Source organism: Bacillus sp. ISL-78 (assembly GCF_018613455.1).
In the GTDB taxonomy this organism is placed as follows: Bacteria; Bacillota; Bacilli; order Bacillales; family DSM-1321; genus Peribacillus; species Peribacillus frigoritolerans.
Genome location: NZ_JAGGQC010000003.1, coordinates 403,267 through 518,609, shown reverse-complemented (window position 1 = coordinate 518,609; position 115,343 = coordinate 403,267). Strand labels below are relative to the sequence as shown.

The following is a 115,343-nucleotide window of genomic DNA, read 5'->3' as shown; positions in this document are numbered from 1 at the left end:
ATTGATTTGAATAGGCAATATCCGGCTGGATGGAAAGAAGTCATGAGTCATGAAACAAAACCGACGTATCAATTTTATAAAGGCGGACAACCGCTGGAAGCAGCCGAAGTAAAAGCACTTACGGATTTCACGAAGGAGATCGATCCCCTTATTGCTGTTTCCTATCATACCTCAGGAAGGGAAATCTTTTGGCATTACAAAAATAAACGGAAAAATATGGCGAGAGATTATGGGATTGCCAAAAGGACTGCCGAAATGACGGGGTATGAATTGACCTTTCCGGAGAAAGAAGCGGTAGGAAGCGGATTTACTGATTGGTTCATAACAGAATTCAGCCGCCCGGGAATGACGATCGAACTTAGTTATTTAGTGAATGAAACCAATCCGCCGTTGACTGTGTTTCCTGAGGAATGGAAGAGGAATCGATTAGTTGGAATCATGCTTGTAAAAGAAGCGAAGCATCTGCATAACAACTGAACATTTTTACATAATAAGACTAAGCGGAAAGTATGAGGAGGAAAAGATTTTGAAAAAAGTCATCGTAATGCTAATGGGGATTTTTTTGATCATACAAGCAGGATCCATTTCAGCACAGGCCCAAAAACCTGATTATGAGAAATACGGAAAGATTGCGATTACGGTAGTGCAGGCAGATTATCCTGAAGTTGAGATTACCGACTACGAATATAAGGGCAGAAAAACTGTAGCGAAAAATCTCGTCGAAGACGCTTTCAGATTTTTGGTCGAGGATAAAGGTCGGGAGTTCAATGTCATCGTGACCGTACAACATGATTTGAAAAATGAAAAATTGCTTAGTTTGAAGGTCACGGAGCAAAAAGGAAAGTGAGATCATGACAAACCGGAATTCCAGGTAGGCATCTTACCGAACATCTTCACCTCGAGAAGATGTTTTTTTCTGATTTCTTTTAAAAGTTGTCCGGAAAAGGGGTTATCGGATTCGTTGTTAAAGGAAAGTGATTTCAATACCATCAGCTGCCATGAAGTTTTCATTGCATTTATGAGCAGCTAACCAGTATAGTTAGTATCAGATTGAAACAATAAGCTTGATTGTAGGGGTAGTAGAAAATGAGAAAGTTTAAGAAAGTTTATGTGGAAATTACGAATATATGTAATTTGAAGTGTAATTTTTGCCCAAGTTCCAGCTTGCAAAGGACCCTGAAATTCATGGATCCCGAAGGGTTTACGGATGTTATCAAGAAAATTAAACCACACACCGATCATATTTATTTTCATCTGATGGGTGAACCGTTTTTAAATAAAAATTTGGGTACATTCCTGGACATCAGTGCTGAAAATGACCTGAAGGTTAATATTACAACGAACGGTACTTTGATTCAAAAGGTCAAAGACAAGTTGCTCTCCAAAAAAGCCCTCCGGCAGGTGAATATATCACTTCATAGCTTTGAGGCAAACGATACGACCAATAGTCTTGACTCTTATGTCAGTAATATTGCCGATTTCATAAATGAAGCAAATGAAAAAAGTGAAGTGATTTGTGCCATTCGTTTATGGAATATGGATACGGCTGAATTAAAAGCGAGTAATGGCCTGAACGATGATATTCTGAGCATGCTGGAGGAGAAGCTTTCATTGGACATTCGCTTAAGTGAAGCTCTTCAGCAAAAGAATAATATTAAGTTAAGGGACCGGGTTTATATAAACATGGCCGAAAAATTCGAGTGGCCGGAATTGGACCGTGACATTATCGATGAAAATATTTTCTGCTATGCTCTTAGAGATCAGTTAGGTATCTTGGTGGATGGTACAGTCGTACCTTGTTGTTTGGATAGTGAAGGGAAAATACCGCTTGGAAATATATTCGAAACATCACTTGAAGACATTTTAAATGGTGAACGCGCTAAAAATATGTATGATGGTTTCTCAAGAAGATGTGCAGTGGAAGAATTATGTAAAAGATGTGGCTACGCAAAGCGTCATAAAAAGTAAATGAAGGAAAACTACGGAGTTCATTTCTTGGTTTCAGACTGCAGACAAACTCGATGAATCAGTTTGTCTGCAGTTTTTTTATTAGAAAAATTCAGGTGTTTGCAGAAATCCGCTCCCTTTCCGCCGATTGTTTGCCAAGCCGCATCAAATCAAGCGTCTGTGGGGTCTCGGCTAGCCGGTAAATTCGGCAGGAGCGTCGCAAATTTCTTCAATCCAACGAGATTAGGCAGTAATAAAACATGAAAGATAATCAAGTTTATTTTTAAAAATCTTGAATCAGGGCGAGACAATCCGAAACTCCTTTTGTCGAAAAATTGATGGAACCCCCAGACTGTAGACGAGTTGGAGAAGAGCCAGTTTCCCTACAATATTTCTTTTAAAAAAGTTACAGTTGATTGGAACGGAAGGTAAGAGACTCCTGTGGGAAAGCGTGTCGAGGGAGACCCCACAGTCGCAAGGACCGCCCGCGGAAAGCGAGTGCCTGGAGTGGAAATCATTACACATACCCTCTTTCAGAAATCCGCTCCCTTTTAGCCTACTGAAAACCACCCTCGTACTCCGAACCCCATCTTATTTCGCCGAACTGAAACCATGGAGTCGATCTCTGGTTTTTTTGTGCTTGAAGCATTTCCTCCTTTTTATTAAAAATTCAGAATATTATTGTTTTATTTAAAGGGCCGTGATAAAATACTCACTATCATTAATGAAGTTAAAACTTCATATTGTCATATAAAAAGTATTGGATTCATATCTTGCTTCAGAGGGGATGTTTTATGGATTTACAGCAAAAAGTTAAAGAAGTATTCCCTGGTTTATCTACTGGTCAAAAAAAGGTAGCAAAATACTTGTTGGTCCATTCACATACATTTGCAGTCACTTCAGCTCAAAAGCTCGGAAAAGACATTGGGGTGAGTGAAACGACCATCATCCGCTTTTGCTATTCATTGGGGTTAAGCGGATATGCAGAGCTTCAAAACCTTATTCGAAATCAGTTGATATACGAGAGCAGCAGTTTGAATGAATATCATTCTTCAAAACTTGAAGCCGCGAATCAGCCAAACTTCATGGCTCAAGTGATGGGGCAGGATATCATCAGCATCGAAAAGACCATGAAAAATTTATCAAATGAAGATTTCGCCAAAACAGTCGATAAATTGGCGGCAGCTGACAATGTTTTGATTTCCGGACACCGTTTATCATTTTCGGCAGCACATTGGTTAACCTTTACGCTTAGGCTTGTTAGGGAAGAGGTTCATTTATATCGGCCTGATACTGATGATATATTTTTAATGTTGAATAAAATGACTGAAAATTCCGTTTTTGTCGCCATTTCATTTCACCGCTATGTTAAAGAGACTGTGAAAATAACTGAAATGGCCAAAAAAGCGGGTGCACTTGTAATTGGGATTACGGATTCAGAACTGGCTCCGATTGCGGAATACACGGACATTTTATTGCCCATTTCAACACCAAGGACTTCCACGATCGATACGGCACCAGTGTTATTCTCATTATTGAATAGTTTAGTAGCTGGTGTATCGATTAAGGATGAACAAGGATTCAAAGAAAGAAAAGCTATATATGATGCGTTCAATCAAGACGATTATTTCTTTTGAGATAAACTTCCATAGAAGCCGATTAAACCGGGAAAAAAGGGGGAGACAGAAATGGATATCACACAGACGATCGAAAAATTAAGGCCGCGTATACTCGATATTTTTGACCATTTACACGCAAATCCAGAAACGAGTTGGAATGAGGTGAATACGACAGCTTTCATTTCGAATATTTTAATGGGGAATCAGTGTACGGTGAAAACATTCGAGGACTGTACAGGTGTGGTTGGCGAAATCGGGGATGGGGATTTCACGGTCGGATTACGATCGGATATCGATGCGCTTTGGCAGGAGGTGCAAGGGACGTTTCAAGCCAATCATTCCTGTGGTCACGATGGTCACATGACCTTGGCACTTGGAGTATTCCTTGTATTGAAGGAAATGGGCTTTCGTCCAAGAGGCAAGCTGAAATTCATTTTCCAACCTGCTGAAGAAAAAGGTACGGGCGCCTTGAAGATGATTGAAGAAAAAGTATTGGATAATGTCGATTTCCTTTATGGAGTGCACTTAAGACCGGTTGAGGAAGTGAAGGATGGGCAAGCGGCGCCAGCCATTGTGCATGGAGCGGCTCAGTTCATTAAAGGTGAAATAGCGGGAACTGATGCGCATGGAGCCAGACCGCATCAAGGGCAGAATGCCATCGAGATAGGAGCGGCATTCATCACTTTGTTAAATGGAATCCATCTCAATCCGTCCATCCCTTATTCCGTGAAAATGACGCAGTTTTTTGCTGGCGGCGAAAGTTCCAATATCATCCCGGGGAGAGCCACTTTTTCATTGGATCTACGGGCACAGGATAATGCAGTGATGAAAGAGCTCACCAAAAAGGTGGAAAAGGTTGCAGAATCTTTGGCCATTGTCCATGGAGTCGAAGTGAAACTCGAACCGGGAACCTGTGTTGCTGCAGCAACCGTGAACGATCAAGCCCAGGAAATAATGTCTGAAGCGATAGCCGATACGCTTGGGGAAGAAAATTTGGTAGCGCCTGTCATTACAACAGGAGGAGAGGATTTTCATTTTTATACGTTGAAAAGACCTGAACTCAAAGCGACGATGCTTGGATTAGGCTGTGATTTGGCACCAGGGCTCCATCATCCGAACATGACATTCAACAAAGAAGCTTTGTTATCGGGAATTGAAATCCTGGCCAAAGCCATCATACTCACTTTCGAGAAGTATGGAGGGGAGGGTCACTTACATGACTGATGAATTCATCATTAAATCCCTAAACGCACTAGAGGATTTACAAGAAGTGCAGCGGTTGGAAGCCCTTGTATGGGGCATGGATTGCGTTCCCATCCATCAGACGATTACGGCGGTCAAAAACGGCGGGCTTGTATTAGGCGGCTATATCAATGGCCAGTTAGTCGGGTTTCAATACAGTTTCCCGGGATTCAAGGACGGAAGGGGATATCTTTGTTCACATATGTTAGCCATCCATCCGGCCCATCAAAAGAAGGGCTACGGCAGATTACTTAAACTTGCACAAAAAGAGGAAGCACTCAAAAAGGGCTACGACTTGATCACATGGACATATGATCCATTGGAAAGTGTGAATGCAAACTTGAATATCGGTAAGCTAAAAGCTGTATGTTCTACATATATGGAAGATTGTTATGGGAATATGAAGGATACCCTCAATGAAGGACTTTCGACTGATCGATTCATGGTGGAATGGAATATACGGCAGGAAGCAAAGGACGAGACTCCGCTTCCTGATAAGGCCATACACATCGTAACGACAGGAATGAATGACCAAGGCTTTCCTTACATCAAGGATTATCATTTCGAAACCAATGCCGAGGTGATCGCCATCCCCATACCGACGGATATTCAACAAATCAAAAAATCTGATCTTCGCCTTGCGATTGATTGGCGGTTTAAAACCGGTGAATTATTCAAAGTTCTTTTTGCCAAAGGATATGTTGCAGCCGGGATCGAACGGGAACAAGGTGAAAACATTCAAAACTATTTATTAAAAAAACAAGAATAAGAGGGGAATCGGGATGAAAATAACGGCAGTGCGCTTACGTCATTTAAATATGGATTTGGTAGCTCCCTTTACAACAAGCTTTGGAACGTTTGTGGATAAGGAGTTCATTCTTGTGGAGGTGAAAAATGGAGAGGGACTTTCAGGCTGGGCTGAATCTGTGGCATTTTCAGCACCTTGGTATAACGAAGAAACGATAAAAACCAATTGGACCATGCTGGAGGATTTCCTGATTCCGCTTGTATTGGATAAAGAAATAGAGCATCCTCGTGATGTATCGGATATGTTCTCGCATATTCGTAAAAATAATATGGCAAAATCGGCAATCGAGGGAGCCATCTGGGATTTATACGCAAAAGAAAAGAATATCCCTTTAAGTATGGCTTTAGGCGGGGAGCAAGAAAAGATTGATGTTGGGATCAGTATCGGCATCCAAAAAACGGTACCTGAATTACTGGCAAAGATAGAAGCTGGATTGAAGGATGGGTATAAAAGAATCAAAATGAAAATTCAACCAGGTTGGGATGTAGACGTAATCAGGGAAGTGCGCAATCGATATCCCGATATCCCGATCATGGCAGATGCAAACTCCGCTTACCGGCTGAAAGACATTGAATTGCTCAAACAACTTGATCAATTTGATTTAATGATGATCGAGCAACCTTTGTCATCGGATGATATTGTCGATCATGCCACACTACAAGCGGAAATCAAAACACCGATTTGCTTGGATGAAAGTATACATTCCGTCGAAGATGCTAGAAAAGCCCTTGAATTGGGAAGCTGTAAAATCATTAATATTAAGATTGGCAGGGTTGGCGGTTTAACGGAAGCAATGAAAATACATGAATTATGTAAAGAAAGGAATGTACCGGTTTGGTGCGGAGGAATGTTGGAATCTGGTGTGGGGCGTGCCCATAATATCGCATTGACAACACTTGATAACTTCACGATGCCTGGTGATACGGCAGCATCCGCGAATTATTGGCATAAAGACATCATCCAACCAGAGGTTACAGTGAATGATGGGGTCATAACCGTTCCAAAAGCGGCAGGCATTGGCTATGAAGTAGATTACACTGCGGTCGATGAATTCACCTCCTATAGTAAAAGATATACAAATAAATAAGTGCTGGAATTAAAGGACCTCCCGGCTTCATGGGCAATTGCCCGTTAACTTGAAGCTGGGAGGATAATGATGAAAGGAAAGATATTCTTTTACTTTAAATTGTCAGAATAATCATATAATTAGGGTGGTTTTTGATATGAAAAACAGTATAAATCTTGCAGGAGCCTATATTGGAATCATCATTGGAGCAGGTTTCGCTTCTGGACAAGAAGTGTTACAGTTCTTCACGAGTTTTGGAATCTACAGTGTATTGGGAATTGTGGTGGCGACAGTTTTATTCGCGTTTTTGGGCATGCAAGTTACCCAGTTGGGAAGCACCCTCCAGACACGTTCCCATAAAAGCATCATCGATCATATTTGCGGCCGCTTTATAGGCAGGGTGGTCGATATTATCATCACATTTTTCTTGTTTGGGGTTACAGGCATCATGATTGCCGGCTCCGGAACGATTTTTGAGGAACAATTCGGGATTCCAAGCATGGTCGGTGCAATCGTCATGACGGTGCTCACGATTGGTACGCTTTTACTTAATGTTAATAAAATAATGTCCATCATTAGTGCCGTCACACCGTTCTTATTCGTTGTCATGATCATTATTTCAGGTTATTCATTTTTTACATCCGATCTAAGTTTCAATCAAATCATTTCATCTTCAAGTAAAGGAGCGGCTGCTACTGGAAATTGGTTGATGGGTTCATTACTATATGTTTCATATAATATGACTGCCGGAATTGCCATGCTGGCCGTAATGGGCGGGACCTTCAAGAATAAGAAACAGGCTGGAATGGGAGGAATCCTTGGGGGGATCGGATTGGGGATCCTGTTATTTTTGATCAATTTGGGGATGATGTCCGACTTGAAGGGCATAGAAGGCTCTGGTATGCCTACCCTTCATTTAGCGAATCAGATTTCTCCGTGGTTGGGTTATATCCTATCAATCATCCTTTTAGGAATGATTTATAATACAGCTGTCGGGATGCTGTATGCATTCACCGCCAGGCTGGTGCCTGCGGAAACGAAACGATTTAAATTAACCGTGATTATAGTCGGGATTCTCGCCTTCCTTGCAAGTTTCGTTGGCTTTATTAAATTGGTTGGGACGGTATACCCAATCACAGGATACTTAGGTTTTGTCATCATTGCAGCGCTCATCATTTCCTGGATCCGTTCAAAAATGAAAAAAGAGGCTGTGAATCCGGAATTAGCAAAATATTAATATCAAAGGGATTTAGTGCATAACTGCATGAAACATTTGACCTGACATCTTCTTCATGGAGGTGTTTTTTTTTCTGTTATCGAGGACCTTTACTCATGATCACGGCATTTTTCCTCCTTTTTTTCATACATTAGTTTAAAGGCGGAAGACAAGGGGGATATCGGATGAATGAAGCGGAGCAAAAGGCTCTGGAATATGCCATTAGTGAAATTACAGAAATAGCAACGGGGTTTGGGTTGGATTTTTACCCGATGCGATATGAAATTTGCCCTTCAGAAATCATTTATACATTTGGAGCCTATGGGATGCCGACCCGTTTTTCTCATTGGAGCTTTGGAAAGCAATTTCATAAAATGAAGCTGCAGTACGACTTTGGATTAAGTAAAATCTATGAACTGGTCATTAACTCTGATCCTTGTTACGCTTTTCTGCTGGACTCCAATTCACTTGTACAAAATAAATTGATTGTTGCCCACGTTTTGGCGCATTGTGACTTCTTTAAGAATAATATACGTTTCAATAATACCAAGAGGGATATGGTAGAAAGTATGTCGGCAACGGCAGAAAGAATCCGTGAATATGAAATCCTGCATGGCAAAAAGGAAGTGGAAACCTTCCTGGATGCACTTTTAGCCATTGAAGAACATATCGATCCGTCGCTGATGAGGCCGAAGCTTGCCTGGACGATGGAAGATGAGGAAGAAGAAGAGGAAATAAAACCGGCAGCCACACAATACGATGATTTGTGGAATCTTGATAATAAGGATAAACCGCAGAAATCCAACATTAAAAAAAGAAAAAAATTCCCGCCAAGACCAGAAAAGGATATTATGCTTTTCATAGAACAGTACAGCAGGGATTTAACTGATTGGCAACGGGATATCATGACGATGATCAGGGAAGAGATGCTTTATTTCTGGCCGCAGCTGGAAACGAAAATCATGAACGAAGGCTGGGCATCCTACTGGCATCAGCGCATTATCCGTGAATTGGATCTATCCTCAGGGGAAGCCATTGAATTCGCGAAACTGAACGCAGGTGTCGTGCAGCCATCACGGACCAGCATCAATCCTTATTATCTTGGATTGAAAGTGCTTGAAGATATTGAAGAACGCTATGATAATCCGACCGAAGAAATGATCAGGCTGGGCGTCAAGCCAGGATCTGGCCGGGAAAAGATGTTCGAAGTCAGGGAAATCGAATCGGATATTTCCTTTCTCCGAAATTATTTGACGAAGGATCTGGTCATGCGGGAGGATATGTACTTATTCCAAAAGCAGGGCAAGGATTATAAAATCGTCGATAAGGCATGGGAACATGTTCGTGATCAACTCGTGAGCATGAGGGTTAACGGAGGTTTCCCTTATATCACAGTTAATGATGGGGACTTCATGCGTAATGGGGAACTTTATCTAAAACATTGGTATGAAGATATTGAACTGGATCTGAAATATCTAGAAAAAGTCATGCCATATATCCATCAGCTTTGGGGCCGCTCCGTGCATATGGAATCAGTCATAGAAGGAAAAGAAGTCCTGTTTTCCTATGATGGAAAAGGCCTTCACCGGAAATATCTATAAAGCTGAAAAAACTGCCGGTCACTCGGCAGTTTTCTTGTTTTTGTCTCATGAAGATTTACGGAAGGGCTCCTTCATTCGTTCCGTTCCGTGGTGGCTTATCTGACAGGGGATGTCGAGGTGGCAAAAGAAGTGCGCTTGCAACTCCCTGAAACAGGAGTTTGCAGTGTGAATCCCGCATCCAGTTGCCGCGATTCTGATGCTCCAGCAACTAAATCAAAGGATGGTTCTTGCTGTGGCAGTCCTGTTCCAGTGAGGTTGGAAATAAAAAATAATTCCTGTTGTGAATGAAATAGAAAGACCAGTCTGAAACCAGGCTGGTCTATTATAATTTCTTTGAAGCGCCATTAAGAATATTAAAGTAAGGAAATATTATGCGGAATATTTAATGCTTGATTAAATAAGAATATGCTTATACAATGATGTTCAATAATCACATAAGCATATACTTATTTACTTTGTGCTAGGAGGGATGAAAAGCTATGAATGAGGTGTTGGATTTGGAAACCACGGCAAACATTCTTAAGTTACTAGGTGATAAAACCCGTTTGACCATGATTAAGATCATGGCTGAGCATGAGTGCTGTGTCTGTGAATTTGTGGATCTATTCGAGATGAGCCAGCCAGCTATCAGCCAGCATTTACGAAAGTTGAAAGATGGCGGGATCGTTAATGAAGCGAGGAGGGGACAATGGGTTTTTTACTCGTTAAATCCGTCTTCTTCCCATTACACATTTATTCAGACGGTCATCAAGGATTTGCCAAGTCAAAACTTTAAATTAGAAAACTTAACAGCACAAGGAAAACGGATTTGTTGTGACTAACTAGGAGGGACTACTTCAGTGGGATCAGTTATTTTGGCAGTTATCATCTTTTTATTAACACTCATTCTCGTAATCTGGCAGCCAAAGGGATTGTCGATCGGATGGTCAGCCTGTGGCGGTGCGGTTTTGGCCTTACTTGTTGGAGTGGTGGACTTTACTGATGTCATGGACGTGACAGCGATAGTCTGGAACGCGACACTCGCCTTCGTCGCCATCATCATCATCTCGCTTATTTTGGATGAGATAGGTTTTTTTGAATGGGCAGCACTGCATATGGCGAGAGCCGCCAAGGGAAATGGAGTAAGGATGTTTGTCTATGTAAGTATCCTTGGGGCTCTAGTGGCAGCTTTTTTTGCGAATGACGGAGCGGCTCTTATCCTTACACCAATTGTATTAGCAATGGTTCGAGCCTTGAATTTTAGTGATAAAATGATTTTCCCGTTTATCATCGCAAGTGGGTTCATTGCTGATACAACCTCACTTCCATTAGTGGTAAGTAATCTTGTAAACATTGTATCCGCAGACTTTTTCAATATCAGTTTTGCCGAGTTTGCTTCAAGAATGATCGTACCTGACATCTTTGCACTTGGAGCAAGCATCTTGGTTTTATATTTATTTTTCCGAAAAAGCATACCGAAAAATTACGATGTATCACAGCTTAAAAAACCAACGGAAGCCATTAAAGACCAAAGGGTGTTTAGGCTGTCCTGGATCGTATTAGGAATATTGCTGGTTGGTTATTTTGCGAGTGAATTCATCGGGATTCCTGTATCGATCATTGCAGGCATTGTGGCCATCTTATTCCTCATGATGGCTAGAAGGAGCCCAGCGGTCAACACGAAAACCGTTATCAAAGGAGCACCATGGGCAATCGTCTTTTTCTCGATCGGGATGTATGTAGTGGTTTACAGCCTGCGAAATGTTGGATTGACGAATGTATTAACGGATTTAATCCAAGTTACCGCCGATCAAGGATTATTTGCCGCAACGATTGGGATGGGCTTCATCGCCGCCATTCTGTCTTCACTTATGAATAATCTGCCAACCGTTATGATAGACGCTCTTGCCATTTCCGACACCCATACGACTGGAGCAATCAGGGAGGCACTTATTTATGCAAATGTCATCGGTTCGGACTTGGGCCCAAAAATAACACCGATCGGTTCTTTGGCTACGTTATTGTGGCTGCATGTCCTATCATTAAAAGGCGTGAAAATCTCATGGGGAACTTACCTTAAAACGGGAATCATCTTAACCATCCCAACATTGTTCATCACATTGGCCGGCTTATATATATGGCTGCAAATTATTCATTAAACACTTACTTTACAAACAAAGGAGAGAAACCGCATGGCTAAGAAAACGCTATACTTTTTATGTACTGGTAATTCTTGCAGAAGCCAAATGGCAGAGGCATGGGGGAAGAAATATTTAGGAAATGAATGGCAAGTACTTAGCGCAGGAATCGAAGCACATGGGTTAAATCCCAAAGCTGTAAAAGCAATGAATGAAGTTGGATTGGACATCTCCAATCAAACATCGGATATCATTGACCCTGATATATTGAATAATGCCGATTTTGTCGTTACATTATGTGGCGATGCGGCTGACAAATGTCCAATGACGCCACCGCATGTTAAACGTGAACATTGGGGCTTTGATGACCCGGCAAAAGCGGTAGGAACAGATGAAGAGAAATGGGCAACTTTCCAACGCGTTCGTGATGAAATAGGTGAAAGAATTGCACGTTTCTCTAAAACCGGTGAATAAATGAAATTGAAAGCCATGGGTGTTAGCAGGCGGACCAAAGACCATGAAGAAAGAGCTGCCAAATTCGGCAGCTCTTTTCATCATTAAATCTTAATATCGACCTTAGCATTTTTCTGAAGTTCTTCGACATGCTTCACAAGCTTTTCTTGTTTCTTTTGCTGCTCTAGTTGTTCCTTGATCTGCGGCTTCATTTCTTCGAGTTTCTGTACCTTCTGTCCGCTTGTTTTAGCTTGCTCCGCAACCTGGTCGTAATACTTTTGGATTTCTTCATCAGTTGCTTCTTCCACTTTAATCTCTTTTTCAACGTATTTCGTATATGGGATGTTCTCTGCGATCTGGGCATTCAGCATTTCCGAATTCAGACCTGCTTGTTTCAATGCCGCCTTGAATTTCTCTTCACTCTCATATTGCTTCTTGATTTCGGCAAGTTGCTTTTCAATTTCAGCCTTGGAAGCGGTGTAGCCCTTTTTATCAGCTGCTTGAAGCAGCAATGTTTGCCCCACTAAAGAGTTGAGCGTTTGCTCTTTAATTTGTTTGGCGCCCTCCTTGGATGTTGGGTCTTGTCCGAATTGCTGCATCTGCATTTGTGTGGTGGACAACACGGTATTATATTCCGCACCTGAAATTTTTTCGTCATTGACGATGGCTACCGTTTTCTTTTCATCCACCTTCTGCTTGTCTAGTTTCTTTTGCATTTCTTCCATCTGTTTTTGCTGTTCCTCAGTTGCTTTAGCCGTTTCTTTCTCAGTTGTTTTAGTCTCTTTCTCGTCATTTTTCTTATCAGCTTCATCGTTCGAACCACAAGCCGTTAGAACAACCGCCAATAATCCAATGATGAATGGGTACAATAGTTTCTTCATATTTCCGTCTCCTCTCGTATTCAATGCTAAAAAATCATCTAATGCGCATTATAAAGGAATTTCCCATTAAAACACAATAAATTCATTCTTTTTTCCAGAAAACAGGAAGATAGTATAGGCATCATCTCATTATATAAGTGTAACATTCGCGGAAATGAACCCATTTACCCTTCGTCATGCAATATGCTTAAAAGGAACTGGTGCAATCAGAAACTTGTAATCAATCTCTTTATCACTAAAACGATGCTTAGTAACTATTGTATATAAAACTTGTAACGTCATCCGGATATAGTCCATTTAGCCTATCTTTTAAATCATGAATAGAGTGAGCTGTGACAATGAGAAAAATGTCAAAAGACAGAATTGGAAATCCAGCAGATTATGGAGAAGATTTTGAAAGGGAAATCAAGGCTGTCATGCGAATTGGCAGGGTATTCCAGGGACAGCATCATTGGGTTCAAAATGAAGCGCATTTATTGAGGGTTCAAAACCTGACCGAGCAGCTTGTTATCGTTCATAATCGAAGATGCCAGCTGGAACTATAAATGAATCATATGTTGTGCATGATATCGGGAAAGCGGAGATTCCTGAGTGGATTTTATACAAACCTGAACCGTTATCCCCATATGAACGAAAAATCATCGAGATGCATCCGTTAATGGGATCCGATATTTTGAATAAGATTTCAAGGGAAATAAACAATGATGTGATCAGCAGCCTGGAAGTGGCTGATCACATCACCTCCATCATCATGAAAATTGGGATGGAACGGGATATCCCCACCGTTTGAAAGGGGAGGAAATCCCATTGGAAGATCGAATCGTAGCCATTGTGGATGTGTTTGATGCATTGACCAGCAGAAGGCCGTATAAAGATTCCTGGTCAGTGGAGCAGGCATTATCTTTCATAAACGAACAAAAAGGAAAGCATTTCGACCCAGCCAGCGTGATGTCTTTCTTTTGCTGTTTTGATGAAAAGGCGGCGCAGAAAAAAGCTGCGATACGCTTCGCAGCACAAGGATATAGTAAAATGTGAACACGTCGCCTTCTGGATCTGGTCGTTAACCCTTGGAGATAAAGGGTTAACGATTCTTGAAAAAAATAAGGAGTTTGTAAAATGGTAAATGGATCGTTTCAATTTACAAAAAAAATAGTGAAGATTTTTACTCCCTTCCTTTTTTCGTATTTCTATTAAAATAATAAACGACTGAGATTACGAGAATCAACAGTATCAAAACAATCCTTATATCGTCCGATGCCTTCAAAACCTGTGTTACCGAATAGGCCTCGACAAGGAGGGCAGGCAGTTTTCCGATGGATGTCGCGAGGAAGAAAATCATCATTCCCGTCCTGCTTAATGCTGCTGTAAGGTTGATCACACCGGATGGTATAAAGGGAAGGAGCCTAAGCATCAGGATCATCCAAAATGCATGGAACCCTTGTGACTTTTGCAGTTTCTTGACCCACCGGTTCTTCATGAACTTGGGTTTGAATGTTTGAAAGCCCTTTCGATATAACCAAAAGCTGACCGCTGCACCGGCAATTTCCCCCATGTAAGAAAGGATCAATCCCTTTTCAAATCCAAATACGCTGATATTGGCGGCCGTGATGAATACACTTGGAATAAAACCAAGCACGCTGATCAATATATTGAATACTAAACTTACAGCAATGGAGAAAGGGCCGCTGGATAGTAATGCCTCAGAAATGAAATTCATATCAATCCACAGAACTCCATTTATACCCGATGCCCCAGACCGTTTTCAAATGTTGATCTGCTGGAAAACCGGCATGACGCAATTTCTCTCTAATATTTCGAATATGGGAATCGATTGTCCTATCTTCGGTATCCGTTTTAAATCCCCATATGGTCGAAAGCAGGTGGTCTCTGGAATACACTTGATCTGGGGATTTTAAAAACAGGCACAGCAGTGAGAACTCTTTCGGTGTTAGCGGGATTGTTTTGGTATCATAATGTGCTTCATAAGCGGATTCATTTAATTTTAGCCCCCTAAAGGTCAAAAAATCATTCTGATTGTGCACCCGCCGCGTCACTGCTTCGATTCTGGCAAGTAAAACATCTTCATGAAAGGGTTTCGTAATATAATCATCTGCACCCTTTTTCAACCCTTTCACCATTTCTTGTGCAGCATCCCGGGCGGTGAGCATGATTATGGGAATACTGGAAAACGCACGGATCCTTTCGCACGTTTCCCACCCATCCATCTCAGGCATCATTACATCAAGAAGAACTATGTCCGCATGTTCACGCGCTAAGAACTGTAAGGCTTCAAGTCCAGATTTCATCTTCAGGCATGTATATCCGTGAGGTTTAATGTATAGCTCTAATAGATCAAGCATTCTCTGTTCATCATCAACCAGAATTACTGTCTTCATTTGTTATCTCCTTAATTGTGATAGTGAAGCACGTTCCTTGTTCCAAGTTGCTTTTAACCGAAATGGTTCCGCCTTGTATCTCCACTAATTGCTTGACGATGGAGAGCCCCAATCCGAATCCGCCGGTAACTCTGGCGCGTGATTTCTCGACACGATATAAACGATCAAAGATATGGGGGACATCTTCAGGTGGAATGCCAACTCCTTGATCGATTATGGAGATGGAAATCCAGCCATTGCATTCAATGGCTTTGATGGTGGTGACTGTATATTCGTTCGAGTACTTCAGCGCATTATCCAACAGGTTAAGAATGACTTGCTCAAACCGTGAGGGATCTATATCTATAAATAATTCATCCTTGCATTCCAGATTCAATTGAATTCTTTCATTTGCAAAAGCCGGTAACACTTTTTCATGAATGTTTTGCAGGAATGAAGAGAGCTGGATGGTTTCTTTTGATATGGTGAATGTATTTACATCCATTCTAGCCATATTGAATAGTTCGTCCAATAATCTGTTTAATCGTTCGGATTCATCATGGATGATCTCTAAGTATCTTGTTCGTTCGGATGCATCCAAATCTTTCCGGAGGGTTATATCAGCATATCCCTTGATATAAGTTAGCGGCGTGCGCAGTTCATGGGAGATACTTGCCAAAAATTCATTGCGTTCCTTCTTTAAATAGTTCAATTCATTAGCCAAGCTTTGAATGGATTGGGCAAGCTCCCCGAGTTCATCATTTGATCGTACAGGCACAGCCACTGAAAAGTTCCCTTTGCTGAGTTTGGTTGTCGCTTCCTTCATCGAAATAAGCGGTCTAGTCAAAGCTTTTGATAGAAAATAAATGGTGATAAGCATGAATAAAAGGAGCAATGCAGTCGCAAAAAGGAAATGCCTATTCAATTGTGCGATTAAATCCTCAACATCTCTAGTATCTTTGAACATATAAACATAGCCTTTTTTTTCTTTATCGCTGATAAATGGCGTAACGGTGGCTATATATCTTTCATCCTTCCAACTCGATTGGAGGACAATGCCTTTTCGGGGTACTTGGGGGATGTTTTTTGCCAAGATTTTGTTCATTCCCCCATTTACCTTTGAGGAAGATATCAGAATATCTCCTCTTGTATTCGTAATCACGACATCTGTATCGGTATGGTATTCCATCAGGCCGATATGCTGAAGGGTAGAGTCGGAATACGTGATTTCCAACACATCACGATGACTATTGCTACGGGCCTTCAGTGATTCCAATTCTTGATTGATACGGGAATGGATCACTTTATTATGCAAGTAAATCATGGAGACGGTTTCCATCAAAAAAATGCAAATAAATATAGATAGTCCGAGTTTAAAGGAGATTTTCAGGAGTATTCACCTTCTTATAGGATAAAATCAGTTTAGCGAAAAAGTATGAAGAAACTATGCAGTTTTTTTCAATTTATTCGCATCTTTTAAACAACGATAATCTGAATGACGACTTGTTGCAAGAGAGACAATATGTTTAATGGGCCCAACCTGTCATTTTTTTTATTCCTGTGTAGGGCATGTGGGGGGAATCAGGTTGTTTTTTGATATTTCCTCCAAATATATAACATGAAAAGAACACTATTATATTGAAATTGCCGGGAAAATGGGCAGTTTTTTTATTTAGTTTACACAAAATATTTTGTATTAAGGAAACATTTTGTCTTGAATGAATACTATGTAAAAAAGGAGCTGATCCATATGAATTGTACAAACCGTACGCAGAAAAAAATTATGGCATATTCCGCATTATTCAAAAAAATGGGCATTCTCAATGATGAAGAATACAAAAATATCGCAAAGACCTTTCAATCAAAGGATTGAGGAAGTGTCCCTTGGATTTTCATAAACTCTTATCCTGCAGTAAACGGTCTGTAAAACCCCCGCCTTAATTTTAGAAGAGGAGGGGGACTGCAGACTATCGGGAAATAAAGGAAGTGTTGGCGATGTTTTTGGCGGCTGCATTCCGCTGGATGAAATGAAGCACCAAAACTACATAAACGATGGACATTTCTAGGCAAGTAGGAGGGAGTTCATTGAAAGGGATACCAAAAAAATTTCTTGCGTTATGAGAAGTGAAAAGGAAGATTGTTGTGATCCGATGATGTTCTCTGCGATAATGGAGTAAAGAAATTGAAAAGGAGTTACGTAGGATGGCAGAGGACTTTAACATTCCCAGCTTGAAAGTTGATGAGATCGATAAGAAAATCATATCGGTTTTACATGAAGATGCACGAATTTCGTATACCGACTTAGCGAAGAAAGTGGAGCTTTCCAGAGTTGCGGTTCAGGCGAGAATTAATCATCTTGTTGAAAACGGTGTGATCGAGAGGTTCACTGCAGTCATAAATCCAGCTAAGGTCGGCATCCATGTTTCGGCATTCTTTAACGTTGAGGTTGAGCCAAAATATCTGGAATCGGTCGCGCAGCAATTAGAAAGTGAACCGGCTGTTACGAGTTTATATCATATGACCGGTCCGAGTAAACTCCATATGCACGGAATCTTTACTGATAATCAAGAGATGGAACGCTTTCTCAATGAGAAACTGTATGCGGTCGTCGGTGTTGTCAGCGTTGATTGCCAAATTCTCATTAAACGTTATAAAAGCCGAATGGGCATGAAGCTTTAATAAAAAATCCCCCTAAATAGGCGGATTTTTTATTTATGTGAGCGGGATGATAAATCCGCCATACAAAAAGGCAAGAAGGATTACGAATGCAGGGTGGATCTTGAATTTTCCTAAAGCCAAGAAGGCCAATCCAGCGATGAAGATTGAATGGATGTAGCCGATGGACCCGACCGCGTCCGCGGCCATATTCCAGGTGAGCAATAACATCATGATCGCGATCACGGGCTGTACAAGTAGTGACATGCCTTTTACGATTGGCGATTGCTTGTATTTTCGCAGGATTTTTAATAGATATATCAAAGCCACGGCTGAAGGGATGATCGTGCCTGCCAATGCAGCTAGAAATCCTGGCCAGCCATATACATCATATCCGACATATGCGGCTATTTTCGTGGCGATGGGTCCAGGGAGTGAATTTCCTAACGCAAGCATTTGTGAGAACTCGATATTATCTAGCCAGCCATAACGGGTGACGATTTGGTCATACATAACCGGAATCGAAGCTGGACCTCCGCCATAACCAAGAATATTGGCAATGAAGAACGCTAGAAAAACAGCAACTCCCATTGGGATCATAATACCCATTAAGCGGATTCCTCCTTCCTATCAGTCTTTTTATTTTTCAGTCTATCCTTTAATTTATAATGAAACGCACCATATAAAAGAAACATCATAATGACGATACCCGGATGCAGGGAAATGACCTGCAGGAGCAAAAAGGAAATCGCAAAAAAGGTGATTCCGAGCACCTTTCCTAACCCTTTTACCGCCTTTTCGCCAAACTCATAAGCCATTTGACCAAGCATGACAGCGACAACCGGCATGACAGCAGCGATCATATTACTGATCATTGCCGAATTACTTAGAACATTAATGAACGCGATCAAGAAAACCATCGCAATGCATGAAGGTAACACGTGAGCGGCCACACTTACGGTGGCTCCCGGCCAGCCTTTTAATTTATAACCCAGATATGCGGCCATCTTTGTGGCAATCGGTCCTGGGAGTGTATTGGCAATCGCCAAAGTGTCCCCGAATTCATCATCGTCGAGCCAGTGATAGCGGGATACTGCTTCATGGCGGATGAGCGGGATGACAGATGGCCCGCCGCCGAATCCTAATATCCCCGTTCTCATCATTCCAATCGTCAATTCCGTATATGGATTTTTCAAAAACGATTCCTCCTTTGTTATAAAATTCAGCATTCATTTCCAAGATTATGAATTAATGATAACAAAAATTCTTTCAAAATGTAGATGAAATTATGATAATAATTACGTAATGAATGTATTTCTGGGGATTTTTGATATAATGGGTTGAAATAAACAAAAGAAAGTATCTTTTTGCCTTGAGGAAGGAAGTTTGGATTACATTAGACAAACAAGCAAGTAAACTGCTATTCCCTTATTGGATTCCGCCTTATTAAAGGTCGATAAGAAAGAGAAATTAAAAACAAAAAACAACTTTTCTCCAATTCCCTTTTCTAAACCAAAAAGTACCCTATAGGCAGCCTTTTTTTAAGTGACTGCTCTATAGGGTACTTTTTAATATATAACTCCAATACTTTTTAATGTGAGTTATTCTTCCCGAATGACTAATAGCACACCGATAAAAATTAAGATTGTACCGATCCAAAAGGACAAGCCGATTTGTTCACCTAGTATTAACCAACCTAAAAAAGTACCGACTATAGGCTGTAAAAAGAAAAATAGTCCGCCACTTGAAGCGGTAAGCATTTGCAGTCCACGATTCCAAAGTAAAAAGGCACATGCTGTTGAAATAACGCCCAAGTATAGAAGGCCGCCCCATATGGATGGATGCATGATGGCTTGAAAGTCAAGCTCATCCAATCGACTAATCGTAACAGGGGTTAAAAAGACAATTGCCACAAGCACGGCATAGGTCGTTATAACAATTTGTGAATATTGCCGTGGTACCCGTTTGATTAGAACGGACATAAGGGCCCAAGTTAACGCAGCAATAAGCAGTGATACGCCCCCAAGTTGGTGAGATGAGCCGATATGGGCATTTCCGACAATGATACCGACACCGAGTGTCGCTAAAATAACAGAAATGGATTTTTTTAAAGTGATCTTTTCTTTTAAAACGATACGTGCAAATATCACCATGAATGCAGGTGTTGTTGAAGTGATGATGGCCCCCATTTGTGCGGTGGATAGCAGCGTACCGACTTCCTGGGTTACGATGGAAATGGTGTTCCCAACAAGTCCTATAATGAAAACCAGAAGCCAGTCCCGTTTGTCAATCCGCCAAGATTGTTTTGTTATTAAACCAATTGTCAGCAAAGCTAAAATCGCAATTACATATCGTAAAAATACTAATTCAAGCGGCGGAACAACCTCTACCACAACTTTTACCACAACATACATCCCGCCCCAAATGCTGGCAGCGAGTGATAAATATAAAGAGCCTAATATAGTGTTTTTCATTTTTATACCCTCCGTTTTAACCAAACATTTCCAGTCCTTAACGGAGATGCAATTTTTCTGCCGTTAAGGAAGAAAAACTGCAGGTACATCATTTTCGAATAGTGGTGACCACAACATCAGCTTTCAGCTCACTTCCCAAAATATTTGTTTTCAATGATGTTAGCTAATTAAAAGGCTATTCGGAGTTGCTACTGATTATCGTTTCAAACGTCAGTAAGTTATTAACATACTCATTTAAATATACAAGATTTTAGATTAATAAAACAACAAATTATAGTATTTAACCTAGCGTACCATTAAGATTATTCGCATTATACTAAAACTTAAAACACAGGAAAAACCCAAACCTTAAAAACTGGTGGGGTTTCTATTTGGTGGATTCTAGTTGGAATAGAAAGAGGGATTTATAGGGAAGGGAAACAGATGGTACAGTAATAATGCTCGTCAAATTGCCGGTAGCGTAATGTATAATGCTGGAAACAAAAGGTGGATTAGGATTAATAGCCTCCCTTAAAGAGTTTAATCCTAATCCACCGTTAAAGTGAATTCAGTGCATGTCCTTTCCGGAAGCATCACTATCCGTTATATTTTCTTTCGATTTTCCTGAACTCATCTGATAGTTCAAATAACGTGTGTAAGACGGCTGTTTGAATATATAGATTCATATAATTATCATTGCTCTTCTTTTGAAAAGATAAATCATGTTTTTCATTGATTTTCCGAGTTATACATTCATTAATTTCGCTCCACATTTCTTTCGTTCCTTCTTTAAGTTTAATCTCCATAATCTCCCACTCCTTTTTTATTAGTTTATCCAATCTATTACATTCTTATACTTACTTTTTGGCCAAGCTGGTAACTTTTTTATCTAAAAAATTAATGTCTTCAGTTTTTTTGGGTATCCTTCTGTTTGAGTGCAAACACGAAAAATAGGAGAACTCATTACCCATTAGCGGTTATTTAATTGCTGAAAAAAACGCTTCGCTCAGTGTTTAGACAAAGGGGCTCTATCTAAAAGTTAAAAAAGTGGATTGGAACGGATGGCGGACCGCCCGCGGAAAACGAGTGCATGAAGGCAACGTTCAAATTGTACAATCCCTAAAAGGGGGCAGGGTGTCACTATCTCACTTCTTCTCTACAGTTACTTTAATTGAGCCATATTCTTGAGTGTTGTATTTGTACAAATGACAGGAGTTTGGAATAATTAGCATAATGATAGTAAAGAACATGTAAACATTTAGCGATTCAGTTCATGAATAGGAGATTATTATGTTTAAAATTATGATAGTTGAAGATGATGAAAAAATTAGAAAGATTGTGGCTGATACGCTAACAAAGTGGAAATACGACGTTGTGGGGATAATGGAATTTGACCACATTTTAGATGATTTTGAGAAATTCCAGCCTGATTTGGTACTATTGGATATAAACTTGCCAACCTTTGATGGCTTTTATTGGTGTCAGCAGATCCGTGCAATCTCAAGTGTGCCCATACTGTTCCTTTCCTCTAGAAATCAAAACATGGACATCATCATGGCCATTAATATGGGAGGGGATGATTTTATCCAGAAGCCATTTGATTTAGATGTTCTTGTAGCAAAAATCAGTGCATTGCTGCGCAGGAATTATACCTATCAAAATGGACATAACCTAAAACTAACGCACCGGGACTTGTCTTTGCATGTAACAAACTCAACTATCCAATTTGAGGAACAATCCATTGAGCTTTCACGTAATGAGTTCATCATTTTGCAGTTGATGATGCGCAGAATAGGGGAAATTGTACCCAGAGAGGACTTGATGCAAGCTCTTTGGAATGATGAACAGTTTGTCGACGATAATACACTGACTGTTAATGTAAATCGGGTAAGGCGTAAGATTACTGGAATTGGATTAGAAGACTTTATTGTGACACGTAAAGGAATGGGGTATCTGATCGAATGAGGTTTATCCAATTTTTAAAATACGAGAAGCCTTATATCGTTTTATTCGTTTTTATCTTTTGCATGGTTTCTGCCGTGTTTTACACGGACCCCAATATGACATGGAGCTGGAACACTTTTCTATATGCGGGGGCATTGACCCTATTCGTATTGATTATTTTCTTTTTGTATCGGTATCAGCAAAGTTTACGTGTAATCCGGGCAAGGGGTGACGAAGATCATGAGAACCTTTCTTTAGAGGCAGCCTCTTTACAGCATTTATTTGAAGAGAAGGAAAGGGAGCATATTAGGTCTCTCAATCAGATTCATGAGAAGCAGAACGAATATTATGATTTTATTGTATCGTGGTTTCATGAAATTAAAACACCCATCTCAGTGCTGCGATTGATGCAGCAAACAGAAATCGATGCCAAGATTTTTCATGATGAGGTATCAAGGATAGAGCATTATGTGGATCAGGCACTTTATTACGCAAAGTTGGATAACTTCAATCAGGATTATGACATCAAGAATTGTGATTTGGACCAATTGGTGAAAGAGGTTATAAAAACTCATTCCAAAACATTTATTTCCAAGAAAATCCGCCTTCGGCTACAGATTGAACCAATCACCATCCAAAGTGACCCCAAGTGGCTGCAATTCATCCTGAATCAGTTAATTTCAAATTGCTTGAAGTATACGCAAGAAGAAGGGGAAATAAAGATTGAGACAGGTTCTGATTTAAAAGAAAAGCAGCTGATTATCAGAGATAATGGAATTGGTATAGAAAAGACTGATTTACCTCGGATATTTAATAGGGGTTTTACAGGATCCAACGGGCGTACCTACACAAAATCCACAGGGATGGGGTTATATTTAGCACAGCAGTTATCCAATAAACTTGGTCACTATATCACTTGTACCTCTGAAACGGGTTTGTATACCGAGTTTGTCATGCACTTTCCCAAAAATGTCGATCCCTATTTCAATATGCAAAAAAACGCAATGAGACCTTGATGAAGGCCATTGCGTTTTTTTATTAATATTTCTGATTTACGATTTTGTAGTAGAGATTCGCGGAAGACAGATAAAACATTACATAGATCACAAAGTATATAGCAAAGATGAACCAGAGCATGGAGGTAAGCTGCGGGAAATCTTGTACAGAATCCAGGATATAGTATTTTAAAATGAGCCAGCTGTGTAAAATGCCTAAAACTAGCGGAGGGAAGAAAACAAAGAGAAGTTGTTTACGGATCACGCTTTTCAATTCACGGTCTGCGGTACCTATCTTCCGCAGAATGGAATACTGTCTCTGTTCTTCCGTTGCTTCCCGCAATTGTTTAAAGTAAATGACGCTGGCCAATGCAAACAAGGCAATGACAGCCAGGAAAGCAGCAGCAAATAACATTAAAGCTGAACCTTCTATTTGCTTTGAATACACATCAGCAAATGAAGAATAGTAAGTGTCGGGCTTCTTCGTAACAATGGCATGTATATCAGCTGATAAGGATTCAGCCTGCTTCTCATTTTCGATTTCATAAATTTCAAAAGGGACCGTTTTGGCTTTGCTTTTTAAGTTTTGATAAGCCTCATCTGAAATAATCAGGACTGCGGGCTTCAATATCATGGATCGAACAGGGTCGCTGGCCCAGCCTAATAATGCGTAATCTTTCTTCTCTATTAGTTTTAGAGTGATATCTTCATTTACATTCACCTTAAAACGTGGCAGCTGATCGGAGGGGAAGGATTTTGGGAAATCTGTTCCTTGTGACAGAGTTACAGCTTCCATATCTTCTAAATGGATTTCCTCCTGATTTCCACGCAATGAGATGATTTCGTTATATGCTTTTTCTGGAAAAAGAAAAACGTCCTTTGAAAAATACTCAGGGTTCTCAAAAGCAAGGTTCATGTTTGTATTAGGCTTTCCTACTAAGGCTTCCAAAGTTTTATGATATTCAATTGAGTGGTCGGAATTTTTTATCTTAGCATCAATTTTCTCGTTGGTTTCCTTATCCAATGACTGGAACGCTATATCATTCGGTAGATTCCTGCCGACAGCTTCAAACTGGACAGCATAATTGATCGAAACGAATCCAATCAAGAAAATGATGGTGGCACTGAACAAAGAGATGAAGGTAAGGTTTAACGTATTCGACCTTATTTGGAAGCGTAATGACGAGATCCACAATACCCGATTGCCTTCATGGAAGTTATGTTTCTGGCGGATCTTTTGCAGCAGCCAGCCGGAGAACTGACGGAAGAACAAATACGTGCCGCCAATCATGCCGACTGTGACGGCCATCATGGCAAAAGTTAAGTGTTCTTGCCATATGCTTGATTCTTTGCCCCGGCTTATCAGAAAGAATTCCATTGCTAATAACATTAACGATAAAGCTGCCATAATGAACGAAGAAGGTATCGGTTTTTCCATTTTTTCATTTGCATGAAACAACTCCACGAGTTGTACGCGATTGATCATGAAGAAACTTTGGATACTTGCAATGATGGCTAACAAGAGAAACAAGATGATTGTCGACCCGATCGCTTGATAAGGAAAATTCAGCGTAATGACATTGTCGTATTGCATTAAGTTCATTAATGCCATACCGAAAAACTTGGACAGCAGACCGCCAAGGAGTATTCCAATTACAAGTGAAAATGATCCAATGAGCAGATTTTCAACGAAAACCATTCGAGTGATCTGGCTTTCATTCATACCTAGCAGCAAATAGAGTCCAAATTCCTTTTTTCTTTGCTTCATAAAGAAAGAGTTAGCATAAAGAATAAAGAAAATGATAAAGAGGAAGATGACCACCGAGGCAATCGACACCCCCGTTTGAAAACTCTCCTTATTATTGAGTACATCCAATATATCCTCGTTATACATCAGTGATGAGAAGGTGAAATGGACCATAACACCTGTAATCATGGCAAACAGATAAATCGTATAAACACGGAAATTCCGCTGAACGTTCCGGAACGTCATATTCAGTAAGCTCACCTTTGATTCCCTCCCATGGCACTCTGGATGTGAAGGATCCGATCAAAGAAATCACTTTGACTTTGGTCACCTTTATAAAGCTCGTTTACGATTCCCCCATCACGCAGGAAGATGACTCGTTTACAGAAGCTTGCTGCATAGGAATCATGTGTAATCATAAGGATCGTCGTTTGAAATGTTTCATTCAAGCCTGATAACTGTTCCAATAATTGTGTGGCTGATCTCGAATCAAGAGCGCCTGTAGGTTCATCTGCAAAAACTATCGCAGGGTTTGTAATAATGGCGCGTGCCGATGAGGCCCGTTGTTTCTGGCCGCCAGAAACTTCTGTAGGGTATTTATCTTGAATTCCTTCAATATTCAATGCCTGAATGACTGGTTTCAGCCGTCTTTCCATCTCATCCGAAGAGAATTTCCTTAATGAAAGGGGCAGAAGAATGTTCTCCTTAATCGTTAAAGTATCAAGCAAGTTGTAATCTTGAAAGATGAACCCCATTCGTTCTTGGCGAAATGTGCGCAATGCTTTTTTGTTTAAATCCAACAGGGCCTGCTCTTCAAGCCAGACTTCCCCGCCAGAAAATTTATCAATTGTCGATAACACATTCATCAGTGTTGTTTTTCCAGAACCGGAAGGCCCCATAATAGCTGTAAATTCACCCGATGTTATGGTCAGGTCAATATTTTTTAAAACCTGTGACTTTCCATAGGATTTAGATAAGTTTTTAGTTTGTAATACTTTTTTCAACGTAAATCTCCTCCTCATGTTACATACTATAAAATTCATCCCTTTCCCCACCATAGATGTAACAGGAAGTAAGATTACAATTTTGTCACATTACAATTTGAAAATGAAAATAACAGCTTGAACATAAAATGAAATTACCTATATCAATTATGCATTTTCAACAACTTAGTGGCAACAAGTTGAAATAATGGGGTTTAAATGGATATCGATCATTTTCTAATGAACTAACCGGTTCTTTACTTCACTTTCGGAATTTAAGGGGACAGGTTAGTTGCAAGGGTGCTAGAGCAGAAGGAGATACTATTGAAAGATAAGGAATAAAATCAAATTTTCCACAAAGAATACTTCTATTAATTAAAAATTAGGAGTGTGGATATGGAACAAACACTTTATGAAAAAGTCGGCGGAGAAGAAGCGATAGCAAAAGTGGTGGACTATTTTTACTCCGAATTGGTTCTTAAAGATGAGACAGTTAATCATTTTTTTGAAAAAACGGATATGGAAAAGCAACGAAGTCATCAGACAAAATTTATTAGCTTTGCATTAGGCGGCCCAAAACAATATTCTGGACAATCCATGGCAAAAGCGCACCAAGGATTGAATCTGTAACCTGCCCACTTTAATGCCATTGTAAAGCATCTTAACGATGCACTTGCTCATTTTGGAGTGAATGAAGCTGACATAGATACAGCTTTAACTAAAGTTGGTTCATTAAAAGATGATATTTTGTATAAATGATATAATGAGTTAACAGATGCATTACCAGGAGTTGCTCTGGCAGCTCCTTTTCTTATTGTATGTATAGGGAGTTCAACAAGGATTTCGTTTTTACGTTAAATTTTATACAGTTAACGGATTTAGGAGGTGAAAAAGATGAAACGTGCGATAGGAATATTTCTTACCCTTTCATCTTTACTAACATTCTTAATTGTCGACATGCTTTATGATCCTGTTAAGAATAAAATAACAACAACAGATATGAATTCAGTAGTTACAACAACAACAGTACTATATCAATATCCTTTGATGTATTGGGAAATTTGTGTCATTTTAATAATTACTTTTATTCTTGGGGTTTACTTTATCCTAGCAAAGGAAAAGAAATATCAAGAAGATCACCCCAGAATATACTAGAAATAAATGAATCGAACTAATGGGTGCTTTACTTCAATAAGGAAGGTTGCTGAGGCAGCCTTTTTCTTATGGCAATTTCGGGGCAGGATAGGGAAGGAAACAATTAGCTTTAGGGAGAATAATATTTTTGAGGTGACTTTAGATTGAAAAAATATGGTGTAGCAATTCTTTATATATAAGGAGGAGAAAGTCTCTCCCTCAGATTATTTGCCTTTCTTTCTGAAACCCTTCCTTGCGAACCGGTGGCTTCAATGTTTTCCTATGCTCTCCCTTCTAGGGCCACGATGAGTTTTAATTTCACTTAATCATTGCCTTAATTTATTTTGGAATCTATGTATATAACTCTTAACAATATCAAAACCTATGACTAGCAACACATTACATTCATAGGAGCTGACAACATGGCTAGAAATAACAACAATAATCAATTAGTAGTTAATGGTGCAGAGCAAGCTCTAGAACAAATGAAATACGAAATCGCTAGTGAATTCGGTGTTACACTAGGCGCTGATACAACATCTCGTGCAAACGGATCTGTTGGTGGAGAAATTACAAAACGTTTAGTGCAAATGGCTGAACAACAATTAGGCGGAAGAACTCGTTAATCGAAATCATATGTATTGTTAGGGATAGTGATTGTACTATCCCTATTTATAATTCTCCAAATCAAAAAAGGAACAGAAACATCAGTTGCTGTTATTTTGCTATGTCGCAGTACGAATAAACTACGTGGAAACAAAAGCTTAATCATTTTCATTAGCTTGTAGAACTAAAGGGGCAGTTGGTTGTAGAAGGACTATCTATATTTAGAACATAATGAGGGTAAAAGAGGTGTTATATGAAACGATTTGTTTTGGGTATATTTATTATCTCAACTTTTGTTATTTCTCCTTTACAAACAAGTGCAACAACTATGCCTTGTAGTATGGTATTGGAACCAATTGATAAAAAGCTTACAAATGCAAAGGGAACAGCCTTGGTTTATAAAGTGCAGTTACGCCCGCAAAGTTTTGTACGAACTAATGTAAGTATTCTGGGGGTACACCTGCCAGAACCATCTTCTTATGGGAATTATGATAGCTATGAAGGTTTTGCTTTTATACCAGACGAAATTAGTTGGCGTTTCAGGCTTTATCCTTCTCCAGAAAAAGATAGTCCAACTTGGGCTGGGAAATTTGATGAAATTACAGCAAAAATGGAAAATGTAGAAGTGCAGGTGCGTCTTTCTAATTTAAAGACTGAAAAATTGGGACCCAGTATATTAAGAAGCAATATAAAATACTGTAAGTAGCTATAGAACTAACGGGTGCGTTAGCTGAAGATCGGAGCTGTCTTTAAGGCAGCTTTTTCTTTATGGAACTAAGGGGCAGGTTAGTTCAATAATTCATTTGATTTTTTGGTAATATCTATAAAGGGATGGCGAGAATTATGATGAATAAAAATACTGTTTCATTGTTATGCTTATCTACTGCTTCTATTGCAGCCGGTATGGCACTAAGATATTTTTAATTATTATATGATTATTGGATTTGGTTTAGATGGTATCCTTATTAGCTACTAGGTTTTCGCTTGGGAAAAATAATTCAGATAATTAAATCGTTTGTTAAGCTAACGGATGCATTAATAAAAAATTGAAGGGTGATCAATAATTGAGAAATCCAGTAAAGATTCAGGCCATTATTGAAGAATTGGAAATGCAGTTTGATGAGTCTCGGACATTTTTAAATGTAAAAACTGGTGAAATCATTTCAGTAACTTTGGATGACTTGAGAGCAGCTGAAGATGAAGAAGAATTTGGGCATTTACCTGAGTGGGAACAAGAAGATAGAAAAGTTGCTCGTGATGTATTTGAAAACTTTGAGAATTACAAGGAACTCCCAACAAAATATGAAGTAAATGAATATGAGATTATAGAAGACTTTTGCTTTACTGTTAGTGATGAAAGAAAGCAAGATAAATTATTAAGTTCAATTAAGGGGAAGGGTGCCTTTAGAAGGTTTAAGGACAAAATTATTGACTTTGAAATGGAGGACCAATGGTATTCTTATCGTGACGAACGATATAAACAAATTGCGATTAAATGGTGTCTAGACAATAACATAAACTTTATTGATAATTAGCATTTAAAAATGTATGGCACGAGACATATGGCTGAACAAAGAGCTGTCTTTAAGGCAGCTTTTTCGTGCGCCCGGCATGGGTGCAATCTATAGGGTGAAAGTCCCGAACCATGAAGGCAGTAGTAGTGGTTAGCTTAATGCAAGGGTGTCCTCGGTGACGTGGAATCTGAAGGAAGCAAGCGGCAAACCTCCGGTCTGAGGAACACGAACTTCATATAAGGCTAGGTATCATTGGAAGAGTTTGCGAAACAAAACAAAGTCCTTACTGCCGAAGGTTGTACAGAGTAAATGAAGCAGATAGATGGAGGGAAAGATTCCTCTCTTACCCGGGGAGGTCTGATGACAGCCAAGTACACTTGGTAACCTGTCCAGTGATGGACAGCTGAATCATCAGAAGTCAGCAGAGGTCATAGGACTTGTCTACTCGAGAAGATAAGGAAGGACCGAACAGATTAAAGAGGATGAATACTAGGCGTTCGTTATCTGCGAAGAAGCAAGCAATCCCTAACGGAACTTATTTGAAGGAAGAAGTGGTGAATACACGGGGAACTTCAAAAGGGCGGAGCAGATAAAGGCACAAATAGCTAGGCTCCTCCTCCTACTTGATTTTATTAAAACTATCGGAGCAAATTAGAACAATAAGTCCTATGGTATAATTCTGCTAATAGTGAGTTTTCGGGGGTAAGTCAATGAATAATCATGATTATTTTAATGATGAAAACTATACTGGTAATCACCTTCATGTAGATAAATGGAAATATGAGTTCACTCCATAAATAGAAGCAATTGCTTGGGTAAGAAAAGACAGTTCAATGGACTTGTTTTTTAATGATTTCGCAGATGATAAGGAGTTTCAAGCGTTATTTAGTGATAAAGAATAATATTATAATGAACTTATGGGTGTATTCCTTGGTAATGTTAAAACGAATCAGGAAGTATACGAAATGATTCAATTGGGTTGATGGAGTGCTATACCCATTTAGGAAGAGAGCTAAATAGAAAAGAAAGGGTTTTTTCTCTCATAATGGTTAGTTCTATTTATCATTATATAAATGTACCCTCTTTACTAATTTCCATATTTTACACATCCTGCTTGGAGGTGAATGTGTTTACATTTAAATTTGCAATGATAACGTTGTAAAATTTCCTGTTTAAATTCAACTATATTCACCGCTTAATTTACTGAACATATTGGTGTATAATAAATAAATCCATATAAAGACGGAGATGAATGCTTTGGTTACAATTACTGATATCGCGAAGCTTGCCGGAGTTGCTAAGAGTACAGTTTCACGTTATCTAAATAATGGTTCTGTTAGTGAGGCAACGAAAAATAAAATCGAACGTGTGATAAATGAAACCAGCTATGCTCCTAATGCCTTCGCTCAAAGTTTAAAAGCAAAGAAAACTAATATAATCGGTACCATCGTACCGAGACTTGATTCGTATGCTTCTTCTCATACGTTAATTGGCATTGATGAACAATTAAGAGAACTAAATTATCAAATGCTGATCTCAAATACCGGTCAGGATTTAGATCGGGAAATTGAAAATATTTACACACTGGCTAAGCAAAAGGTTGCGGGAATGATTTTGCTTCCATCCCAAGTTACAGACGCCCATTTAGAGGCCTTCAAAGAGCTGCACTTGCCCGTTTTACTGGTTGGTCAGCAGCATGAAACTATTCACAGCATCATACACAATGATTATGAAGCAGCATATGATCTCGGAAAACATGTGCTGGAAAAAGGTCACCGTAAGATTGCTTATTTGGGCGTAACAGGAAAAGATATTGCTGTAGGAGTCATGCGAAAAAAAGGATTTCAGCGGGCGATAGATGAAAAATCAGACTGTGAAGTAAGGTATTATGAAACAAGCTTCAGCATAACAGATGCATTAATCAATGTCCCCTCTATTATTGAGGAATTCACTCCCTCTATTATCGTATGTGCAACTGATAATATAGCGATTGGTGCTTTGAAAGCAGCTTATTTAAGAGGTTTAAAAGTTCCAGAAGACTTGTCGATCACTGGATTTGGAGGTTATGAAGTAACAGAGATGATACACCCAGGCATAACTACAGCGAAATTTTACTACAAAGAAGCAGGACAAATGGCAGCTAAAAGTATCGTAAAGCTTGTTAACGGGGAAGAATTACCAAAATTATCTCTATCAAAATATAAAATTATTGAAAGAGAAAGCGTTGACAATCGTTTACTACACCGATTATAATCAAAATGAAATCGGTTACCAAATATTTCTCTCTAAAATGTAACCGGTTTCTGTGAATCAACTTGTTGATATTATATTTTTTTGGTTTACGTTGGAACCGGTTCCACTGCTTGATATATTCATATATTTTTTTGGATTCAAACGGAACCGGTTCCAAGCCAGCGTTTATAAACGTTTAAAAGGAGGATCATTATGAATTATAAAGAAGTATCCCAGGAAATATTGGAGGCAATCGGCGGGAAAGAAAATGTGGCAGCTGCAGCACACTGTGCGACTCGGCTCCGCTTAGCTTTACATGATGAAGATAAAGTCGATCAAGCAAAACTAGATGAGATGGATGCAGTAAAGGGAACATATTCAACTGGAGGACAATACCAGATTATTATCGGTGCGGGAACTGTTAATGAAGTATACAAAGAGTTTTCAAAGCTAACTGGACTTACTGAAATGTCGACGAAAGATGTAAAAGATGCTGGTTCGAAGAAAATGAATCCGCTTCAGCGCTTTGTAAAAATGCTTTCTGATATTTTTGTTCCTATTATTCCTGCAATTGTTGCCGGCGGTCTATTGATGGGGATTAACAACTTGCTCACAGCACCTGACTTATTTATCGCAGGGCAATCCATTGTCGAAGCTAACCCGGGATTCGCAGATTTAGCAGCTCTGATTAATACATTTGCCAACGCAGCATTTGTATTCCTTCCCATCTTAATCGGTTTCTCTGCCACACAGCGGTTTGGCGGAAATCCTTATCTGGGTGCTACACTTGGAATGCTAATGGTTCACCCTGACTTATTGAATGGTTGGGGATACGGAGGAGCCTTAGTAAGCGGTGAGATTCAGGTCTGGAATATTCTCGGATTTCAAATTGAAAAAATCGGATATCAAGGCACTGTGTTGCCGGTACTTGTTGCTTCCTTTATTTTAGCAAAAATAGAAACGTATTTGCGAAAAGTAATTCCTTCCGCACTAGACAATATTCTAACACCATTATTGACAATTTTTATTACTGGTATCTTAACGTTCACAGTAGTAGGACCGATTACTCGTGCTACAGGGAACTTATTAACAGACGGTCTCATTTTCTTATATGATGGAACTGGTTTTATCGGAGGAGCTATATTTGGACTTCTTTACGCACCAATCGTTATCACAGGTATGCATCATAGCTTTATTGCTGTAGAAACACAATTACTTTCTGATATTTCAAAAACTGGGGGCTCTTTTATTTTCGCAATTGCAGCAATGTCCAATATTGCTCAAGGTGCAGCAACCCTTGCAGTTACTTTCATTACGAAAGATAAAAAAACAAAAGGTACGGCATCTGCAGCGGGTATTTCGGCTCTTTTAGGGATTTCAGAACCTGCAATGTTCGGTGTTAACTTAAAACTGAAGTATCCATTTATTGGAGCAATTATAGGTTCAGGAGTGGCTTCTGCTTTCGTCACCTTCTTCAAAGTAAAGGCGATTGCACTTGGCGCTGCAGGTTTACCAGGGATTATTTCAATCAAAACAGATACAATTATCTTTTATATAATTGGTATGGCCATTTCATTTGCTGTTGCCTTTATCGCAACATTCAGTTTAGCAAAACGGACAGATAAAAAAGTTGCTGCACTTTCTCGAAAAGCAGCCTAATTTATTAATATGAAAAGGGCTGTCCGAAACAAGGAACAGCCCTCTGATTTTTTAAAGGAGTCTGATCACATGGGATGGACAAAAGAACAGCGTTATCGACGCGTTGAAGATGTTAATCAGGTAGAGCTACAAAATTTGCAAACAAGAGTAAATGAATGCACATGGCGACAAACCTTTCATATACAGCCTTTATCCGGCCTACTTAATGACCCTAATGGCTTCTCTTTTTATCATGGAGAGTACCATTTATTCTACCAATGGTTTCCACTTGGTCCTGTACATGGGTTGAAGTATTGGTATCATACGAAATCAAAAGATCTTGTTTCTTGGGAAAATGCCGGCATCGGGATCGCACCGGATGATTATTATGACAGCCATGGAGCCTATTCGGGAAGTGCTATTGAATATGAAGGAAAACTATATTTATTTTATACCGGCAACACCCGTGATGAGAATTGGCAAAGACATCCCTATCAATGTATCGCCATCATGGAGAAAACGGGACAAATTGAAAAATTGACCCATCCATTCATTCGGGACGTACCAGAAGGATATACTAATCATTTCCGCGACCCGAAAGTTTGGAGAGAAAATGATACCTTTTATGCAGTAATCGGTGCACAGCGGAAAGACAAAACAGGATGTGTCGTCCTTTATCGTTCCTCCAATCTAGTAAACTGGACCTTTGAAGGAGAGTTACAAACTGACCTTGGAACTTTTGGATATATGTGGGAATGTCCGGATTATTTTGAACTGCAAAACTATGGTGTACTGATGTTTTCTCCACAAGGTTTGGAGCCCAAGGGAGACCTTTACCACAATATTTATCAATCCGGTTATGTTATTGGCAGCAAGCTAGATACAATAACCCACTCACTATCACATGGCTCTTTTCAGGAGCTTGACAGAGGCTTTGATTTTTATGCGCCGCAAACAATGGTTAATCCTGACGGAAGGCGTATCCTTGTCGGATGGATGGGATTGCCTGAAATCGACCTACCCACAGACAAAAATGGCTGGGCGCATTGTTTAACACTGCCAAGAGAATTATCTGTTCGAAACGGCAAGCTGATTCAGCGGCCAGTGCAGGAACTTCAAGCGCTACGCAGGCAGGAAACTGAAGTAAAAGGTGTTTTGAAGAACACCAAGAACATATATGAAGAATTCAAAGGAGTATCCTATGAAATGGTATGTGAATTTGAAAACAACGATGCCGTTGAATTTGGTATTGAATTCAGGGCCGGTGATAATGAAAAAACGGTCATTAAATATGATACTGTAGAGAAAAAAGTCATTCTTGACCGTTCTTCTTCAGGTGAGACCGTTGGAGAAGCTTATGGAACAATCCGAAAATGCTTTGTGAATACCAAAAAAATTAAGTTTCATTTATTTGTAGATACCTCTTCTGTTGAGATTTTCATCAATGACGGTGAAGAAGTATTCACGAGCCGGATCTTTCCTCGTGAAAACAGAAATGAAATTCGTTTCTTTGCATTATCTGGAAGCACCACTTTTCAAGCAAAAAAATGGAGTTATGTATGAAAGCGAGAGGTAAGGTATGAAAAATTTATATGCAATCGGTGAAGTATTAATTGATTTTATCCCCCTTCAAAAAGGAATCGCACTAAAAGATGTAATGGAATTCGAGCGTGCTCCAGGAGGCGCTCCAGCGAATGTTGCTGTATCAGTTGCCAGAAATGGCGGCAATGCATCGATAATTACTAAGCTCGGAATGGATTCATTTGGGGACTTTCTTTTAGAACAATTGCAGCAAGCCGGCGTGAAAATAGATAAAATTACGAGAACGAATGAAGCCAACACAGGCCTTGCTTTTGTATCTTTGCTTGAAAATGGTGAACGTGATTTCTCTTTCTACCGCAATCCTTCTGCAGATTTGCTGCTTCATGAGACTGAAATTAACGATAGCTGGTTTGCAAACGGAGACCTCCTCAACTTCTGTTCAGTCGATTTAGTGGAAAGTCCTATGAAGCATGCTCATGTGAAAGCCATTACTTCCGTAAAAGCAAAAGGCGGAATCATCAGCTTTGACCCAAATGTCCGCCTTCCGCTTTGGACTGATCCTGAAGAATGCCGAAAAACGATTTTAGAGTTTGTTCCAATGGTTCATATTGTGAAAATTTCTGATGAAGAGCTTGAGTTTATTACCGGGATTACTGACAAAGAAAAAGCAATTTCTTCGTTATTTACTGGTGCTGTTAAAGCAGTAATTTATACAAAAGGAGCTCAAGGTGCCGAATTATATGTAAGAGGTAAAAAATACGAATCAACCGGGTATCGCGTAGGCGTACAGGATACAACAGGGGCTGGGGATGCATTTATCGGAGGCTTGCTGTATCAGTTGTTAGAAAAAGACGTTCGGCAAGGAAATCTGGAAGAAGTTCTTGAACTTCATCACCAAGAAATCCTAAGCTTTGCAAACGCTAGTGGCGCTCTTACTACGACTGGAAAAGGAGCAATCTCTTCCATTCCGGCCAAAGAAGCGATTTATCAACTGCAGCAAATCGATCAATAATGGCGCCTGCCCTAAACGGAAAAGTACCGACCGATTGGCTTGCTAAGTTGATAAGGACCTATTAAAAGGCCTTGGAGATGCAGGCGTTTTGGAGGTAGGAAATAACATCTAGGCAATTTTTAGACCGAAATCAGACTAGCTAAAAGAATAAATCAAAAAAGTGATTGCTTAAGAAATTTGCTGTTCAGCCAGAATATTAAAAATAATTGGAGGTATTACCTTGTTAAAAAACTTATTTGGAAAAAAGACAAAAATTTCGGAAATAAAATTAGTATCGCCAATTGAAGGAGAAATTTTAAAGCTTGAAGATGTACCGGATCCAGTTTTTTCACAGAAAATGATGGGAGATGGTATTGCTTTCTTTCCTACTGAAGGGAAGGTAGTGGCGCCGGCTGATGCAAAAGTCATCAATGTCTTCCCGACGAAGCATGCCATTGCATTGGAAACGGCAGAAGGGCTGGAAATATTGATTCATATTGGATTGGACACGGTTAACATGAAAGGAGAAGGGTTTTCCGTTTGTGTGGCAGAAGGTGACCAGGTTAAAGCAGGAGACATATTGGTCACCTATAGCCTTGAACTAGTAAAGGAAAAAGCATCAAGTACTATTACACCGATGATTATTACCAATGGAGACATTGTGACACATTTAGAGTACCACTATAGTGGACAATCTGTAGCCGGTAAAACGACCGTTTTGGTAGTTACCTTAAAATAGGAGGATGAGTAAAATAGAAGAAACTCGTTAAAGAACTAAAGAACATATGACCAAGAGATGTACACCCCAGAAATGGGGTGTTTTTATTTTAACTAAAATTGATATCATAACTTAACGGAATTGTGTTACTTTAGGGTGATAATTTGCACTTATTTTAAGTGCTATTTTGCACGTATATTATTACTGCAGTATTCCGGGCTGATATTTGGTTGCCTTTTTTCTTAATGAACTCCCATGAAAATTAAAAAAGCTCAAAATCCAGAAAAAACCACAACAAAATAGACCCAGTAAAAACGCCTTTTAAAAAAAGGCTGAGCCATATGAGTAATCTGATTGAGTTTGGTCAATCGTTAAACAAAAACCTCCAATCACAGCATATTAAGTAGAGGCTAGCGCGACGACCAAAAAAGGATTAATCTCCCATGAGTGCTACCCATAAAGGCGCGACAGTCGGTGGTACACCGTGGTCGTCGGAGTTAGACTAACGGATGGGCTCAAAGGCACCATAGTTCAACGACCTTCTTCGCCATCCATGAAGCGCTGATTTTTGCGCTTCATGGATGGCTAACGGGGAGTATAGTTGTATAAGAAGGTATCTAATTATATCCTTATATGAATTTTCCATGTAAAACTTATGCTTTGAAATACTATAAGAATTAAACCTAAAAAGCTACTCCAGATTGTATATCTGGAGTAGCTTCTACTTTATAACTTTCTATACTTTTCTGGTACTCTGGAATCGAATATGGGAACATCTTTTCTTATTTGAGGTACTTTTTCTAAATCTAAAGTTGCCTTTAATTCACCAACTTCTTGATCTAATTTTTGAACAATGTCTCCCCATGGATCTACAATTTGTGAGCAACCTGCGAATTCCACTCCTAACTTTGTCCCCGTTACATTGGATGCAACAACATACATTTGGTTCTCAATTGCGCGTGCGCGAAGTAACGTATTCCAATGTTTCTCCCTTGCGAGCGGCCATTCCGCTACGATATGTAACACTTGAATACCTTGTAATGCTAAGTCCCGAATAATTTCAGGGAATCGTAAATCGTAACAAATAATAATCCCCATTTTCACACCTTCAAGTTCAAATACTTCCACTTGATTATGACCGCCTGTTAAAAACTTGGGTTCATCTAACATCGGAACAAGGTGCATCTTGTCATATGTATGAACAATTTCACCCATTCGATTTACAATAACTGCACGATTAAAAATATCTTGACCTTCGAGTACAGCAATCGAACCACCCACCAAGTTTACAGTAAACTTCTTAGCTAGTGATTGTAAAAATTCAATTGATTTATTACCATCCACTTTGCAGATTTCTTTCAATTCTTCCAACGCATAACCCGTCGACCACATTTCAGGAAGTACTACAACGTCCAAATCATCACTGTAGTTAGCTTCTAACCAGCGTTCAATGATTTTCCTATTCTCTTCTGGATTCCCAACTTCTAAATCCATTTGAAATACCAAATAATTCACTTTATTCACTCCTCAATATTATTCAGTAATGAAGTAACCGGTTTTATTAACAACCATAAGCTGCAAAAACTCAGGGATTATTTCAGTATTGCTAACCAAGGTAGGCGCAGCAAATCCCATTTAACTTAATGAGAATCGTCTATCTTCCAGTAGATAGGTAGGTAACAAAACTAAAAAGAAAGTAATGATATATAAAACAACAAAATATTGCATTCCTAACGCCCAAAATCTATAACTTTTTCAGAAAAGTATTCCATGGTGCTCTAACTTTGGCAGTATCAACAATTTCTCTGTCTTCAAGTATATATTCTTTTTCATGTATATTCACTAATTTGTGAATTTCAGGATAGTCTCGGGCTAAAACGTACCATACTTCCGCAATGATTATTCCTATTAAGGATTGAGGATATTACCCACTAAAATAGGGTGTAAAAAATATGAAAAGATTATGTTTCATTGTCTGCTTAGCTACTGCATCTATTGCAGGCATTATGGCATTTAAAGATATATTTGATTATTGGAGTTGTTTTAGCGATGGTAACTTTATTAGCGGCTGGGTTTTCGCCAGCCCTGCCAGCTAATTTTCCCTTAATATATGACTTAATGAATAGATATTTCTTACATATCCGAATAGTGAGGCCGAGGCCGGCTAGTTCAATTAGAAAAAGTCTTGAATAATGAGTTGCCATAACATGTCCCTGACGACTGATTATGCAATTTTAAATAATTGATGTAGAATTGCATAAACCCACTAATATATTGAATAATCTGTATATTGAAATTATTAGGAAAGTACCATCAATCCCCGCTTGGTATGGTATTTGCATATAAGTTAATTAATCACGAATAAGGGTGGAGTGATACATGGAGAATGCAAAATTAAAACGTTCGTTAACAGTATTTCCTTTAGTGCTATTTGGATTGGCTTATATGGCACCTACAACAGTTTTTTCTACTTATGGGGTTGTTGCGGAAATAACGAAAGGGATGGTGCCGGCTGCCTATATCATAGCTTTGGCTGGTATGCTGTTTACAGCCTATAGCTATGGTCAAATGGTCAAGGCCTACCCTGTTGCCGGCTCTGCTTATACATTTACTCAAAAGGCCCTTAATCCTCACCTTGGATTCTTAGTGGGATGGGTCATCCTATTGGACTATTTATTTTTGCCAATGATCAATGGATTATTGATCGCCATCTACTTAAACGCGTATTTTCCATCCGTTCCCTTTTCCGTTTGGTTAATTGCCTTCGTCATTTTAATCACCGCTGTAAATATAATTGGAGTGAAAATAGCAATAAAAATAAATCTTTTATTAGTTGCCTTTCAATTTCTAATAATCGTTATATTTACATTCCTTTCGATTAAAGGGCTACTGAACGGATTGGGTTCAGGAACATTACTCGTGAGTTCTCCATTCGTGAACGGAGACATACCACTATCTTTAGTATTGGCAGGATCCTCCATTTTATGTTTATCTTTTTTAGGATTTGACGCTGTTACCACATTTTCGGAGGAGACCATTAATCCGAAAAAAATGATACCAAAGGCCATTTTCCTCGTCGCATTAATAGGAGGAGGTCTGTTTGTCACCATCTCATACATCAGTCACCTTGTTTACCCGAATTTCCAAGCCTTTAAAGATCCAGATTCCGCTTCCTTGGAAATTGCCATGTACATCGGGGGGCATTTATTTCAATCTATTTTTCTAGCAGGATACATTACCGGGGGGCTGGCTTCCGGTTTATCAGCTCATGCAAGTGTTTCACGGATTTTGTATGCGATGGGAAGAGATGGAGTTCTTCCAAAGAAAATATTTGGTCATATTCATCCGAAATTTCAAACTCCAACATACAACATCATCTTAGTGGGTATTTTTGCTTTATCTGCTTTATTTGTTGATTTAGTGACAGCATCATCCTTTATTAACTTTGGGGCGCTTGTTGCATTTACTTTTGTCAATCTTTCGGTTATCTCCCATTATTTTATTAGAGAAAAACAGCGAAAAGGAATTAATGCACTGAAATACCTTATACTTCCAATGGTTGGAACGAGCTTCACAATTTGGTTATGGACCAGTCTTGATTCAAAGGCACTCTTACTCGGACTAGGATGGTTCGGAATTGGTGTCATCATGCTGTTTTCAAATACGAAAATGTTTAGTAAGCAGCCGCCAGAGCTTTCCATTGATAGTGCGATTGAAAAAGAAATTCAAGCATAAAAGCTTTATGCATCAAGGAGGATAATAATGGTAAATGCAGACATCATTCTTTCTGGTCAACATGTTTTTACTGGATTACAAGATGAGCCTATACAGGCAGCTATCGCTATTAAAGATAATAAAATGATTAAAATCGGTTCTAAAGAAGATATAATGTCATTCCTTGGAGATCAAACAAAGGTGTATGACTTCGAAGAGGGGCTGATCATTCCGGGATTTCATGATTTTCATATGCACATTATGATGGGAAGCATTTTACAGAAGGATAGTGCCAAATTATTTGATGCAGCTTCAGAAGAAGATGCAGCCAAAATAGTAGCCGAATTTGCAGAAACGAGACCAAATGATGAGTGGATTTTCGGTGTTGGATGGGACCATACCAATTGGAAGAATAAAGTGCTGCCACATAGAACAACACTGGATAAATATATTTGTGATCGTCCCGTTTTATTATTCAATGCAGAAGTGCATTACGCATGGATCAATAGTAAAGCGATGGAAATAATCCAATTAACGAAGGATACCCCAAATCCGGAATATGGGGAAATTGGAAAAGACGAAAATGGGGAACTGACAGGCCTTCTATTTGAACAGGCAATTGGGTATGCATCAGAACATGCATACAAATTACCGAAAGAAAAACGTATAAACCTATTCCAAGATTTTCTTAATGAAACAAAAAGGTTGGGAATCACATCCGTAAATGATTTATACGGAGCTAAAATTGCTCCGAATCCATTAGACGACCTTGAAATTTTCAAGGAATTTGAGAGAGAAGGGTTACTTACAACCAGAATTCACTTTTCGCCGGAGTTAAAAATGGATGTAGCTTCCGCCAAGGAATTACAAAAAAATTATCAGTCAGACAAGCTTACCTTTTCTGGATTAAAACAATTTATAGATGGTGTCGTGACTAGTCATACTGCTTTTTTATTGGATCATTACAAAGACCGTCCTGAAACAAAAGGCGGGACCACTTATCCAGCTGAAACAATTAAACAATTAGTAAAAAAGGCAGATAAGGAAAAATTTCAAATTCGTTTCCATGCTATTGGTAACGGTGCTGTCCGCTTAGCACTGGATGCATTTGAAGAAGCGAGAAACGTAAATGGGGAAAGAGATGCCAGACATGTCATTGAACATGTGGAGGTATTGCATCCAGACGATGTTCATCGCTTTAAGGAATTAAATGTAATCGCCTCATTTCAACCTAAACATATTGAATTAATGGAAAGTGAGGCATATACGGCCAGAATCAGTGAAAAACAACAACCACTCTATTATCCTATCAAAACACTCGTGGATACTGGTGCAAAAATTGCCTTTGGTACAGATTTTCCTGTAGTGCCCCTAAATCCCATGATGGGCATATATCAGGCAATCACCAGAAAAGATTTAACCGGGAAGGCGTGGCAAGAGTCGGAAGGAATAACATTAGCACAAGCCTTAAAATATTACACGGCTACACCGGCATTCGGGTCTTTCCGAGAAAAGGAATTAGGCACATTGGAAGCAGGGAAGATAGCGGATATCGCAGTATTAAATAAAAATTTATTTAGCATATCAACAGAGGAAATTCTTGAAACAGAAGTGAAGATGACGATTATGGATGGAAAGATTGTATATGAAAACCAGGTCGTCCAAAAGGTATAAGATAAAAAAACATTAAAAGGTAGGAAGTGAGAAAATGTCAAAAGTAAAAGTTGGTCTTATTCAAATTCATTGCGGAGAATTCATTGAGCAAAATATCCAAAAAACGATAGAGAAAATAAAAGAAACAGTAAAGAAAGGTGCACAAATCGTCTGCTTACAGGAATTATTTTCTTCACAATATTTTCCGCAAACGGTTAGTGTGAAAAATTATGATTTAGCTGAAAATGTAAATAGCGGTACATTGGCCGAAATGGGTGAATTAGCAAAGGAATTGGCCATTGTCTTGATTGTCCCTTTTTACGAAAGAGCAGGTGCTGGTATTTATTTTAATAGTGCAGTTGTATTTGATGCTGATGGGGAATGTTTAGGGATTACCAGAAAAAATCATATTCCGGATGGTCCCCAGTATCATGAAAAATATTATTTCGTTCCAGGCAATACTGGATATCCTGTCTATGAAACAGCTTATGGAAAAATAGGAGTTGGGATTTGCTGGGATGAGTGGTATCCAGAAGTTGCCCGAATTTTGAGCTTACAAGGTGCAGAAATATTATTCTATCCTTCCGCTATTGGTTCAGAGCCAGACCATCCCGAGATTTCGACAAGATCATCCTGGGAAAAGGCAATTTCCGCGCATGGCATTTCTAATGGTGTATTTGTTGCTGCGACAAATCGAGTGGGCCAGGAAAAGGACATGAATTTTTACGGAGGTTCATTCATTAGCGATACATTCGGGAATATTTTAGCTTCACTTGATGAGGAAGAAGGAATTATTGTCCAAGAAATTGATTTAAAAGAGATAGAAGAGACTAGAAAAATTCTGCAATTCTTTAGAGACCGTCGTGTCGATACATACGGGCCTATATTACAGAAAGAAATACTCCCGACCCCATCCCCTTCAAAAAAGGGAACAAACAAAGCTCTTTTTAGTTAATATGTAAGGAATAGCAGGCAGTACCTGCTCAGACTGTATACAAACCTGATAATGATCGAGTTTGCCTAAATCAATATTTTCCACTTCTAGGCACTCGCTTTCCGCGGCGGTCCAGGAGCCTTCTAGGCACGGTGCCTGTGGAGTCTCCCTTGGACAAGCTGAATTTTAGGCGGAGCTTATTAGTGGTAGAACTAAATACACTGGTGTGCTTGCAGCAGCTACAAATAATGACTGACTGCATTGCTTGGATAATCTATCGTTGAAATGATAAAAACCAATTTTCCTATATGGAGAGTTGGTTTTTTCCGTTATTCATTGGTCGTTAATGTAACAGGCATTCAGCTGTCGCTAAGGCGGCTTTTTCATTATAAGACGGTTAGCTAAGAACAATATGGGAAATACTAAGGGAATGAAATTGTTACCGAATTTTCAGAAAAATACATTGACGGGAAATTAAGGTTGTTATATATTATTAATAAGTTAAATTTATTGTTATATAACAGAAGGAGGAATCTAGATGATGAACATTTATGATAAAGCTTATGAAAGTTATTTAAAGATTTGTGAAAGGTATGAAATCGAGTCGATAAACATTGACCATTTCATCAAAAATTTAACTAAAGATCAGTTGGACGAATACAGCAAATTAGCCGTTTAAACGAAAGGACGTGTTTGCAAAGATGGACCTCCCGGTTGATGTAGATGTAGAAGCCAGTTAGAAACCCCACCAGTTGCTATGGAAACAGGTGGGGTTTTGTCATGTGTTTTAAGTGCTTATTTTTAATTAATAGGATATCTCGGCATGTTGCACAGATGTGTTTTGGCGATTTATACTCGCGATGGCCCTCTTTGTTGAGCACTTTATAAGCTCGCCAGAAGGCAAAGGTAACAATCAAATTTTTCTCGTATTCATGGTCATGTGTGCGAACGAACCCTTCTTTTGTTCGAGGACATGTATAAGGTAAAGCCATTATGGTTTCTTTGTTAAATGCAGCTTGTAATTGCTGGTGTTTTATAAACTGCATCTGCTCTTATAAAACCAAAACAATAAAATATCAATCACTATTACATTATTAGTAAAAGAGGGGGTGGAAAAAAATTCAGAATTTTCTTGAAATGGGTTCGTGCACATGTTAGAATTCATTTCAGGTAAGAATATTATAAATAAGATGATATTGCTTTAATGGTGAAACTATGTTTCTTAATAAGCAACAAAACCGATGGTGAAGGGACTAAAGAATCTATCCAGGAAATAAAGCCTTGACGACGCTTTCTTGCCTATTACCTTATAACCAAAATCAGCACAATGATTGTTCGACATAACTAATCATTCTTTTTATAAAAGATTTTTTGGTTATAGGAAGAAACAATGTTGCTTATTAAGAAACCGAGAGTGTCGATTAAACATCTTCAGTTTTAATATTCTTCAAATCTATTTATAAGGGGGGGAGAAAAATGATTTGAAAGCGCTTCTTTGAAATCAACCTATAGAAAGTTTGACGGGAAATAATATTAAAGAAAATTAGCTAATAACACCAAGGCGATGTAAATAGGCCAATGATTTATTTTTTGGTATGAAAGAAATGTAAGCGCTTGTATAAACGTTGTCAGTTGGTAATGTCCCGTGTTTTAGACCATAACATCGTAACTAGATTAGAAAAGGCACAACTTTACATGAGGAGGTTTTTGTTTAATGAACAAACAACTGCAGATGAAAAAGAAATCTAAATGGAAAGTTCGTTATACTGTCTTATTCGTATTATGGTTATGTTGGCTGTTTTCCTTCCTGGATCGAATGGTTATCACTATTGCATTGCCTTATATTGGTGAAGATCTTAATTTAACGGCAACAGCTCAAGGGTTACTGTTAAGTATTTTCTTTGCAGGGTATGCACTGTTCCAAATACCGGGCGGGATGTTATCAGATAAATTTGGCTTTCGTCGCGTGATGAGCATTGCGATTGTTTGGTGGTCAATTTTCACATCATTGACTGGTTTTATTTTTTCTTATCCACTTATGTTACTTATCCGATTCGTTTTCGGTCTAGGTGAGGCATGTTTACCAGGTGCTGCTTATAAAGGAATAGTTAATTATTTTCCTAGTAAGCAACGAGGAACAGCTACTGGAATTCAATCAACCGTTAATACGTTGGGACCGGCTATTGCTGCTATTGCTGCAGCAGCAATTATTGGGGCATTCGGATGGCGTACGGTTTTTATCGTAATGGGTATTCCGGGCATTATACTCGGTCTGTATATCTGGTTTAAATTCAAAGACAATCCGAAAGATCATCCTAAAATGACGAAGGAAGAGCTTGCAGAATTGGATGAAGACATTGATACTGAAAAATCGAATGAAGAAAAAAAATCAGGAGTTTCCTTTAAGGAACTATTTAAAAAACCGATTTTATGGCAGATGGCGTTCATTTGGTTCTTCTTTGATATTACTTTCTGGGGCTTCACTTCTTGGCTTCCATCTTATCTGATAAATGTTAGAGGGCTTTCTTTAATGGATACTGGCATTTTCAGTGCCTTACCGTATTTAGTAGGTACAGTTTCCATCGTTCTTGGTGGGTACTTGTCAGATAAAGTAAAAGGAAAGAGGAAATGGGTGTTCATCCCTAATGCTGTAATTAGCGGGTTGGCATTATTTTTAATGCTTCAAGCTTCTTCCACTGCAGTGGTCATTACGTATCAATGTGTTGCAGCCTTCTTCATGTTCCTAGCTCAAGGAGCATTCTGGGGTCTGGTTGTCGACACGCTTCCTGCAAAAATAATGGCTGCAGGTTCATCCACTGTTAACTGTTTCGGATCAATTGCAGGTTTTATCTCCCCGTTACTTATGGGTTATATGATTGAAAGCAGCGGTGGTTCTTACAATTCAACTTTCATATTAATGATTGTAGCCATAATTGTTGCAGCAATTATTGCCCTTACGATTGGCAATAATACCGAAAAAGAAAATTCAATAAATTCAGAAACAGTTGTGGAAGCCTGATCTGAATTGCCAATTTATCAGTAAGTAAATGGATTCTTTATCTTTGTTGAGAATGTTTTCTTACAGGGTAATAGCATTATATTTACAAAACCCTTGTTGATAAGCGGCTGTCAGTGGCGAATCCTCGTAAAAAAATTGCGGAGGCTCTTTTCATCTAGTGAGTAGGAAAGAAGGGAATATGTGTTGCAATTTTCAGAAAAGATTTTAAAATCAAAAGGGAACACAGTTGCTTATTAGGTAACAGAAAGGGCGTGAATGAACGAAATAAGTTAAATCATCTTAAAGGGAGTTTGAATGAATGAAAGTAAATTTAAAACCAAACAATGTTAGTTCATTAACAAAAGTACTTGCAGTAGCTACGCAAAATCAATTTGCTGTCGGTTCGTTTACACCTAGAGCTACAAAGATGGTGGCTCCTATACTTAGAGCGGCCCAAGAAAAGAAATCTGCGGTTATTGTTCAAACTTCTGAGAGGGAGCAGGAACGATATGGAATTAATTTAGCGGAATTTAGCCGAGAGTTTTATCGTGTGATCAAAGAGGAGAATATTACGATCCCTGCTGTGTTACATTTAGATCATACGAAGGATTTCAATGTAATTGCAGAAGCCATCGAAGTTGGTTTTACATCCGTTATGATTGATGCATCAGAGCAACCATTTAAGAAAAATATTGAGATAACAAAAAAGGTTGTTGAGTATGCGCATTCAAAAGGCGTAACTGTAGAAGCTGAATTAGGCAAGATAGGGACAACCGACTTTATTGAAACCGACGTTGATGAAGAGCTATTTACAGAGCCTGAAGAAGCAAAACAGTTTGTTGAAGAGACCTGTATTGATGCATTGGCGGTTTCTGTCGGAACTTCACATGGGGTTTATCTCGTTAAAGATCCAAAAATTGATATTGAACGTTTAATGGAAATTCGTGCATTAACATCTGTACCTTTAGTGTTACATGGTGGTTCAGGCACTCCTTCAGAGATGATAAAGAAGGCAATTCAAATTCCTAATGGTGGAATTAGTAAAGTGAATATTGCAACAGATTTAGAACATATGATGATAAAAACGCTTAATCGAGAAAATCATGTTACAGAAAAAGAGTGGTCGGAACTACCGACTGAAACATTGACTTTAGTCCAAAACGCAGTTCAGAACGTAGTAAAAGAAAAAATTGAAAACTTTTTAATAAGTAGTGATAGTGCTTCTTACTATGTTTAAGAAGTAATATGATACTACCTTTGAACAGTACCCCATATTTTAGACACAGGGATAAACCCTTTAACCACATAATTTATGGCTAGACTACTTATCGTTGAAGATAACCTTTTTTAGAAGAATTGCTAAGATAATAGGAGGAAAAATAATATGTCTATAGAAAGATCAAGTATAGTTACATTTGCTGGCAATCCAGTTACATTGATTGGGAGTGAAATTCGTGTTGGGGATAAAGCTCCAAATTTTGAAGTGTTAGCAAACGATCTCTCAAAAGTTACACTTGAAGATTCAAAAGGGAAAGTCCGCCTTATCTCATGTGTTCCCTCTCTTGATACAGGAGTATGTGACGCACAAACACGGCAATTTAACCAATTAGCTAGCAATCTAGGAAGTGAAGTAGAAGTGTTAACAATTAGTGTAGATCTTCCATTTGCACAAAAAAGATGGTGTGGAGCAGCAGGAATAGAACAAGTCCAAACCCTTTCAGATCATTTTAAGATGTCATTTGGGACAGCTTATGGCACATATATAAAGGAACATCGTTTGGAATGCCGTGCAGTATTCGTTGTAGATGAAAATGATGTCGTACGGTATGTTGAATACGTTCCGGAAATTACGGAACATCCGAACTATGAAGCAGCTATAAAAGCCATTAAGTCATATATAAAAGTTAAAAAGTGATATAAGTAAACAATATACTCATGATTTAGAGAACGCATATTGTTTTTCATTAATCCTAAGAAGTAGAATGATACTAGGCTGCCTTACAAAAGGTCAGCCTCTTCTCCTATATGGTTAGTAAAAATGGGGTGGTAAGGTGCAAAAGTTGTTATTACCTTAAAGGAATAGGCTTAAGTTGAAAAAGTGCATCCCGCTACAATAGTATTTACTTTATGTTAAATAAGGAAAAAATAATATTCTGAATTTTATATTTTTTTACTGAAAAACTAAATTAGCGGTGATAGTATAAAAATGTAAAATATAGAGTAAATTGTTATATTTCACTCTATGATTGAAACGATGTTGCTTATTGAGGTACAAAAAGGGTGGCTAGATCTTTTGAGATTTGGCAATGTTCTTTGAGAACAGACAGAACGAAGCATTTTAAACAACTTAATTTAAATGATCAGTCATATAAAATTTAGTCTAATCATCCAGTTCAAATTTTTTTACCCGGTATTGTATACAATACTGCATTCAATTTTGAATTCTTCATTGAGGGGAGGTATAAAGTGTTGAATAGTTTAGAAATAGATATCTATAAAAAAATCAAGCAAGCTATTATCCAGCAAAAGCTTCGGCCAAATATGCAACTCATAGAAAAGGATCTTGCTGAATCGTTTGGCGTAAGCCGTACCCCTGTTCGAAATGTTCTGCGCAGATTGGAATATGAAAAATTAGTGAAAATTAAAGAGCATAAAGGTACCTTTGTCTCCTGTTCAACAATTGAAGAAGCAAAAGAAGTATTTGAGATGAGGAGAATCTTAGAAGGGGAAGCAGTGCGAAGAGCATGCAGACTCTATAACAAGGAACAATTAAAAGAACTAGAGGCTCTGGTAGAAGAAGAACGACATATTCATGGTAGTCTGGATTTTCATGAATCTTTAAAAATATCAGGGGATTTTCATTTGAAAATAGCTGAAATCGCAGGGAATGCGTATTTTTATCAATGAAGACTTAATTTCCCTAACTTATGTGATTATAGCAATATATGGAAGAGGTAAAATGGAAACATGTGGTTCTCACGATCATTTGCAAATTTTAAATGCCATTAAGCAAAGGGATGGTAATCTTGCAGAACGCTTATCTCTCATTCATCTTAGTGAAATTGAGTCGAATCTTCATTTTAATGAGGAATTACAGATCTCTTCTTCCTTGTTAGATATATTTCTTTAATTGTAATTTGGTATACAGTCATTGAAAGCGCTTACCACTAGGGTTTTTAAGGAGGTGATACAGTCCTTTGAAGGCATTTTCAAATTTAAAGTGTTGTCATGTGTTTTTTTTGCAACTCCAATGAAACGACGTTGCTTAATGCGCGACAAGGTATCTGATGATCTATGGGAAATAGTACTTTTAACAAAACAAATTCGCATTTTAATTCCTGTGAATGATGAACGGAAAAGACCACTTAGAAGGAAGTGTATCATATCATATCATAGCCTTGGCAAACATCTAAGACCTGACTTGTTAACCAATGCATTAAAATGCGGCAAACAATAAAAAAGGGGTTGGATGTATCATGTCTACAAATTTAGAAAGTTACGTTTCACAAGAAACGCAGATCCAACATGATACGGGTGTGGATGAATCACTTAATCCGAAAACCGAGGAAGGTAGGACGGTAAGTCCGGTAGACTATATTTTCATGTGGGTGGGTGACGGTGTTAATTTAGGTAATATGACGCTTGGAGCCAGTATGATTGTAGCGGGAATCGCTACGTTAAATATCTTTCAGACATTTGCCGCAGCTATCATGGCAATTGGTATCATTTCAACTGTTTTTGCTTTAAATGATAGGCTCGGATACAGAACGGGAATCCCATATGTTGTACAGCTTAGAATGTCCTTTGGGCTGAAGGGTTCCGTTATATCATCACTGATGCGCGGTATTCCCGCCATTGTTTGGTACGGTTTTCAAAGTTGGATTGGCGGTACTGCCTTAAATGAAATTGCGAAGATTATGACGGGCGGCGCCTTTGATAATGTTGCCATTTGCTTTGTCGTGCTGCAGTTTGTGCAAATTGGGCTTTCACTGTATGGATTCCATGCCATTAAATGGGTGGAAACGCTAGCTTCTATTGTTATTGTACTTGCGCTTCTCTATGTATTTGGCGTTCTACTAACCTCCTATAGCGATGTTATTGCAGAGAAATGGGTTCATGCAGAAGGATCATGGGGCTTACCTTTCTTTGCATTGATCATGATGTTCATGGGGAATTATGCGGCTATCTTTTTAAGTGCAGCGGACTATTCAAGAGAGCTAAAATCCGGTATTAGCGACAAAAAACGCGGGTTTTTGTACTTTCTTCCTATTTTAATGGCATACGGCTTGACACTTACAATCGGTGGAATGCTTGCTTCCGCAACCGGCATCAACAATCCTGTGAAGGCGTTTGCGGTCGTGGTGGATAACTCTTATATTACCCTCTTTGTATCCGCATTTATTGTTTTGGGTGCGGTGGCAGTAAACATGGTTGCCAATATTATTCCGCCAACCTATGTTATTACATTGCTTACAAAAATGAAATATAAACCTGCAGTTACCATAACCGGACTGCTTGCATTTTGTTCATTCCCTTGGGTTCTTGTGCAGGATTCTTCGGCAAAGGGTCTTGGAATCTTCATTCTTATATATTCCGCATTTTTAGGACCGATTGTTTCTATATTATTAGTCGAATATTATATATTAAGAAAGCAAAAGGTGAATGTTGCAGATTTGTATAAGGAAGACGGTCCATTTGCCGGGTATAATCCAGCAGCGGTGCTTGCATTGCTAATCGGCGCCGGTGGAGCCTGTTTGAAAGTGGAGCTGGCATGGATTATCGGAGTTGTAGTGGGAGGTAGTGCATATTTGCTTTTGATGAAATTTGCATTTAAAGATTCAAAATTCAAAAAGGGTACTATTTTTGAAAAGTAGACCTGTATTTCTATGTTTCCGGGGGCTATTCTCTCTGTCCATTTATAATGGATGGATGCAATCTGAGGATGAAATAAACAAGGCAATTGTATAATAAAAATATACTGAAAATTGCAAAAAAAGGGGTTGGGAGAATGAAATTTGATTTAGTTATAAAGAACGGAAATGTAGTAATTGAAAATACAGTGGAACAACTAGATATCGGTATACTTAATGGCAAGATTGCAGAAATTTCAAAAGAAATTGCCGGAGAATCTGCTGAAATCATAGATGCTGCTCATCAATATGTCATGCCTGGGATGATAGATGCCCATGTCCATATTTGCGAGCCAGGCAGAACGGAGTGGGAAGGGTTTGTAACAGGAACTCAAGCACTGGCTGCAGGAGGGACAACATCATTTGTAGATATGCCATTAAACGCTTTGCCGGCAACGACTACAAAGAGTTCACTGCATTTAAAATTAAGATCTGCTGAAAATAAGGCGTATGTTGACTATGCTTTGTATGGTGGATTAGTTCCGGATAATCTCCAAGATTTAGAGGACCTTTCTAACGAAGGTGTTGTGGCCTTTAAATGTTTTATGGCAACATGTGGCAGTGAGGAAGTTGGAGATTTTAAAAATGTTGATGATTTTACTCTATATCAAGGTATGAAAAAACTATCCGAATTGGGGCATATTCTATCTATACATGCTGAGAATGCAGAGCTTACTGATAAACTGGCAATTGAAAAGAAAAAACAAGGGAAGACAACAGCAAGAGATTATGTAGAGTCCCGCCCCATTTTTACTGAGGTTGATGCTGTAAAACGTGCTTTGTTATTGGGTAAAGAGACTGGATGCAAATTACATTTTGTTCATATTAGCAGTGAAGAGGCTGTTGAAGAAATCCTTAAAGCACGTAAACTAGGCCAAGAGGTTACGATAGAATCGTGTCCTCACTATTTCACGTTGGATATGGAAACCTTTGAAAGGATAGGACCTGTTGCGAAATGCGCCCCACCGCTTCGTACTAAAACAGAACAAGATAAATTATGGGAAGCTCTTAAGGAAGGGAAAATTGATATCCTGGCATCAGACCATTCCCCATGTCCTCCGGAAATGAAGCAGAGCAACACCAATAATATGTTTGATGTGTGGGGAGGGATTAGTGGCTGCCAAAATAATGTTGATTTAATGTTTGACGAGGCTGTTAAGAAACGTGGGGTTTCTGTAAGTGATTTTTCAAAGATGATTGCGACAAAACCTGCAGAAATATTTAACTTAAGAAATAAAGGAAGCATTAAAGTTTCCTATGACGCTGATATCATTCTTCTTGATCCAAATAAATCATACACCATTCAGCCAGAAGATTTGTATTACCGTCATCAACAAAGCCCTTATATTGGAAGAAGGATTAACTGTCGAGTGACGAAAACGTTTGTAAGAGGACAACTAGTATTTGATTTTGAGAAAGGGATTGTAAGTCATCCGATTGGGAAGTTCATTTCGGCAAAAAGTAGTCTCGTAAAAGCATAAAGTTATGTAAAGAAGGTTGACCCAAAAGGGCACTTAAGTTGCCCTTAATGGCGTCATACCTTCTTTTTTGGTTTATTTTTTGACTGGTATTATGTCTGTGGATTGCTCTTGTGGTAAGATAAAGAAACAGGATCAGTATTATAGGATTTAATCGGAGGTTAATATAAATGGTTAAGTCAGTAGATAGGGCGTTAACAATTATTTCATTAGTGAGCAAGCGTAAAGATGGGATTGGGGTTACTGAGCTGGCCTCCAACCTAGATTTAAATAAAAGCTCTATATTCAGATTATTAAGTACTCTTGTAGATCATGGATTCATCGAACAAAATCCTGAAACTAAAAAATATAGATTGGGCTATAAATATTTAGAATTAAGTTCGATGCTGCTTGAATCTATTGACTTGAGAACTCAAGCTAAACCATTTCTGGAAGAGTTAGAATCACATATTAATGAAGTGATCCACTTGACCGTATATGATCAAGGAGAGGTAATCTATATTGAAAAACTTGAGGGAAGTGAAACCCTTAGAACACATTCACAAGTAGGGAGACGGGCCCCAATGCATTGTACGGCAGTTGGGAAGGTAATCTTGGCCCATCTGCCATTAAATGAAATCGTAGATATAATTGACAAGCATGGTTTACCAAAACATACTGAACAAACGATTACCGATAAAGAACTCTTTTTTAAAGAATTGGGAAAAATAAGGAACGAAGGTATTGGCAGGGAAATTGAAGAAAATGAACAAGGAATCACCTGTATTGCAGCGCCAATTTTTGATAATCGTAAGAAAATTACAGCTGCTGTTAGTATATCAGGACCAAGCATCCGAATGACTGAAGAAAGATTAACTGAAATTAAACCAATTATAATGGATATTGGTAAAAAGATTTCCAAAAGGCTTGGTTACACGGATAATTAAATAATGTGAAAAAGAATTGGTATAATGCCAATTCTTTTTTTGTGGAAATTTATTGAATCAAGTTTATCTTCGAGTAGGGACTTTGGTGTTTTGTCCTCCGAAAATTTTTATAAAAAATTTAATGGTAAAATACTTGAAATATTCAAAAAACGGTGATAATATCAAAATAAGAAACAAGGTTAGTTAATAAGCAACAATTTACTTAATTTTATTTTTTTAACCATTTAGTGAAACGACGTTGCTTATTATGCGACTAAAAGGGGGAGTAAATAGTGGATTTTTCTAAAGAGAAAGGCGAATTTTATAATAATCTAACGAAAACGATTCGCCGGCACATAGTTAAAATGACGAACCATGCTGGAAGTGGTCATCCCGGTGGTTCTTTATCGGCAACTGAATTAATGTCCGTCCTATTTTTTGAACACATGAATGTTGATCCTGACAACCCAGATTGGCAAGACCGAGATTGTTTCTTCTTATCCAAGGGGCATTGTACACCTGTATTTTATTCAGTATTAGCTGAAAAAGGTTTCTTCCCGGTTGAAGAGTTAATGACATTCAGGGATGTTGACGGCAGGTTACATGGACATCCATGTGGAGAGCATATTCCAGGTGTAGACATATCTTCAGGATCACTTGGTCAAGGATTATCGGTAGCTAATGGTGTTGGATTAATTGCAAAGCTTGATGGCAGCAATAGAAGATCATATTGCATGATAGGTGATGGAGAATTACAAGAAGGCCAAGTTTGGGAAGCGGCAATGACAACTGCACATTACAATCTTGATAACGTTTGTGCGATTATCGACTGGAACAAAATTCAACTTGATGATTTTGTTGAAAATGTAAAAGGTTTAAAAAATCTTGGTGATAAATTTAGAGCTTTCGGTTGGCACGTTGTTGAAATTGATGGTCATGATATTCATGCAGTTAATGAAGCGTATAAAGAAGCTAAACGGACTAAAGGCAAACCTACTGCAATTCTTGCTCATACGGTTAAAGGCAAGGGAGTTTCATTTATGGAAGATACACATGATTGGCATGGAATGGCTCCGAATGATGAGCAATTAGAAATCGCTTTAAAGGAGTTGGCTTAAGATGGCAAATCAAGAAGCACCACGTAAAGGTTTTGCTGATGCACTAATTAGACTTGGAGAAAAACATGACAATTTAGTGGTACTTGACGCGGACTGCGCAAAATCGAATATGACAAATCTATATAAAAATAGATTTCCAGAACGTTTTTTCAATATCGGTATTTCCGAATGTGATTTAGTGGGTACCGCGGCCGGCATGGCAGTGGCGGGTAAAGTACCATTTGCCAATGCTTATGCAAACTTCCTTACTGGGCGCGCATTTGATCAAATGAGAATTTCAGTATGTTATTCAAATAACAATGTGAAGATTGTCGGTCATAACGCTGGTACATCAGCTGCTCAAGAGGGTGCAACACATTTACCGCTTGAAGATATTTCTTTAATGCGATCACTCCCACGTATGACTGTAATTGTTCCAGCTGATGCGGTTGAAATGGAAAAAGCAGTAGAAGCTGCTTATTACCATGAAGGACCAATTTACCTCCGTGTTGGCAAATTACCAGTACCGATCGTTACCAAAAAAGAAGAACCATTCAAAATAGGTAAAGCAATTAAATACCGTGAAGGATCTGATATTACAATCATCAGTACTGGGATAATGCTTGATGAATCACTAAAAGCAGCAGGTGAATTGGAAAAGCAAGGTGTAAGCGCCGAACTTTTACACATCCATACAATTAAACCTATTGATAAAGAAGCCATTATTGCATCGGCTGCGAAAACAAAACATGTCATCACAGTTGAAGAGCATTCAATTATAGGTGGATTAGGTAGTGCTGTTGCTGAAGTATTATCGGAAAGCCAACCAGCTATATTAAGAAGAATCGGTACAAATGACCGTTTTGGGGTTTCTGGAAAAATGGATGAATTACTTGATTTATTTGAATTAAGAGCACACCGTATTATTTCTACTGCAAATGAATTATTAGGGCATAGAGTAACTAGCTAATCACATTTTTAGATAATGAAAGGGGGAGGTTTTTTGTCAAACGCAACCCAATATCTAAGTTTAAAGGATACTTTAGACCTCTTCTCTAAATCGGATGACAGCCTTCGTGCTGAAATCAAAGCTCATTTAAACCAAACAAAACATAAATTTATCGTTTTAGATGATGATCCAACCGGTGTCCAGACGGTACATGATATTTTTGTCATCACAGACTGGGGAAAAGACTGGATTAAAAAAGGATTATCTGATGAGAGAAGTGTACTTTATATTTTAACAAACACAAGAAGTCATAATGCAGAAAAGACGGAAATCATCAATAGGGAGATTGTCCAAAACATTGTTGACGTTACTAAGGAAATGGGAATCAATTATTCAATTATCAGTAGAAGTGACTCAACATTAAGAGGGCATTATCCACTTGAAATTAATGTGCTCCAAGATGAATTATTAAAAACTGCTGATGTACAAATTTCAGGTCATTTAATCATTCCGGCTTTTTTTGAAGCACATCGTTACACCATAGACAATATTCATTATTTAGGTATGGAAGGCCAGCTTGTCCCAGTAAATGAAACAGAATTTGCGAATGATTCCGTTTTCGGTTTCAAAACCGCTAATTTGCCAAAATGGATTGAAGAAAAGACAAATGGAAACGTAGCTTCAGAGTCAGCATTGATCATTTCACTGGAAGATATTCATAATGGCGGCATTGATAGAGTTTATGAGATTTTACTATCTGCTAACAATAATACTCCTATTATAGTAAATGCTAAATCTTACTATGACTTGGACATCGTATCATTAGCTGTCCTTAAAGCAATTGATTCTGGCAAACAATTCTTGTTTAGAACTGCGGCATCTATTGTAAAATCGATTGCGGGCATTCAGGATCGTCCATATTTATCAGCTAATGAGATTGTTTCAAATGATGAAAGCCAAAACAATGGTGGCTTTATTATAGTAGGTTCTCACACGAATAAAACTACGGAACAAATTAAGGAACTAATGAATAAATACCCGATTGAACAAATCGAAATGAATGTTGTGAAAGTTCTGAATGAAGAAACGAGAATTGAAGAGCTAACCCGAGTATGTCAATTAGTAGATAAAAATATTTCTTCTAATCGCGATACGCTTGTATATACGAGTAGGGATTTAATTAGTGCGAAAGATAAGGAAGAAAACTTGAAGATTAGTCAAACTGTTTCAAGTTCTTTAGTTAAAGTTATTCGCTCACTGAAAGTAAAGCCGAAATTCATCATTGCAAAAGGTGGTATAACTTCGAGTGATGTGGCAACTGACGGCTTAGATATTAAATATGCAAAAATTTTAGGGCAAGCGATCGCCGGTGTTCCAGTATGGTTAACCGGAAGTGAAGCTAAGTTTAAAGATACACCTTATATCGTATTTCCAGGCAACGTTGGGGATAAAGATTCGATTGCTCAAATCTTTGAAAATATAAAAAAGGATCAAAAGGGAGAGATATAGATGGCTAAACAAAAAATGACAGCTGCTGAGTTAATTGCCTTGTATTTAGAAAAAAGAGGGGTGAAGCATGTTTATGGTGTACCGGGAGCTGCAATTTTACCATTCTATGATGCAATAAAAGAATTAACTAAAATCGAATCATATATTGTTCGTCACGAGCAAACGGGTGCTTTCATGGCTGATGGTTATTCAAGAGCAACTGGTGAAGTAGGTGTATGTGCTGCCACATCAGGTCCTGGTGGAACTAACTTCTTAACTGGCCTTTACGGTGCATGGATGGATTCCATTCCAATGATAGCCATTACCGGTCAACAAAAAAATAGTTTAATTGGAACCATGCAATTCCAAGAAGCGCCTATCGTTGAAATGGCAAAGCCTGTAACGAAAGCTGCATACCGTTTAACTGACGGTTCGAAAGCTGCTGAATTTATCCATGAAGCATGGGTAACAGCTACTACTGGCAGAAAAGGTCCAGTGCTTCTTGATTTACCGGTTGATCAACAAAAAGTTGAAATAGAAGTAGACTTGGATGTGCTTATCGGTTCTACTCCAGTCGATAACTTACCACAAGCTTCCGACGCTGATATAGAGAAAACATTAGAATTATTAAAAGATGCTAAAAGACCGGTCCTACTTTCTGGTGGAGGGGTCAACATTGCGAACGCTACCATTGAATTAAAAGCGTTAGCTGAAGAACTGCAAATCCCTGTAGTAACTTCTGGCATGGGGATGGATACATTCCCTAACGATCACCCTTTATTCGCTGGACGTATGGGAACGATGCTTGATACTCCATTCGGTAACAAAACAATTGTTGAAGCCGATTTAGTAATCAACCTTGCCGGACGTTTCGCTGATCGCTCAACTGGTAATGTTTCGGTATTCACACAAAACGGTAAGAAAATCATCCACGTAAATCTTGATAATAAGGAAATTGGTAAAGTTGTACCAACGGTTTTAGGTATCGTTTCTGATGTTAAAACATTCATGATTAAACTTGCAGAAGCCCATAAAGCACTTGGTGCTCATGTAGCTGCAACTGCCGAAGTAGGCACTAGAGTTAACTTAACTGAAGAGCGTAAGAAATGGGCACGTAAAACGGATTACACAACACTTCCAATCAGACAAGAGCGTGCATTGCGAGAACTTCGTGAATTCTTGGATCGCGATGCCTTCGTATCACATGACTGCGGTATCAGTCAAATCTGGTCTAGTCAATTATTTGAAACGTATGTACCAAGAACATACTTATTAACTGGCGGTGCGGGGACAATGGGTTGGGGCCTTGGTGCAGCAATGGCAGCGAAACTTGCATTTCCTGAAAGACAAAGTGTAAACATCCTTGGTGATGGAAGCTTAGGAATGTCATTGCAAGATATTGCTACAGCTGCAAAGCATGATATTCCGGTCATTATTTTCTGTATGAATAACTCATTAATGGGATTAATTCGCCAACAACAAAACTGGTTCTATAATGAACGCCAAATATCTACGGACTTAATTTACAAAAATGAATTATGTGATAATGAAGAGCGAGGAATCGACTTTGTTAAAACGGCTGAAGGCATGGGTGTTCGTGGTGAGCTAGTTACACATTATGATGACATCAAACCAGCTCTGCAACGTGCAGTTGACTCAGGTAAACCATATTTAATCGAAGTTATAGTTGATCCAGATCCTAAGAACGCATGCGAATTCTCTAACAACGGTGCACTTAATGGATTTAAATACTCAGAAAAGATTGATTATTCCAAATAGTCATCACTCTTGATGGAAGTGGTTTTTTTGAAGCAATGGGATATGACCTATTGCTTCAAAAAACATATTAGTAATGAAAAGCAGGATTGACTGTACTTAAATAATGGGTTCATTAAAGGAGGGAAGCCGAAAAATCGGCGAAACAATGTCAGCAAATCTTCATAATTCTATGAAAGTCGGAATTGTTCACTTCATGGCTTATCCGGAAACAATGGGTGGAGAGGGCCCAGCTGTTGAAACAATTAAGAAAATTGTACAAGATGATTTTTTCTCTGGAATTGAAATTACATCTATTAACAATCCTGAAGAACGTAAAGAGGCTGCTCAAATTTTACAATCCGGTGGAATGAATGTAGGGTTTGGTGCACAACCGATTCTATTAAGAAACAAAGGAAACCTTAATTCTTTTGATGAAGCAGAGCGTAGAAGGGCTATCGATTTAGTAAAAGGCGGAATTGACCAGGCTTACGAAGTAAATGCTGCTAAACTTGGTTTCTTAAGTGGGGCTAAACCAGATAATCAACAAGATGTCGCATTACAATTACTAACGAATTCTATCAAAGAATTATGCGATTATGCAAAATCTAAAGGTGATTTAGTACTCTCACTTGAAACATTTGATGATGAGACTGATAAGAAATGTTTAATCGGTTCGAATAAACTTGCTGTTGAAGTTGCAAAAGAAGTTCGTAAAGTAGATCCCACTTTCGGTTTAATGCTTGATTTAAGTCATTTACCGATGCAACGTGAAACGTCTCATGATGCATTAACGGTAGCTCGTGATTATATTAACCATGCCCATATCGGAAATTGCTATATTAAAGATACTTCTGATCCTGCTTACGGCGATCAGCATCCGCGTTTCGGATATCCAGGAAGTGAAGTTGATGTTCCTGAATTAGCTGAGTATTTACGGTCTCTATTAGAAATTGGTTACATTGGTGAAGGTATAAAGAATATAGTCGCTTTTGAAGTGAAACCTGTCGGTACAGAATCATCTGATATTGTAATTGCACAGTCAAAACGTACTCTAGTTGATGCGTGGTCATTATTACATTCAAAAAAAGGGCGTTTAGTTAGTTAGCCTATATATATGTACGATATGTATTAAACGGTGACAAGTGCTTTTGCTTGTCACCGTTTAATCTAACTTTTAATTAGCTTATCATGCAGAATTCCTATTGAGCAAAGACTAAATAAAGTGTTAATATGACTTTGCATATTAAGTAACTGGATTTAAATAACAAAAATTTTACTTGGAGATTAAATTGGCAGGGAAGTGATCGATTGGTTAAACTTCAGAAGGATGTTGATGCTATAAGAATCAACACTAGAACCGAAGAACTTGCTGCTTGTTCATCCACATCTGTTGGTGTCACTAGACTACCTTTCACAGCGGAAAGTTTAAAAGCAGAAAGTCTAGTTGAAAAGTGGATGAAAGCAGCTGGGATGACGGTAAGAAAAGATGCTCTTAATAATATAATCGGACGTTATGAAGGGAAAGATCCTACAGCTCCAGTTTTAATGATTGGTTCACATTTAGATAGCGTGATTGAAGCAGGTAAATATGATGGGATTCTAGGAGTTATAACTGGAATAGAAGTTGTTCAAACTCTTAAGGATAATGGCATTTTATTATACAATCCAATCGAAGTGGTAGGTTTTTGTGATGAGGAAGGAGTAAGGTTTCACTCAACTTTCCTTGGTAGTAAAGCGATTGCAGGAACCTTTACTGCTGAAGATTTAGAAAGGGCAGATGAACAAGGAATAACAATTGCTGAAGCGTTAAAAGGAATTGGCATTGCTGACCCATATGCTTATAAAGACGCTAGTCGTACTCCAGAAGAACTTCTCGCTTATTTGGAACTTCATATCGAACAGGGGCCTGTGCTTGAGAAGGAGAATGAACCTGTCGGCATAGTTCGCGGGATTGCTGGTGCTACAAGATTTTATTTTGAAATTATCGGGAAACCTGGACATGCAGGTACAGTTCCTGTTGCCCTTAGACAAGATGCGCTTTTAGGAGCTAGTGATCTCATTTCCTACATTGAGAACATCGCTATCCAAAATGAACCATTAGTGGCGACCATCGGAAAACTTACTGTAAGTCCGGGTGCTAGTAATGTAATACCTGGCCTTGTAACAGGAACGCTGGATATCCGTGATTTAGATGTGGATCGTAAGAAAAAAGCCATTGATGCCATATTAACTGAAAGTGAAAGAGTAGCAAAAGCTAGAGGACTCCAAATTTATTTTGAACAGGTCATGGAAGCCGATCCTGTATACTGTGATGAACAATTGATTAAAGTAATCGAGGAGTCCATTAGCGAATTGGATGGCAGTCCTATCAGTCTTGTAAGCGGTGCTGGTCACGATGCAATGGCTATGGCGGATGTAACGAATGTTGCAATGATTTTCGTTCGTTGTAAAGATGGTCTTAGTCATCACCCAGATGAATTCGTGACTGTAGAAGATATGGGTGCAGGAGCTAGAGTCCTTTACTCTACAGTGATTAAGATAGCCACAAAACAATATTGAGGAACTTATAAGTTTTAGCTATCAACTAAAAGAGAACTTCTTACAAAAAAACTCGTGATCCGACTGTATCGGAACACGAGTTTTTTCAAAATGAATACATTTCAATTATTGGACAAAGATCCTTCATTCGATGAAACAGTCATGCGTATCGACAATGATCCGATGTAATAAAAGGAATTCTGTTTGTTCATTAAAAAGCCACTGAAATTCCTGAATTCCTCATAATCCAAGACACTTCCAGAAAATAAAGTCGAGAATTACTCTTTATATTGATCTCTGTCTGCGTAGAGCAGTTTACCTTCAGTCAATATCTGCTTTAGTAGTGATTACAATAACTTATTAATCACTATTACCCCTGAAAATTGAACTCATGAGTAAAGCTATACGTAAATGAAGTGAGTTTTTTGCATCATGAACGGAATAATTCAACATGTCCTCACATTTGGCAATTCGGTATTTAACGGTATTACGGTGAACAAACAGTTTCCTGGATGTAATAGCAAGTTCGCAATTATTATCCAAATATACCAATAAGGTATTAACTAAGTCTTTTTCATCTTTATTTTTCGGGTAGGATAAAGAACGTAAAGTATTTTCATAAAATTTTTTTAAATCTTTTTCGGGAATTAACCGAATCAGTTCGATTAATTGCTTGGTCTCGTAAAAGTTGATAAATTTATTTTGAAACAGTTCAGCCCCATTTGTCCATGCTTCCACTGCCTCTTCGTATGTAAGGTGGATATAGGTAAGGTCATTAGAAAAGTTACCAACTCCAAACGACAACGAAATTTTCAGATTTGAATAAGCCTCATTCTGGAATTCCTTCAGCCTTTCTTCTATTATGCTTTTAATCGAATCATTAATATTCAGAGGAGCTTGCATCAAAATAACAAAATATCCATCTTTCATAAAAACGATGTTGTTAGTATCTATTTTTAAAAATGATTTATGTAAAAATTTATATAAATAGTCGTATAATTTATTCATTATGTCTGCACTTTTTTGTAAAGCGTTTTGTTTATCATCATCAATCTTACACACAATGCATACGTATTTCATATTGTCGATTAAGCCATGCTGTTTTCCCCTATGAATAATTTCTTGTTTGTTAGAAATCTTTCCATCAACAAGGGAAGCAAAAAAGTTATTTTCTAACAAACGACTGTTTTCTCTAATGGCCTCGTTTTTAAGTAGCGTGAATGAAATGACTGTTGATGCTTGTTCTATAGCTAATTGTGAAGATGGGTATGAAAGCTTCTCAGGGTGAAGAATTAATAGAAAATAGGGATAGGGACGCATTGTTTTCACCCGAAACATCTTTATAGAAATGTCCGTATTTTGGATGTCGATAGTAAGCTGGTTTTTCTCCAGGTATGTTTCTATATCACGTTTAATTTGTTCTTGAACATTTTTCATGACGATTTTCATATTTCCTGTACGAAAATGATGAGAAAAGGATGTCACATCACCAATAGGATCAAGTAGTAGAACAGGACATTTTAATAGGGAGCCAAGATTTTCAATTAAAGAATTCAGACTGTAGCCTTTTATCATCATATTGGTAAATTCCTTGTGAATATGCATCGCATAGAATAACTCTTCAATTTGGTTATCCCATATAAAGCTTAATAATTGATGAGCAACCGCACCTAATGTTAATGTCTCTGGAATTTGAATAATTGGAAATTCTAATGAGTCAGCCAATTCGATTACATCCTGCGGGATCTTATCAATGAATCTTTTAAGTTTAATGGCAATCCCTGCACATGGTAGTTCATTAATTTGGGAAATGAGATTGCATAATGCATGAGGGTCGTTTTTAAAAGCGTATCCTGTTGTCAATAATAGTGAGTTCTTAGCTAAAAAATTGATGGCATCTGGTGTTTCTGAAATCTCAATTGATTCTACTTTCCTTTTAAGTCCGGCATGTCCAGCAATAATTTTGGCTTCTTGAAACACATCAACGATAAATAAATCTTCTACCTTTTTCATCATACACCTTCTAATTCTACATTTTGTCAGTTTTTATTACTAGAAAGGGAAGCAAACGAATCTTGTTAAATTTGGACAAAAATTTAAATGGAAATTGTTTACACCGCATAATGATTTTGTGAATGAATCCGCTTATAATCAATTGTATAGAGGATTGAAGGTTAATGAAACTGTTTTCAAGATTTTTTTTACATTCCTTGAATCCCAAGTTTTTATTATATTTAGAAACTATATTTATTTTTTGAAGCGCATACAATCCGCCAGTTTTTGCCTGCTCTCAAGCTATTAATTGCTCTATATTTTTCTGGTACGATGCTCGCATTCGTTCATCTATATTGTTTTTGTTTTAAAAAGCGCAACAGAAACGAGAGGATGTGGTTAAAGGGGCTTAATTGATGGAAACGTGAAATAGTCAGAAAAAGAGTCCGAATATTAAAAAAATGAATCAGTATTGACGACCTTGGTGAGGGTGCCGTACAAAACAAGATAACAGCCAAGGCTGCGCATCTCGCTTCCCGTTTCCATAAAGGTGGATGCGATTAAGTTGGGAAATGGATTGTAAGTTTCATTCCAAAATTGCTTGATAGAAGTTTTAGTGGAATCTACTAAACCTCAAAACGATGTTCAGAATGTAATAGTTGTATTTAATTCCGAATATATACGATTTCAGCTGCCCAAAGAAATGTTCGTTTCTTCATCAGGCAACTTGTAAAGAGGATTCTCCTTAAAAGTTTTTATAAAGTTTGATTTCCCATGGAAAGGAATGAACCTATGGCTACATATGATTTACTCATTAGAAATGGAAATCTGGTAATGTTTGATTCGATTGTTCAAGGAGATATTGCAATTAAGGAAGGGAAAATTAAAGAAGTGACTATTGGAAAGAATATTGATGCTTTAGCAACAAGAGAAATTAATGCTGAGGGGCAGCACATCCTCCCAGGATTAATTGATACTCATGTTCATTTCAACGAGCCAGGCAGAACTGAGTGGGAAGGTGTTCAAACTGGTAGCAGAAGTTTAGCGGCAGGTGGGGTGACAACCTATTTTGATATGCCATTGAACAGTACACCACCAACAATCAATAAAGAATATCTGGCATTAAAGAGAGCTTGCTCCGAAGAAAAGTCGGTAATCAATTGCCGCTTTTGGGGTGGACTTATACCGGAAAATATTGAGAATATTAAGGAACTTGATGAAAATGGAGTAATTGGATTTAAAGCTTTTATGTCACCGAGCGGAATTGTCGATTTCAATCATGTTGATGATAGTACGATTTTTAAAGGGATGAGAGAAATCGCCTCTGTAGGTTCACTTTTAGCCGTTCATGCTGAAAGTACAGTCATTTGTGATCAGCTTGCACAAGAAAAACAAAGACAAAATAAGACGACTGCAAAAGACTTCGTCGAATCAAGACCGATAATTTCCGAAATTGAAGCGGTAAGAAGAATAATTTCATATGCAGAAGCTACAGGGTGTAAACTGCATATTGTTCATGCGAGCAGCCGCAAAGTAGTGGAGGTCATCAATCAGGCAAAGCAAAGAGGCCTGGATATTACGGTAGAAACATGCCCTCATTATTTATCTTTGACATTAAAAGACTTAGAGGAAAAAGGCGGATTGGCAAAATGCTGCCCTCCACTGCGTGATGATGAAGAAGTAGAACAATTATGGGAAGCTGTGGCAAACGGTGAAATTGACGTAATAGCATCCGACCATTCACCAGCACCTGCTTCTATGAAAGAAGTAATAAATAATGACTTTTTTAGTGCCTGGGGTGGGATTTCCGGTGCCCAATCTACGCTCAATATTATGTTGACGGAGGGGCATTTCAACCGTAATCTTCCTCTGGGGAAAATTGTTGAATTAACATCAACGAATCCAGCTAAGTTATTTGGCCTTTATCCCCATAAAGGGATAATAGCCGTTGATAGCGACGCTGATCTGGCAATAGTTAATCTGAACAAAAGCTTCGAGCTGAAAAAGGAAGATTTGTTCTACCGCCATCAGCAGTCGCCTTATGTTGGCAGGACATTCAAAGGGCAAGTAACAACAACGATCGTCAATGGGGCTATTGTTTTTGAAAATGGAAGCATTACCACTGTGGAAAAAATTAAAATCTAGGGTCGTTAAGCATAAAGGGCTGGAGAAAATCTTTTTATCTATAATGAACAAAAATATAAAACGTTTTTATCGAATAGGCATAAAGACTAATTAAATGAAAGCGGTTAATATTTATATAAGGGACTTAATCGTTTCTAACAAGCTAATAATATATGGAAACAAGCTTCAATTATAAGTTGATTTATAGCGGAAACCAGGGCACACCATGAGGCACATACTTTCAAATAAAATACGATTAAAAGGAGAGTTTAAAAGATGGGTTATCCTAAAGATTTATTAGCAAGCAGATCAATAATTGAGCACGGTAAATATGCTTTAATTGCACCTGAAGGATTGGTTAATAATGTTGTTCCGGGATTTGAGAATTGTATCATTTCCATTTTGGGTTCTCCAAAGCTTGGAGCAAGCTTTGTCGATTACATTGTGACAATGCAAAAGGGAGGAAAGAACAGCGAGGGGTTTGGTGGACAAGATAATGTTGAGACATTTGTCTATGTTATTGAAGGGAAAATAAAAGCTGCTGCAGGTGAACAAGAGTTTGTCCTCGGTGAAAGCGGTTATTTATACTGTCCGCCAGGAACAAAGATGTATTTAGAAAACCAATCGGATGGAGATTCTAAACTATTCCTATATAAGCAAAAGTATCGTCCACTTGAAGGACGGAGGCCTTGGGTCCATTCAAACCATGCTAACAACATTGAATTCAGGATTTATGATGATATGCATAATGTCCATCTTAAGGATCTTTTGCCTGCTGATATAGATTTTGATATGAATTTTCATATTCTTTCCTTTGATCCCGCTGCATCTCATCCGTTCATCGAAACACATGTGCAAGAACATGGAGCCTACTTACTCTCGGGAGAAGGGATGTATAACCTGGATAATCAGTGGGTTCCCGTAAAGAAAGGAGATTACATTTTTATGGGTCCATATGTACATCAAGCAGCCTATGCGGTAGGCAGAGAAAATTTAACTTATGTTTACTCTAAAGATTGTAATCGCGATGCATCCTTGTAAAAGGTCACATCATTTAGAAGAAATGAGTAAATGACAACTTCAAGAGATTTAATGCGGGCAGAATTGTATTTTAGGGAGATCCGGTAAGTGTAATTCAAAACCATTAAATATAAAAGAGGTGCTGAGGTATGGACCAGAATGTAATTTTGAACAAAAAGTCGATAATAGAGGAAAGAGTTTTTGAAATCGATAAAATAGCAAAATTCGATTCTAATGCACCACAAAAAAATTATTTCTATGAAACGGATAAAACTGTCGGGGCAGTTTGGTGTCTTGAACCTGAGCAGGAAGTATATTTACATTCCCATTCGAATGTTGATGATATTTGGGTTTGCATTGAGGGGGAAGGAACATACTTTCCTGATCTGGAGAATGAGATTACGATCAGAAAAGGAATGGTAGTATTGGCCAAGCCTAATCAAATTCATGGTATGCGTAATACAGGAAACAGTCGATTCATGTTTGTAGGCTTTGCTGCAGGGGCATTGCCTATGGATATAACAAGATATTAGAAAAGGTTAAGATTATTAAACATTACAATATAATTTAAGTTTCTTCTTTAAAAAACAAAAAAAGTGATTAAGGCGAAGCGATGTAATGAAGACAGCGCTTCGCTTATATTTTTATTTATAAAAAAGTGATGATTTGTAATGTTTACGATTGGCTTCCTTAAAAACTAGCAAACTGATTTTACAAAAAATCCAGAAATCGGAAATGGTGATGATTAAGATGAAACAGCAAGGAGTTACTGTAACATTATTCTCGTCTTTACAGTGGCTTTTTTTTATTTTTGCCAATACGGTTGTCGTACCAATTTCTGTAGGAGCAGCATTCCAACTTCCTACAGAAACAATTGAAATGACGATAAGATGCTCCTTTATCTTTACAGGCATATCCTGTATTCTGCAGGCCTGGATTGGACATCGTTATCCATTATTGGACAGCCACTCGGGGCTAATGTGGGGGCTGATGATAAATATGGGCATCTCTGCATCTGCACTCGGATTGGATTTTGCAACCGTAGGGGGAGGAATTGCAACAGGTGTTTTGCTGGCTGGAGCTGTAACCGTACTGCTTGCGGCATTTAACCTGATTTATATCATACAAAAAGTAATTAAGCCGATGGTGATAAGTGTTTATATATTTTTACTGACCTTTCAGCTCATTTTTATTTTCTTCAAAGGTATGTTTAAAATAACCGAAAGTGGAACAATCGATCTCCCTGTCAGTTTGTTTTCAATCTTGATTGTCATCTTCGTCGGCTTTTTAAGGATTAAAGGAGGGAAAATACTAGGCAATTTCTCAATCCTGATCGGAATTATCGTTGGATGGTCATTATATCGAATTATTTTCCCTTCAGATCTTCCGACGGCTAGCTCTTCAGGTATGGCATTCACTTTCTTTCCCCTTGGAACTCCAAACTTGAATATTGGTATTATTTTTGTTTCCTTTTTTGCGGTCCTTCTGAATTTAACGAATTCTTTCGCTTCTATTCAAGCTGTTGCAGATGTATACAAGGAAAAGGTGGAACATAGTCAATACAGGAGATCTATTTTTGTAACAGGTATTTTTGCGTTTATCACTTCGTTTTTTGGCTTGGTCCCTTTTACACCATTTACATCTACGATAGGTTTTTTACAAAGTACCAAGCTATTTAAACGAAAGCCATTCATTATAAGCGGATTTTTGTTTACTCTCCTTGGAGTTATACCGCCATTAGGGAGATTCTTAGGAACAATACCATTAACAATAGGTAACGCTGTTTTATTTGTCGCATACCTTCAATTGTTCGGGACCGCATTAAACAGCCTGAAAGGAACGTTATTCAACTCTGAAACGATACTCCGTATAGCGGGGCCAGTCCTAGTTGGAGTTAGCATTATGAACATCCCGCCAGCATTATTCGGCAGTTTACCTGTCCTCTTGCAGCCTTTCATTACAAATGGTCTCATTATGGGTGTCATTATATCGATCTTTTTGGAAAAATTCATTAATTGGAATAAATTAACAACCAAATTGGAAGTTGGGCAGTAACCGATATATCTACCAGGAAACGGAAACATAAGGTGGGTGTTCTAAAAAAATGGGATTTCATTTTACAATTGAAGAAAAAGGTGTTCATACCACATTGACATCTCTAACGATAAACTTGAAATTGATTATAAGATAACAAAACAATAAATTCGAGAACTTGAAATCGAAAACAAATTAAGCATTGAACCCGTTAAAAGGGGGGGGAGATCACCAGGTTTAAGAAAATTATCTCGGCGTATGCCGGTAGTCAAACTAATTTTTAGAGGAGGAATACATCATGGGAGAATATGTGAAAGTAGGTAATCTTCAAGTGGCTTCGGTACTTTTTGAATTTATCAATAAAGATGGGCTGCCTGGAAGCGAACTGAATCAGGAACAATTTTGGGTTGATTTTGAAAAATTGGTACATGACATGTCTCCAAAAAACAAAAAATTGTTAGCTCGTCGTGATGAAATTCAAACCAAAATCAATACATGGCATAGAGAAAATAAAGAGATGGACTTTGCTGAATATAGAACATTTTTACAAGAAATTGGCTATCTCGAACCTGAAGGAGAAGACTTTCATATTACGACAGGAGGGGTAGATGATGAAATTGCCTTCCAAGCCGGTCCGCAGCTAGTTGTCCCGGTTGATAATGCTCGTTATGCTATTAACGCTTCAAATGCAAGGTGGGGAAGCCTTTATAATGCCCTATATGGTACTGATGTTATTAGCGAAAAAGAAGGAGCCTACCGAGAAGGGAGCTACAATGAAGTACGCGGTGGAGAAGTCATTTCATTTGCAAAGGATTTTCTTGATCAAGTAACTCCTTTAAAGGACCATTCACATAAAGACGCTGTAAATTATGCAGTAGTAGATGGGAAATTAGCTGTTACACTCAGAAATGGAGAAATTACGAGTTTAGTAGAGGAATCTAAGCTAGTTGGCAATCAAGGTGAATACGGAAAGCCATCGGCGATATTATTGAAAAATAATGGGTTGCATTTTGAAATTCAGATTGATCGAAGTCATCCGATCGGTAAAATAGATAAAGCTGGCGTTAAGGACATTCTAATGGAATCTACTCTTACGACCATTATGGATTGTGAGGATTCTGTTGCGGCAGTGGATGCTGATGATAAAGTCCTGGTCTATCGAAATTGGTTAGGTCTTATGAGGGGGGATCTGGCTGTAAGTTTCAAAAAGGATAATAAAATGATGACACGTACAATGAACCCGGATCGTTTATACAGAGCACCAAATGGAGAAGAATTCTCTTTACCTGGTCGTTCACTTATGTTTGTCCGTAACGTGGGACACTTAATGACCACGAACGCTGTCCTGGATGCAAATGGTGAGGAGATTCCTGAAGGGATTATGGATACAGTCATGACTAGTTTACTTGCCAAACATTCCCTGTTGGGGAATGGTAAATATCAAAACTCATCTAAAGGATCAGTTTATATCGTTAAGCCAAAAATGCATGGATCCGAAGAGGTGGCTTTTGCCAATGAGCTCTTTGATCGCGTGGAAGACATGCTTGGTCTACAGCGAAATACACTGAAAATTGGCGTTATGGACGAAGAACGTCGAACTTCATTAAACTTGAAAGCTTGTATCCGCCAAGTTAAAGAAAGGGTGGCCTTTATTAATACTGGGTTCTTAGATCGAACGGGAGACGAAATTCATACTTCTATGGAAGCCGGGCCTATGATCCTCAAAAATAACATGAAAGGATCAAAATGGCTACAAGCTTATGAAAAATCGAATGTCAATATAGGTCTAGCAACCGGTTTTCAAGGTCGAGCTCAAATTGGTAAGGGAATGTGGGCAATGCCGGACATGATGGCGGAAATGCTAACGCAAAAGATTGGCCATCTAAAAGCGGGGGCGAATACAGCGTGGGTGCCTTCACCGACTGCAGCAACATTGCATGCTCTTCATTATCATCAAGTGGATGTAAAAAAGGTGCAAGACGAGTTGAAAAAGAATCCAGTAAATTTACGTGATGATATTTTGGAAATCCCGGTGGCTCAAAACCCCGAATGGAGTCCGGAAGAAATTCAGCAAGAGCTGGATAACAATGCCCAAGGTATCCTCGGTTATGTTGTACGTTGGGTAGAACAAGGAATTGGTTGTTCCAAAGTACCCGATATCAACAATGTAGGGTTGATGGAAGACCGTGCCACACTAAGAATTTCGAGTCAGCATATCGCTAACTGGCTTCACCACGGAATTTGTACCAAAGGACAGGTTTTGGAGACTTTACAACGAATGGCTATAGTAGTGGATGAACAAAACAGTGGAGATTCAGCCTATCAATGTATCGCGGATAATTACGACAGCTCTGTGGCGTTTCAAGCGGCATGCGACCTAGTGTTTCAAGGCTGTAACCAACCAAGTGGGTATACTGAGCCTATCCTGCATCGACGACGCATTGAAGCGAAGGAAAATAAGTGTAAACATTAAGTGATTTCTGGGGCATTGAGACCAACCAGGATGCAATGTTATAGTAATTCATACGGGGCTTAGGATTAAAATAAGTGATTATTCGATAAAATGGGGAACAAGTGATCATGATTACTTGTTCCCCATTTTGGTCTAATTCTTTATAAAAAGAAAAAGCAAATAAAACATATGTGAATTAGATGTTACAAAGATTAGACATCATCTTTTTAGGTTCGCAGTCCATCAAAAGTTAATTTGGCCGGCATAAGTAGAACCAGTATCTTAATTTATCAAAAAATACTAGTGAAATATGATAAGGCGCTGACTATAACAAAAGTTCTTTTGATCATAGAGATTTATATATAAATACATTATTGGCTGTCTTTCAGTTGGTTATTTTGCACAAAAAAACACCGAAATACTAACAGAATTGTCAATGAAGTTAAAGGCGAAAGCAAGTAAAATAATAGATGAGATAAATTTTGTGAATGTTCATGACATCAAAGGCTATTGCGAAGGGAAACGATATGATGGGCAATCAAAACGAAAAATTAATAGATGAAAAGGATGATGTTGCGTTCGATGATAGAATGGTTAGCATTTTTCGGGGGAACAGAGAGTAATGGGGTGACACGGATATTATATTCCAAGGAAAGGATGAGCGTTCAGCAGGCAATGAAAGCTGAGGATGGGAAAAAACTTATTATATATTTTGATAGTGTATGATTTAGGTCCCTCCGGTGGAATCATTCCGACCAGTTCCCATATGGAAACGGACAAGGATGGGGCGTCACCGCCTTTATACGGTGAAAATCATTGGTAAAAGTGATCATGCGGGCACCATCCCCATTCATAAAGGAAGGATGCTGTCGTCTGGCTTCGGAATTCAATGTTCCGAATGGCATCGGAGAGGAAGAGGTTTTTGAAAGGTTTTTGTAAGGACATTTTCGATCTCGACTCCATGGCAAATAAAGCGGAAATGAAGCTGGGGTTTCACAATCGATCGATGTCAAACCTGTTGCGATGGATATGGATAAGGGAATCGGATTTTTGAATGAAATACTTTATAAAATAGCCTATTGAAGGAGTTGGTAAAAATGGCATATACAGAATTGAATGCACCGATGAGAACGATCATGACACCAGGACCGGTCGAAGTTGACCCGCGTGTTTTAAGGGCGATGAGCACACCGATATTAGGGCAATTCGATCCTGCATTCACCACTATCATGAATGAAGTGATGGAAATGCTGCGTTTGGTTTTTCAAACCAAAAATAAATGGGCGTTCCCGATAGATGGCACCTCAAGATCCGGTAATGAAGCGATTCTATGCAGCATCATTGAGCCGGGGGATAAGGTCCTGGTTCCTATATTCGGAAGGTTCGGTCATTTATTGGTGGAAATCTGTGAGCGATACGGAGCTGAAGTCCATACGATGGAATGTCCTTGGGGAGAAGTGTTCGAACCGCAAGCAGTCATTGCGGAAATCAAGAAAGTCTCCCCAAAAATAACAGCAATCGTGCATGCGGAAACCTCCACTGGTTGTATGCAGCCTTTGAAGGAAATCGGGAGGGCCTGCCGTGAATTGGGTGTCCTGCTTGTTGTGGATGCGGTTGCTTCCATCGGGGGCACCGATGTTAAGGTGGACGAATGGTGTATTGATGGATTGATAGGAGGGACACAAAAATGCTTGTCCGTTCCTTCCGGTATGGCACCGATTACGTATAATGAGCGAATAGAAGAAATCATCCTGTCCCGCAAAAAGGTGGAACGTGGTATAGCCACCGATGAAGACAACCAACAGGTTTCGCTCAGCCGTCCGATTGCCAGTAATTATTTCGATTTAAGCATGCTGCAGGATTATTGGGGACCGCGTCGTTTGAATCATCATACAGAAGCAACTTCCATGATTTATGCGTTACGTGAAGGATTGCGCCTTGTGCTCGAAGAAGGTCTGGAAACGCGCTTTGCCCGTCATGAACTCCACGAAGCTGCTCTCGTTGAAGGGATCAAGGCAATGGGACTAATGTTATTCGGGGATGGGAAAAACAAACTTCCGTGTGTAACTTGCATTGAAATTCCAAAAGGAATCGATGGTGAAGCTGTAAGAGACATGCTGTTGAATGAATTTGGCCTCGAAATCGCTTCCTCATTTGGTCCGCTTCACGGGAAAATCTGGAGAATTGGGACCATGGGATTCAGTTGCAGGAAAGAAAACATCCTGTTTGTATTGGCCTCCTTGGAAGCTGTCCTTTTGCGCAAGGGGTTCCAAGTTAATCGGGGAGAGGCTTTGCAGGCTGCACTGGATGTATATGTAGGAAAGAAGGAGAAAATGGCAGCATCACAAGGAACTCTTTGAATAATGGATGTCCATGTGGATTTCAGCAAACCTGTCCATGATCATGGGGAAGGCATGGAGGGAAAATCACTTATCAGACGGATGGGATAAGTGAACGGGAATGCGGAGTCGTTAATAGAGATAGGTTCCAGTATTGCGGTCAATAACTAGAAGAAGGATTATAAAATAGAGGGGGGGATTCCAATCGGGAATCCCCCTTTTATTTCTATGCGTACGTATCCTTGGCAAATCAAGGGAAAGGAAACCGGACAAATGGATTGTTTGTCAGGTTTCAAACGTTACTTATTCAACTTGGTCGACGAAATATTGATTTTTCCTGAATACCATCGCTTCCATGGTTGCAATCAATTCCCTTTCATTTAACACGTCTATTTTATACCAGGCCAGTTTATGGTTTTTCTTGATCTCTTCTGCTCTGGCAGTTAAAGTCTCCCCCCGTTTGCCAGCTGATAAGAAATTGATGCTGTTTGAAACGCCAACCGCTATTTTGCCATATGAATTGCTGGCTGCTGCGAACACGTAATCAGCAAGTGAAAAGATAATGGCACCATGAACCGTTCCGTGGCTATTTAGCATGTGGTCACTTGGAATCAATTCTGCTTCCGCTGTGCCGGGACCGAGTTTCGTCAGCCTCATCCCTAGAAAAGAAGCATATGGTTCGTCGACCAGTACTTGTTTGATTTGATCGTAATGCAATTCGTGAATATCCTTATCTAAATGTGTGGTCATGGAAATCCCCCTTATTAATGGTCTTTTGCTGAACTTATCCCATATCCGGTGTTTGATTTGAACAGTACTTCAGCAAACCTGTTTTCCTCATCTTTTGCCTTTGACAAGATTGTGCCTAAATAAGCTCCAATAAAGCCGAGCGGCACGGTGAAAATGGTCGGGTTGCTCATCGTGAAGAGGGGATCGCCTGTGAAAATCCCCATTCCAGGTTCCGGATTCCATACATTGGGGCTAAGCATGACCAGTATGATGGAGCTGAGTAAACCGCATGACATTCCTGTGATCGCTCCGGTTGCGTTGAAGCGTTTCCAATATATTGTGCAAAGGATGATCGGTAAATTGGCACTGGCAGCAATCCCAAGCGCGAGGACTGAAAGAAAAGCGACATTCATTGATTGTGCGAATAAAGCAAGTAGAATCGAAATGACAGCTACACCGACAGAAGCCAATCGGGCAACGAGTACTTGCTGTTTTTCCGTAATATTTCCTTCCTTGATGATTTCACCGTATATATCGTGTGCAAAAGCGGATGCAGACGTTAAAACAAGACCGGACACAACCGCTAAAATGGTGGCAAATGCTACAGCAGAAACGAAGGCGAATAAAAATTCACCGCCCATTGTTAATGCAAGAAGAGGAGCGGCCATGTTTCCAGCAGGGTTTGCTTCGACAATCCGCTCAAACCCGACGAAAGATGCAGCGCCGAAACCTAGGAATATGGTCATGATGAAAAATAATCCTATAAACCATGTGGAATAAACGACGGATTTCCTTGCAGTAGCTGCGTCCTTTACTGTAAAGAAGCGGACGAGTAAATGCGGAAGGCCGGCTGCCCCGAGGACAAGCGACATATTAAATGAAATCATGTCGAGTCCATCGGTGTATTTATTTCCAGGATGCAAAAATTCCTTTCCAAGCGGTGTTGCAGTTTGGACATGATGGAACATCTCTGAAATGTTGAAATTAAAACGGGAAAATACGATGAACGTCAACACAGCGGAACCGCCTAGCAAGAGAACCGCTTTGGTGATCTGCACCCAGCTTGTCGCTCTCATCCCGCCGAAAATTACATAAATCGTCATCAATACTCCGACAAGAAGGACGGATAGCCAATAATCGATGCCGAGCAGCAGTTTAATCAATCCCCCTGCACCCACAAGTTGTGCAATCATGTAAAAGATTGAAATGACAAGTGTATTGGCGGCAGCTATCCCTCGCACTTTTTTTGATTTGAAGCGTGCTGAAATCATGTCTGCCAGCGTAAACTTACCTAAATTGCGAAGTGGTTCCGACACAAGGTACAATAGAACAAGAAAGGCAACAAGGTTACCGATGCTCATGTAAAAGCCATCAAAACCAATCAGTGCGATTGCACCTGTAATTCCCAGGAAAGAAGCTGCTGACATAAAGTCACCTGCTACGGCCAATCCATTTTGCCATGCTGTCAATCCGCCCCCGGCAGTATAAAAATCACTGGCATTTTTCGTCTTTTTAGAAGAGTAATAGGTTATTGTAAGCGTTAACAAAATGATGCCCAAAAAAAGTGTGAGGGATAAAATGCTCATTCGCCAAGCTCCTTCTCATATTTTTTCAAGATATTTTTAGCCAGCTTGTCATACTTCGCGGATTTTTTGATATAGACGATTCCTCCTATCCATACGACGGCAAATTGGAGAAGTGCATATATCCAAGCCCAAGGAATATGGAAAAAAGCTTCACCTTTCAGTACTTCTGTGTAAGCAGCTAAAATAGGCAGAACAAAATAAAAGGCAAGAAAGAAGAGAGTGACAGGTACGATAAAAGCTTTTTTCTTTTGGATAAGTTCCTTGAATTCTTCCGTTTCAATTAATTGACGATACTTGTTTCCGCTGTCATAACCTGATGGTGAATGCCCAGTTTTAGCTGGTGATTCCATAATAATCCCCCTTTAAATTGTAGGACGTTTTTGAAACGATGCTTAGATAAAATGATATATCAATGCTAAAGTTAACATAATCAGAAAATTTAGTAAATTAAAACTTTGTTTTTTTGTTTATTCTGTCATTTTTGATGAATTCAAGAAAACATGATTGACAACGTATAAATGACGTATTAATCTTAAAATTAAGCATAACACTAATTTGAATTCCGTGTAATTATCGTTATGAAAGAGAGGTCCTATGGGGACCAAATAAGGGGGACTGAAACAATGTACAATCCGGAAGTTGAAACGGCTACGCGTGCCGAAATGGAAAGTCTACAAATGACACGCCTTAAGAAAACGATAAGCCATGTATATGAAAATGTACCTTATTACAGAGAAAAATTTGATGAGATGGGCCTTGATCCAAAAGATATTCAAACTCTAAGCGATGTGATAAAGCTTCCCTTTACAAAAAAACAGACTCTTCGTGATCAGTATCCTTTCGGTTTATTTGCCGTTCCAATGGAGGATGTGACACGCATTCATGGTTCATCCGGAACAAGCGGAAAGCCTACCATTGTCGGGTATACGAAAAACGATTTGGAAAACTGGGCAACGATCGTCGCACGTGGAATTGTAGCTGCAGGAGGCCGCAAGTCAGATATTTTCCATAACGCATATGGATATGGTCTGTTTACAGGGGGCCTGGGCTTGCATTGTGGGGCAGAAAAGCTAGGAGTTGCGACAGTACCTATTTCAGGAGGGAATACCGATCGCCAGATTACGATCATCAATGATTTTAAACCGCGCGGCATTTGCGGAACCCCTTCTTATATTTTGAATATCGCTGAAAAGATGGAAGAGATGGGAATCGATCCTGCTGATAATGGGCTTGAGTATGGGATTTTTGGAGCTGAGCCATGGTCGGAGGCAATGAGGGCAACACTTGAGAGGAAACTGAATTTGAAAGCCATCGATATTTACGGCTTAAGTGAAATTATGGGGCCGGGAGTTGCGATTGAATGTCATGAAGCACAGGATGGACTGCATATCGCAGAAGACCATTTTCTTGTCGAGGTCATTAATCCGGATACACTTGAACCGGTTGAGGACGGCGAGGATGGGGAACTTGTCTTTACAAGCCTTACAAAGGAAGCGCTTCCAATCATTCGTTATCGTACAGGCGATATTGCCTCCATTACCCATGAACCATGTAAATGCGGACGCACCACAACAAGAATGTCCCGTGTTAAAGGCAGAACGGATGATATGATCATAGTCAGGGGAGTGAATGTATTTCCATCTGAAATTGAGCGTGTGTTATTCCAAATGGAGGGTATTGTTCCTCATTACCAGATTCACCTCGTTAAGAAGGGGAATATGGATAGTGTTGAACTGCATATAGAAATTGAAAGCGGTTTCTACAGGGAGATTGGAGAAGACTTAGCGCATATAAAAGTAGAGAAATTAAAGAAAACGATTCAACATCATATGAAATCCACATGTCTTGTAACGATGGATATTGTTGTTAACATCCCAAAAGGCATTCCGCGTTCAGAAGGGAAAGCCATTCGTGTCGTGGATAAACGGAATGATGAAATCATTAGCGTATGAATGGGGCAGTGGGTAAAAGGGTATATGAATAAGAAAATGCAGTGGACGTTACGATAATTGGACGGTAGGGAAAGAAGAAAGAATTAATGAAATTGAGATAAGGAGGAAGGCATCATGGCTAAATATGCAGTTGTGGATCAAGAAACCTGTATTGCATGCGGTGCATGCGGTGCCGCTGCACCGGAAATCTTCGATTACAATGATGAGGGAGTGGCATTTGTCATCCTGGATGAAAATGAAGGAACTGCAGAGGTCCCGGAAGGTTTATTTGATGATCTGGATGATGCGGTGGAGGGTTGTCCGACAGATTCTATCAAGGTGGAAACTTCGCCCTTTAAAGTTTTAGTGGATTAAAAAATTCAAAGAAACCCAGAAATTTTCCTTTTATTTTTAAAAAAGACAGAATAGTCTTGCATTAAGTATAACGGTAAAATATAATAACGTTATATTAACGTTACATTATAAAAAAGAGGTGATTTGGATGAACGTTCTTTTAAATGATATGGCAGGAGAAGAAAAGCTAAATCAATTCATTGCCAGAATCGAAGCGGGAGAAAAGATAGAGGCGGATGATTGGATGCCTGAAGAATACCGGGGCACTTTAATCAAATTAATATCGATGCATGGAATCAGTGAAATCATGGGGGCGCTTCCAGAAAAGGAATGGGTACCTAAAGCCCCGACTTTAAATAGGAAACTTGGAATCATGGCAAAGGTACAGGATGAAATGGGGCATGGGCAATTATTGCTTCGCGTCGCCGAAGATTTGCTAAAGCCTTACAGTAAAAAACGGGATGACCTCATGCAAGATTTGTTTAAAGGAGATTTAAAGTTTCATAATGTCTTCCATATGGAAGCCAAATCCTGGGGCGATGCTGGATTGATTGGCTGGTTGGTTGATGGTGCAGCCATCATTTCCCAGACGAACATGCTTGGCGCCTCATACGGGCCTTATGCCCGGGCATTACAGAGGATTTGCGCGGAAGAAGTTTTTCACGCCCAGCATGGTGAAGCGATAATCATGGCTTTGGCTGAAGGGACGGAAGAACAAAGGAAATTGGTTCAAGACTCCATCAATTATTGGTGGGAATCCTTGTTACTCTTCTTTGGACCTCCGAGTAAGAAAGAAGTGGGCTCATCCAAACAGGATATAACGATTAAGTACAAAATCAGAACCAGTACGAATGAAGAACTTCGGCAAGCTTTTTTTTCCAAATATGTGAAGCGGATCCTTTCACTCGGCTTCAGCATTCCGGATAAAACGCTTAGGTTTGACAAAGCATCTGAAACCTGGATTTACCAACAACCCGATTGGGGGAAATTGAAGGTGTTCGCAAGGAATGAAGGTCCCCGTTCGCAGGATCGCTTAAGTCTTCGAAGAAATTCTTATGAAAAAAATAAATGGGTACGCGAGGCATTGGCGCCAAAGGTCATTTAAGGGAAGGGGAAGGACGCTATGGAAACTAGACAAGGAAATTACTTTGAAGAATTTGAAGTATTCAGCCGTAAAACGCAATCATCACCCGTTCAATACCACTTCAGCCTGCTCGCCCCGAATGAGGATATCGCCATCATGATGGCACAAGAAAACTTCATGAGACGTGAAGCGGTTGATGATATCTGGGTCGTGAAAAGACGGAATATACGGAAAATGACGGCCGAGGAAAAGAAAACGCTTCAACGTATCGATAATAAAGACTACAGGACCACAAAAGGGTACGGGTATTTAAAGAAAAAATGGCGGAAGTATGAGCAGGGAATGCTAGATGAAAAAGAGATAATGTCTTGGGCTGGAGGCGTGAAAAATGAAGAATGAATCATTGAAGGACTTCGCAATCAAGGAATTGCTGTTTCAACTGGCGGACGATGACTTCATCCATTCATACCGTGGAGCAGAATGGTTGGGACTCGCACCGCATATCGAAGAAGATGTTGCATCCGCCTCGATATCCCAAGACACGATGGGGCATGCAGCCATATATTATAAATTACTTGAAGAACTCGGTGAAGGAGATGCGGATAAGCTGGCTCACGACCGTCCCGCCAAGGAACGGCGCAATGCGATCATTCTCGAATTGGTCAATGGTCCTGGCCACTATATGAAAGACCCGGATTATGATTGGGCGTTTGCGGTAGTGCGGAATTATTTTTATACCCAAGCCAAAGCGATTAAGGTTCAATCCCTTCATTCATGTTCATATGAACCGCTTGCCGAGGTGGCACAAAAGGTACAGATGGAACTTTACTATCATTTGATGCACTGGAAAACCTGGTTCGTCCAATTGCTGGGATCTGGTCACGAAGAAGCGGTTTCGAGAATGAAAGCGGCAATTGAGAAAACAATGCCGGATTTCGCCGGCGTATTTTCACTTGGACAATATGGAGAAGAAATGGTGGAGCTCGGCTTGATAGAGGGCGAAGCTGACTTACAGAAAAAATGGATTGAGGCTATCATACCAATTTTTGAAAGTGTCGGCTTGGCAACAACTATTGAAATGGGCATGGCAAGAGGTGATGGCCGTAATGGCCAGCATACGGAAGATTTGGAAAAGGCGCTAAAAACGTTAAGTGAAGTATACGCAACAGATAAAGCAGCTTCATGGTAATTCAATAGAAAGGGGAGGGGTACCATGTCGACCGTACAGTTAAACACAAAAGAAATCTATAAGCTCCTGGAAGACGTTAAAGATCCCGAAATCGATACAGTAAGTATTCTGGATTTAGGGATGGTTGAAGACGTGACGGTTTCGGGCCAGGACGTCTCGGTAAAAATGCTGCCAACTTTTCTAGGGTGCCCGGCATTGTCGATCATTCAAAAAAATGTGGAAACAGCCCTTAAACAGCTGCCTGCCGTAAAAAATGTAAGTGTGGAATTTTTACGTTCCCCTTCCTGGACATCCGATCGAATTACGGAAAAGGGGAAAGCTGGATTGAAGGTTTTCGGAATCTCCCCTCCTCCTCGACAAATGAAAAGTGATGGATCATGGCATGTGGATTGCCCATATTGTGAATCGACATATGTAACGATGGAAAATATCTTCGGCCCTACTGCCTGCCGCAGCATTTTATATTGTAAAGCATGTAAAAATCCGTTCGAAGCGATGAAACCGATGATAAAAATAATCTAATATAATGGAGGTTTTATAAAATGGTAAAGTTAATCGCCCTATACAAACAACCTGAAAACAAGGAAGAGTTCGATGAGCACTATTTCAATGTACATGGCCCGATAACGGAAAAAATTCCTGGTCTTCAAAAAATGGAGGTCACTAAAATTGTAGGGACCCCAATGGGCAAAGACTCTGAGTATTATATCCTTTGTGAAATGTATTATGAAGACCATGATGCATTGCAACAAGGAATGCGTTCCCCGGAAGGAAAAGCATCAGGGAAAGACCTAATGGGCTTTGCCGGGAAACTTGTAACGATGATGATCGGTGAAGAAATAAAATGAATGCGCTTCAATTCATCGAAACGTCAATCGCGGATGGCATTGGTTATATCTCTTTAAATCGGCCGAAGCAACTGAATGCCCTTAACAGGAAAATGGTAAGGGAAATAGTTTCAACCATGGAAGAATTCGACCGGGACCCGCAAGTGAAGGTGATCTTGCTATCGGGCAATGGAAAAGCATTTTCAGCTGGAGCTGATATTGACGAGATGGTGAACGACAATCCGATCAGCATGGAGTTAACGAACCAATTTGCCGATTGGGACCGAATAAGCCTAGTCAAGAAGCCTGTGATTGGTGCGGTGAAAAGTTTTGTATTCGGCGGTGGTTTTGAACTTGCTTTATCCTGTGATTTCCTGATTGCCGCCAGCGATACCCAATTTTCCTTCCCGGAAGTGACACTAGGGGTCATGCCTGGTGCGGGGGGAACCCAAAGGTTGACGAAATTGGTAGGCAAGACAAAGGCACTTGAATGGATGTTGACGGCTGAAAGGATAAAGGCAAAGACAGCGCTGCAATATGGTTTCATTAATAAGATCGTGGCACCTGAATTGTTAATGGAAGAAACGGTTGATTTTGCTAGAAAGATAGCAAAGCAACCCCCGTTAGCTGTAAGGCTGATCAAAGAATCAGTCAATAAGGCCGTTGATTACACCTTATATGAGGGCATGCAATTTGAACGGAAGAACTTTTATATCCTTTTCGCATCTGAGGACCAAAAAGAAGGAATGAAAGCATTTGTTGAAAAAAGAGAGCCGGATTTTACAGGCGGATAAGGGGTGCTCTATGTACGAAACCATCAAATATAGGGTTGAAAATGGAGTGGCATGGCTTACTTTGAACCGTCCTGATAAACTAAATGCCTTTACGTCCCAAATGAATAAGGAAATACAGAAAGCGATCAAAAAATCCGCGGGGGCAGATGAAGTGCGGGCCATTATCATTACTGGGGAAGGCAGGGCATTTTGTTCGGGGCAGGATTTATCGGATGTTGATGAGGGCATGAATTTAGGCCAGAAGCTGCGCGAAGATTACGGTCCGATGATGGAGCAAATGGCAAACTGTGAAAAACCGATCATTGCAGGAGTCAATGGAGTGGCTGCAGGTGCTGGCTTCAGCCTGGCGCTGGCATGCGATTTTCGGCTTGTATCTGAAAAAGCCAGTTTTTTAAATGCCTTTGTCAATATCGGATTGATTCCTGATTCGGGGAATCTGTATTACCTTTCGCGAATCGTTGGTCATGCGAAAGCCCTTGAATTATCTTTATTGGGGGAAAAGGTTACGGCTAGCGAGGCGGAAAATATCGGGCTAGCTACAAAAGTGGTCGGTGTGGATGAATGGAACGAGCATTTGAAAGCCTTTGCAGAGAATATCGCAAACAAACCAACAAAGGCAATCGGATTAATCAAAAGATACTTAGAGGCGTCCTATCATCTTTCACTGGAAGAATACTTAAAAGAAGAAGCGGAGGGTCAGCGCATTGCTGGCTTAACGAAGGATTATGCAGAAGGTGTGGCGGCATTCACTGAAAAAAGGAAAGCTCAATTCATAGGCAAGTAATATAGAAAAGGGAGTGGGATTACATGGTTAGAGTACAAGAGGCGGCATTTGAAAAAGCGGAAATGAAGCGTGATTATTATCATCTGATCATTAATGGGGAAAGAGTGGAAAGCTCTGATGGTTCCACAATTGATGCGTATAACCCTGCGACTGGTGAAATCATTGCCAAGGTTGCAAAGGCGACCAAGGAAGATGCAGAAAAGGCTGTTCAAGCTGCACGTGAAGCATTTGATAACGGGAAATGGAAGAGGACTCCGATTAATAAACGGTCTCGTGTTTTGAACAAAATTGCAGCGATCATGCGTTCACGATTTAATGAATTGGTTGAATTGGAAGTCCTGAACAGCGGCAAATCCATTTCTGCAGCGCAAGGCCAAGTCATGCAGGCAATTGAAGATTTCGAGTTTTATGCAGGCGCTTTAGTTGCACACCGCGGATCCGTGAATAATGTGCCTGGTCAATTCCATAACTATACGGAAAAAGAGCCAGTAGGCGTTTGTGCTCAAATCATCCCTTGGAATTACCCTTTGATGATGGCAGCATGGAAAATCGCACCTGCAATCGCAGTCGGCTGTTCAGTAATCGTTAAGCCAGCCTCGTTAACGCCACTGACGGCCATTGTTTTAGGGGAAATCTGTTTAGAAGCAGGTGTTCCTTCAGGCGTGGTCAATATCATTCCAGGTCCTGGATCAGACGTAGGGAATTATCTTGTTCAGCATCCGAAAGTGAATAAGGTGGCCTTCACGGGTTCTACTCCAATCGGCAGAGATCTTATGGGCAAGGCTTCACAGACATTAAAAAGGGTCACATTGGAGCTTGGCGGTAAGTCCCCTAATATTGTTTTTGAAGATGCAGACCTTGAAGCAGCCATCGATGGATCATTATATGGAATTTTCTATAATACTGGGCAGTCTTGCGAAGCTAGATCCCGTTTATACGTTCACGAAGACATATACGATGAGTTCGTTGCCAGATTCGTAGAAAAGACGAAAAAATTGAAATTGGGCAATCCGCTCGACAAAGAAACACACATCGGTGCAGTCATAGATCAAGGGCAATTGGATGTCATCGACAATTATGTCCAATCTGCCATTACAGATGGAGCGAAGATCCTGACAGGCGGAAAGCCAGCGGTCATTGAAGGCTTCGAAAACGGTTATTGGTATGAGCCGACGGTCATAACGAATGTCAATCATGAAATGGATGTAGTGAAAGAGGAAATATTCGGGCCGGTCGTTGTCATAATGAAATTCAAAGATGAAAAAGAAGCTGTGAGGCTCGCGAATGATACGGAATTCGGTTTGGGTTCAGCTCTATGGACAAAAGATGGCGGGCGTGCGACTAGAGTGGCCAATCAAATAGAAGCGGGAATCGTCATGGTGAATTGCCCATTCTCCGCATTTCCAGGAACACCTTTCGGAGGGTATAAACAATCAGGATTTGGCCGGGAACTATGTATTGAGACACTTGATCTTTATACAGAAACGAAAAGCATCATTTCCTATCATGGAAGCCGTCCCTTAAATCCCTTTGGAATTCAATAAAACAAAAAAATAGACGGCTGGCTGAACGGTATGTCGGAAAAGTAATTCAGGTATGGTTGAATGCTGATCTGATTCATCCGCAGTCAGCCCTATTTATTTTTGAAGGAGGAATGAACGAATGATTAGAAATCTAGTGATTGTCGGATCTGGTGTCATGGGCAGGGGAATAGCTTATGTAGGAGCAACCGGAGGCTTTAATGTAGTGCTTGTGGATGTGAATCAGGATGCTTTGGAAAGTGCCAGAAAAGAGATCGACTCCATTTTTGAAAAGGGTTTGCGCTACCAAAAAATTACCGAGGAAGAAGCGGCAGCTGCAAAAAGCAGATTTACCTATTCTGCCAATCTGAAAGAATCAGCAGCATATGCCGACTTGATCATAGAGGCAGTTCCGGAAAAGGCGGAAATCAAGAGGGCAGTCTTCGAAACGATTGAAGTCCATGCAAAAGAAGATTGTTACTTTGCAACCAATACTTCCACGATGAGTCCGACGGAAATTGGTTCTTATGGAAAGCGTCCCGAAAAAACGATTGCCATGCATTTTTTCAATCCTGTACAAAAAATGCCGCTCGTTGAAATTGTACGTGGTCTTGAAACAAGTGATGAAACGGCAGCCGTAATAAAAGAGGTAGCCGAAAAAATGGGGAAAGAGACCGTGGTCATAAATGAATTCCCTGGGTTTGTTACAAGCAGGATCAGCTGTTTGGTAGGAAATGAAGCGTTTTTTATGCTTCAAGAAGGCTTAGGAACACCAGAAGAAATCGATAAGGCAATAAAGTTAGGACTGAATTACCCAATGGGACCATTCGAACTAGGTGATTTGGTGGGATTGGATGCCCGTTTGAATAATTTAAAATATTTACATAGTAAACTGGGTGAGAAATACCGCCCGGCTCCCCTCCTTGAACAGTATGTTAAAGCTGGCAGGCTAGGCCGTAAGTCTGGTAAGGGTGTGTACGATTATACAAAAGATGGCGAGTTGGTGAGGAAATGAAGGATGTTGTGATCATTGATGCTGTGAGAACACCAATCGGAAGATATAAAGGCGCATTGAAAAGCGTTCGCCCGGATGACCTCGGCGCAATTGTAATCAAGGCGCTGATAGATCGTAATCCAGAGCTGCCGCCAAATCAAATTGAGGATGTCATCTTCGGGAATGCAAATCAAGCGGGAGAGGATAATCGCGATGTGGCCCGGATGTCCGCCCTTCTAGCTGGTCTTCCCGTAAACGTAGGCGGAACGACAATAAATCGTTTATGCGGATCCGGATTGGATGCCGTCATGTATGCAGCACGCTCCATTGCTGTAGGTGAAGGCGATATTTATATCGCAGGGGGTACTGAAAGCATGACAAGGGCGCCGTACGTCATGGCCAAACCTGAGAGTGAATTTCCGCGGGGTTCAATGGAACTTCAGGATACAACGATCGGGTGGCGTTTCACGAATGAGAAACTTAAAGAAATGTATGGTGCGGATTCCATGCCTCAAACGGCTGAAAACGTCGCCCAGCGTTTTTCTGTTTCAAGGGAGGACCAAGATCAATTCGCTTATCAAAGCCAGCAAAGGGCGAAAAATGCAGTGGAAAATGAGCGTTTCATTAATGAAATCGTACCTGTTCGATATACGGATCGAAAAGGGAATGAGGTCATTTTCGATAAAGATGAACACCCTCGTCCTGACACGACCATCGAAAAGCTGGAAAAACTCAAACCGATCTTTAAAGGCGGCACTGTAACGGCCGGTAATGCTTCAGGTGTAAATGATGGAGCCTCGGCATTGCTTTTGATGAGTGCAGAAAAAGCACGGGAGCTTGGATTGAAGCCACTGGCCAAATATGTTGTAGGGGCTGTAGCGGGCTTGGAACCATCCATTATGGGCCTTGGTCCGATTCATGCCACTAAAAAAGCATTGGAGAGGGCGAGTTTGACGATTGGTGACATCGGGCTGGTGGAATTGAATGAAGCATTCGCTTCCCAATCCTTGGAGTGCATCCGGCAGTTGAAATTGGATCAGGAGAAAGTGAATGTCAACGGAGGGGCAATAGCGTTTGGTCATCCGCTCGGTGCAAGCGGGGCTCGTATTTTAACAACCCTCGTCCACGAAATGAAAAAGCGGAAAGTGCGCTATGGCCTTGCGACGATGTGTGTAGGCGTCGGCCAAGGCATATCTGCCATTATAGAAAATATTGAAAAAGAATGATTATGCGTATGGCCCTTATTAATTTTATCTGCATAAGGGTCATTTTTTCAAAAGGGGAGGAGACTCATGTCCAAGGTTATTTATAAAGTGATAAATCAAATCGGCTATATAACAGTTAATCGGCCCGACGTATTGAACTGCTTCGACTATGAGACACTTTGTGAACTGCAGGAAGTCATCGATGCCGTTTATTATGACGATGATATCCGTGTCGTCATTTTCACCGGTGCAGGGGAAAAAGCATTCAGCGCGGGAGCGGATTTGAAAGAAAGAAAGTCTTTGAATGATGCGGAAGTAAGAAGGAACGTTAAAGCGATTCGTGATGTTTTTAATAGTATCGCAGGGCTTCCGCAGCCGACAATGGCTGCCGTCAATGGATATGCATTGGGGGGAGGATTTGAATGGCTGCTTTCATGTGATTTTGCAATTGCTGCGGAAGGTGTTTCTTTGGGGCTCACTGAAACTAGCTGGGCCATTATTCCGGGAGCAGGCGGGACACAGCGGCTGCCGAGATTGATTGGGGAAATGAAGGCGAAGGAATTGATCTTCACCGCAAAAAAATTGACTGCGGAAGAAGCATGTCAATTAGGGATCCTTTTGAAGGTCGTACCAAGGGATCGTCTAATGTCAGCCTGTGAGGAATTGGCAGCCAATATCATGAAGAATGGGCCGATTGCAGTCAAACAAGCCAAATATGCGATTGACCAAGGAATGAATACGGACTTGCAAACGGGAATGGCCATAGAAGGAAAAGCCTATGAATTGACCATTCCGACTCAAGATAGATCGGAAGCGCTCCTGGCATTCAGTGAACGGAGAAAAGCGCGATTTACTGGTAAATAATATTGCGCTTTCATTTTAAAAAGATATAATAATTATTATGTCTTCCGTGTGAAAATAGTAACAATGTTAGGGCGAGGTGAGAAAGATAGGTACTAATACACAATCCATGATTTTTACGATATACGGCGATTATATCCGTAATTATGGAAGTAAAATCTGGATAGGCAGTTTAATTCGTTTGTTAAAGGAATTCGGCCATAATGAGCAGGGCGTTCGTGTAGCCGTTTCACGAATGGTCAAGCAAGGGTGGATTCAGTCAGAGAAGCAGGGAAATAAAAGCTATTATTTTTTGACTGATCGCGGTGTGCAGAGAATGGATGAAGCGGCCAATCGCATATATAAGATGAAACCGAATGAATGGGATGGTAAATGGCGAATCTTAATGTACACGATCCCTGAAGATAAGCGGCAATTACGGGATGATCTCCGCAAAGAATTATTATGGAGCGGGTTTGGCAGTTTTTCAAGTGGTTGCTGGATTTCCCCCAATGATTTGGAGAAGCAAATCAATCGCTTGATCGAGAAATATGACATAGATGAATATGTTGATTTTTTCATCTCGGAGTACAAAGGTCCAAAAGAAAACCAATCGCTTGTAGAGAAAAGCTGGCAATTAGAAGAGATTGAAAATAAATATGAAGAATTCATCGAGAAATACAGTAAACAATTCATCGTTCATCAAAGCATCATTAGCAGGGGCGAAATGTCCGATGCAGATTGTTTTGTGGAACGAACGAACTTGGTGCATGAATACCGTAAGTTTTTATTCATTGATCCGGGCCTGCCAAAGGAACTTCTGCCTTCTAAGTGGAATGGGAATCATGCTGCTCTTTTATTTAGCCAGTACTATCAAGTCTTGGCTGAACCAGCAAGCCGTTTCTTTGAAAGTGTATTTCAGGAAAACAATGATTTATGCCGGAAAGATGAAACCTATGATGCAAAGGACCATCCACTTATCATTAAGTGAAAAAGAGCTTCAGCCAATCGTTTGTGACGACTGGCCGAAGCTCTTTTCAAAATTCATTGCAATAATTAATCAAGTATCCCTTTGAAGTCTTTCCCCTTTTGAACATACGTATCGATGGAAAGTTGGATCAATTCAAGATCTTTATCATTCAATCGGCGAACCACTTTCCCGGGGGAACCGATGACCAATGAACGTGGAGGTATGATTTTGCCAGAGGAAATCAATGTGTTCGCTCCGACGATGCACTCTTCGCCGATCTCTACATTATCCAATATCGTGGAACCCATACCAATAATGGATCGTTTGCCTATTTTACAACCATGCAGGATGACATTGTGCCCAACCGTCACTTCATCTTCAATGACAACCGGGCATCCTTCAAATAAATGAATGGTGGAGTTATCTTGAATACTGCATTTTTCTCCTATTGTAATTGAATCTTCATCACCGCGCAGTACCGCATTGAACCATATGGTCGAGTCTTTCCCAATCGAAATATCACCGATTAAATGAGCACCAGGTGCCACGAAAACGCTATCATCAATGGATGGTTTTTTATTATTGTACGGAATAATCATAGTCTCGCTCCTTTTTTAAAAAGTCAGAATTGTTTTTCTAATGAATATAGTATAACATTAAATGGACTGGGAGGGATGAAAGTGAAATATATTTGTGAACTTTTTGAGATAAAATATCCAATTATTCAAGGCGGCATGGGGAATATAAGCAATGCAAGTCTTGCGGCTGCAGTATCCAATGCAGGGGGCCTGGGAACAATAGGGTGCGGTACCATGACTCCTGAACAGGTAGAAGCCATCATTCTCGAGACCAAAGATAAAACCAATAACAATTTTGCGTTGAACATTCCAATAAACGTTAGTCCATATACAGATGAGTTAGTGAATCTTGTCCTGAAGCATGATATCCCTGTAGTTTCCTTATCTGCAGGAAATCCAGCCCCTTTCATTCCCCTATTGCAAAAAAAGAATATAAAAGTGATTGCCATCGTTGCGTCGGTCAAGCACGCACAAAAAGCGCAAGATGCAGGGGCAGATGTGTTGGTCGCAGAAGGGTTTGAAGCTGCCGGCATCAACTCGAACCTGGAAATGACGACGTTTACACTCATTCCGCAAATCAGCAAGCATGTGACGCTTCCCGTTTTGGCCGCTGGCGGAATAGGCAATGGGCAGGGGTTGGCAGCTGCATTGATGCTGGGGGCTTCAGGCGTCCAATTGGGAACCAGGCTGATCGCTACACAAGAAGCACCGTTCCATCCGTCATATAAGCAGAAACTAATCGAAGCGATGGGCAATGATACGGTAATTTTGGGCAGATCATTTGGACAGGTCAGAAGGGTATTGAAGGACCCATATACCGAGAAAGTGCTGGATTTGGAGAAACAGGGACTGTCTCCCATGAATTATCGTGAAATGACCTCTGAAGTCCATCATATTAATGGAGCGATGAACGGGGATGTTACAAATGGTTTTATGAATAGCGGCCAGGTTGCCGGATTGATTGACGATATACCCACAGTAAAGGAATTACTTGATGGCATGATGAAAGATGCGAAAAAACAAATGGAGGATGGATTGAGCAGGCTCTCTGCCCCTTTTATGATTTGAGAACTAAGGATACCGATCTTGTCATGTGTACATCTCTACCCATTTAGGGGCTATTCACTTGGTTAACTATATCGAATGCTTGAGGTCAATTCGTCCTCAAGTTTTTTTCGTTTCGGGGCCATCTGATATTCTATTATCGTTCTTCTTATAAGCATAGTTCTGTAGTAAATAGCCCGATAACAAAATATGGACTCCATAAGAACATTGTTTTAGGAAAACATTATGGAAAAACGCGGGTTAACTTGTGATACAATGGAAAATGTGCTTTTTGACATCATGGGTGCCCGGATTCATTTTGGAGCACCCCTTTTTATATGTAATAAAAGTTAGAAAAGGGGAAACCTCAATGGAAACTTTAATAATGGATATGATTGAAGCGTTTAAATCTTTATCTTATTTCGGTGTTTTGCTAGCTTTGACTTTTGAATTCATTCCCGCTGAAATAGTTTTGCCACTGGCAGGATACTGGGTTTATCAAGGTGATATGAATTTATACTTGACTATCCTTGCCGGTTCGCTTGGTGGGGTAACGGGACCGTTGACGCTTTATGCCTTAGGCAAGTATGGCGGGAGGCCGCTTGTATTAAAGTTCGGAAAATACTTTTTGATCAAAGATGAGCAGTTGAACAAAGCTGACCGCTTCTTTGAAAGGTATGGTGGGGGGATTGCCTTCATTGGACGGTTTGTACCAGGCGTTCGTACCGCCGTGTCGCTGCCATGCGGAATATTGAAAATGAATATTTGGAAATTCATATTATATACCTATATGGCGATGCTTCCTGTTACAAGCGTTTATGTTTATTTAGGGTTTAAGTTAGGATCCAGATGGGAGCAGGCGGGAGCCATCTTTTCACAATATGCGAATTTCTTGCTTATCCCCATTGCACTTATAGTCATTTGGTTCATTATGAAGACTCGAAAACAAAAGCAAAGAGAAAAAATAAAAGTCAATCCATAACAAAAAAGGCGCCATGATCAGGCGCCTTTTTGATTTATGTCATTATTAGCAGCATCCGCCAAATCCGCCGCCGAATCCCCAACTGCATCCAATGATGATCAGCAAGATGAATAATACGATCAGCAATGCGAATCCGTTATCGAAACCGCCGCCACAACATTCGTTACCATTTCCACCCATTTGATTTCCTCCTCATATATATTATGAATTACATACCTAGCAAAACATCTTTACCGGGAATACTTCATACTATGTATTCTAGGCCGAAGTGTTTGCTTATTCATAAAAAATGGGCGTGGGCAAACCAAGGGATTAAGCCCGAATATTTTTTTGATTTCGTTTTGAATGTTATAATATACCATGTGGATTGTGGAGAAGGGAGCTGAATTAAGTCATGAAAGTTGCCATTATAACGGATGTGCATGGTAATGCTTCAGCGTTAAAAGCCGTCCTTAGGGATATTGATCAAAGGGAAGAAATAGATCGTCTCTATTGTCTGGGAGATATGGTTGGGATTGGCCCGGATACAAATGAAGTCCTTGAACTTTTATTTTCAAGAAATGATTTATCGATGATAACTGGAAATCATGATGAAGCTGTCCTGGCCATCATAAACGGGGAGCCGCATCCGGACGGACATATTCATGTTAAGGAGCATCATGAATGGATAGCTGAAAGGATGCATCTGAAATTCATAAATGAATTGGAAAAATTGCCTCGAACCATACATCATATCATTAATGATCACTCCGTTTACTTCACCCATTATCACATGGAATCGAAGAAATTGGATGAGCACATAAGCCAAAATCCGTATAGTAAAATCGTTGAACCGAGTTTAAATAACTTGGAACTGCTTTTCAAAGATCAGCAACACGATTTAATAGGATTCGGACATCATCATCCTATCCACCTTTATAAAAATGACCGAACGATATACCTGAACCCTGGTTCTCTTGGCTGTAATGGTGAACCAGTTGCTCCTTATGCCATTGTTTCAATTGAAAATGGGGGTATTCAGGTAAAGCTTGAAAAAGTCACCTATGATAATACATCGTTCCTGTCATCGTACCAAAGCTTACAAGTTCCAGAGCATGAATTCATTATACGTGCCTTCCATGGCGGACAGCAGGCCTAAGACGTTTATAAAAGATGAAGTTTGGGGAAATGTTGAGCATAAAGGTACATGCCTGCGGATACGCTAATAGGCAAACATCATGAAGCTGGAGGTAGGTCATGAAGGAAAATGAACAGGTAATTCAAGAGCAGGAAGAGATGGAACGGCATAGCCTTGTCTGCAATGATGAATTGTTTAATAAGGATCTGTATGCCATTGTCGATGATACGATGCAAGAGGAAAAATAAAAGGGGAAAACGCTGCAGGAAATGTCTGTAGCGTTTATTTTTACTTTGAATTGGTTGAAGTCCGATTTTTACTTTTCGTAAAAACTCACTTCCTACCCGTTTCCGCTCTTTTTGCAGCCGGTGAATCCCGGAAGTGAATCATTTGAAACCATTCTGGATTTATCCCATACTATATATAAGTTTCAAATCGAGAGGAGGGATGGCATGGGACATCATCATGGTCACTCCCATGATCATGGGCACGGACACCACCACCATTCTAACAATAAAAAAGCATTGTTGGCATCTTTCTTATTAATCTCCACATTTATGATAGTCGAGGTCATTGGGGGATTCTTGACAAATAGTCTGGCTTTACTGTCGGATGCAGGTCACATGCTTAGCGATGCGGCAGCATTAGGACTTAGTTATACAGCAATCAGGTTGGGGGAAAGGAAAGCGACATCGTCCAAATCGTTTGGATATAAACGGTTTGAGATCATTGCTGCTTGCTTGAATGGATTGACATTGATCGTCATATCCGTATTCATTTTCTTTGAGGCAATTAAGAGGTTCCTGGATCCTCCTGAGGTTCAAAGCATGGGAATGCTAATGATTTCAATCATAGGCTTACTTGTTAATGTCATTGCCGCCTGGATTTTAATGAGCGGAGATAAGGAAGACAATCTGAATGTGCGAAGTGCTTTTTTACATGTCATTGGTGATATGATTGGATCTGTGGGTGCCATTGCGGCCGCACTCTTGATTTATTTTTTCGATTGGGGAATTGCAGATCCGATCGCGAGCGTCATAGTCGCGATTTTAATTATTATCAGCGGTTTTAGGGTAGTGAGGGATTCTTTCCATATCTTGATGGAGGGCACACCAGACCAAGTCGATATGGATGAAGTGAAAGCATCCTTGGTGGAATTGGACGGTGTATCCGATGTCCATGATCTTCATATCTGGACGATCACCTCTGGTTTTTTGACAATGAGCTGCCATGTTGTCATAGGTAAGGACGGTAATCACGATTCAGTTTTAGCAGAAGCGCAAAAACTACTTCATGATCAGTTTGGAATTGAACATAGCACGATCCAAGTGGAAAGGCAGGAAGCAGGCTGTCCCAATCCACACGAGACATGTAATTGAAAAGGGCTGGCTCGGCTTAGAGCCAGCCTCTTTAGAGTGTAATGAGGAGCTCATGGTTTTTCTGTATGATTTTTACGATCATGTAGTGGCATTCCTGTTAAAATGAATCGAGATCACTTACACAAGTTACTAAGTGAAAACACCGGTTAATTTTACTGCGAACATAATCCTGACACATAAAAAGGGTAAAATTGAGGGAAAAGTCTTGGTGTTTTTTAATAGTTAGCATATACAAAATAATTCCACTATAATTCAGGAAGGAGGAATCCATATATGAAGAAAATTCTTGTAGTAGAAGATGAAATTGCCATATCGATGGTATTAAAAGCATATTTGGAGCGGGAAGGTTTTGATGTAGTCCAAGTTTACGATGGGCTAAAGGCCATTCCAGTGTTTGAAGAAACGAAGCCAGACCTTGTCTTGCTGGATGTCATGCTGCCGGGTAAGGAAGGCTGGGATATATTGAAGGAAATTCGTGAGGACGATACATGTCCGGTTATCATGTTGACTGCACTGACAGATGTCGATTATAGATTATCGGGATTTAAGTCAGGTGCGGATGATTACATCTCCAAACCCTTCGTTGCTGAAGAAGTCGTGGCCCGGGTTCATGCCGTTTTAAGAAGATCATCATCGGTTGTTACGGAAGATGGTCATGTACACGAGTTTGGGAGTTTAACCATCGATGATCTATCATATATGGTGCATTTGAATGGGGAAGAGATAAACTTGACGCCGCGTGATTTGTCTCTTCTCGTTTTTTTCGCTAAGCACCCTAATCAAATTTTTACGAGGGAACAGCTGCTCGACCAGGTGTGGGGCATGGATTATGACGGCAGTGACCGGGCGGTGGACCTGGCGATCAAACGAATCAGGAAGGCGATAGATGCATGGCCGGTAACTGAGGGGGAAATAAAAACATTGCGTGGATTGGGGTATCAATTGAGTGTCTATGAAAACTAAAAAAAGAACCACTTTACAACGCTATTGGACAAAGAGATACGTATTGACCTTGATTTCCGGTTTGATATTATTGTCTGTTTTTTCATTATGGTGGATGGAAAAAACGGCTTTGGAATATAGGCTCAGCCTTCTAAAGTACTTAGCGGATGAAACATCCGATCGGGCGATAAAGGAAAATGGCCAGATTGTCGTTGGCCCGATCCTTTCGGAAATTGTCGAGGAACGGGAGAAAATCCTCCATCTGAATCAACAGCCAATCATCTATATCGTCGATCCCGATGCCACCATCATATATACGATGCCACAGTTGTATATCGATCCGGATGAAAATAAACTCCCGGACGTCATCATGAAAAATACGGAGTTGGTCCAAAAGGTCAAGATTTCCGACAATAAAGTATATGTAGTCAAATCCCCCATTACGTTCAATGATGAGACGAGAGGCTGGGTGGTCATTGCCCAGGAAGAAGGGGCATTGAAGGAAATCAACCAAGATCATGGCTTGTTGGCTATCATGATTGGGGGACTTCTGATTCTCGGAACGGGCGTCATTTATTTTCTTTCCAGGCAGATTTCGCGCCCCATCCAAGACGTAGCTAACGCCGCGGTCCAGGTTCGTGAAGGCAACTATGATATCCATTTTAAAGAGGAAGAGGAAATCAAGGAAGAAGAAATCTATGAACTGATAGAATCATTTAAGGAAATGACAAATCGATTGAAGGTCATGGAGAAGTTGCGGGCGGAATTGCTCGCGGGCGTAACCCATGATTTGAAAACGCCAGTCACTTCCATTAGCGGACTTATACAAGCGGTGAAAGATGATGTCGTCAAGGGAGAGCAAAGTAAGGAATTCCTCGATATTTCCTTAAAGGAAACCAAGCGTTTACAAGGTATGATAGAGGATTTACTCAACTATAATGCCATTTCGGCAGGCGCTTTTAAAATCCGGGTGCAAAAAGAGAATATCAATATATTCATCAAGGAAATCGCCTATCGCTGGCAGGTGACACAAGATGATGATCAAGCGTTCGCATTTGAGATAAAAGTTCCTGATGAACCGGTCTTTGGTCAAATTGATTCTTTGCGGATGCAGCAAATCGTCATTAACCTTTTGAATAATGCCAGACATGCACTTGACGGCAAAGGGAAAATAGCGATTAATCTTTATGAAAAGGATGAAGAACGAATCTGCATTGATGTTCTGGACAGCGGGCGGGGGATTCCCAAGCATGAACAGCAATATGTGTTCGAACCATTTTATCGAGGCGAAAACAAAAAGTTGAAGGTACGCGGTTTAGGTTTGGGACTGCCATTCAGTAAGATGCTCGCAAAAGCGCAAAAGGGAGATCTTGTGCTTAAGGATAGCAATGAACAAGGCACCATCTTCACGATAGTCATAGAAAAAGCGGATCAAATATAAAAGAGGGTTGTCCTGTTAATGGACAACCCTCTTATTATGCAGAATGCTAACTAATCAAGCTAATTGGCTGATTGCCCGCCATAATTGTACATGACGGACCTTCCTTGGAAGGAAGCGTCCCATTTCCTCTTCGTTATATCCTGCATGCAAGTTCTTATGGTCGAAAATGATTGGCCGGCGAAGTAAATCCGGGTTATCTTGAATAAGCTTGCAAAGATCATTAAGAGGTGTATTATTTATATCGATATTCAGGCTTTTGAATTTTTTGGAACGGGTTGAGATGATTTCATCTGTCCCGCCTTCCGTTTTACGTAAAATCTCTTTTATTTCTTCTATAGAAAGAGGTTGGGAATATAGGTTACGTTCATTAAAGGAAATTTCGTTCTTTTTAAGCCAAGCTTTTGCTTTACGACAGGCTAAGCTGCTTGGAGTAGTATAAATTGTTACCATTAAAATCGACTCCTTCAAAGTTTTCAAGTTTATTGGAATGAAATTATTTTTATATTTGTGATACTCTTACTTTAACGTTTCTTTGTGTCAGCAAGATGTCAAGAAAAATAAACTTAAATGTTATTTAAAAGGAAAGGGAGAAAATGAAATGAAATCTGCCTTTAATGAAGAAGATACGGTTTGGGTAATGATACCGAATAAGGACCTGCATATGCCGATATTTAATAGTGGTGTGAGAGAAGTATCATGACAGGGGATTTTTGGTCACCAGTCAGGCTATCGATACAAGTAGCGGGACTAGCGGGTATCCTTGTTTTCATTTTAGGAATTTTCCTGGCGCGAATGATGGCTAAAAAGCAATTCAGAGGTAGAGTCTTACTGGAAACAGCGTTTTTATTGCCGCTTGTTTTGCCGCCGTCCGTTGTTGGGTTTTTATTGATCGTGATTTTTGGCAAGAATGGAATGCCGGGACAATTCATTGAAAGGGTTTTTGACCAGCCCCTGATGTTCACGTGGTGGGCTGCGGTCATTGCATCTACCGTGGTAGCTTTTCCGCTAATGTACCAATCCGCTAAAACGGGCTTTGAAGGTATAGATGAAGAAATTGAAAATGCAGCTAGGGTTGACGGGGCCGGCGAGTGGAGGTTATTCCTGTTTGTAACCCTCCCATTGGCGGTCAAATCGATCGTCACAGGTGCCATCTTAAGTTCTGCCCGTGCGTTGGGGGAATTCGGGGCCACACTCATGTTTGCCGGAAACATTCCCGGACAGACACAAACCATACCGACCGCAATTTATATCGCCATGGACTCCGGGAATATGACATTGGCCTGGCTATGGGTTGCCGTAATCATTGTCATTTCATTCATTATGCTTTTTATCGTGACATACATAAAATGAATGCTGTTTTTCGTATATGCTTATGGATAGGCGAGGTGCGGATTCTACGTCCTCTTTATGGGTGAATCCGTTTTTTTCGTAAAGGTTTCGTGCAGGCAGGTTCATTTTACCGGTCGAGACGGATATCTTTTCCCAGTCGACGTGTAATTGAAGAGCATGCAACAATGCGTCCGCAATACCCTGCCGAAAATAATCAGGATGGACGACCATTCGGCAAATCAGCATTTGGCCATTCTCTTTTGTATAAGATATGGCACCAGCTAAGGCATCACCCTTTAAATAGCATAAAAACGTTTCATGGCAATGAATGAATTGTTCATATGTTTCCAATAGAGGAGGTATATCGGCAAAACCGATCATTTCCGCTTCCACCTTATAGGCTTCTTTCTGCAGTTTAAATAGCTGCTTGCCATAGACTGATTCCAGGTCCCGAATTTTCATGATCAAATCCCATCACTCCTTTTCATTACATTATAATGGAAAAGGGATATTATTGTTTCTAATGAGTCTGTGTTATAATCGACAAACAATATGAACTAATGAAATGAGGAAGAAATTTGTTAACATTTGAAGAAAAATTGAGCATCATTGAAACTTTTCCGGAATTACAGAGAAAAGACGTTTCATTGGGACGTGTGAACTTCCATTATCCAGATAGCGTCCAGGAGAAAAAGATCGTCGTTCAGCACTTGCATCCCAATGGAAATGGGTTCGTTTACGCAGGGCATATGAGAAAAAAAGACACTGACCGTAAAGGGTTTATCAATATACGTGACTATAATGAAGCGGAATTAAAAAAATTGATCCAAAGAAGCGTGGACTACCTATCTGAACCTCCGGCTGAAATCGAAGAAGAGGAAAACGAGTTCGCTAGGTTGGAGGGGGCATGGATTGGCCCTGAAAAGCAAGAGCTTACACTTCAAAAGGAAGACCTGCTTTGGAATGTTTATTCAGGGTCGAATCTTGAGGAATGTTTCGAAAGTCCGGTTGAGGCGGAGCGCTACTTATTGGACGAAGGCTTCCGACAAAGCAAGAAGAGGAATATGTAGAATTTTAGGATAATTTGTCGGTTGATTTACGGCGATAATCTTGTTTTTTTAGGATTTTCCATGATATAATATGAGTAATTATTTTTGTTCGGAAAAGTTTGATAGAAGGATTTACTGTAATAGGATTCCTCTTGAAACATTATCCAGAACCAAAAATAGTAATAAAATGGATTTTTCCAAACACAGGAGGAACTATCATGGTACAAGGTAAAGTAAAATGGTTTAACGCAGAAAAAGGTTTCGGTTTCATCGAAGTTGAAGGCCAAGACGATGTATTCGTACATTTCTCAGCTATCCAAGGAGAAGGCTTCAAAACGCTTGAAGAAGGCCAAGAAGTTTCTTTCGAAATCGAGCAAGGCGCTCGTGGACCACAAGCTGCTAACGTTCAAAAATAATTGAACGCATATAAAAAAAAGACTCCGATTTTGGAGTCTTTTTATTTTGCTTTTATTTCGGCGATTTCCTTTAATGCTTTGTCCAATTTTTCTTCGATCCGTTTAGAGCGATTAAAATGTCCTGACAGGAAAAACACGATGAATATAATGAATACTACAAGCACTAGCATAAAAAGGATAGGAAGGAACTGGGTTATATTTTTTATTCATTGGATATCATCTCCTTTTTTCTTCCATTATACTTCATGCTTACCAGTTGCTATGATTGAGGGAGCCGAGTTTAAAAAAAAACACTGAAAGGGGATATGCGAAAACGCATATCCCCTTTCAGTCAGTTCTGGAATAGCGAGGCAAACTTTTGAAGTCTATGCAGGTCTGATTCTTGATACATCTGTTCTATCTTCAATGTCACCAATAACTGGCTCTTGGCAAATAACATGTCCCGGAAATGATCGACCGCCCCGCAAAAATGATTATAGTTGGTTTCGCCAGTGCCGAAGACTCCCGTTTTCAGGCGAACAATAGGCAACTGTTCCAGTTCATTATAAAAGGCAGCTGATTTAGCGGGAAGCTCCCCATTGCCCCATGTATAGGTGCCGACGATCAATGCATCGTAATCCGGCAATGTACGTAAATCGAATTCATTCATTCGATATAGGAAGGCCTCAGGCAAAAGGGCAGCGAGGGCTTCAGCAAGCGCTTTTGTATTGCCGCCGGCAGAATGATAGACAATGGCGATTTTACAGCTCATCGAACCCATTGCTGGCATTTACTTGACTGTAAGTCCTTGACTTCTGTTCGAAGAAATCGGTTTTAGTAAGGCCGATGGATTCATCATCGAACGTTTTGATCCAAGGCATCGGGTTCTCGCCATACTCTTTATACAAATTTTCAAGGCCTAGCATACGTAACCTTTTGTTGGCGATATATTCAATGTACTCATCGAATTCTTCCAAATCGAGATCGGCTTTCGTTTGGATATCTTCGAGCATGTATTCAGACCATTCCTTTTCGAGTTCGACTGCTTTTTCAATCGTTGTATAGATGAACTTCGTGTTATCTTCATTATTTAACTCAGGATATTCATACATCAAGATTTGAATGAGCATGCCAATGAAATCGAAATGGACCATTTCATCGCGATGAATATAGGATATCATCGTAGCGGAACCGGTCATAAGATTTTGGCGTCCCAGATTATAATAAAAGGCGAAAGCCAGATAGAAATAAATCCCTTCAAGGTTCGTTGAATGAATCAGTGCCTCGAATAAATGCTGAGGGCTGGGATCGTCCACGAACGTTTGATAAGCATCAACTATCGGCTGGTTACGCTTAATCACTTCAGGATGTTCTTTGATGCGGTCGAAAAGCTGTTTTTGCTTGCCTACCGGAATCAAGGAAGCAAGGATATAGGAATAAGACTCATTATGTATCGATTCCTGCTGGGCCATGTTGGCCAGGATAGCTTTTGCCGCCGGATCTTTGATGTACCGAAGGATCTCTACTAAAGTGGGCGTTTGAAGACTGTCCATTCCGGCAATCATCGTAAGGATATCGAGAAAAGCGTCCTGGATATCTTCATCCAATTCGCCCCACTGCTTTTTATCCTGAATCATGTTCACGCTCGAAGGCTTCCAAAAGTTATTGAGGAGCTGTGTATAGGTATCATAGAATTTTTCATACTGTATATCGTTCCAAAGGAGGAAGCCTGAAGCTTCTCCTTTGAAAACACCGGTTGCCTTGGTTGGATGCGTCGGTTCGAGCATCCGAATTTTTTTTATATGATTGGTCATTAGTGAAAACTCCTTTAAGAATAGATTACTGGGTCATGATTGACGTTAACTTGAACAGCTTTCGCAGGCATTGTCATATTCGGAAGACGTCGAACGAACATAATACGTTGATTTCAACCCGCTTTCCCATGCCGTTAAATGGATATCCAATAGGACCTTCGCTTTGATTGTATTGTGTACATACAGATTAAAGCTGATTGCTTGGTCAATATGGCGTTGGCGGGCTGCATTTTGCCTGATGCTTTCCAGTTGATCCAAATTGAATCGCGTCTTTTTATAATATTCATACGTATTTGGCGTCAAGCCTGGTGCGGTCACCTTGAATTTGAAGTTTTTCTTTTCTTCGTAAAATTCAATTTCATACAAAGGATCGATTCCATCCGTGGAATTACCGATTTTGGCTGTCGATGAATTGGGGGCAATCGCCATTAAATAGCCATTACGGGTACCGTGCTCCTGCACGTCTGCTTTTAAATCCAGCCATTTTTGATCTGTATACTCACGCAGTTCGAAATAGTCCCCTGTATGCCAATCAGAACCTTCAAAATATGGGTAAGACCCTTTTTCCTTGGCCAATTCGTTGGATGCCTTGATAGTTAAGTAAGCGATTTTTTCGTATAAAGCATCTGCATAGTGAACAGCCTCATCGGATTCCCAATAAATATTCTGTATGGCAAGTAAATGATGCCATCCAAACGTTCCTAAACCAATTGCCCGGTACCGTTTGTTCGAGATGGATGCTTGTTTGACAGGAAGATTATTCACATCAATGACATTGTCCAGCATACGGATCTGAATGGGAATCAATCTTTCCAGAACATCGCTGCCCACCGCCCGTGGCAAGTTAATGGATGAAAGGTTGCAGACAACGAAATCCCCGCTTTTACGAACCACAACAACATCTCCATCTTCTGTTTCATATTCATCCGTGATCGTCGAAGGGCTTAGGTTTTGGGCAATCTCCGTGCAAAGGTTAGAACAATATATCATACCTTTATGTTTATTCGGATTCTTCCGATTCACTTCATCGCGGTAGAACATATACGGTACGCCTTCTTCTAATTGAGAAATCATGATGCTTTTCATGATGTCCATCGCATTGATTTTTTCAAAGCTATAGTTTGGAAGCGTGCCATTTTCCGCGGCCTCGACAGCAAGTGCATAATGATTCCTGAAGCTTCCTTCGCCTTTCTTTTCGTCATAAAGATCTTCAAGTGAAAATCCAAGGGTTTGCTTAACGGTATGCGGATCGAAAAGATACCATTCTTTTCTGTCGCGTACAGCCTCCATGAATAAATCCGGTATGCATACACCTGTAAAAATATCATGTGCTTTTAATCTGTCATCCCCGTTTTGAGTCTTCAAATCTAGGAAGCTCATGATATCTTTATGCCAGGCATCCAAGTAAATCGCGATGGCACCTTTACGTTGACCCAATTGATCGACACTTACTGCTGTCTGGTTGAATAGTCGAATCCAGGGAGTCGTGCCGGAACTGTTTCCAGAGAAACCGCGGATATCGGAACCAAGCGAGCGAACCTTACCGACGTAAAGACCGACACCGCCGCCGAATTTAGATACTTTTGCGGCATCGTAGTTTGATAGGTAAATTCCGTCAATGGAATCTTCAATTGCGTCGATAAAGCAGGAGCTTAACTGTCCATGTGTTTTACCTGCATTGGAGAGTGTAGGAGTCGCAACGGTCATATAAAGGTTGGACATGGCCCAGTATGCTTCTTTTATCAGTTGCAGGCGGTGCTCCGTTTTTTCCATTCGCATGATTTCCATCGCGATGATCATGAAACGTTCTTGCGGCAGTTCGAAGACCTTGTCCTTTTTTGGGCGGGCCAGATAGCGGTCATTCAATAAGTAGATGCCTATGTAAGAGAATAATTTATCTTTTTCCGGGTCGATCACCGATCCCAATTCCTCAATTTCCGCTTTTGTATATGAAGATAGCAGTTCTGGTTTATAAATGGGATAACGCTGACCTTCCGATAGCTGGGAGAGTTCTGTGATCAGCTCATAGAATGGGCCATAACTCTTGCCTTCATAACCTCGATTGGCTTGTGCATCCCTATACATTGTATTCAACAGTTCTGCTGCAGCAACGAAAGTCCAATCCGGAGCATCGATATCCACACCTTCAAGAGCGAGCTGAATCAATTTTTTTGATGCCTGTTCTTCGGTTGAGTCACTTTTGCGATCAAGCCATTTTGTAAAACGCCTTTTGAACTTTTCCATATCGAGACGGCCTTCGAATTCCTTCGATAACGTCTCAAGCTGGATGGATTTCGCTTCTGTGTCATTTTCACTTATGGTAGAGTTATATGTTTGAGTCATTAATAATCCTCCTTGTTAACTTCCGCTAAAATAAAAAAACCGCCCAAAGAATTGAGCGGATCAAACGATAGAATAAAAGAGCCATGAAAAAATAGCCGTTATACTATCGTTTCATCATCTCAATCCCCGAAGAATAAGAAACGTGAAAAATTCAAGGCAGGTCTCCTGACTCATGATCATCCTACTTTGAGTCCTTCCCGTATAGAGAGCTATACAGTGGTTTTCTCATTTCGTCACATTTACAGTTGCGAGGACAGTTCCGGGTTTACACCGGATTCCCTTTTCAGCCATCACTGGCACCTTGGATTATAAAAATTCTATATATAGTTATTGGAATTGTTTATGTAATCAATATCTAGTATTTCTGCTTATATTATCGTAAGCCATATGCGATGATAATTCAACTAATATATTTGAAAAAAACCACCCCTTATCTATTGACAAAGTGATGGAAGAGGGTGGGGGAGTGAAAGATTTTATGGGGGAATGGATAAATCAAGCGCTGATTTTACGGCATTTTGTGTTAAAATAAAGTGTCTAGTAAAGGTGGCTCTCCCTTATTGCGGTGAGGGGATTCGCGGAAAAATATTTATGAAAAAGGGGATAAAATCTTGGAAAAAGTATTAGTTTTTGGACATAAAAACCCGGATACAGACACAATCTGTTCAGCAATCGCTTATGCAGATCTGAAAAAGCAGTTAGGTATCAACGCTGAACCAGTTCGTCTGGGTGAAGTGAATGGTGAAACTCAATATGCATTGGACCAATTCAAATTCGATGCTCCCCGTCTTGTGGAAAAAGTTGCAGGGGAAGCTGATGGCGTAATCCTGGTCGATCATAACGAACGCCAGCAAAGTGCTGAAGATATTGACCAAGTCCGTGTATTGGAAGTTATCGACCATCACCGTATCGCTAACTTTGAAACGAGCGATCCATTATATTACCGTGCGGAACCAGTTGGCTGTACGGCAACCATTTTAAATAAAATTTATAAAGAAAACGGCATTGAAGTCCCTAAAGCAATCGCAGGTCTTATGCTGTCTGCCATCATTTCCGATTCTTTATTGTTCAAATCCCCGACTTGCACGGAGCAAGACGTTGCAGCAGCAATGGAACTGGCTGCCATTGCGGGAGTCGACGCTGAAAAATATGGTTTGGAAATGTTGAAAGCGGGAGCTGACTTGAGCGACAAAACGATTGCCCAGCTCATCACTCTTGATGCAAAGGAATTCTCCATGGGAATGGCTAAAGTGGAAATAGCACAGGTCAATGCTGTTGATCCGAACGAAGTCCTTGCTAAGCAAGCTGAATTGGAAGCAGCGATTGAAGCGGTCATCGCAGTGAAGGAATTGGACTTGTTCCTATTCGTCGTAACGGATATCCTGACTAATGATTCCGTTGCCCTGGCCCTTGGTAAAGCGGCATATGCGGTTGAAAAAGCATATGACGTTTCATTAAACAATAACATCGCCGTGTTGGAAGGCGTTGTATCGCGTAAAAAACAAATCGTGCCGGTCTTAACCGACGTATTCAGCAAATAATATAGGAAAAGGGTTGCTCATTAAAAACATGGGCACCCTTTTTCTGTACATTCAAAAAAAGACTCAACCATCCCATTAAGGGTGTTTGAGTCTTTTTTCTTAATTTAAAGATTCCTTTTCTTTTTCATAGGCGATGACAATCAATTCTTTATTGGCTTCCTCGCCAAGTTTGCTTTCAAAGCTTTTCAGTTCATTCAATAAATCCGGTGACAGATTTGCTGCCGTATAATCCTGCTCGGGTGTCATGCTTTTCGCTCCTTTCAAAAGGAAATGATTCATGTTATCTATTTTGTCGGTTTGAAAAGTTTCTATTCAGCAGAATTTTACTTCTTTAAGATATTTTACTTTCTGAGGTGGCGAGTTTTTCAAGCAATGTCGAACTTTCTTCATCGAGTCCTTGAACTAGGACAGGTATTCCCAAGAGCTGATATTTAAGAATAACCGTATCGACAGCACCGACTGCTGAAGCATCCCAGATCTTGGAATGGGAGAAGTCGATGACGATTGCATCGGCTTTTTCCTTGAAGTCGAACTTTGAAACAAAGTCCTGGACAGAAGCGAAAAATATTTGTCCGCTGATACGATAAGTGATTTTCTTGGCCTGGATGTCTTCCGTTTTTTCTACTGCCACATTAGAAATTTTAGCCGAGAAGAAAATCATGCTCAAAAGCACTCCGGCAAATACCCCTTTTGATAAGTCATGTGTATAAATGACAATGAGGACCGTCACGATCATCACGGCTGCATCCGACTTAGGAGCTTTAGTGAGCCTCTTTAGGGAAGACCAGTCAAATGTCCCGATTGAAACCATGATCATGACTGCTACAAGTGCAGCCATCGGTATTTTGATAAGGACATCGTTCAATACCACGATTAATACCATAAGGAATGCGCCCGCTACAAATGTGGAGAGCCGGCCCCTTCCACCCGATTTAATGTTGATACCGGATTGGCCGATCATCGCACATCCTGCCATGCCGCCAAAGCATCCGGCGATGATATTCGAAATCCCCTGGCCTTTGGCTTCCTTATTTTTATTACTGTCCGTGTCAGTCATCTCATCGACAATTTGAGCCGTCAATAACGATTCAAGCAGTCCAACAAACGCAAGGGCAATGGAATAAGGGAAAATGATCGCCAAAGTTTCGAAGGTCAAAGGGATGTCTGGAAGCATGAACATCGGAAGCGCTTCGGTCAATTGCCCCATATCCCCAACCGTCCGCACCGTAGCCCCCGTGGTAACTGCAACGATCGTCATGAATATGATGGCGACAAGTGGTGAAGGTATGACTTTCGTGATCAGCGGAAAAAGATAAATAATAGCTAATGAAACGGCTGTCATGACATACATGATCCATGTTTCGCCCACAAAATGGGTAAGCTGTGCCGTGAAAATCAGGATGGCTAAAGAATTCACAAAACCAGTCATGACCGGCTTCGGAATGAACTTCATTAATTTCCCGATTTTTAAAACTCCTAGTAAAATTTGCAGCAAACCAGTCAATATTGTTGCAGCAAGTAAATAGTTCAAGCCATGATCTTTAACAAGGTCGACCATGACGAGTGCCATTGCGCCAGTGGCAGCCGATATCATTCCCGGCCTTCCGCCGACAAAGGAGATGACGATGGCAATGCAGAATGAGGCATATAAACCAACCATCGGGTCAACGCCAGCAATGATCGAAAAGGCAATCGCCTCCGGAATCAATGCCAAGGCAACGACAATTCCAGATAGAACATCTCCTCTAACGTTGCCGAACCATTCCTTTTTGTATGCAGATGTATTCAAAGAAACACTCCTTCTTTCATATATAATGTGTGTTCATTTCCTTTTTAACGCACTAAATTATAGCATGAGTCCTTTATTCTATCTATATGGATAATATAAACGACAAATCGGGGGCTATTCATTTCTTATCGTAGGAAGGAAAAATGCTTTAAGAGAGAAGAATTGGCTGCAAAAGGTGATTGAGCTATCATGTGAGGGAAGTCAATTTTATGGAGATAGGCGAATGCATACAGGTCATGCTTGCAATAAAGTCAGTCGAATCGGATTTCCGTTAATGGCTTGGCCATTTTTGACGCTCCTATAGGCTTTTGTTAAATTCCCGCTAAGGGTGAGTGGAGTAAACGGTAGAGATCTATTTCATAATTAAAAAGTCAAAAAAACATGGATTTCCCTTTCCTGCTAGCTTTACGCCACCGATTGGACCTATTCATGACATTCGGGAAATGGGTTTTAGAACTCGAAACGCGATACAATCAAATGATTACTTCATGATTTATATCTTATCGAGCCCAATATAGGGTGACCGTACATTTACCATTCATATAATGAAAAAAAGATAGTGCTCTAACTGTGTCAATATGTGGGCAGGAGGTAAGAGAGTTTTTTTATCGGAATGATATTTTCCCCTTTTACCATATATGGGGAATGGTGAGGATGAAAAGGCCAGCTCTATCAAAGTTTGAGTGGGATTCGTCATTGTGTTAAGAGGCTATTCCTCATCAATGATGCTGGATTTACATAAAGGACATGTTACTTCTTTATAATGCTTGAACCTGATCTTTCGAAGGTCGCTTCTGGATAACATTGCGAATGCATTATATCTTGTGCCGCATGCACAAGTATTTTTATCTTTAACTATGTGTCTCTCATCCGTAGTAGCTGAATAAATGGTTGGAAAGAACATATATAACCCTCCTTGTTTTAATTTTAGGCAAATTAAAAAGGGGCAAGAAAATTAATATAAAGTGATCCATTCAAGAAAAATCTTGGCAACCCGGCTGCCTTGACAACTAAGTTGTTGGTTTAGGCCCGTGGCTTTGCGTCTTTTACTTTCATAAAATTTGCCTAAAATAATCTTAACATAAAATTTGATGTGATGAGTGCAGGAAAAATACTTATCAGTTTCTGGGTATGTCATAAGGGTTGGAGGACTTTACGGATAAGCATGAACGTGACCCCTTCAAATCTTTTTCCTTGATTTCTCTTCGATAACTCCCTATATACAAAAAGTTCCAGAAGTATCCAGCACACTACTGCTGTATGAGCATTAAACAGGAGAAAGCCTGCTTAAAGATGGAAGCAGGCTTTCTTGCCAAAAATGTGATTAATGTGATCTGGCCAACTCCGGATTGCGATGCATCGCGAAATAGAGGACAAGTCCGGCTATGAGGAGTAACGTGCTGGTCGTGATGAAGACGGCAGAGAATCCGTAGAAACCAGCAACCATTCCGCCCATTGCGGGTCCGATGATATTGCCTAAAAAACGCAGGCTCGTATTGTACCCTAGCACTTCCCCCTGCATTGCGACAGGCGCTTCTTGGCGAATGTAGGCAATCCTTACAGGGATGATGCCGCCTATTGCCATGCCTAGTATGAAGCGTACAAAGACAAGCTGCCAAAAATGATTGATGAAAGCACCTGGCAAGTAGACAAGAGCTGTCAGAAAAAGAAGCAGCACAAGAATCTTCACATGTCCATGCCGATCACCTATCTTGCCCCAGTGACGCGCCATCAATAAATTCCCCAGACCTGCTGCAGAAAAGGCGATTCCTGAATAAAAGCCAAGATTGGAAGTTCCATGCAGCTCACCAACGTATAAAGAAAGAATGGGCTGGATGCTGAAGTGGGCAACTTGGACAAGCGTGGAGATGAGCATGACATTCACCAGGATGGGATTCCTTAAGATATGTGAGACAACTTCCCTGCTTGTATAGCTCGACTTCGTTCCCTTCTGCCGCTCCATTCGGTACTCCTTGGTTGCAAAAACAAGAAGACCAGAGATGAAAATGGTGATGGAGGTGAATTTAAAGGCGGTTGAATAACCGAGTGTGTCTGCAAGCACGCCGCCAAGCAATGGTCCGAAAAGGGAACCGGTTATATTTCCCGTTTGTAAGGTTCCCAGTACGCGTCCGGCAATTTCTTTTGGTGTCTGCGTTGATATGAAGGCCTGGGACATGGAAATGAAGCCAGTGAATATTCCTGTGAACATCCTTAGGACGAATAGCTGCCAAACATTTTCGACGAATCCCATCAGGAAGATGGACAGGCCCATCCCAAAGGCGCAGGCAATCAAGATTTTCTTTCTGCCATACCGGTCACCAATCCGTCCCCAAATGGGGGAGAATAAAAAGGCAGTCACGAAAGTGATTCCAAAAGTCCATCCGGACCAATGCTGGATATATTGAGTCGAATAATCTCCGAATGTACCAATGTATAAGGATATGAATGGGAGAACCATCGTCATGCTCCCGCCTATGAAGAAATTGGCGAACCACATGATGAAAAGATTCCGTTTAGCTATTTTATGAGCGTTCATTTTACATACAACACTTCTTTCCTCCGAAAAAAACTTCGGGTTCCTAAATAATAGTATACAGAAATTAACTAATTTATTAAACGAATTTGTTTAACTGGTTTTTTAATGAATGGGCAAATGGTATAATGTGAAAATACTGATTTTTCAGAAAAATTAAATGTGCAAAAGGTATTCATTTTTCCAATTAAAGGAGTTTTAAACATGTTGACGATTTTAGGGTTTTGTATGATTTTAACGTTTCTGGTCTTGGTCATCACTAAGCGTTTATCAGTGGTTGTCGCTTTTATCTTTACGGCGATAGCTTTTGGTCTGATTGGCGGGTTTGCTTCGGAAATGGGAGATATGATGGTTGCGGGTATTTTAAAGGTGACACCGACAGCAGTCATGATCGTTTTTGCTATTCTATATTTTGGTTTAATGATTGACGTTGGTTTATTCGAGCCCATGATCGCTAAAATACTGAGTTTTGTAAAAGGAGATCCGCTAAAGGTTGTCATGGCAACCGCCATTATAACCATATTGGTAGGTTTGGACGGAGATGGTTCTTCTACATTCATGATCACTGTTTCGGCCATGCTGCCGCTTTATATCAAATTAGGGATGAACAGGCTCGTATTGGCCTGTGTCGTTGGTTTGGCCGCTGGCGTCATGAACATGATCCCTTGGGGAGGTCCTTTGGTCAGGGCGGCCGCGAGCCTTCAGGTGGAAGTATCGGAGTTATTCATACCTCTTATTCCGGTCATGATTTGCGGTCTTTTATGGACGCTTTTTTCGGCATATGTACTTGGCAAAAAGGAAAGGGAGAGATTGGGAGTCGGCTCCCTGGAGACGAACATGCAAACTGGTATGGGCGAACAGGCTGCAGCTGTTGAAACCGCACCTCAAGGAACATCCAGGCTTTTTTGGTTTAATTGGTTCTTGACGATTTTACTGATGGTTTTGCTGGTGATGGAAGTGCTGCCGATCCAAATCTTATTTGCCTCCGCTTTTGCGATTGCACTATTCGTTAACTTTCCTAATCCAAAAGAACAGCAGGAAAGGATTTTAAGTCATGCCAATAGTTTCGTGATGATTTGTACACTCATTTTCGCAGCAGGGATTTTTACGGGTGTATTCACGGAAACAAAGATGATGGACTCGATGGCTGCTTCAATCGTAACCGTCATTCCGGAGTGGCTCGGGGCACATTTGCCACTGGTGGTAGCGCTGACGAGCATACCGATGGGGTTCATTTTTTCACCTGATGCCTATTATTTTGGCATTCTGCCAATCATAAGTGAAACGGCATCGAACTTCGGCATTGCCCCTGTAGAAATCGGAAGGGCGGCATTATTAGGTCATTCGACCGCAGGGTTCCCCTTATCGCCATTGGTGCCTGCAACATTCATATTGATTGGCCTTGTAGGCGTGGATTTTGGGGATCACCAAAAATTCCTGTTTAAATGGGCGTTTGGGACAACCATCATCATGACGATCGCAGCCATTACTTTCGGGGTCATCACTTTGTAAAAATGTGAGCCCTTTAAGCTATATTGTAAAATCCTTGTCTGTGAATTTAGTAAGGTGTTCACTCTCATTGGTGTAATCTATTTTCCTATTTATGCCGCTATCTGTTTATTCTTCCATAATAGTGGAAAGTAATAAGAGGAAGATACATATAAGAGAGTGGAGGGAAGTTATCATGAACTATAAACAAAAGCTTATACTGCCGATGTGTGCTGCCTTTTTACTGTATGGATGCAATTCAGCGGATGATTCAAATGAGGCCGATAATAAGGCCGAGGACATGACTACAGTGGGACAAGGAACAGATACAGAGGTTGATCCGCAGGTGAAAGCGGAAGTTAAAGATGTAGAAGGTAAAACACTTGGGACGGTGAACTTTACCGCTGAAGAGAATTCTGTAGTGATCGAGACCGCTTTGGAAGGTCTTGAGCCAGGCTATCATGGATTCCATGTTCACGAGAATGCAGCATGTGAGGCGGATGCCAAGGATGGCCCTTTCACTACAGCGGGAGGACACTTCAACCCAACTGATGAAACGCATTCTAAACATGCAGGTGATATGCCCCCTTTATATGTAAAAGAAGATGGAACAGCAAAATATACGGCAACATTGGATAACATGACAATAGACCAACTGAAGAAAGAAGAGCTGGCTGTAATCGTTCATGCTAATCCAGACAACTTTGCCAATATTCCTGACCGATATGAAGCCAATGGAGAAAAAGGACCGGATGCAGATACTTTGAAAACTGGTGATGCAGGCGATAGACAAGCTTGCGGGATTGTTGTAAGTGCAGAGGCAAAATAACATGAAAAGAGCGATTCCTCTTTAGAGGAATCGCTCTTTTCATGTAGGTAAGACTGATGACCGCTAAAATCTTAAAGCGGAAACCATTCTTTTTACGTTTTAAGAAGGTTTTTTCTATTGTGATATGGAAGTAAGAATGGAGGTAATATTGCAGTAAAAGCAGGTGGCATTAAAAAATCATAGTTAATCCTTGCAGTGGAATGAAGTCCAAGGCATAGGTTTAATATAGGGAAATAAGATTTGGTTTGAATCGATAAAAAAACCCGAACAGGGATCATGTCCACTGATTCGGGTTTGCTAAAATCATTTTGCCGTAATGGAATCTTCGATTAGCTGTAATCTTTCAGCCACTTCTTCTTCAGAAAGGTTATGCTCGACAACATAGCGATTACGCGGATGCACTCGGCATTCATGGGTACAGCTGCGCATATGTTTGTGTTCGTTCTCTTCGCTGCAAAGGATTTTCTTGTTGCATTCAGGATTAGCGCAATTGACATAGCGTTCACAAGGTTCGCCGGAATAAATATCGCGTCCGACAATGACATGTTCCTTTTGATTGATAGGTACGGCAATCCTTTCATCGAAAACATACATTTGGCCATCCCATAGCTCACCTTGGACTTCGGGATCCTTCCCGTATGTTGCGATGCCGCCATGCAGCTGGCTTACATCTTCAAAGCCTTCTTCGACAAGCCAGCCGGAGAATTTCTCACAGCGGATACCGCCCGTGCAATACGTTAGGATCTTTTTGCCTTCGAACATTTCTTTATTTTCCCGTACCCATTCCGGAAGTTCACGGAAATTCGTGATTTCTGGCTTGATTGCACCCCTGAAATGTCCTAAATCAAATTCATAGTCATTTCTGGCATCAAGGACGATGGTGTTTTCATCTTGCATTTGCTCGAAGAACTCCTTCGGGCTCAAGTATTTGCCTGTCGTCTGGTTCGGGTTGATGTCGTCTTCCAAGCGAAGCGTTACAAGTTCATTGCGTGGACGTACATGCATTTTTTTGAAAGCATGGCCTTCAGCTTCATCTATTTTAAACACGATATCGGCAAAGCGGGGATCGCTTTTCATCATGTCCATATATTTGTCGGTTTGTTCGATCGTACCTGAAACCGTTCCGTTGATACCTTCTGAAGCCACCAAGATACGGCCTTTCAATTCAAGGGCTTTACATGCCGCAAGATGCTCGGCTGCGAATTCTTCGTGATTCTCGATAGGTACATACAAATAATAAAGTAATACTCTATATGGTTTTGTTTCCATTTTTTATTTACCACCTATATTTTATATTTGCAAGATATAAAGGGTGATCATTTAGACACTTTTCTCTTACAGATAATCATTATACCAAGAAAACGTAAAAATGATAAGGGCATGAAGAAAAATCAAGAGGAGTTGTATCGAATGTTGAAAGAGTTAATGAGATATCCAATCATTCAGGCACCGATGGCAGGAGGAGCTTCCACTCCGAAGCTTGCGGCTTCAGTATCCAATGCAGGAGGATTGGGCTTTCTCGCAGCTGGCTATAAGACTGCGGAAGAGATGAAGGACGAGATAGGGCAGACCCGTCAGTTGACTGAACGCCCTTTTGGTGTGAATGTATTTGTGCCAGGCAACGAGCCGGTGGATGAAAATATATTATCTGGCTATCGTGAAAAGATCGAAAAAGAGGCCGAGAGCGTTGGGGCTGAGATTGGAAAAGCCGATAGTGATGACGATGATTGGGGAAATAAACTAGATGTATTGAAGGAGACTGGGGTCGCGATCGTCAGTTTTACGTTTGGATGTCCAACGGAAGATGTGATAAGGGAGCTCCAAGATGTCGGTTCCCTTATAGCCGTGACAGTAACCAACCTTCATGAAGCAAAAAAGGCGGCGGGAGCAGGCGCGGACGTTCTATGTGTACAGGGGTTTGAAGCAGGGGGGCACCGGGCCAGCTTTGATAACGGCACAGAAGATGATTACGGCCTTTTAGTATTGATTCGGATGATAGAGGCTGAGCTGGACTTACCGATCATTGCCGCAGGCGGACTGATGCAAGGAAAGGATATCGCGGCCGTGCTCGAAGCAGGAGCAACAGCGGCACAATTGGGTACCGCTTTCCTTCGCTGTCCCGAAAGCGGGGCAAGTCCGGTCCATAAGGCGGCGCTGGGAAATCCCCGATTCACTAAGACTGCTGTTACCCGAGCCTTCAGCGGGCGGAGGGCTCGCGGGTTGGTGAATCACTTTTTAACGGAATATGATAGTGTTGCACCGGTCGCCTATCCTTATGTCCATCACATGACAAAACAAATGCGAAAAGCAGCCGGACAAAAGAACAATCCTGAATTGATGGCCTTGTGGGCAGGACAGGGTTATAAGTTGAGCAGGGAACTTCCTGCATCGGAATTGGTTGAACTGCTTGTAGATGAATTAAACTGAGGAGGGTTTGGGTGCTGATGGAGATAAGGGAATTATTCTTGGATGAGCCACCCCCGATGCATTTATTACTTTTGGCAGATCCTTCAAGGAAATTGGTCGAGGAATATTTGGGGAGCGGAACGTGCTTTGTTGCCGTGGGTGAAAACCGGGTGATCGGCGTTTTTGTTTTACTGCAAAAAGGCCCGGAACTGATAGAGATAATGAACATCGCGGTCGATGAACAGTACCATGGGAGAGGAATTGGCAGGCAATTGATTGAACATGCGATAGGACATGCAAGGGAACAGGGATATAAAATGATTGAAATCGGAACGGGGAATTCGGGGATAGGCCAGCTTGCCCTTTACCAAAAATGCGGTTTTAGAATAACTGGGGTCGATCGGGATTTTTTTAATAGGAACTATTCCGAGGCCATTTATGAAAATGGGATTCAGTGCCAGGATATGATTCGCTTGTCACTAAGCTTAGACTAAGCAAGGATCATCCAAGTCTGACGGAAAAGCTTAACAGACAAAAGTGTGCGTCAGGGGGTAATATACTTGTTCTTTGGTGATATGATTTATCTTCTTTTTGCTTTACTAATGCCGTTTTTATTTGCGATTGGTGTTTTCATATTCATTCGATCAACGAAAAGGCAAAAAGATTCTTTATCGAAAATTCATAAAGACTCTCATGAAAAATAGCAGCAAGAGAAAAGAGTGCAAAACAACGGCACTCTTTTTCTCATTTTCACCTTTCTAAAAAAGCTTCCAAATTCCCTTTCACACTGGGCCATTCATGGTCGAGAATACTATAGACCACCGTGTTCCTATTCCTCCCATCTTGCAGTTTTTTCTCCATCCTCAAAATGCCTTCTTCAAGGGCGCCGAGCCTGGTTATTGCTGCACGTGATCTTTTGTTGCATTCGTCCGTCCTGAATTCAACCCGTTTCATTTTCCACCTTTCAAAAGCATGCTGCAATAGCAAGTACTTACATTCAGTGTTAATGGCTGTTCGCCATTTGTCGGGATGATACCAAGTCGCGCCGATTTCCAGCGATTGATTATGAAAGTGAATATTCCTTAAGCTCGTACTGCCAACTACCGAATCATCTGTCCGATCGAGTACGACAAATGGATGATGAAGTTCCTGGTCCCTTGCTTGAATGCCTTCCTTTACATAGGAGATCGCCTCTTCATATGACAAAATCTTTGTTGCACTCCATTCCCATATTTCTGATGGCAGCGAAGCGGCGTAAAGCGGTTCGGCATGATGTTCCATCATCGGGGTGAGTATCACGTGTTTCCCGTATAATTCGATATGCTCCATAGTTTCCTCCTCTTGATTGATATCTTCATTATAAAAATATTCTGGTTCTGCATTAAGGACCAATGCTGATATAATTTATGGAACCAGTTTTAAGGAGGCCCAAATGTTTGAAATCACTCTAACCTTAGATAAAACGAACAAAGAAGCTTTATATGTACAATTGTATAAATACTTTATAAAGGAAATCCAGAATGGACAAATAAAGGCCGGAATGAAACTGCCTTCTAAACGAAAACTGGCCTTGCATTTAGGGATAGGCCTGAATACAGTTGATACGGCTTATCAGCAGTTGATGGCAGAAGGATATGTGGAAAGTCAATTAAGGAAAGGTTATTACGTAGCCGATTTAGAACCGATTTCAGCTTTGAATGAGCCGTTGCCTGTAACAGAAGGGATGATGGGCCCTCTGTACGAAAGAAATGAGATAGATTACAATCATGGCCGGGTGGACGTGGATTCTTTCCCGCATGCCGTATGGAAAAAATGCTTGAACAATACGTTGTATCTACAGGAAAGGGAAATGTTCATGAGCGGTGATCCACAAGGGGAATGGGGGCTTAGGGCTGAGATTTCATCCTATCTATTCCAATCGAGAGGAGTGCGTAGCGGTGCTGATCAAATCTTCATTGGGGCAGGTACCCAGTATTTCATCCATCTTTTGCGATTACTGTTTGGAAATGAGCGGGTATTTGGGTTGGAAGATCCTGGCTTTCATCGGGTTAGGGAGGTACTGAGTCTGGAGGGAGCGGATATGGCATTCATACCTTTGGATGAAAGTGGAATGAGTGTGGAATCCTTGAAAGAGAGTGCAGCGGATGTAGCCTATGTCACACCTTCCCATCAATTTCCTTCCGGTATGATCATGCCGATAACTAGACGGGTGGAATTACTGAATTGGGCGGTGGAAAAAAAGGGTTATATTATTGAGGATGATTATGACGGGGAATTCCGACATGCAGGCAAACCGATTCCGTCGTTGCAGGGGTTGGACACAAAAGGAAGGGTCATCTACTTAGGCACGTTTTCAAAGTCGCTCATCCCATCGATCAGGGTGGGATTTATGGTGCTGCCCATGGAGTTGTCTTGCCGATTTCAGGAGAAGTTAATCGGATATAAACAGACCGTTTCCAGACTGATTCAGGAAACGCTCTGTCTTTTTATGAAAAATGGACATTGGGAACGCCATCTGAATAAAATGCGGACGATTTATCGTAAAAAGAATAAGGTGCTGCTGAACGCAATGGAAGAGAGCTTCCATGATCGTGTAAACATAATCGGTGAAAAGTCAGGATTGCACGTTCTTTTAAACGTAAAAAACGGCAGCAGTGAGGCAGAGCTCATCCAAAGG

Annotated in this window: 109 protein-coding genes, 2 pseudogenes and 2 riboswitches (2 of these 113 only partly in view); of the genes and pseudogenes, 83 read left to right on the top strand and 28 right to left on the bottom strand. The window is 40.1% G+C overall.

Features of this window, described 5'->3' with window-relative positions:
* From J7I96_RS04980 to arsC, 13 genes and pseudogenes are all read left to right on the top strand, one after another.
* On the top strand, positions 1-477 hold the final stretch of the coding sequence (locus J7I96_RS04980) for a M14 family zinc carboxypeptidase (protein WP_214769930.1). It extends 492 nt beyond the left edge of the window; the window shows 477 of its 969 coding nt (coding positions 493-969); the start codon falls outside the window, past its left edge; its stop codon occupies positions 475-477.
* Between the two features lie 49 nt (positions 478-526).
* Positions 527-847, top strand: a complete 321-nt coding sequence (locus tag J7I96_RS04975) for a DUF3889 domain-containing protein (RefSeq protein WP_214769928.1) — start codon at positions 527-529, stop codon at positions 845-847.
* Positions 848-1,086: 239 nt separating this feature from the next.
* Positions 1,087-1,968, top strand: coding sequence for a radical SAM/SPASM domain-containing protein (locus J7I96_RS04970; protein ID WP_034315057.1), 882 nt, complete (start codon positions 1,087-1,089; stop codon positions 1,966-1,968).
* A 773-nt stretch (positions 1,969-2,741) separates the two neighbouring features.
* The gene (locus tag J7I96_RS04965; protein ID WP_214769927.1) at positions 2,742-3,584 is read left to right on the top strand and encodes a MurR/RpiR family transcriptional regulator; all 843 of its coding nucleotides are present in this window, start codon (positions 2,742-2,744) and stop codon (positions 3,582-3,584) included.
* 51 nt (positions 3,585-3,635) lie between these two features.
* A complete protein-coding gene (locus J7I96_RS04960) occupies positions 3,636-4,790 on the top strand; it encodes a M20 peptidase aminoacylase family protein (RefSeq protein WP_214925476.1) in 1,155 nt (384 codons plus the stop codon).
* A complete protein-coding gene (locus J7I96_RS04955; RefSeq protein ID WP_214769925.1) occupies positions 4,783-5,577 on the top strand; it encodes a GNAT family N-acetyltransferase in 795 nt (264 codons plus the stop codon). Before J7I96_RS04960 ends, J7I96_RS04955 begins: the two co-directional genes overlap by 8 nt.
* Before the next feature lie 13 nt (positions 5,578-5,590).
* Entirely contained in the window at positions 5,591-6,703 is a 1,113-nt protein-coding gene (gene menC / locus J7I96_RS04950; RefSeq protein ID WP_214769924.1) for an o-succinylbenzoate synthase, read from the top strand.
* A gap of 136 nt (positions 6,704-6,839) precedes the next feature.
* Entirely contained in the window at positions 6,840-7,919 is a 1,080-nt protein-coding gene (locus tag J7I96_RS04945; protein WP_214769921.1) for a YkvI family membrane protein, read from the top strand.
* Between the two features lie 164 nt (positions 7,920-8,083).
* The gene (locus J7I96_RS04940; protein ID WP_214769918.1) at positions 8,084-9,499 is read left to right on the top strand and encodes a SpoVR family protein; all 1,416 of its coding nucleotides are present in this window, start codon (positions 8,084-8,086) and stop codon (positions 9,497-9,499) included.
* A 50-nt stretch (positions 9,500-9,549) separates the two neighbouring features.
* A pseudogene (locus J7I96_RS27880) lies at positions 9,550-9,787 on the top strand (flavoprotein); the annotation flags it as partial.
* Between the two features lie 191 nt (positions 9,788-9,978).
* Entirely contained in the window at positions 9,979-10,320 is a 342-nt protein-coding gene (locus J7I96_RS04935) for an ArsR/SmtB family transcription factor (protein WP_214925477.1), read from the top strand.
* 18 nt (positions 10,321-10,338) lie between these two features.
* Positions 10,339-11,637: an arsenic transporter gene (locus tag J7I96_RS04930; RefSeq protein ID WP_214769914.1), complete on the top strand. Its 1,299-nt coding sequence runs from the start codon at positions 10,339-10,341 to the stop codon at positions 11,635-11,637.
* Positions 11,638-11,670: 33 nt separating this feature from the next.
* A complete protein-coding gene (gene arsC / locus J7I96_RS04925) occupies positions 11,671-12,090 on the top strand; it encodes an arsenate reductase (thioredoxin) (RefSeq protein ID WP_095391033.1) in 420 nt (139 codons plus the stop codon).
* An 83-nt stretch (positions 12,091-12,173) separates the two neighbouring features.
* Here the strand turns inward: arsC and J7I96_RS04920 are convergent, their stop codons facing one another.
* Positions 12,174-12,950, bottom strand: coding sequence for a SurA N-terminal domain-containing protein (locus J7I96_RS04920; protein ID WP_214925479.1), 777 nt, complete (start codon positions 12,948-12,950; stop codon positions 12,174-12,176).
* 338 nt (positions 12,951-13,288) lie between these two features.
* Between J7I96_RS04920 and J7I96_RS04915 the strand changes: the two genes are divergently transcribed.
* The 3 genes from J7I96_RS04915 to J7I96_RS04905 are packed head-to-tail and all read left to right on the top strand — an operon-like array spanning position 13,289 to position 13,985.
* Complete coding sequence (locus tag J7I96_RS04915; protein WP_214769912.1) at positions 13,289-13,495, top strand: hypothetical protein; 207 nt, start codon at positions 13,289-13,291, stop codon at positions 13,493-13,495.
* 14 nt (positions 13,496-13,509) lie between these two features.
* The gene (locus J7I96_RS04910; RefSeq protein ID WP_214925481.1) at positions 13,510-13,740 is read left to right on the top strand and encodes a hypothetical protein; all 231 of its coding nucleotides are present in this window, start codon (positions 13,510-13,512) and stop codon (positions 13,738-13,740) included.
* A complete protein-coding gene (locus tag J7I96_RS04905; RefSeq protein WP_396020053.1) occupies positions 13,737-13,985 on the top strand; it encodes an HD-GYP domain-containing protein in 249 nt (82 codons plus the stop codon). The genes J7I96_RS04910 and J7I96_RS04905 overlap by 4 nt, the downstream gene beginning before the upstream one ends.
* 127 nt (positions 13,986-14,112) lie before the next feature.
* Here J7I96_RS04905 and J7I96_RS04900 read toward each other — a convergent pair whose 3' ends face one another.
* From J7I96_RS04900 to J7I96_RS04890, 3 genes are read right to left on the bottom strand one after another with little or no spacing between them, the layout of a single operon-like run.
* On the bottom strand, positions 14,113-14,667 hold the full coding sequence (locus J7I96_RS04900; RefSeq protein ID WP_214769908.1) for a TVP38/TMEM64 family protein: 555 nt from the start codon (positions 14,665-14,667) through the stop codon (positions 14,113-14,115).
* A gap of 1 nt (position 14,668) precedes the next feature.
* Positions 14,669-15,346, bottom strand: coding sequence for a response regulator transcription factor (locus J7I96_RS04895; protein WP_214769906.1), 678 nt, complete (start codon positions 15,344-15,346; stop codon positions 14,669-14,671).
* A complete protein-coding gene (locus J7I96_RS04890; protein ID WP_251029088.1) occupies positions 15,324-16,649 on the bottom strand; it encodes a HAMP domain-containing sensor histidine kinase in 1,326 nt (441 codons plus the stop codon). Before J7I96_RS04890 ends, J7I96_RS04895 begins: the two co-directional genes overlap by 23 nt.
* Positions 16,650-17,527: 878 nt before the next feature.
* Here J7I96_RS04890 and chrS point away from each other — a divergent pair.
* Positions 17,528-18,004: a chromate efflux transcriptional regulator ChrS gene (gene chrS, locus J7I96_RS04885; protein WP_214769905.1), complete on the top strand. Its 477-nt coding sequence runs from the start codon at positions 17,528-17,530 to the stop codon at positions 18,002-18,004.
* A 33-nt stretch (positions 18,005-18,037) separates the two neighbouring features.
* Here the strand turns inward: chrS and chrA are convergent, their stop codons facing one another.
* The 4 genes from chrA to J7I96_RS04865 all read right to left on the bottom strand — a co-directional run bounded on the left by chrA (position 18,038) and on the right by J7I96_RS04865 (position 21,239).
* Positions 18,038-18,580, bottom strand: coding sequence for a chromate efflux transporter ChrA (chrA, locus tag J7I96_RS04880; protein ID WP_214770194.1), 543 nt, complete (start codon positions 18,578-18,580; stop codon positions 18,038-18,040).
* Between the two features lie 8 nt (positions 18,581-18,588).
* The gene (gene chrB / locus J7I96_RS04875) at positions 18,589-19,176 is read right to left on the bottom strand and encodes a chromate efflux transporter ChrB (RefSeq protein ID WP_214769903.1); all 588 of its coding nucleotides are present in this window, start codon (positions 19,174-19,176) and stop codon (positions 18,589-18,591) included.
* A gap of 405 nt (positions 19,177-19,581) precedes the next feature.
* Positions 19,582-20,454: a DMT family transporter gene (locus J7I96_RS04870; protein WP_214769900.1), complete on the bottom strand. Its 873-nt coding sequence runs from the start codon at positions 20,452-20,454 to the stop codon at positions 19,582-19,584.
* A 575-nt stretch (positions 20,455-21,029) separates the two neighbouring features.
* Positions 21,030-21,239: a hypothetical protein gene (locus J7I96_RS04865; RefSeq protein ID WP_214769897.1), complete on the bottom strand. Its 210-nt coding sequence runs from the start codon at positions 21,237-21,239 to the stop codon at positions 21,030-21,032.
* A gap of 484 nt (positions 21,240-21,723) precedes the next feature.
* Here J7I96_RS04865 and J7I96_RS04860 point away from each other — a divergent pair, with 484 nt between their 5' ends.
* Together J7I96_RS04860 and J7I96_RS28965 are read left to right on the top strand one after the other, a co-directional pair.
* Complete coding sequence (locus J7I96_RS04860) at positions 21,724-22,398, top strand: response regulator transcription factor (RefSeq protein ID WP_214769894.1); 675 nt, start codon at positions 21,724-21,726, stop codon at positions 22,396-22,398.
* Positions 22,395-23,393 (top strand): sensor histidine kinase, encoded by a 999-nt coding sequence (locus tag J7I96_RS28965; protein WP_214769891.1) that lies wholly within the window; start codon positions 22,395-22,397, stop codon positions 23,391-23,393. Before J7I96_RS04860 ends, J7I96_RS28965 begins: the two co-directional genes overlap by 4 nt.
* Before the next feature lie 22 nt (positions 23,394-23,415).
* On the opposite strand, the gene J7I96_RS04850 is transcribed toward J7I96_RS28965, so the two are convergent.
* Together J7I96_RS04850 and J7I96_RS04845 are read right to left on the bottom strand one after the other, a co-directional pair.
* Positions 23,416-25,380: an ABC transporter permease gene (locus tag J7I96_RS04850; protein WP_214925487.1), complete on the bottom strand. Its 1,965-nt coding sequence runs from the start codon at positions 25,378-25,380 to the stop codon at positions 23,416-23,418.
* Positions 25,377-26,123, bottom strand: a complete 747-nt coding sequence (locus J7I96_RS04845) for an ABC transporter ATP-binding protein (RefSeq protein WP_251138045.1) — start codon at positions 26,121-26,123, stop codon at positions 25,377-25,379. The genes J7I96_RS04850 and J7I96_RS04845 overlap by 4 nt, the downstream gene beginning before the upstream one ends.
* 375 nt (positions 26,124-26,498) lie before the next feature.
* On the opposite strand from J7I96_RS04845, the pseudogene J7I96_RS04840 reads away from it, so the two are divergent.
* From J7I96_RS04840 to J7I96_RS04795, 10 genes and pseudogenes are all read left to right on the top strand, one after another.
* Positions 26,499-26,861, top strand: a pseudogene (locus J7I96_RS04840) (group I truncated hemoglobin).
* A 135-nt stretch (positions 26,862-26,996) separates the two neighbouring features.
* Positions 26,997-27,257, top strand: coding sequence for a hypothetical protein (locus tag J7I96_RS04835; protein WP_214769882.1), 261 nt, complete (start codon positions 26,997-26,999; stop codon positions 27,255-27,257).
* A gap of 401 nt (positions 27,258-27,658) precedes the next feature.
* Positions 27,659-27,862 carry an alpha/beta-type small acid-soluble spore protein gene (locus J7I96_RS04830; RefSeq protein WP_034315006.1) on the top strand — a complete coding sequence of 68 codons (204 nt, stop codon included), beginning with the start codon at positions 27,659-27,661 and terminating at the stop codon, positions 27,860-27,862.
* A 233-nt stretch (positions 27,863-28,095) separates the two neighbouring features.
* A complete protein-coding gene (locus J7I96_RS04825; RefSeq protein WP_214769879.1) occupies positions 28,096-28,548 on the top strand; it encodes a YoqH family protein in 453 nt (150 codons plus the stop codon).
* Between the two features lie 358 nt (positions 28,549-28,906).
* Positions 28,907-29,377, top strand: coding sequence for a UPF0158 family protein (locus J7I96_RS04820; protein ID WP_214769876.1), 471 nt, complete (start codon positions 28,907-28,909; stop codon positions 29,375-29,377).
* Positions 29,378-30,613: 1,236 nt separating this feature from the next.
* Positions 30,614-31,609, top strand: a complete 996-nt coding sequence (locus J7I96_RS04815) for a LacI family DNA-binding transcriptional regulator (protein WP_237752163.1) — start codon at positions 30,614-30,616, stop codon at positions 31,607-31,609.
* Between the two features lie 192 nt (positions 31,610-31,801).
* A complete protein-coding gene (locus tag J7I96_RS04810) occupies positions 31,802-33,247 on the top strand; it encodes a sucrose-specific PTS transporter subunit IIBC (protein WP_214769874.1) in 1,446 nt (481 codons plus the stop codon).
* A gap of 69 nt (positions 33,248-33,316) precedes the next feature.
* A complete protein-coding gene (locus J7I96_RS04805; protein ID WP_214769871.1) occupies positions 33,317-34,789 on the top strand; it encodes a sucrose-6-phosphate hydrolase in 1,473 nt (490 codons plus the stop codon).
* Positions 34,790-34,805: 16 nt separating this feature from the next.
* Positions 34,806-35,780, top strand: coding sequence for a carbohydrate kinase family protein (locus tag J7I96_RS04800; protein WP_214769868.1), 975 nt, complete (start codon positions 34,806-34,808; stop codon positions 35,778-35,780).
* Positions 35,781-36,000: 220 nt separating this feature from the next.
* On the top strand, positions 36,001-36,498 hold the full coding sequence (locus J7I96_RS04795; protein WP_214769865.1) for a PTS sugar transporter subunit IIA: 498 nt from the start codon (positions 36,001-36,003) through the stop codon (positions 36,496-36,498).
* 705 nt (positions 36,499-37,203) lie between these two features.
* Here J7I96_RS04795 and J7I96_RS04790 read toward each other — a convergent pair.
* Positions 37,204-37,992, bottom strand: coding sequence for a carbon-nitrogen family hydrolase (locus tag J7I96_RS04790; RefSeq protein ID WP_214769864.1), 789 nt, complete (start codon positions 37,990-37,992; stop codon positions 37,204-37,206).
* 437 nt (positions 37,993-38,429) lie between these two features.
* On the opposite strand from J7I96_RS04790, the gene J7I96_RS04785 reads away from it, so the two are divergent.
* The 18 genes from J7I96_RS04785 (at position 38,430) to J7I96_RS04700 (ending at position 60,920) form a co-directional block, all read left to right on the top strand.
* Complete coding sequence (locus tag J7I96_RS04785; RefSeq protein WP_214769859.1) at positions 38,430-38,573, top strand: hypothetical protein; 144 nt, start codon at positions 38,430-38,432, stop codon at positions 38,571-38,573.
* A 283-nt stretch (positions 38,574-38,856) separates the two neighbouring features.
* Complete coding sequence (locus J7I96_RS04780) at positions 38,857-40,212, top strand: APC family permease (RefSeq protein ID WP_214769855.1); 1,356 nt, start codon at positions 38,857-38,859, stop codon at positions 40,210-40,212.
* 27 nt (positions 40,213-40,239) lie between these two features.
* Positions 40,240-41,865 carry an amidohydrolase gene (locus tag J7I96_RS04775; RefSeq protein WP_214769852.1) on the top strand — a complete coding sequence of 542 codons (1,626 nt, stop codon included), beginning with the start codon at positions 40,240-40,242 and terminating at the stop codon, positions 41,863-41,865.
* Between the two features lie 34 nt (positions 41,866-41,899).
* Positions 41,900-42,799: a carbon-nitrogen hydrolase gene (locus tag J7I96_RS04770; protein ID WP_214769849.1), complete on the top strand. Its 900-nt coding sequence runs from the start codon at positions 41,900-41,902 to the stop codon at positions 42,797-42,799.
* 517 nt (positions 42,800-43,316) lie between these two features.
* Positions 43,317-43,457: a hypothetical protein gene (locus J7I96_RS04765; RefSeq protein WP_153246179.1), complete on the top strand. Its 141-nt coding sequence runs from the start codon at positions 43,317-43,319 to the stop codon at positions 43,455-43,457.
* Between the two features lie 1,035 nt (positions 43,458-44,492).
* Positions 44,493-45,797: an MFS transporter gene (locus tag J7I96_RS04760; RefSeq protein WP_214925490.1), complete on the top strand. Its 1,305-nt coding sequence runs from the start codon at positions 44,493-44,495 to the stop codon at positions 45,795-45,797.
* 298 nt (positions 45,798-46,095) lie between these two features.
* Positions 46,096-47,013, top strand: coding sequence for a class II fructose-bisphosphate aldolase (locus J7I96_RS04755; RefSeq protein ID WP_214769843.1), 918 nt, complete (start codon positions 46,096-46,098; stop codon positions 47,011-47,013).
* 147 nt (positions 47,014-47,160) lie between these two features.
* Entirely contained in the window at positions 47,161-47,691 is a 531-nt protein-coding gene (gene tpx, locus J7I96_RS04750; protein ID WP_214769839.1) for a thiol peroxidase, read from the top strand.
* A gap of 554 nt (positions 47,692-48,245) precedes the next feature.
* Positions 48,246-48,683: a GntR family transcriptional regulator gene (locus tag J7I96_RS04745; RefSeq protein ID WP_251025125.1), complete on the top strand. Its 438-nt coding sequence runs from the start codon at positions 48,246-48,248 to the stop codon at positions 48,681-48,683.
* Between the two features lie 569 nt (positions 48,684-49,252).
* On the top strand, positions 49,253-50,650 hold the full coding sequence (locus tag J7I96_RS04740; RefSeq protein ID WP_214769836.1) for an NCS1 family transporter: 1,398 nt from the start codon (positions 49,253-49,255) through the stop codon (positions 50,648-50,650).
* Between the two features lie 134 nt (positions 50,651-50,784).
* On the top strand, positions 50,785-52,167 hold the full coding sequence (gene allB, locus J7I96_RS04735) for an allantoinase AllB (RefSeq protein ID WP_214925492.1): 1,383 nt from the start codon (positions 50,785-50,787) through the stop codon (positions 52,165-52,167).
* 167 nt (positions 52,168-52,334) lie between these two features.
* The gene (locus J7I96_RS04730; protein WP_214769831.1) at positions 52,335-53,090 is read left to right on the top strand and encodes an IclR family transcriptional regulator; all 756 of its coding nucleotides are present in this window, start codon (positions 52,335-52,337) and stop codon (positions 53,088-53,090) included.
* Positions 53,091-53,362: 272 nt separating this feature from the next.
* A complete protein-coding gene (locus J7I96_RS04725) occupies positions 53,363-54,187 on the top strand; it encodes a transketolase (protein WP_311315248.1) in 825 nt (274 codons plus the stop codon).
* A 1-nt stretch (position 54,188) separates the two neighbouring features.
* Positions 54,189-55,136 (top strand): transketolase family protein, encoded by a 948-nt coding sequence (locus tag J7I96_RS04720; RefSeq protein ID WP_214769829.1) that lies wholly within the window; start codon positions 54,189-54,191, stop codon positions 55,134-55,136.
* A 33-nt stretch (positions 55,137-55,169) separates the two neighbouring features.
* Entirely contained in the window at positions 55,170-56,624 is a 1,455-nt protein-coding gene (locus J7I96_RS04715) for a four-carbon acid sugar kinase family protein (protein ID WP_214769827.1), read from the top strand.
* Entirely contained in the window at positions 56,625-58,382 is a 1,758-nt protein-coding gene (locus tag J7I96_RS04710) for a thiamine pyrophosphate-binding protein (protein ID WP_214769825.1), read from the top strand.
* Between the two features lie 145 nt (positions 58,383-58,527).
* Positions 58,528-59,466 (top strand): sugar phosphate isomerase/epimerase family protein, encoded by a 939-nt coding sequence (locus J7I96_RS04705; RefSeq protein ID WP_214770187.1) that lies wholly within the window; start codon positions 58,528-58,530, stop codon positions 59,464-59,466.
* 203 nt (positions 59,467-59,669) lie between these two features.
* Positions 59,670-60,920 carry an allantoate amidohydrolase gene (locus tag J7I96_RS04700; RefSeq protein WP_214769822.1) on the top strand — a complete coding sequence of 417 codons (1,251 nt, stop codon included), beginning with the start codon at positions 59,670-59,672 and terminating at the stop codon, positions 60,918-60,920.
* A 339-nt stretch (positions 60,921-61,259) separates the two neighbouring features.
* Here J7I96_RS04700 and J7I96_RS04695 read toward each other — a convergent pair whose 3' ends face one another.
* A complete protein-coding gene (locus J7I96_RS04695; RefSeq protein WP_214769819.1) occupies positions 61,260-62,912 on the bottom strand; it encodes a PucR family transcriptional regulator in 1,653 nt (550 codons plus the stop codon).
* 771 nt (positions 62,913-63,683) lie between these two features.
* Between J7I96_RS04695 and J7I96_RS04690 the strand changes: the two genes are divergently transcribed.
* From J7I96_RS04690 to J7I96_RS04665, 6 genes are all read left to right on the top strand, one after another.
* Positions 63,684-65,036: an allantoinase gene (locus J7I96_RS04690; protein ID WP_214770183.1), complete on the top strand. Its 1,353-nt coding sequence runs from the start codon at positions 63,684-63,686 to the stop codon at positions 65,034-65,036.
* A 255-nt stretch (positions 65,037-65,291) separates the two neighbouring features.
* Positions 65,292-66,056 (top strand): (S)-ureidoglycine aminohydrolase, encoded by a 765-nt coding sequence (gene allE, locus J7I96_RS04685; RefSeq protein WP_214769816.1) that lies wholly within the window; start codon positions 65,292-65,294, stop codon positions 66,054-66,056.
* 128 nt (positions 66,057-66,184) lie between these two features.
* A complete protein-coding gene (locus J7I96_RS04680) occupies positions 66,185-66,568 on the top strand; it encodes a cupin domain-containing protein (protein WP_194719361.1) in 384 nt (127 codons plus the stop codon).
* Positions 66,569-66,785: 217 nt separating this feature from the next.
* A complete protein-coding gene (locus J7I96_RS04675; protein ID WP_214769813.1) occupies positions 66,786-68,090 on the top strand; it encodes a uracil/xanthine transporter in 1,305 nt (434 codons plus the stop codon).
* Positions 68,091-68,367: 277 nt separating this feature from the next.
* Complete coding sequence (locus tag J7I96_RS04670) at positions 68,368-70,542, top strand: malate synthase G (RefSeq protein WP_214925495.1); 2,175 nt, start codon at positions 68,368-68,370, stop codon at positions 70,540-70,542.
* A gap of 1,076 nt (positions 70,543-71,618) precedes the next feature.
* Positions 71,619-72,881 (top strand): pyridoxal-phosphate-dependent aminotransferase family protein, encoded by a 1,263-nt coding sequence (locus J7I96_RS04665; RefSeq protein WP_214925498.1) that lies wholly within the window; start codon positions 71,619-71,621, stop codon positions 72,879-72,881.
* Positions 72,882-73,163: 282 nt separating this feature from the next.
* Here the strand turns inward: J7I96_RS04665 and J7I96_RS04660 are convergent, their stop codons facing one another.
* Genes J7I96_RS04660 through J7I96_RS04650 form a run of 3 tightly spaced genes read right to left on the bottom strand, consistent with a single transcriptional unit; the run spans position 73,164 to position 75,525 of the window.
* Positions 73,164-73,610, bottom strand: coding sequence for a PaaI family thioesterase (locus tag J7I96_RS04660; protein WP_214925502.1), 447 nt, complete (start codon positions 73,608-73,610; stop codon positions 73,164-73,166).
* A 14-nt stretch (positions 73,611-73,624) separates the two neighbouring features.
* Positions 73,625-75,175, bottom strand: coding sequence for a solute symporter family protein (locus J7I96_RS04655; RefSeq protein WP_214769798.1), 1,551 nt, complete (start codon positions 75,173-75,175; stop codon positions 73,625-73,627).
* The gene (locus J7I96_RS04650; protein ID WP_214769795.1) at positions 75,172-75,525 is read right to left on the bottom strand and encodes a DUF485 domain-containing protein; all 354 of its coding nucleotides are present in this window, start codon (positions 75,523-75,525) and stop codon (positions 75,172-75,174) included. Before J7I96_RS04650 ends, J7I96_RS04655 begins: the two co-directional genes overlap by 4 nt.
* Before the next feature lie 273 nt (positions 75,526-75,798).
* Between J7I96_RS04650 and J7I96_RS04645 the strand changes: the two genes are divergently transcribed.
* The 14 genes from J7I96_RS04645 to paaX all read left to right on the top strand — a co-directional run bounded on the left by J7I96_RS04645 (position 75,799) and on the right by paaX (position 87,688).
* Positions 75,799-77,127 carry a phenylacetate--CoA ligase family protein gene (locus tag J7I96_RS04645; protein WP_214769792.1) on the top strand — a complete coding sequence of 443 codons (1,329 nt, stop codon included), beginning with the start codon at positions 75,799-75,801 and terminating at the stop codon, positions 77,125-77,127.
* Between the two features lie 114 nt (positions 77,128-77,241).
* Entirely contained in the window at positions 77,242-77,481 is a 240-nt protein-coding gene (locus tag J7I96_RS04640) for a ferredoxin (RefSeq protein WP_214769789.1), read from the top strand.
* Between the two features lie 127 nt (positions 77,482-77,608).
* Positions 77,609-78,565: a 1,2-phenylacetyl-CoA epoxidase subunit PaaA gene (gene paaA, locus J7I96_RS04635; protein ID WP_214769786.1), complete on the top strand. Its 957-nt coding sequence runs from the start codon at positions 77,609-77,611 to the stop codon at positions 78,563-78,565.
* 18 nt (positions 78,566-78,583) lie between these two features.
* Complete coding sequence (paaB, locus tag J7I96_RS04630) at positions 78,584-78,943, top strand: 1,2-phenylacetyl-CoA epoxidase subunit PaaB (protein WP_034314912.1); 360 nt, start codon at positions 78,584-78,586, stop codon at positions 78,941-78,943.
* Entirely contained in the window at positions 78,933-79,733 is an 801-nt protein-coding gene (gene paaC, locus J7I96_RS04625; RefSeq protein WP_214769784.1) for a 1,2-phenylacetyl-CoA epoxidase subunit PaaC, read from the top strand. Before paaB ends, paaC begins: the two co-directional genes overlap by 11 nt.
* 24 nt (positions 79,734-79,757) lie before the next feature.
* Positions 79,758-80,255 (top strand): 1,2-phenylacetyl-CoA epoxidase subunit PaaD, encoded by a 498-nt coding sequence (gene paaD, locus J7I96_RS04620; RefSeq protein WP_214769781.1) that lies wholly within the window; start codon positions 79,758-79,760, stop codon positions 80,253-80,255.
* Positions 80,256-80,275: 20 nt separating this feature from the next.
* Complete coding sequence (locus J7I96_RS04615) at positions 80,276-80,581, top strand: EthD family reductase (RefSeq protein ID WP_034314904.1); 306 nt, start codon at positions 80,276-80,278, stop codon at positions 80,579-80,581.
* Positions 80,578-81,354 (top strand): enoyl-CoA hydratase/isomerase family protein, encoded by a 777-nt coding sequence (locus J7I96_RS04610; protein ID WP_214769778.1) that lies wholly within the window; start codon positions 80,578-80,580, stop codon positions 81,352-81,354. The genes J7I96_RS04615 and J7I96_RS04610 overlap by 4 nt, the downstream gene beginning before the upstream one ends.
* A 10-nt stretch (positions 81,355-81,364) precedes the next feature.
* The gene (locus J7I96_RS04605; RefSeq protein ID WP_214769775.1) at positions 81,365-82,138 is read left to right on the top strand and encodes an enoyl-CoA hydratase-related protein; all 774 of its coding nucleotides are present in this window, start codon (positions 81,365-81,367) and stop codon (positions 82,136-82,138) included.
* 23 nt (positions 82,139-82,161) lie between these two features.
* On the top strand, positions 82,162-83,682 hold the full coding sequence (locus J7I96_RS04600; RefSeq protein ID WP_214769772.1) for an aldehyde dehydrogenase family protein: 1,521 nt from the start codon (positions 82,162-82,164) through the stop codon (positions 83,680-83,682).
* Positions 83,683-83,800: 118 nt separating this feature from the next.
* Positions 83,801-84,673, top strand: a complete 873-nt coding sequence (locus J7I96_RS04595) for a 3-hydroxyacyl-CoA dehydrogenase (RefSeq protein WP_214769769.1) — start codon at positions 83,801-83,803, stop codon at positions 84,671-84,673.
* The gene (locus tag J7I96_RS04590) at positions 84,670-85,878 is read left to right on the top strand and encodes an acetyl-CoA C-acyltransferase (protein ID WP_214769766.1); all 1,209 of its coding nucleotides are present in this window, start codon (positions 84,670-84,672) and stop codon (positions 85,876-85,878) included. Before J7I96_RS04595 ends, J7I96_RS04590 begins: the two co-directional genes overlap by 4 nt.
* A 66-nt stretch (positions 85,879-85,944) precedes the next feature.
* Positions 85,945-86,721 (top strand): enoyl-CoA hydratase-related protein, encoded by a 777-nt coding sequence (locus tag J7I96_RS04585; RefSeq protein ID WP_214769763.1) that lies wholly within the window; start codon positions 85,945-85,947, stop codon positions 86,719-86,721.
* Positions 86,722-86,806: 85 nt separating this feature from the next.
* Complete coding sequence (gene paaX, locus J7I96_RS04580) at positions 86,807-87,688, top strand: phenylacetic acid degradation operon negative regulatory protein PaaX (RefSeq protein ID WP_095391064.1); 882 nt, start codon at positions 86,807-86,809, stop codon at positions 87,686-87,688.
* A gap of 65 nt (positions 87,689-87,753) precedes the next feature.
* Here the strand turns inward: paaX and J7I96_RS04575 are convergent, their stop codons facing one another.
* Entirely contained in the window at positions 87,754-88,266 is a 513-nt protein-coding gene (locus J7I96_RS04575) for a gamma carbonic anhydrase family protein (RefSeq protein ID WP_214769760.1), read from the bottom strand.
* Between the two features lie 81 nt (positions 88,267-88,347).
* Here J7I96_RS04575 and J7I96_RS04570 point away from each other — a divergent pair, with 81 nt between their 5' ends.
* Both J7I96_RS04570 and J7I96_RS04565 read left to right on the top strand, forming a co-directional pair.
* A complete protein-coding gene (locus J7I96_RS04570; RefSeq protein ID WP_214769757.1) occupies positions 88,348-89,313 on the top strand; it encodes an NAD(P)H-dependent flavin oxidoreductase in 966 nt (321 codons plus the stop codon).
* A gap of 346 nt (positions 89,314-89,659) precedes the next feature.
* A complete protein-coding gene (locus tag J7I96_RS04565; protein WP_214769754.1) occupies positions 89,660-90,271 on the top strand; it encodes a DedA family protein in 612 nt (203 codons plus the stop codon).
* 45 nt (positions 90,272-90,316) lie between these two features.
* On the opposite strand, the gene J7I96_RS04560 is transcribed toward J7I96_RS04565, so the two are convergent.
* Complete coding sequence (locus tag J7I96_RS04560) at positions 90,317-90,451, bottom strand: YjcZ family sporulation protein (RefSeq protein ID WP_063577172.1); 135 nt, start codon at positions 90,449-90,451, stop codon at positions 90,317-90,319.
* 214 nt (positions 90,452-90,665) lie between these two features.
* On the opposite strand from J7I96_RS04560, the gene J7I96_RS04555 reads away from it, so the two are divergent.
* The 5 genes from J7I96_RS04555 (at position 90,666) to J7I96_RS04540 (ending at position 95,150) form a co-directional block, all read left to right on the top strand.
* Positions 90,666-91,409 carry a metallophosphoesterase family protein gene (locus J7I96_RS04555; RefSeq protein ID WP_214769751.1) on the top strand — a complete coding sequence of 248 codons (744 nt, stop codon included), beginning with the start codon at positions 90,666-90,668 and terminating at the stop codon, positions 91,407-91,409.
* A 98-nt stretch (positions 91,410-91,507) separates the two neighbouring features.
* The gene (locus J7I96_RS28335; protein ID WP_255256801.1) at positions 91,508-91,636 is read left to right on the top strand and encodes a hypothetical protein; all 129 of its coding nucleotides are present in this window, start codon (positions 91,508-91,510) and stop codon (positions 91,634-91,636) included.
* 204 nt (positions 91,637-91,840) lie between these two features.
* The gene (locus tag J7I96_RS04550) at positions 91,841-92,767 is read left to right on the top strand and encodes a cation diffusion facilitator family transporter (protein WP_214769748.1); all 927 of its coding nucleotides are present in this window, start codon (positions 91,841-91,843) and stop codon (positions 92,765-92,767) included.
* Between the two features lie 273 nt (positions 92,768-93,040).
* Positions 93,041-93,730 carry a response regulator transcription factor gene (locus tag J7I96_RS04545; RefSeq protein WP_053534009.1) on the top strand — a complete coding sequence of 230 codons (690 nt, stop codon included), beginning with the start codon at positions 93,041-93,043 and terminating at the stop codon, positions 93,728-93,730.
* Complete coding sequence (locus J7I96_RS04540) at positions 93,720-95,150, top strand: HAMP domain-containing sensor histidine kinase (protein WP_251025164.1); 1,431 nt, start codon at positions 93,720-93,722, stop codon at positions 95,148-95,150. The genes J7I96_RS04545 and J7I96_RS04540 overlap by 11 nt, the downstream gene beginning before the upstream one ends.
* Before the next feature lie 54 nt (positions 95,151-95,204).
* Here the strand turns inward: J7I96_RS04540 and spx are convergent, their stop codons facing one another.
* Positions 95,205-95,600 (bottom strand): transcriptional regulator Spx, encoded by a 396-nt coding sequence (gene spx / locus J7I96_RS04535; RefSeq protein ID WP_034314875.1) that lies wholly within the window; start codon positions 95,598-95,600, stop codon positions 95,205-95,207.
* A gap of 246 nt (positions 95,601-95,846) precedes the next feature.
* Between spx and modB the strand changes: the two genes are divergently transcribed.
* A complete protein-coding gene (gene modB, locus J7I96_RS04530) occupies positions 95,847-96,500 on the top strand; it encodes a molybdate ABC transporter permease subunit (RefSeq protein ID WP_095390974.1) in 654 nt (217 codons plus the stop codon).
* On the opposite strand, the gene J7I96_RS04525 is transcribed toward modB, so the two are convergent.
* On the bottom strand, positions 96,462-96,941 hold the full coding sequence (locus J7I96_RS04525) for a GNAT family N-acetyltransferase (RefSeq protein ID WP_214770180.1): 480 nt from the start codon (positions 96,939-96,941) through the stop codon (positions 96,462-96,464). The genes modB and J7I96_RS04525 overlap by 39 nt on opposite strands.
* 116 nt (positions 96,942-97,057) lie before the next feature.
* On the opposite strand from J7I96_RS04525, the gene J7I96_RS04520 reads away from it, so the two are divergent.
* Together J7I96_RS04520 and J7I96_RS04515 are read left to right on the top strand one after the other, a co-directional pair.
* Positions 97,058-97,549, top strand: a complete 492-nt coding sequence (locus J7I96_RS04520; RefSeq protein WP_214769740.1) for a hypothetical protein — start codon at positions 97,058-97,060, stop codon at positions 97,547-97,549.
* 197 nt (positions 97,550-97,746) lie between these two features.
* Positions 97,747-97,944: a cold-shock protein gene (locus J7I96_RS04515; RefSeq protein WP_028393295.1), complete on the top strand. Its 198-nt coding sequence runs from the start codon at positions 97,747-97,749 to the stop codon at positions 97,942-97,944.
* A gap of 331 nt (positions 97,945-98,275) precedes the next feature.
* Here J7I96_RS04515 and J7I96_RS04510 read toward each other — a convergent pair whose 3' ends face one another.
* Genes J7I96_RS04510 through J7I96_RS04500 form a run of 3 tightly spaced genes read right to left on the bottom strand, consistent with a single transcriptional unit; the run spans position 98,276 to position 102,080 of the window.
* Entirely contained in the window at positions 98,276-98,695 is a 420-nt protein-coding gene (locus tag J7I96_RS04510) for a flavodoxin domain-containing protein (protein ID WP_251029087.1), read from the bottom strand.
* Entirely contained in the window at positions 98,685-99,737 is a 1,053-nt protein-coding gene (locus J7I96_RS04505; RefSeq protein ID WP_214769737.1) for a ribonucleotide-diphosphate reductase subunit beta, read from the bottom strand. Before J7I96_RS04505 ends, J7I96_RS04510 begins: the two co-directional genes overlap by 11 nt.
* Positions 99,738-99,782: 45 nt before the next feature.
* Positions 99,783-102,080 (bottom strand): ribonucleoside-diphosphate reductase subunit alpha, encoded by a 2,298-nt coding sequence (locus J7I96_RS04500; protein WP_214769733.1) that lies wholly within the window; start codon positions 102,078-102,080, stop codon positions 99,783-99,785.
* A 138-nt stretch (positions 102,081-102,218) separates the two neighbouring features.
* A riboswitch (cobalamin riboswitch) is annotated at positions 102,219-102,399 on the bottom strand.
* 292 nt (positions 102,400-102,691) lie between these two features.
* Here J7I96_RS04500 and J7I96_RS04495 point away from each other — a divergent pair.
* On the top strand, positions 102,692-103,621 hold the full coding sequence (locus tag J7I96_RS04495) for a manganese-dependent inorganic pyrophosphatase (RefSeq protein WP_034314865.1): 930 nt from the start codon (positions 102,692-102,694) through the stop codon (positions 103,619-103,621).
* A 99-nt stretch (positions 103,622-103,720) separates the two neighbouring features.
* On the opposite strand, the gene J7I96_RS04490 is transcribed toward J7I96_RS04495, so the two are convergent.
* The 4 genes from J7I96_RS04490 to J7I96_RS04475 all read right to left on the bottom strand — a co-directional run bounded on the left by J7I96_RS04490 (position 103,721) and on the right by J7I96_RS04475 (position 107,946).
* Positions 103,721-103,867 carry a hypothetical protein gene (locus tag J7I96_RS04490; protein WP_153246080.1) on the bottom strand — a complete coding sequence of 49 codons (147 nt, stop codon included), beginning with the start codon at positions 103,865-103,867 and terminating at the stop codon, positions 103,721-103,723.
* 85 nt (positions 103,868-103,952) lie between these two features.
* Entirely contained in the window at positions 103,953-105,410 is a 1,458-nt protein-coding gene (locus J7I96_RS04485) for a SulP family inorganic anion transporter (protein ID WP_214769730.1), read from the bottom strand.
* 709 nt (positions 105,411-106,119) lie between these two features.
* On the bottom strand, positions 106,120-106,314 hold the full coding sequence (locus J7I96_RS04480; RefSeq protein WP_053534016.1) for a hypothetical protein: 195 nt from the start codon (positions 106,312-106,314) through the stop codon (positions 106,120-106,122).
* Between the two features lie 81 nt (positions 106,315-106,395).
* A riboswitch (cyclic di-GMP riboswitch) is annotated at positions 106,396-106,486 on the bottom strand.
* Between the two features lie 248 nt (positions 106,487-106,734).
* Positions 106,735-107,946, bottom strand: coding sequence for an MFS transporter (locus J7I96_RS04475; protein ID WP_214769727.1), 1,212 nt, complete (start codon positions 107,944-107,946; stop codon positions 106,735-106,737).
* Positions 107,947-108,147: 201 nt separating this feature from the next.
* Between J7I96_RS04475 and J7I96_RS04470 the strand changes: the two genes are divergently transcribed.
* Both J7I96_RS04470 and J7I96_RS04465 read left to right on the top strand, forming a co-directional pair.
* Positions 108,148-109,455 (top strand): CitMHS family transporter, encoded by a 1,308-nt coding sequence (locus J7I96_RS04470; RefSeq protein ID WP_214769725.1) that lies wholly within the window; start codon positions 108,148-108,150, stop codon positions 109,453-109,455.
* Positions 109,456-109,627: 172 nt separating this feature from the next.
* Entirely contained in the window at positions 109,628-110,260 is a 633-nt protein-coding gene (locus J7I96_RS04465; RefSeq protein WP_214769722.1) for a superoxide dismutase family protein, read from the top strand.
* Positions 110,261-110,563: 303 nt separating this feature from the next.
* Here J7I96_RS04465 and trhO read toward each other — a convergent pair whose 3' ends face one another.
* A complete protein-coding gene (gene trhO, locus J7I96_RS04460; RefSeq protein WP_048678052.1) occupies positions 110,564-111,529 on the bottom strand; it encodes an oxygen-dependent tRNA uridine(34) hydroxylase TrhO in 966 nt (321 codons plus the stop codon).
* Between the two features lie 141 nt (positions 111,530-111,670).
* On the opposite strand from trhO, the gene J7I96_RS04455 reads away from it, so the two are divergent.
* Both J7I96_RS04455 and J7I96_RS04450 read left to right on the top strand, forming a co-directional pair.
* Positions 111,671-112,687, top strand: coding sequence for a nitronate monooxygenase (locus J7I96_RS04455; RefSeq protein WP_251025120.1), 1,017 nt, complete (start codon positions 111,671-111,673; stop codon positions 112,685-112,687).
* Between the two features lie 17 nt (positions 112,688-112,704).
* Positions 112,705-113,160, top strand: a complete 456-nt coding sequence (locus tag J7I96_RS04450) for a GNAT family N-acetyltransferase (RefSeq protein ID WP_214770172.1) — start codon at positions 112,705-112,707, stop codon at positions 113,158-113,160.
* Positions 113,161-113,416: 256 nt separating this feature from the next.
* On the opposite strand, the gene J7I96_RS04445 is transcribed toward J7I96_RS04450, so the two are convergent.
* On the bottom strand, positions 113,417-113,995 hold the full coding sequence (locus J7I96_RS04445; protein ID WP_214769718.1) for a GNAT family N-acetyltransferase: 579 nt from the start codon (positions 113,993-113,995) through the stop codon (positions 113,417-113,419).
* 103 nt (positions 113,996-114,098) lie between these two features.
* Here J7I96_RS04445 and pdxR point away from each other — a divergent pair, with 103 nt between their 5' ends.
* A protein-coding gene (pdxR, locus tag J7I96_RS04440; RefSeq protein WP_214925505.1) for a MocR-like pyridoxine biosynthesis transcription factor PdxR crosses the window boundary here: on the top strand, positions 114,099-115,343 show its 5' portion. It continues 147 nt past the right edge of the window; only the first 1,245 of its 1,392 coding nucleotides appear in the window; its start codon is at positions 114,099-114,101; its stop codon lies off the right edge, out of view.

What these genes read in the sequence shown, in the direction of transcription:
- J7I96_RS04970 (WP_034315057.1), top strand. Translation starts at nt 1,087, where the DNA reads ATGAGAAAGTTTAAGAAAGTTTATGTGGAAATTACGAATATATGTAAT.
- J7I96_RS04965 (WP_214769927.1), top strand. Translation starts at nt 2,742, where the DNA reads ATGGATTTACAGCAAAAAGTTAAAGAAGTATTCCCTGGTTTATCTACT.
- J7I96_RS04960 (WP_214925476.1), top strand. Translation starts at nt 3,636, where the DNA reads ATGGATATCACACAGACGATCGAAAAATTAAGGCCGCGTATACTCGAT.
- J7I96_RS04955 (WP_214769925.1), top strand. Translation starts at nt 4,783, where the DNA reads ATGACTGATGAATTCATCATTAAATCCCTAAACGCACTAGAGGATTTA.
- menC (WP_214769924.1), top strand. Translation starts at nt 5,591, where the DNA reads ATGAAAATAACGGCAGTGCGCTTACGTCATTTAAATATGGATTTGGTA.
- J7I96_RS04945 (WP_214769921.1), top strand. Translation starts at nt 6,840, where the DNA reads ATGAAAAACAGTATAAATCTTGCAGGAGCCTATATTGGAATCATCATT.
- J7I96_RS04940 (WP_214769918.1), top strand. Translation starts at nt 8,084, where the DNA reads ATGAATGAAGCGGAGCAAAAGGCTCTGGAATATGCCATTAGTGAAATT.
- J7I96_RS04935 (WP_214925477.1), top strand. Translation starts at nt 9,979, where the DNA reads ATGAATGAGGTGTTGGATTTGGAAACCACGGCAAACATTCTTAAGTTA.
- arsC (WP_095391033.1), top strand. Translation starts at nt 11,671, where the DNA reads ATGGCTAAGAAAACGCTATACTTTTTATGTACTGGTAATTCTTGCAGA.
- J7I96_RS04920 (WP_214925479.1), bottom strand. Translation starts at nt 12,950, where the DNA reads ATGAAGAAACTATTGTACCCATTCATCATTGGATTATTGGCGGTTGTT.
- J7I96_RS04915 (WP_214769912.1), top strand. Translation starts at nt 13,289, where the DNA reads ATGAGAAAAATGTCAAAAGACAGAATTGGAAATCCAGCAGATTATGGA.
- J7I96_RS04900 (WP_214769908.1), bottom strand. Translation starts at nt 14,667, where the DNA reads ATGAATTTCATTTCTGAGGCATTACTATCCAGCGGCCCTTTCTCCATT.
- J7I96_RS04895 (WP_214769906.1), bottom strand. Translation starts at nt 15,346, where the DNA reads ATGAAGACAGTAATTCTGGTTGATGATGAACAGAGAATGCTTGATCTA.
- J7I96_RS04890 (WP_251029088.1), bottom strand. Translation starts at nt 16,649, where the DNA reads ATGATTTACTTGCATAATAAAGTGATCCATTCCCGTATCAATCAAGAA.
- chrS (WP_214769905.1), top strand. Translation starts at nt 17,528, where the DNA reads ATGGCAGAGGACTTTAACATTCCCAGCTTGAAAGTTGATGAGATCGAT.
- chrA (WP_214770194.1), bottom strand. Translation starts at nt 18,580, where the DNA reads ATGATCCCAATGGGAGTTGCTGTTTTTCTAGCGTTCTTCATTGCCAAT.
- J7I96_RS04870 (WP_214769900.1), bottom strand. Translation starts at nt 20,454, where the DNA reads ATGAAAAACACTATATTAGGCTCTTTATATTTATCACTCGCTGCCAGC.
- J7I96_RS04865 (WP_214769897.1), bottom strand. Translation starts at nt 21,239, where the DNA reads ATGGAGATTAAACTTAAAGAAGGAACGAAAGAAATGTGGAGCGAAATT.
- J7I96_RS04860 (WP_214769894.1), top strand. Translation starts at nt 21,724, where the DNA reads ATGTTTAAAATTATGATAGTTGAAGATGATGAAAAAATTAGAAAGATT.
- J7I96_RS28965 (WP_214769891.1), top strand. Translation starts at nt 22,395, where the DNA reads ATGAGGTTTATCCAATTTTTAAAATACGAGAAGCCTTATATCGTTTTA.
- J7I96_RS04835 (WP_214769882.1), top strand. Translation starts at nt 26,997, where the DNA reads ATGAAACGTGCGATAGGAATATTTCTTACCCTTTCATCTTTACTAACA.
- J7I96_RS04830 (WP_034315006.1), top strand. Translation starts at nt 27,659, where the DNA reads ATGGCTAGAAATAACAACAATAATCAATTAGTAGTTAATGGTGCAGAG.
- J7I96_RS04825 (WP_214769879.1), top strand. Translation starts at nt 28,096, where the DNA reads ATGAAACGATTTGTTTTGGGTATATTTATTATCTCAACTTTTGTTATT.
- J7I96_RS04810 (WP_214769874.1), top strand. Translation starts at nt 31,802, where the DNA reads ATGAATTATAAAGAAGTATCCCAGGAAATATTGGAGGCAATCGGCGGG.
- J7I96_RS04805 (WP_214769871.1), top strand. Translation starts at nt 33,317, where the DNA reads ATGGGATGGACAAAAGAACAGCGTTATCGACGCGTTGAAGATGTTAAT.
- J7I96_RS04800 (WP_214769868.1), top strand. Translation starts at nt 34,806, where the DNA reads ATGAAAAATTTATATGCAATCGGTGAAGTATTAATTGATTTTATCCCC.
- J7I96_RS04785 (WP_214769859.1), top strand. Translation starts at nt 38,430, where the DNA reads ATGAAAAGATTATGTTTCATTGTCTGCTTAGCTACTGCATCTATTGCA.
- J7I96_RS04780 (WP_214769855.1), top strand. Translation starts at nt 38,857, where the DNA reads ATGGAGAATGCAAAATTAAAACGTTCGTTAACAGTATTTCCTTTAGTG.
- J7I96_RS04775 (WP_214769852.1), top strand. Translation starts at nt 40,240, where the DNA reads ATGGTAAATGCAGACATCATTCTTTCTGGTCAACATGTTTTTACTGGA.
- J7I96_RS04770 (WP_214769849.1), top strand. Translation starts at nt 41,900, where the DNA reads ATGTCAAAAGTAAAAGTTGGTCTTATTCAAATTCATTGCGGAGAATTC.
- J7I96_RS04765 (WP_153246179.1), top strand. Translation starts at nt 43,317, where the DNA reads ATGATGAACATTTATGATAAAGCTTATGAAAGTTATTTAAAGATTTGT.
- J7I96_RS04760 (WP_214925490.1), top strand. Translation starts at nt 44,493, where the DNA reads ATGAACAAACAACTGCAGATGAAAAAGAAATCTAAATGGAAAGTTCGT.
- J7I96_RS04755 (WP_214769843.1), top strand. Translation starts at nt 46,096, where the DNA reads ATGAAAGTAAATTTAAAACCAAACAATGTTAGTTCATTAACAAAAGTA.
- tpx (WP_214769839.1), top strand. Translation starts at nt 47,161, where the DNA reads ATGTCTATAGAAAGATCAAGTATAGTTACATTTGCTGGCAATCCAGTT.
- J7I96_RS04740 (WP_214769836.1), top strand. Translation starts at nt 49,253, where the DNA reads ATGTCTACAAATTTAGAAAGTTACGTTTCACAAGAAACGCAGATCCAA.
- allB (WP_214925492.1), top strand. Translation starts at nt 50,785, where the DNA reads ATGAAATTTGATTTAGTTATAAAGAACGGAAATGTAGTAATTGAAAAT.
- J7I96_RS04730 (WP_214769831.1), top strand. Translation starts at nt 52,335, where the DNA reads ATGGTTAAGTCAGTAGATAGGGCGTTAACAATTATTTCATTAGTGAGC.
- J7I96_RS04720 (WP_214769829.1), top strand. Translation starts at nt 54,189, where the DNA reads ATGGCAAATCAAGAAGCACCACGTAAAGGTTTTGCTGATGCACTAATT.
- J7I96_RS04710 (WP_214769825.1), top strand. Translation starts at nt 56,625, where the DNA reads ATGGCTAAACAAAAAATGACAGCTGCTGAGTTAATTGCCTTGTATTTA.
- J7I96_RS04705 (WP_214770187.1), top strand. Translation starts at nt 58,528, where the DNA reads ATGTCAGCAAATCTTCATAATTCTATGAAAGTCGGAATTGTTCACTTC.
- J7I96_RS04695 (WP_214769819.1), bottom strand. Translation starts at nt 62,912, where the DNA reads ATGAAAAAGGTAGAAGATTTATTTATCGTTGATGTGTTTCAAGAAGCC.
- J7I96_RS04690 (WP_214770183.1), top strand. Translation starts at nt 63,684, where the DNA reads ATGGCTACATATGATTTACTCATTAGAAATGGAAATCTGGTAATGTTT.
- allE (WP_214769816.1), top strand. Translation starts at nt 65,292, where the DNA reads ATGGGTTATCCTAAAGATTTATTAGCAAGCAGATCAATAATTGAGCAC.
- J7I96_RS04680 (WP_194719361.1), top strand. Translation starts at nt 66,185, where the DNA reads ATGGACCAGAATGTAATTTTGAACAAAAAGTCGATAATAGAGGAAAGA.
- J7I96_RS04675 (WP_214769813.1), top strand. Translation starts at nt 66,786, where the DNA reads ATGAAACAGCAAGGAGTTACTGTAACATTATTCTCGTCTTTACAGTGG.
- J7I96_RS04670 (WP_214925495.1), top strand. Translation starts at nt 68,368, where the DNA reads ATGGGAGAATATGTGAAAGTAGGTAATCTTCAAGTGGCTTCGGTACTT.
- J7I96_RS04665 (WP_214925498.1), top strand. Translation starts at nt 71,619, where the DNA reads ATGGCATATACAGAATTGAATGCACCGATGAGAACGATCATGACACCA.
- J7I96_RS04660 (WP_214925502.1), bottom strand. Translation starts at nt 73,610, where the DNA reads ATGACCACACATTTAGATAAGGATATTCACGAATTGCATTACGATCAA.
- J7I96_RS04655 (WP_214769798.1), bottom strand. Translation starts at nt 75,175, where the DNA reads ATGAGCATTTTATCCCTCACACTTTTTTTGGGCATCATTTTGTTAACG.
- J7I96_RS04650 (WP_214769795.1), bottom strand. Translation starts at nt 75,525, where the DNA reads ATGGAATCACCAGCTAAAACTGGGCATTCACCATCAGGTTATGACAGC.
- J7I96_RS04645 (WP_214769792.1), top strand. Translation starts at nt 75,799, where the DNA reads ATGTACAATCCGGAAGTTGAAACGGCTACGCGTGCCGAAATGGAAAGT.
- J7I96_RS04640 (WP_214769789.1), top strand. Translation starts at nt 77,242, where the DNA reads ATGGCTAAATATGCAGTTGTGGATCAAGAAACCTGTATTGCATGCGGT.
- paaA (WP_214769786.1), top strand. Translation starts at nt 77,609, where the DNA reads ATGAACGTTCTTTTAAATGATATGGCAGGAGAAGAAAAGCTAAATCAA.
- paaB (WP_034314912.1), top strand. Translation starts at nt 78,584, where the DNA reads ATGGAAACTAGACAAGGAAATTACTTTGAAGAATTTGAAGTATTCAGC.
- paaC (WP_214769784.1), top strand. Translation starts at nt 78,933, where the DNA reads ATGAAGAATGAATCATTGAAGGACTTCGCAATCAAGGAATTGCTGTTT.
- paaD (WP_214769781.1), top strand. Translation starts at nt 79,758, where the DNA reads ATGTCGACCGTACAGTTAAACACAAAAGAAATCTATAAGCTCCTGGAA.
- J7I96_RS04615 (WP_034314904.1), top strand. Translation starts at nt 80,276, where the DNA reads ATGGTAAAGTTAATCGCCCTATACAAACAACCTGAAAACAAGGAAGAG.
- J7I96_RS04610 (WP_214769778.1), top strand. Translation starts at nt 80,578, where the DNA reads ATGAATGCGCTTCAATTCATCGAAACGTCAATCGCGGATGGCATTGGT.
- J7I96_RS04605 (WP_214769775.1), top strand. Translation starts at nt 81,365, where the DNA reads ATGTACGAAACCATCAAATATAGGGTTGAAAATGGAGTGGCATGGCTT.
- J7I96_RS04600 (WP_214769772.1), top strand. Translation starts at nt 82,162, where the DNA reads ATGGTTAGAGTACAAGAGGCGGCATTTGAAAAAGCGGAAATGAAGCGT.
- J7I96_RS04595 (WP_214769769.1), top strand. Translation starts at nt 83,801, where the DNA reads ATGATTAGAAATCTAGTGATTGTCGGATCTGGTGTCATGGGCAGGGGA.
- J7I96_RS04590 (WP_214769766.1), top strand. Translation starts at nt 84,670, where the DNA reads ATGAAGGATGTTGTGATCATTGATGCTGTGAGAACACCAATCGGAAGA.
- J7I96_RS04585 (WP_214769763.1), top strand. Translation starts at nt 85,945, where the DNA reads ATGTCCAAGGTTATTTATAAAGTGATAAATCAAATCGGCTATATAACA.
- J7I96_RS04575 (WP_214769760.1), bottom strand. Translation starts at nt 88,266, where the DNA reads ATGATTATTCCGTACAATAATAAAAAACCATCCATTGATGATAGCGTT.
- J7I96_RS04565 (WP_214769754.1), top strand. Translation starts at nt 89,660, where the DNA reads ATGGAAACTTTAATAATGGATATGATTGAAGCGTTTAAATCTTTATCT.
- J7I96_RS04560 (WP_063577172.1), bottom strand. Translation starts at nt 90,451, where the DNA reads ATGGGTGGAAATGGTAACGAATGTTGTGGCGGCGGTTTCGATAACGGA.
- J7I96_RS04555 (WP_214769751.1), top strand. Translation starts at nt 90,666, where the DNA reads ATGAAAGTTGCCATTATAACGGATGTGCATGGTAATGCTTCAGCGTTA.
- J7I96_RS28335 (WP_255256801.1), top strand. Translation starts at nt 91,508, where the DNA reads ATGAAGGAAAATGAACAGGTAATTCAAGAGCAGGAAGAGATGGAACGG.
- J7I96_RS04550 (WP_214769748.1), top strand. Translation starts at nt 91,841, where the DNA reads ATGGGACATCATCATGGTCACTCCCATGATCATGGGCACGGACACCAC.
- J7I96_RS04545 (WP_053534009.1), top strand. Translation starts at nt 93,041, where the DNA reads ATGAAGAAAATTCTTGTAGTAGAAGATGAAATTGCCATATCGATGGTA.
- J7I96_RS04540 (WP_251025164.1), top strand. Translation starts at nt 93,720, where the DNA reads ATGAAAACTAAAAAAAGAACCACTTTACAACGCTATTGGACAAAGAGA.
- spx (WP_034314875.1), bottom strand. Translation starts at nt 95,600, where the DNA reads ATGGTAACAATTTATACTACTCCAAGCAGCTTAGCCTGTCGTAAAGCA.
- modB (WP_095390974.1), top strand. Translation starts at nt 95,847, where the DNA reads ATGACAGGGGATTTTTGGTCACCAGTCAGGCTATCGATACAAGTAGCG.
- J7I96_RS04525 (WP_214770180.1), bottom strand. Translation starts at nt 96,941, where the DNA reads ATGAAAATTCGGGACCTGGAATCAGTCTATGGCAAGCAGCTATTTAAA.
- J7I96_RS04515 (WP_028393295.1), top strand. Translation starts at nt 97,747, where the DNA reads ATGGTACAAGGTAAAGTAAAATGGTTTAACGCAGAAAAAGGTTTCGGT.
- J7I96_RS04510 (WP_251029087.1), bottom strand. Translation starts at nt 98,695, where the DNA reads ATGAGCTGTAAAATCGCCATTGTCTATCATTCTGCCGGCGGCAATACA.
- J7I96_RS04505 (WP_214769737.1), bottom strand. Translation starts at nt 99,737, where the DNA reads ATGACCAATCATATAAAAAAAATTCGGATGCTCGAACCGACGCATCCA.
- J7I96_RS04500 (WP_214769733.1), bottom strand. Translation starts at nt 102,080, where the DNA reads ATGACTCAAACATATAACTCTACCATAAGTGAAAATGACACAGAAGCG.
- J7I96_RS04490 (WP_153246080.1), bottom strand. Translation starts at nt 103,867, where the DNA reads ATGACACCCGAGCAGGATTATACGGCAGCAAATCTGTCACCGGATTTA.
- J7I96_RS04480 (WP_053534016.1), bottom strand. Translation starts at nt 106,314, where the DNA reads ATGTTCTTTCCAACCATTTATTCAGCTACTACGGATGAGAGACACATA.
- J7I96_RS04475 (WP_214769727.1), bottom strand. Translation starts at nt 107,946, where the DNA reads ATGAACGCTCATAAAATAGCTAAACGGAATCTTTTCATCATGTGGTTC.
- J7I96_RS04470 (WP_214769725.1), top strand. Translation starts at nt 108,148, where the DNA reads ATGTTGACGATTTTAGGGTTTTGTATGATTTTAACGTTTCTGGTCTTG.
- J7I96_RS04465 (WP_214769722.1), top strand. Translation starts at nt 109,628, where the DNA reads ATGAACTATAAACAAAAGCTTATACTGCCGATGTGTGCTGCCTTTTTA.
- trhO (WP_048678052.1), bottom strand. Translation starts at nt 111,529, where the DNA reads ATGGAAACAAAACCATATAGAGTATTACTTTATTATTTGTATGTACCT.
- J7I96_RS04455 (WP_251025120.1), top strand. Translation starts at nt 111,671, where the DNA reads ATGTTGAAAGAGTTAATGAGATATCCAATCATTCAGGCACCGATGGCA.
- J7I96_RS04450 (WP_214770172.1), top strand. Translation starts at nt 112,705, where the DNA reads ATGGAGATAAGGGAATTATTCTTGGATGAGCCACCCCCGATGCATTTA.
- J7I96_RS04445 (WP_214769718.1), bottom strand. Translation starts at nt 113,995, where the DNA reads ATGGAGCATATCGAATTATACGGGAAACACGTGATACTCACCCCGATG.